Origin of the sequence: Streptacidiphilus rugosus AM-16, from assembly GCF_000744655.1 — a bacterium.
Lineage (GTDB): Bacteria > Actinomycetota > Actinomycetes > Streptomycetales > Streptomycetaceae > Streptacidiphilus > Streptacidiphilus rugosus.
The window spans coordinates 344,348-458,128 of record NZ_JQMJ01000001.1 but is presented as its reverse complement, the minus strand read 5'-3'; the positions used below and the strand labels follow the sequence as shown (position 1 = coordinate 458,128).

Here is a 113,781-nt window from a genome sequence, read left to right as displayed (position 1 = left end):
CCGCCCAGTGCGGCTGCTACAACTTGGCTTCACCGCCAGATTCCGTCCCGTGCCTGGTCCTTGCGTCCATGCCCCGGGGCGGACCGCTGCGATTTTCCAGTGAGGGAGGTGGACCAGATGAAGAAGATCACGATCCGGAAGACCGGCTCCGTGCGTCTGACGAGCTCGGCCAGCGCGCTGTACGGCGGCTGCGGCTGTCCTGCCTGATAGCCGACCGAGCCGGCGGCGGGTTCGGCATCCGAAGATCCGTGCCGAGCCCCCCGCCGGCGACCGGCCGGCAGACCCGTTCGTCTTCTGCGCGGAGGCACGATGCCAGACCGGCCCGCGGCAATGGAGCCCGCCGAGTCGTCAGGACCGGCGGTACCCGAGCAGCAGCTCGCCTTCCACCGACTGACCTTCCTGCCCGAAGGTGACGAGGTGACCGTCGGGCGTCCCGACCAGGACACTTACGTCGTGCTGCCCGCCGACGGTGCTGCGCTGCTGCACCGGCTCGTCGAGGGCCGCACCTGTGCGCAGGCCGCCCAGTGGTACCTGGAGGCGTACGGGCAGCCAGTCGACATCGCGGATTTCGTCGCGGACCTCGGCGAACTGGGCTTCCTACGGGGTCCGGACGAGGCTGATACGGCGCAGAGTGTCCCGGTGCGCTGGAAACGCCTGGGCCGGGCCGTGTTCTCGCCGGTTGGCGCAGCCGCATACCTCGCGCTGATCACCGCCTGGGTGGGCGCTACGATACGCACCCCCGCTCTCGTGCCGAGCTACCGTCACCTGTTCTTCACCCACTACATGTCGGTACTGATGGTGTCGATGTTCCTCGCCCAGATGCCGCTGGTCCTCCTCCATGAGGCCGCGCACGCGCTGGCGGGGCGCCGGCTAGGCCTGAATTCGCGGCTGTCGATCGGACGCCGCCTGCACTACGTGGTCTTCCTGACGACATTGGACGGGCTGGTGGGGGTTCCGCGCCGAAAGCGGTTCCTGCCGATTCTGGCCGGGATCCTCACCGATATCGGCGTCCTCGCGGCGCTCACCTTGGTGGCAGCCGGCACCTACCGCAGCGACGGCTCGTTACCTCTTGTCGGCAGCGTCGCCCTGGCCATGGCGTATCTGACAGTGCTGCGGCTGCTGTGGCAATGCTGGTTCTTCTTGCAGACCGACGCGTACTTCCTGGTGGTCACGGTGCTGGGCTGCGTCGACCTGCAGACCACGGCCAAGCAGTTACTGTCCAATCGCTGGCATGCGCTACTGGGGCGGCCGCACCGCTTCGACCCGGAACGCTGGCATCCGCGGGACCGGTCGGTCGCACGCTGGTACTCACTCCTGATCGTGGCCGGATACGGCTTTCTGCTGGCCACGTTGGGGTTCGGCCTGGTCCCCACGGCGTTCAAGGTGTTCGCGACGGTGTTGGACCGGCTGGCCGGCCACGGGTCCGTCGGCACCGCGGGGATCGCCGACAGCGCGCTGGTCCTGCTGTTGAGTGTCGGGGAGATCGCTGTCGCCTTCGGCCTCTACCTGCGTGAGCGACGCACCCAGCGGGTTGCCGGCGCCGCCGGCGCCGCTTCATCCCCATCCTGACGCTGGAGGAGATCATGTCCGCCATCCGGCACGTGCCGCTGGACGCCGACCGACACCTGGTCCTGCTGGGTGCGCGGCGAGCCGACCGCGAGGCCTGCAGGACCTCGCTGACGCTGCCCGCTGCCCTGATCCCGCCGGTCTCCGCGCACCGACGCCTGCGCGGGCCCTACACCGTCGCGGGCACCGTGCTGCGGGCCCTGGTGCCGGGCGCCTTGATCCGTCACCCGGCTCTGGTGGCCGCGCACGAGGTCGAGATCCTCACCGTCGCGCCGGAGCTCCGCGCCCAGGTGCCCGCCACGCTGGAGACGCTGACCTCACTGGCCGTACCCGAGGAACGCACCCGGTTCTACTCCAGGTGGCGGACCTTACGGATCGCACACGGACTGATGGAGTTCCTGAACGACCTACTGGTCGCCGACGGGATCGAGGGCCGTTCGCTGATCGTGGACGACATGGACCACGCCGATCCCACCGACACCGAGTTCCTGGCCGTCCTGCTGCGCCGCATGGATCCCGCACTGTTGACCTTGGTGGTACTGGGTACGGAGGCTCTGCTCACCCCGCCTGCTCCCGACCCGCTGATTGAGCCGGACACCCCTGAGGGCGAGGACCTCTGCGCCCAGCTGCACCGTTGCGCACACGTCATGGCGCCCCCGCAGCCGAGCGGGCAGGACCGCGCCGCCAGCTTCGACCAGGACGGACAGGCGTTGCAGGACTGGGCCGCACGCTACGTAGCCGCGGACGGAACCGACGACTCGCCCCGCGCACAGTCCGCGTACCAGCAACTCGGATCAGTGGAGCGGCGGGTTCTGCACGACCGGCGGGCCGACGAACTGGCAGCACTCGACGAGCCGTCACTGCTACTCGGCGCGATCCCCTACCACCGCGAGCACGGCAGCGACCCGCTCACCACAGGTGTGCAAGCCCTGGCTCACGCCATGGACACCTGCATGCTGCTCGGCTTCTACGACGCGACCGTCGACTTCTGCGTGCGGGGCCGCGCCCTCGCCGACTGGAACGAACACCCGGACGTGTGGTGGCTGTTCACGAGCAAGATGCCCACCTCGCTGTCCGCCCTCGGGCGGGCCCAGGAAGCCGAAGCAATCTGCGACGAGACCCGCGCGCACACCACCAGGCCCATGATCCACATTCAGATGGCCTACGCGACCGCGATGCTCTACACCCGGCACCGCGAACCGAGCCGCCGCGACCACCAACGCGCCCTGGCCTGGATCAACGAGGCGATCGCCATGGCCTCCCTGCTTCCGGACCCCAGGCTGCGCGCCTTCAACACCGTTTTCCACGACAACGGCCTCGCCCTCATCGAAGCACACCGCGGCCGCCCCCACGCCGCACTGGACCTGGTCACCACAGGCCTCGCCGAACTCGACCGCGCCCTCGGCCCCGACGAGCACCACCTGCACCGCTCCGTGCTGCGCTACAACAGGGCGCAGGTCCTGACGGGGCTCGGCCGACTTGAGGAAGCACTCGCGGAGTACCGCGCCGTGATCGCCGTCGACCCGCACTACCCCGAATACCATTTCGACCTCGGAAACCTGCTGCGCCGCATGGGCCGCGAGCAGGAAGCGATGGACTCCTACGAGACGGCGTTACGCCTCGGGCCTCCCTTCCCGGAGGTGTACTACAACCGCGGTGACGTCAAGAACCAGGCAGGCGACATCGAAGGAGCCCTGTCCGACTTCAGCCACGTCCTCGAACTCGACCCCGCCTTCGTCGACGCCTACGTCAACCGGGCCGGAATCCTCCTGGACCGGGACGACACCGACGGTGCCGAACGCGACGCGTTGGCAGGCCTGCGGCGAGAGCCGGGGAACCCCCACCTGCTGGCCATCCTCGGCGGCGTCCACGCGGTGCGCGGTGAGGACGCGGCAGCGCGGGACGTCTACACCCGCGCCCTGGCGGTCGACCCTGATCTGGTCGCGGCGCTGTGCGGGCGGGCGGCGGCCGCCCACGGGCTGGGCGACGTGGCGTCCGCCATCACCGACCTGCGCCACGCGGTCGAGCTGGCCCCCGACGACCCGGAGGTGCGCTACAACCACGCGTTCGCGCTACAGAACGCCGGCCGTTGGGACGCCGCGCTGGCCGAGCTCGACATCGCCGCCCGGCTGCTTCCCGACGATCCCGACATCCTGAACGCACGCGCGCTCTGCCAGGCCGAATCCACGGCACGCTAGCGGTGGTTTGTTGACGGCGGGTCAGGCCCGCAGTAGGCCGGTAACAGAGGAACGTCGCTTCGCTGCCGGGGGAGCCGTGATGACCCGTCGTGTGCCGTGTCCCGCCCGCTCCGGGCCCGCTGGAAGCCTACGCCGCTCGCTTCGATGACCTCTTCTCCACGTTGGCACAGCGGCGCGGGTTCCGCGAGTATCTCGCGGGGCTGCTGTCGACCGTGTCGAACCAGGCCACACCCCGGAACCGCGGGCAGCCGGGCGTCTCGCCAGCGTTGACGCGGCGGAAGAACGCCGCGAACGCCTTGTCCAGACGCCGCAGCGTCGCCTGCTGGGACGAGAACGACCAGCGGTGTCAACGGACGTGGAGTTCTGCTTACGAAGTCCGCCGTCGCAGCGGCCCTGAAGCTCCGGGTCGAACACCCGGATCTCATTGAGCTGCCCGGACTGGTCACCGTACTTGATGCTCGTCTTGGAGACATGCCGGTAGGCGTCGCGGCGCTCCTGCAACGCGCCGTTGTAGAGCGAGCAGTGATCACGCAGCATCTCGCCGACGGCCTGCTGCCGGCCCACGGTGGGCCGCAAGAGGAACTTGTACGCACGGATCATCCGGCCCACCCCCCTCGCGCGTGATGTGATCACGCTAGGACACGCCACTGACAACACAGTGTCCTCCGCCGCTGCGCGGCTCCGGGCCAAGGATGCATTTCCTCCCGGTTGAAGCCGGGGATACCCCTGCAAGATCAGGGATGGTGGCAAGTGAATCCGCAGAAGGCAGGACGGGACCAGGCCGCACAGGCTCGTGGTCATTCGAAGAACACGTGCGGCCACTGCCACCTCCCGAACGGAGTCACTCGACGATCGCGGGTCGGGTCGTCAGCGACGCCGCCGGGTTCCGTCCCCGTCCCGCCGGGCGCGCGCCGTCGCCCAGACGGACGCGCCGCCCGGCCCCGCGCCCACCGCAGCACGGCGCCCGCCATGCGCCCGGCAAGGCGGGCAAAGCGCCCGACGTGCCGGTGACTCGCAGCGCACAGCCGGCCCAGAAGCATCGTCGGCTGCTCGGCAGAGCCCGCAGCAGAAGGGGGCAGGGACCCGGACGAACGCACAGCAAAGCGATCGGTGAGCAGCGCCGCCCGTTCGCGCAGTGCCTCCCGGCGTAGCGCCATCAGGGAGTTCGGCTCCACGTTGAAGCACTTCTCGTAGGACTGGACCATGGACTCGGTGGGAAGTCGTTTCGCCCTCTCCACGTCGGCGAAAACGCTGTGGGCGCTGTAGCCCAGCATTTTCGCCAATGCTCTGAGGGACAGGCCTCTCTCCACGCGTAAGCGGTACAGCGCCAATCCCAGTTCCCGCTCTGCCTTGGCGGGCTCCCGCAGGGACAGCGGACGTGTTCCTGCCGTTTGCGGCGGTGCCACCGTGCCCTGCGCCTGGCACGCGCTCCTGCCGACACGGCAGGAGCCGAGCGCGTGACGCCAGTAGAGCCAGGCACTGCTGACCCTGGCGTTGTACGGGTTCAATCCCACCATCGTTTCGGCCTCCTGTGCGGCTGGGCGCCTGCATCCCGCGTGCAGGGCTCTTCGATGGTGAACCAGACCTGACAACTGTCAAGCATCTGGGTGAGAAGGGAGTCGGGCGTATTGAGGTGTAATTGCTCCACCGGGTATGACGCGCAGTCATGTACGTACCCGAGACCCCGAACGGAGAACCGGCCTCGTGGTCAGGGGTAGTCAATGACGTTGGACTGCGGGAAGCTCCACGGTGAGCCGTTTGGCGCAGGCCTCAACGATGGCAGGGGCGACGGAGGGCATGTGAGACCGCCACGCGACATTGGCATTGACCTCGCAGACAGTGAACGTTCCGTCGGCCTGGAAGAGCAGATCGACTCCGGCGACAGTCAGCCCGAGGGCCTCGGCCGCTCGGACAGCGAGCTCTTCACCCAGGGGATATGTTCCCGTGCACAGGGAAGAAGTTCCTCCGCGGGAGATGTTGGACGTCAAGCTTCCGTCGGCGCTGGTGCGGACCTGGGCTGCGACCGCGGTCCCGTCGACAACCACTACCCGCAGGTCACGGCCATGGGAATGCGCGACGTAGTCCTGGAAGATGTGGGGGCCCACGTCGGTGTCGCACAGCTCGCGCAGTGACGCGACATCCGGGGCCAGGAAGACGCCGCGGCCGCGGTGGCCACGGATGGGCTTGACCACGCAGGGTTCCGGGAGTCCCGCGGTGACCGCCTGAGCAAGGCCGCCGACCGTGTACGTATACGTGTCGGGCACTGGGATCCCTGCCGTGGCGAGCTGTTGCAGATGCCAGAACTTGTTCACACAGGACAGCACGGCGTCGATCGGATTGAGGAGTGTGGCGCCCATTGTCTGCAACTGCCGCAACAGGGTCACCTCACGGTCGGTGGACAATCGGGGCGTGGACAACCTTGCGTAGACGACACGCGGTACGGGCACGGGCCGCCACTGAAGGTCGTGCAGGGTGAGCCTCCCGTCGTGCACGCCGGGCAGCAGGTCACCGGTTCTGACCACGGCACAGCGGGCGCCAAAAGCCCCTTGGAACGCTGCGCCGAGCTGCTCGGAGACGAAGTCTTGATCAAGATCGGCCCCGAGGAGGAGCCACACCTCTGCGGCCCTGGGCTCGACCCTGGTGGCCGCGGACTCCGCGGGAGAGAAAACCTGGCGCGCAAAGGCGACGGCTGGACTGCTCACAGGACTGCTCCTCGATGATGCCCAGCCGGTGACGACCGAGCTGACTGGCATACGCAGATTGCGTCATGGCCAAGAGGAGGAACATGCGTCTTCGGGCAGCGGAACGGGCGCGCAGCGGCCAGCCTTGCGCGCGGCGCGCAACGGCGTGTCGCCGGTGCGCGTTCCCACTCCGCCCGCCGCCCTCGGGCCGGGACCAGCTGCGCCAGGGCTCAACCCGCGGCCGGCCGCGGCACGGAGAGCAGCCGCCGACGGCGTTTCCCCGAGCCACCGACCAGGTGGTCCCACTTAGGATCCGGGCGACCGGGCACCGTGCGGCCGAGCTTCGACCACGCCGCTTCCAGCTCGCGGAACACGGAAGACTGCCGCCCGCGACCAGTGTCAGCCCCGGGGCACGTAATCACACCAGGCCCGTGACCTGCCACTTCACGATGCACACCACTCAGTGAGCCCTTTCCAACCTGACCGTGCTGGCCGCGGGTTGGGCATGCAGGGCTGTACGAAGTGGCGAAGCTCCTGGTAGACGGGTTCACGACCAAGATCACCCGTTGTCGACCAGGAGCTTCGTCGTGCTTGTCTACCGGTCCGCGATCGACCTGTCCAGTTCGGCCCTGCGGCTCCTGTCCCGCCACCTGGCCGAGCGGCGGAAGCAGCTGAAGACGCGATGGCGACGACTGTCGACGGGCCGACAGGCCCTGCTCGCCCTCGCGCACCTCCGCTGCGGCGACACCTACCAGCGCCTGGCCGCCGCTTTCGGCATCGGGGTGGCCACCGCTTACCGCTATGTCCGCGAAGCCGTCGACGTCCTCGCCGCCCTGGCCCCGACCCTCCAGCAGGCCGTTCAGGCGGCCACCAGCAAGGCGTTCGTCATCCTGGACGGCACCCTTGCTGCCCATCGACCGCGTCGCCGCCGACCGCCCCTACTACTCGGGCAAGCACAAGAAGCACGGCATGAACGTGCAGGTACTCACCGATCCGTTCGGACGCCTGCTGTGGGCCTCTCCCGCCCTGCCCGGCGCGGTCCACGACATCAAGGCCGCCCGCACCCACGGCATCATCGACGCCCTCACCGCCGCCGGCGTCCGCTGCTGGGCCGACAAGGGCTACCAGGGCGCCCGCGGCACGGTCCGCGTCCCCTACCGAGGCCGCTGGGCCAAGCTCTCCGCCGGCCAGAAGGCCGTCAACCTCTCCCACGCGAAGATCCGCGCGGTAGGCGAGCAGGCCATGGCCACACTCAAGGGCTGGCGGCTCCTGCGCAAGCTCCGCTGCAGCCCCAGCCGCATCACCAACATCGTCAAAGCCGTCCTCGCCCTGCACCTCAACACGTCAACATGAGGTTGGAAAAGGCTCAGTGACTCCGCGACCGGGGCGGTCCCGCCATGCCCCCGTGCTACCGCAGATCGGACGCCATCCGATCCGGGAACGGGGGCCGGTACGCAGCCATGCACCGCTCCGGGGTTCGGCATCACGGGTCGCCCTGCCTGTGCATCCCAGGAACAGGCAGGGCGACCCGTCCGACTGACGTGGCGGGAGCTCAGTTCTTTACGGCGGTAAACAACCCGCGGCGCACCCCGGGCGCCGGGGGGCGGGCTGCCGCGCCGAAGGACGACCGGCGGTCCGGATTCACCGCTGCGCCAGCGCGGCGGCCAGCTCCTTTGCGGAAAGGGCTGCGTCAGCATGCGCTTGCGTCTCAGATTCGTCGGCAAGGCCGACCAGTGCGGACATGGCCGGGTCGGTGCGGGCCAGGGTGAGTTCCGGCATGATCACGTCGACCTTCAGGCCCATCATGCCGCCGAGCACCGCCTCCAGGTATCCCTGCACGAAGTCGAACCCCTCACGCGGGGTGCCGGGCCGGTAGGAGCCGCCACGCGAGGCAACCACGACCACAGGCTTGCCCGCAGCCGATTGGGCGGCGCCCGCCGTACGGCCCATCACAATGACGTGGTCCAGCCACGCCTTCAGGGAGGAGGGGATGGCGAGATTGTGCATCGGGGCGCCGATCAGCACCGCGTCGGCGGCCTCGAGTTCGGCGACCAGTTCCGCCCGTAGCGCGAACGCGGCCTGCTGCTGCGCAGTGTGCTGCTCGGGGGAGCTGAAGGCGGCCGTGATGCCGTGCACGTCGAGGTGGGGCAGCGGAACGGCGGCCAGGTCGCGGTGGATCACCGTCCCGCCCGGGTGCTGCTCGCTCCAGGTCTTCACGAACGTCTCGGCGACTTTGCGGGAGGCGGAGCCCATGAGAGGGAACGGGGAGGAGTTGATGTGCAGCAGGGTGGCCATGGGGTTTCTCCATTCAGAGGTGCTGAATGAATGTTCCGTCTGCTGCAGGCATCTGTCAAGCCTGAGCTTCGCGACCCCAGGCCGAGCAAGGACGCCCGCGATCAAGCCGCAGTTCTACCTATCCACCTGCGCTACTACACCGAGGCTGATCGGACAGTCGCACCCCTGCAGCCCAACTGCGGCGGGTGGCAACTAACACCACTTGGAGTGAATATTCATTCAAACCGTGCCCCTACTACTGTCCACACAAGGGAGGCTGCCCGCATGGCACTGACAGCGAGGCCGTCGACGCATCGACCACGCTGCACGACACGGTCCACCTCGCCCAGGCCGCGGAGCAGCTCGGCTTCCACCGATTCTGGGTCGCCGAGCATCACAGCGTGCCCGGCATCCTCGGCGGGTGCAGTTCCTCTGAAGGGAGCTGTTGAGCTCTGGGAACGGTGAGCGGGGCTGTGCTCTGGGCCGGTCGTCTCTACCTTGATGGTGGAGGAGGGGTGGCCGATGGGCTCGCTTTTCGAGGAGTTGGAAGCGCGCGAGGCAGCCGCGCGGGTTCGGGTGGAGGAGTTGGAAGCCGAGCTCGCTGAGCTTGCCGGGAAGCTGGAGCTGGCCCGGGAGGGCTTGGAGCGGTTGCGGATCGCTCGCGAGACGGTCGCCGAAGTGCTCGCGGAGATGACTCCGGAGAGGTTGGCGGTTGCCGCCGCCGGCCCGCCGATCCCGGGTGAACGGGTGGCGTCGGCGTATGCGGGAGCCGAGCGGCAGGTCATCGGGGTGCTGACGGTGCCGAACTGGCAGCCCGGGATGGGGGCGGAGGTCCTGCCGCGGGTGTATCGGGACATTCTGGAGGTGGTGGCGGACGCGCCGGGGCCGGTCCGCGCCAAGCAGATCGTGCCCAGGATCGGGCTCCCGGCCGAGACCGGGAAGATCGAGGGCACCCGGTCGAAGCTGAAGCGGCTGGTGGAGCGGGGCTGGCTGGACGAGGACAACCCGGGCATGTTCACTCCAGCCCGTCGCCGAACGGGACGGACGCCCAACTCCCGTTAACAGCAGGGCTCTTCCGCGCCTACATTCGAAGGTGCGACCCAAAACGAAGCACGACGGGAAGAGCCCTGGAGATGACACGGTACGACACTCATGCCACCACTGACCCGTTTGCGCGCTCCCTCAGCGCCTTCGAGACGCTGACCACCACCCTGTCGGGCAACGATGCGAGCACATGGACCCACGCTGACCTGGAGGAATACCTCGACGTGGCCGGGCGGGACCTGCTTCGCCTGCTGCTGCAGGACCACCTGGACCTGCGCGCCCAGCGCGAGGAGAAGCAGGTCCGGGCCGGCGCAAGGCCGGTCGTGGTCGGGCCCGAAGGGCGGGTGCGGCCCTGGCGGGAGACGGGACACTCGCGCTGGCTGGCCAGCGTGTTCGGGATGGTCCGGGTCACCCGGGTCGCCCACCGAGGCCCGAGCGTGGGCAACGTGCATCCCGCTGATGCCATGCTGTCGCTGCCGGCGGGCCGGCACTCGGCAGGATTACGGCGGCTCGCAGTCACCGAAGCCGTCCGTGGCTCGTTCGACCAGGCCCACGACGCGATCGAGCGCCGATGCGGAAACGTACTCGGTAAACGCAGGCTGGAAGAGCTCGTGGTCGCCGCGGCAGTCGACGTCGACGGCTTCTACCGCACCCAGATCCCGGTCCCGTGCAGCCGCGAGATGCCGCTGGTGATCCAGGTGGACGGCAAGGGCGTGGTCATGCGCCCGGAAGGTCTGCGGGAAGCCACTCGCAGAGCCGCTGCCAGCAAAGCCGGCGGCCACCGGGGTCGGCTCGCGCCCGGCGAGAAGCCGAACCGGAAGCGGATGGCGACCGTGGCCTGCGTGTTCGACACCCATCCGGCGCCCAGACGTCCCCACGATGTGATCCACCCACCCGGCGGTCGCAGCGGCGAGCGTTCCGCTCGTCCGGGGCCGAGGGCCGAAGGCAAGTGGTGCACCGCTTCCCTGGTCCGGCCGCCCGAGCAGGTCATCGCCGACGTCTTCGACCAGGCCCGGGCCCGTGACCCGAACCACCTGCGGCCGTGGGTGGTTCTGGTCGACGGTGCCCGTCACCAGCTCGACCTGATCGATGCGGAGAGCGTTCGACGCGGCGTCACGGTGCATGTCCTGCTGGACTTTGTGCACGTCGCCGAATACGTCTGGGCTGCTGCCCACGCGTTCCACAAGCCCGGCACCACTGCGGCCGAGGCCTGGGCGGCCGACCATCTGACGGCGATCCTCGCAGGTCAAGCGGCCCGGGTTGCCCAGGAGATGACCGCCGAGGCAGAGCGGGAACACCTGTCGGCCGCTCGTTGCGAGGCCGTCGATGCCTGCCACCGCTACTTGACCGGCCACCTTGACCAGCTCCGCTACGACACCGCGCTCGAAAGCGGCTGGCCGATCGCCACCGGCGCGGTCGAGGGCGCTTGCCGCCATGATCGCCGACCGTCTCGACATCACCGGCGCCCGCTGGAGCCTGCACGGGGCCGAAGCCGTCCTGCGACTGCGTGCCGTCGTCTCCAACGGAGACCTCGACCTCTACTGGCGCTTTCATGCCGCGCGCGAGCACGAGCGGCTCTACTCAACCCCCGGCCAGCGGAAATATGCGCTGTCCGCTTGATCGCGGCAGCACCTTCTCAGGCGGTTCGTGACGGGCAATCCGGCACGTCGTCGACGGCGGCTACTTGAGGAGCCGGAAGTTCGGCGTCGCGGCGAAGGCACGGAGGAACGCGCCAGCGCCGAGAGCGAATGCTCCCGAATCGTCTGTGTCGGGGGCTACGTGGAGCACGCCCGGCAGCGTTCGAGCGAGGTCGACCTGGTGGTCCAGGAGCTCGATGATCGCGGTGCCACCCGTGACATCCGTGATCGCAGCTGTCAGAAGGGCCGTGGCCACGTGGTCGACCCTGCCGTTGCACATCGCGATGACGTTGATCATGTTGGCGGGGGTGAAGCCGAGCAGCGCAGGCAGATACTCAGACTCCGGTTCAGCGAACCGGCCTTGATCATAGTGGTCCCCGTCCTCATAACCGGGGCCGGACACATCCAGCAGGAAGGGGCGCGGGCCGTCCCGATCGCTTTCAGTGATCCCCAGGTGGCGGGGCTCCACGGAGAGATCCCAGAACCCGCGCTTCGCATGCTCAAGAGGAGGGCGCACCAGATTCAGCAGGCAGGAGTCCAGCTGAGCCTCTACCTCATCGGTGAGACGGTCTGGAAGCGCGATACTGACTACTGGTCCTGCCATGTCCGGGATCTTCGCACAGCGATAGGTCCCGGCGACATCCGATTCCATTGGCAACCGCGTCGGGGGGCAGACCCCATGCCGCCTCCACTCAGGAGGAACCGCACCCATCCTCGGCTCCGCGCCGACTGCCCTCGCCACGGCCGTGGCCGCGTCGACCTCGGCCATCCGGGTGGGCACCGGCGGGGTCATGCTTCCCGGACACCGTCCTATGATCGTCGCGGAGCAGTTCGGTGTCCTGGACGCGCTCTTCCCGGGGCGGATCGACATGGGCGTGGGCCGCTCACTGGGCTTCACCCGTGCGGTGCGAGAGGCTCTCGGGCAGCGGGATGAGGACTTCCGGGGTTCTAGCACCAGCTGAGGGAACTGCTGGGCTGGCTCTCCGGGACGCAGAGCGCCTTTGCCGACTCCTCGCCCGCCTTGCGGGGCTCACCCCGCGGCCGACGGGTCCGCGGAACGCAGGGTGAGCTGTCACCGCTGACCTCTGCTGCTTCAAACACGGCTGCCTGTGCGGCCCGGCAGCAGGGCAGACCTTTCCGCTCCCTCACCGCCTCTCCTCCCCCTGATCTCCCCCGGGGAGCTCCATAGAGTCGAAGCAAAGATCGATCTCCGGATTCCTGCGGTGAGGTGGGTACCCAACATGAACGAAAGCAACGCGATTCTCCGCGCACCACGTGCGAGTCGGGTCCGGGCGGCGGCGGGGCGATCGGTCACCGTCCTGGCCGGTCTCGGCGCCCTGGTCGGCGGTCTGGCCGTGGCGTCCCCTGCGCACGCGGTCACCCCGGTCCCGTGCAGCGCCACGGCCCTGACCGCTGCGATCAACGCAGCCAACGCGAACGCGGGCGGCACCGTAACCCTCACCCCCGGCTGCGTCTACGACTTTCTTCAGCCCCCCGCACCGGGTGCCGGGGCCGCGCTCCCGACCATCACCAGCCCCATCACAGTGAACGGGAACGGTGCCACCATCCAGCGCGACCCGAGTGCCCCGCTGTTCCGGCTGCTCGACATCGGTGACCACGGCCGGCTCACCGCCGGCGTGCTCACCCTCAAGGGGGGCCACACCGCCCCCCTTTCCAGCGGGCAGGACGCGGGTGGAGCGGTATTGGTCGAGACCGGGGGCGCCCTGTACGGCAGCGGGCTCACCGTCACGCACAACGCCGCGACCGAAGGCGGAGGAATCATGAACGCCGCTGGCGCGACCGCCACGCTGAACGCCAGCACCGTCAGCGACAACACCGCGCAGAACTCCGGCAGCGGGGTCGGCGGCGGCATCAGCAACAACGGCACCCTCACCCTTACCGCGTCCCGGCTCCAGAACAACCAGGCCGACTTCGCCGGTGGAGGATTCGATCAGGACAGCGGCACGTCCAGCATCGACGGCACCGTCATCAGCGGCAACACCGCAGACTACGGCGGAGGGATCGACCACGACGGCGGTCCCGTGACCGTCACCGCCAGCAGCGTCGACAACAATCGCGGCACCGCCGCCGACGCGACCGGAGCAGGCGGGGGCATCTGGAACGACGCCCCACTCACCATCAGCGCCAGCGCTATCACGCACAACCAGGCGTCCGACCCGACTGGGAGCGCAGGGGGAATCGCCAACGAGTCCGGTGCCACGCTCGTCCTCAAAGTGAGCTCCATCAGCGCGAACACAGCCGGAGGCCAGGCCGGGGGCCTGTACAACAGCGACGCCGGCACGACTGCCACGCTCTACCTGAGCAGCGTCACGGGTAACACGTCCGGCACCGGCCCGGGCGGCGTGTTCAACTCCGCCACGGTGCACAACACGTTCTCGGTCATCCAGGGCAACACTCCCTCCAACTGCAAGGGAAGCCTCAACTCCGTACCAGGCTGCGTCAACTGACCCCGTCGGCGCCGTTCACCGGACCCGGCCTGCTGGCAGGCCGGGTCCGGTGAACGGCCGGATCGTGCGACCGGTTCTCAGCTCTCCTGCTGGGATTCGCTCGTGATCACCGAGAAGGGCGCCCCGTGCGGGTCGGCGAGCGTGGCCATCCGCCCTACGCCGGACATCGTCTCGGGCTGGTCCAGCACCTTACCGCCGAGGGCCTTGGCCTTTTCCGTGGTGGCGTCGCAGTCGGCGACCTCGAAGTAGATTCGCCAGCCGGGCTTCTCCCCCGGCCTGGCCGGCATCAGGCCGCCGAATGCGTCCTTGTCGTCGGCCGTGCAGAGAGTGGTGTAGGTCATGCCGCCAGGCATGTCCATGTCCTTGACCTGCCAGCTGAAGAGGTGGTCGTAGAACGTTCGGGCGGCGGCCGTGTCCGGGGTGTGCAACTCGGTCCAGCACAGGGTTCCCGGCGTGTTCACTGCGCCGAGCGCCTGGGTCTTGCCGGGCTTCCAGAGCGCGAACTGGGCGCCCTGGGCGTCAGTGAACTGGCCCATTCGGCCTTCGTCCATCACGTCCATGGGTGCCACACGGACATGGCCGCCGGCTTGGTCGACGCTCTTGGCGGCGACGTCGATGTCGTGCGTACCGAAGTAGACGGTCCACGACCCAGAGGCGGCCTCCTCGCTCAGGGGGCCGCACGCCGCGGCGGTCTTGCCCCCCTGCTGGAAGAAGACATAGCCGCCGGCCTCGGGGCCGGCGGAGGCGGCAGTCCAGCCGAAGAGCTGGGTGTAGAAGGCCGTGGTGGCCTTCACGTCCGGGCTGCCCAGGTCGATCCAGACCGGGCCGCCGTCGACGAAGGTGGTGCTGAGCATCGCTACTCCTGAGGTGAGGGCTGCGTGAGTCCTCCCCGGCCGATCCGGGCGGGGACACTCGGTGTGAGCCGCCTCACAGTCTTTCGCACCGCACCGGCCACCGCCCGTCGGGCGGCGTCGGAGCAGAACCCGCGTCCGATCCGCAGGAGGGTGGCCGCCAGCCGCGGTGTAGCCGTCAGCCGGCGAACGCGGTCAGACCCTGGGGGGTGCCGAGACCGGTCGGGCCGTCGTAGTGCGGGCCGGCGGCGCACAGGTAGGACGGCGAGCAGGAGGTGGTGGCGCCTGTGGTGACGTCGTTGAGGGCGCCTGGCACGGTGGCTGCAGCGTGGTAGGGGTCGGCGGCCGGAACGGCGGGCTGGGAGGTTCCGGCGTCGGCGTACACCGCCGCGATCAACGGGGCACCGACGCTGGTGCCACCGTAGACCTGCCAGCCGTTGGCGCCGTAGCTCTGGTAGACGGCGACGCCGGTGGCTGGATCGGCGACGGCGGAGACGTCGGCGATGGTCCGGCGAGAGCAGCCGGAGTCGGTCTGCCAGCCGGGCTTGGCCTCGTAGGCGGAGCAGCCCGAGCCTGTGCCCTCGGTGCTGCTGGTCGACCAGGCGCTCTCACTCCAGCCGCGGGGGCTGCTGCTCGAACGCACCAGCGAGGTGCCGCCCACGGCGGTCACGTCAGGTGAGGCGGCAGGGTACTCCGGGCCGTAGCCGCTGTCGCCGCTGCTGGCCGTGATGGCGACCCCCGGATGGTTGAAGTACTCGCTGTCCCAGTTGAGTTCGATTCCTGTCTCGGCACCGCCGTAACTGTTGGAGACAAACCTGGCACCGAGTTTGACGGCCTCGTTCACGGCACTGCCAAGAGCGGGAATGGTGGCGCTGCTCGCTTCGACCAGGACGATACGGGCGTTCGGGGCGATCGCGGAGACCATGTCCAGGTCGAGAGAGATCTCCCCGGACCAGCCGGCGTTGTTGCGGGGCAGGCGTGTGGTACTGCCGGTCTGACTGACCTGCTTGAAACAGCCGCTGGCGACCGTGCAGGCGGGCAGGCCGTACTGGGACCGGTAGACGGCCAGGTCGGCGGCCGCGTGCGGATCGTTGAAGGCGTCGACAACCGCCACGGTCTGTCCGGTCCCGCCATTGGCGGGGATCCCGTACGCGCCGCGCAGGTCCAGCGGACCGAATCCGGTTGGCAGCACCTGCGCGGTCACCCCGAAGGCGTGGACGTGCTCGGTGGCCGCGGTGACCCGCAGCGCTCCGCAGGCCGCCTGTCCAAGACTGTTCACCTGGGCGCAGGCGCGGGTCCAGGACACCCGCGGAGCCGCGGTGGCGCCCCCCGCGCCCATGATGCAGGAGGCGGCAACGGTCGCGGCCGCGGTCAGAGGAAGGACCACTCGTCGCAGCGCAAGCGCCGGAATCGGGAAGGGCACAGGACAACCTCCTCGGTCAGCGCCACGGTTGGGCGGATCGAACATCCGGTCAGGGTCCTCAGCGTGGGCGCACGGCCGGGCGCCGCGAAGGTGCCACCGGGCAGACCTTCGGGTCACGGGAGGCTCCTGGCATCCCGCCTGCGGCACAGGCTGACCGGTGTGTCTGCGGGGCACACTCCCCGAAGCGGTCAGGCGTTCGTCGACGGCTCCCGGTCGAATCCCTTGGCGGGCGCCAGCCCCGACGCTCGTGAGGTTGCCCGAACGGATGCCCTTGCCGCCCTCCCCCGCCCCTGCGTGATCGGCAGAGCCTCAAAGGGTTTCGATCCGAGCGCTATGTCAGGAGCAGCGATGGACGCCTGCCTGCCCTACGCCAGCCTGCTGCCCGGCGAGGCGCCCCAGGTGCCGACGGTGCCCTGGCGGACCGAGCTGGGGCCGCAAGTGCCGCTGAAGTGGCCACGGGTCGGGCAGGCGGCTGCCGCCGTCGACGGCGCTCTGTTCGCCTCGTCCACTCGCCAGGAACCGATTCCCACCGCGAGCACGGCCAAGATCATGACAGCGCTCCTGTTCCTGCGGTGCTTCCCCCTGCGTACCGGCAAGCCCGGCCCGAGCTTCACCGTCTCCGCCGCAGAGGCCGCCCGCTACCTGGACCGGGTCGCCAACGGCGAGAGCCTGGTGCCCGTCTGCGAAGGTCAGCGATTCACCGAGCGCCAGGCTCTGCACGCCCTGTTGGCCGTGTCCGCCAACAACATCGCCGAGGAGATCGCCAGGTGGTGCGCCGGCAGCCGCGCCGGCTTCGTCACCGAGATGAACGCCCTCGCCCGAGCGCTCAGCATGACTTCCACCCGCTACACCGACCCCAGCGGCCTGGACGCCGCCACCGTCAGCACCGCAACGGACCAGGTCGCACTCCTCCGTGCGGCACTGCGGGTCCCCGGCTTCCGTGAGGTTGCCGGTTCCTCCTACACCGACCCCACCGGACGACAGCACGCCAACACCAACCCCCTGCTGGGCCGCCTCGGCGTCTTCGCGGGCAAGACCGGCACCACCACCGCGGCTGGCAGAAACCTGGTGCTGGCTGCCCGGCCACCGGCCCGCGGCCGACGGCCGATCATCATCGCGGTCATGGCCCAACCCACGGACACGCCGATAGCGACGGCCGCCGGTGCTCTGCTCACCAGCGCCGCGACGCTGTCTTCCGCAGCGTCCGGCCGCAGGGCGAAGGCCACCGCCGCCGTGCTTCCGGCAGCGGGGCCGTCGGATGAGGGCGCCGGGTCTCCTCTCCCGCTTGCGCGGTGAAGGGGGACCGTGCGACCGTCCGTCAGGCCTGCCTGCCGCCCTTACCCATCCGTGTCCGTTGCTGCCAGCTGCACCCAGCGGCGCTCGCGCGCGGACCGGCGCACAGCGTCCAGGACGCGGGCGAGGGCCAGCCCGTCGGCGAAGGTCGCCGGGATCGGGCCGGGCAGGGGCTTGCCGTCCTCGATAAGCGATCTGAAGGTGGCGGCGAGCCGCGTGTAGGGGGTCAGGTCGATGCCGGTGGCGTGCAGCCGGTCGTAGGCGGTGACGAGCAGGTCGGGGGGCGGGGGTTCGGGCGCAGCGGCGGCCGGGTCCGGCGGGGCCACGAGCGTGGTCCGCCCGTGGACGTCCGCCAGGCACACCTGGTCCCCCTCGATCCACAGGCTGCCGCTCGAACCGGTGATCCGGGTGGTCATGAGAAGGGGGCCGGACGAGGCGATGCTGGACTGTGCCACGCCGTCGACACCTGTGGCGAGCTCGAAGTGGATCGAGTAAGCGTCCTCGGCGGTTCCGCTGCCGCGCTCGCGGGTGCGGGTCAGGCCGGCGGACAGGCCCGCGAACTCGCCGAGGGTGGTGCGGATCTGATCGATACCGTGGGCGGCGTGGGCGTTGAGCCATCCGCCGCCGAACTCGGGGTCGAACCACCAGGCGGGGGCGGTGGCCCGGGGGTCCGCGAACATCGGGAGCAGGGTGAGCAAGGTGGCCAGACGTGGCGTGCCGATGGCACCGTCCGCGACCGCGCGGGCGGCCAGGGCTTGCGCGGTGGCATAGCGGAACTCGCAACCGACCAGGTGGACCACTCCGGCGCGTTCGGCGGCGGTGAGCATCCGGGCGGCCTCGGCTGCGTTGCGGCCGAAGGGCTTCTCGCACAGGACGTGCTTTCCGGCCTGCACCGCCTGCAGGACGATGTCGGCGTGGGCGGACGGGGGCGTGGCAACCGTCACGGCGTCGATGCCGGGGTGGGCCAGGGCCGCAGCCACGTCGGTGAAGGCGTGCGGGATGCCCAGGCGCGCCGCACGCTGCGCGGTGCGGTCCGCGTCGCGGCCGACGAGGGCGTGGACGGTGAAGCCGGCCCGGCGCAGCGCGGGGACGTGCGTGAGACAGCCGTATCCGGTGCCAACGACAGCGACGCCCGAGCCGCTCGGGAGGTTCGGGTTGCGGGTCATCGTGGGGTCTCCATCAGGGCGGCGAGGTCGGCGCGGCGCAGTTGGCCGGTGGCGCCCGTCCGGGGCAGGGCGTCAAGGATCGTGAGGCTGCGCGGGTGCTTGTAGGCCGGAAGGCGGCCGTTGAGGTGGTTGCGCAGGTCGGAGAGGGTCGGTGGGGCGGACCGGTTGTGGGGCACCACGGCGCAACAGATCACCTCTCCCCAGCGTGGGTGGGGCAGGCCGACGACGCCGACCTCGCGGACCGCTGGGTGGTCGGCGAGAGCCTGTTCGACCTCGGTCGGGGAGACGGCTTCGCCCCCGGTGCGAATCAGGTCGCCCGTGCGCCCGGTGAGGGTGATGCGTCCGTCGGCGTCGAGGTCGCACAGGTCGCCGGTGCGGTACCAGCCGCGGTCGAAGGCGTCGTCGGTGGCGGCGGGATCGTCGAGGTAGCCGTCGAACAACAGCGGGCCGCGCACCTGGACTTCTCCTTCACTGCTGCGGCGCAGCCGGACGCCGGTACCGGGGACGCCGACGCTGCCGGGATGGGCGAGGAGGTCGGCGCCGTCGATGGAGGCGATGTTGCCGGCCTCGGTCGAGCCGTAGAAGACGCGCAGGTAGGCGCGGGGGCTGGCCGACCGGACAGCGGAGAGCAGGTCCGGCGTGACGGCGCTGGTGCCGGTGTCGGCGAAGCGGAGGGTGGCCAGGGCCGTGGGGTCCTCCTCCAGGACGCGGTCCCACACGGCGGGGATGCAGTACAGGCGGGTGGCCTGGTGGGCGCGTACGGCATGGCCGATGGCCGTACCGTCGGCCCGGCGCGTGTAGACGACCCGGTCGCGGGCCTGCCATTGCTGCAAGGAGATGGTCCAGGCGGCCATGTGGGTGAGCGGGAAGGAACACACGGCGGCGCCGCGGGGTTCGAGCTGGGAGCCGGGGTGGGAGCGCAGGTAGTTGACGCGGTGGGACAAGACGATGCCTTTGGGCCGGCCGGTGGTGCCGGAGGTGAAGAAGACGGCGTGCGGATCCGTCTCGCGGAGGGCGGCGGGAGGTCGTCCGGCCCGTGGGGGGCTCTCAGCCTCAGTGGCGGTGGAGTACAGGGGAATGCGGTACGCCTCGGCGAGGCGGCGCAGGTCGTTCCCGGGCGAGGCGGTGGTGATCAGGAGCGCAGGGGCCAGGGCGAGCAGGAGGCGGGAGAGCTCCGCGTCGGGGAGGGCGGCGGCGACGGGACTGAAGACGGCGCCCAGTTTGGCGAGCGCGGCGAACACGGTGACGGCGTCGAGACTGGTGTCCAGGAGGACGGCGACCCGGTCACCGGCGCGCACCCCGTGCGCGTGGATCGTGTCGGCCATGCGGTCGGACCGGGTGTCGAGCTGCCCGAAGGTGAGGCGGTCATCGTCGAGCGCCACGGCGGTCTGCCCGGGGGCGGCACGGGCGGCGTTGGTGAAGATGTCTCCGATGAGCAGCTGTTCCATCTCTCTCCTTGCGTGGGTATCCCCGGCTTCGGCCGGGGAGGGAAACGCATCCCTGGGGTGAGCGTCACGGAGTGACGCAGTATCATCAATGACCTGCTCTCGGGCAGCGGTCAGGGCTTGGCCGTCATGAGGGTCCACGGACCCGGGTGAGAAGCCCCCTCGTTCACGAGGGGGAGGAGTCACGCGCGCTCCCTCGTGCGTCCCTGTGACCGCGGCTCAGTTCTTCAGTTCGACGATGATTTCCAGGTAGTGCTCGGTGCCCGTGTTGTGGGCCGTTTCGATGCCGCCGCGCGACACGTGGAGCACCGCGCCGGGGGTGACCGGGGCTTCCAGGTACTCGCGGAACGGTCCATGGCTGTCCGGTTCCGGCTCGACGGCGATGCGGTCGCCGCGGACCTGGATGAGCAGGTGGTCCAGCTCGTGGTGGTGGGTGTCGCTGCGTTCGCCCGGCTCCAGCCGCAGTTCCCAGACGCGGACGTGCTGGTCTTCGAAGAGGATCGCGGTTCCGGGGTTGCCGAGGCGGCGAGGTGTGCCCATCTCTCTCCTTGCGTGGGTATCCCCGGCCTCGGCCGGGGAGGGAAACGCATCCCTGGGGTGAGCGCCACGGAGTGACGCAGTATCATCAGTGACCTGCTCTCGGGCAGCGGTCAGGGCTTGGCCGTCATGAGGGTCCACGGACCCGGGTGAGAAGCCCCCTCGTTCACGAGGGGGAGGAGTCACGGTGCGTCTCTCCCTGTGGTGTGCGTGCGGGGCTGTGCGCGTCAGTAGCCCTGCGCCGGGTCGTAACGGTTGATCAGCGGCTGTCCTGCCAGGTAACGCGTCAGGTTCTGTTGGAGCAGGGCGAACAGGCCGGTGAAGTGCGCGGCAGGGGATGCCGCGGCATGCGGTGACAGCGCGAGATTCGGGGCGGACCACAGCTGGCTGTCGGCGGGGAGCGGCTCGACCGCGGTGACGTCGAGAGCAGCTGCGGCCAGGTGCCCGCTGCGCAGGGCGGTGACCAGCGCATCCTCCATGACCAGGGATCCGCGGCCGACGTTGCAGAAGAAACTGCCAGGGGGCATCGCCGCGAAGGCCTCCTTGTCCATCCAGCCGGTGGTCGCCGGGGTTTCGGGCAGGGCGGCGATGACGGCGTCGCACTGGGCGAGCATGGCGTGCAGGCCTTCCGGCGGATAGAGGGCGTCGACGGGCGGGTGCGGTGAACGGGGGCGGCGTGCGACAGCCAGGACGCGCATGCCGAACGCCTGGGCACGGGTGGCGATGTGGGTTCCGATGGTGCCGGCGCCGAGGATGCCCAGGGTGGTTCCGGTGAGCTGTTGCCCGTGGCAGGGCGTCCAGCGGCGGTCTGTCTGGAGGCGGGCCAGGTCGTCGAAGCGTTTTATGTGCCACAGCAGGCGGGCCAGGGCGAACTCGGCGACGGCGGCTGCGTTGGCTCCTGATCCGGTGGTGATCCGGACTCCGTGGGCGGTGAGCTTCGCGACCGGAAGGTGGCCCACGCCGGCGCCGAGGCACTGAACCCAGCGCAGGCGGGGAGCGGTGCGGGTCACGTCCTCGGGCAGTTTGAGGGCGAGCACCGCCGTCAGCCGTGCGGCGATGTCGCCGGCTGCCCCGGCCTCGCGGTCCAGGCGGCAGCGCACGACACGGACGCGTGGGCTGATGGCGTGGAGTTCGGCGAGGTCGGCGGCGATGCGGTCCGGCGGTCGTGGGTCCCAGGCGGGCGGGTAGGCCAGCCCCACGGTGACGGTGGCCTCGTCCACGGGTCTCCTCCAGTGGCGGGGTTGGGAGGTGCGGTCATGTTGTCGGTCTGGTGGTGTCCTTGACGACGCCGAGGATCTGGTCGGGGCCGCGTCGCTGGACCAGGTAGTCGGGGGCTTCGGTGGTGTCGACGAACCATCCGGTGGGGCACATGGTGAGTATTTCCACGAGGGCGAACCCGTGCTGCCGGGCTCGCAGGGCGCCGTGGATGAGCTTCTTGGTCCGGTGGACGTTCACGGCGGAGTTGACCGCCCCACGGGCGACGTAGCGGGTGCCGTCGAGCCGGGCGACGAGGTCGCTCAGCTCGATCGGGTGACCGTGCCGGGCGGCGTCGCGGCCCTCGAGGGTGTTCTTGGTGCGCTGGCCCAGCGGTGTGGCGGCGGTCATGTGCCCGCCGGTTTCACCGAGGACGCCGTTGTCGAGCATGAAGCAGGCAATGCGTTCGCCGCGGGCGGCGGCGTGCAGGACTTCCTGCAACCCCTCGTTGACCATGTCGCCGTCGCCTTGGACGGTGAGGACGGTCAGTTCGGGGCGGGCACGGACCAGGCCGGTCGCCACCGAGGGGGCGCGTCCGTGGAGGGCCTGGACGACTTCGATGTCCAGGTTGTTGGAAAAGGCGGTGTAACAGCCGATCCCGAAGACGGCCACGCAGGCGCGGGTGAGGTCGAGTTCGGCCACGGCTTCGACGATCGCGCGGAGCGCGACGGGCTCGCCGCAGCCGGGGCACAGTTGGTGGGCGCCGACGTCGATGAGGTCCGGGGTGCGGTCGTGCAGCAAGGTGGCCGGGCGGGTGGGCGCCGTGGCGGAGGGGATGATGGGCAACATGGGTCGGTCGGTCATGGCATGGCCTCCTCGATGCGGCGGCTGAGGATCCGCACGTCCAGGTCCGGGGCGATTCCGAAGCCGGAGGCGTCCATCGACAGGCCACCGATCCAGCGGACCGGCACGCGCCCCTCCACCGCCAGGCGGACGTCGTCGAGCGCTTGGCCGGTGTTGTTCTCGTAGACGGCGACGGCGCGTGCGCTGCCGGTCAGCCGCGCGATCGCGGCTGACGGGAAGGGCACCAGGGTGACCGGGCGGAGGTAGCCGACGCGGGCTCCGCGTGCGCGCAGCTCACGGACCGCTGCGCGCACGTAGGCGGCCGGCGTGCCGTAGGCGATCACGACCAGTTCGGCGTCGTCGAGGTAGAGGCTCTCGGTCTGCGGCGGCAGGCACCGGAGCATGGTGGCGGTGCGGGCCGCGGCATCGTGGTAGTGGACGGACAGGTCGTAGCCGGCTTCGCCGCCGAGGCCGTCGCGTTGCTTGGTGGTGCCTAGCGGGGAGATCAGTTTCGCGTGGCCGCTACCGCCCGTGGTGCCGTCCAGGCTCCACGGCGGCGGCAGCGGAGTGCTGCGGGTCGGCTCTGCAACGGAGCGGTGGGTGTGGGCGAGGTAGTAGTCGCCCAGGACCAGCACCGGGGTGCGCCAGGCCTCGGCCCAGGTGAAGGCCAGTTTCACATGGGCGACTGCTTCGGCCACGTCGATCGGCGCGAGTACGGGCAGCCGGTAGTCGCCGTGGCCGCCGCCTCGGGTGGCCTGGAAGTAGTCGCCCTGTCCGCGGGCCATGTCGACGACCACCAGCGGCAGTCGTGCCAGAGCCATTTCGGCCAGGGATTCCTGCATCAGGGACAGTCCCTGGCCGGTCGACCCGGTGGCGGCGAGGGTGCCCGCCGCAGCGGCGCCCCAGCACATGCCGATCGCCTCGATCTCGCTCTCGGCGTTCAAGCAGACGCCGCCGGCCTGCGGCAGACGGCGGGCCATGGCTTCGAGGATTTCGGTGAAGGGGGTCATCGGATATCCGGCGAAGAAACGGCAGCCGGCCGCGACCATCGCGGCGGCGATCACGTCCGATCCGGCCGGCAGCGGAGTGGGAGCCACGGCGATCACGCGTCACCGTCCGGATCGGGCCGGTCGAATCGGTAGACCTGGAAGACGAAGTCGGGGCAGATGGCAGTGCAGGCGGTGCAGCCGATACAGCCGGCCAACAGCTGCGGGTAGCGGTGGCCCCGCACGTTGACCTGGTCGGTGGTCATGACCAGGACCGAGGCCGGGCAGGCCGCGATACACAGCTCGCAGCCCTTGCACGCCTCCTGGTCGATCACCACGGTGCCCGCGCTCACCGGGTCGCCTCCGCAGGCTCCCAGGCGGGTGCCTCGCAGCGGGCCACCGAGTGGTAGCCGATGGTCAGCGCCTTGATACCGGTAGGCTCGTGCCGGCGGCGGTAGGACGGCAGGACGGCGGGCAGGGCCGCGACAAGGGCGTCGAGGGTCACCAGTTCGGTGGCTCTGCAGTAAGCGCCCACCGCCACCAAGGTCGCGGCGGGCGCGCCCTGGCCGACCACGAGGTCGCCGGTGGCCACCTCCAGTACGTGCGGGCCACCGCTCTCGGGTCGTGAGCGGCACAGGGAGCTGTTGACCACGAGCAGTCCGTCGGGCCGAAGCCGGGCGAGTACGCCCTCGGCGTAGGCGTCGTGCATGACGATCGCCGACCACGCCGAGGACACGGTCGGCGGGCCTTGGACATCCGCACCCTCAGCAGCGATCAGGGTTGCCTCGGTGGCACCGCCGCGCATCATGCCGCCATAGCTTCCGAACAGTTGCACGCCGCGGCCGCAGGCGGCCAGCGCGGTGGCCATCAGTTGCGCGGCCAGCTGTATTCCCTGGCCGCCGATTCCGGTCAGCAACAGCTCGCGCTCCATAGTGCCTCCCTGCCACAAGATCTGACGTATCATCAGAACACTGTTCTCAGCATAGGGAGAGGCGTTCCCGGACGCCAGAACGCGGCAATGCGAACCGGACGCGTGTTCCGGCGGGAAGGGGCGGGCCGTGGCACCACAAAGGACGGATCTGGTCACACGCGCGGTGCAGCGGCCACTCGCCGGCCGCTACGAAGCCTCCGCCGAGGAGGTCCGGCGGCTGCTCGACGGCGCCCTGGAGGTGATCGAGCGCACCGGGGACCTCGACCCGACCGTCCGCGCGATCCTGGCCGCCGCGGGGCTGTCCAACCAGGTCTTCTACCGCCACTTCCGATCCAAGGACGACCTGATGGCCGCCCTGCTGGACGACGGGCACCGCCGCTTGGCCGGCTCCCTTCGCCGTCGCATGGCCCAGGCAGCGGACCCGCCCGGCGCCGTACGAGCGTGGATCGAGGGCGTCCTCGCCCAAGCGGGCGATCCGCGCGCCGCGGCCCGCACCCGCCCCTTCCTTGCGCACGCCGACCGGCTGGCCTCGCGCCTCCCGAGGGAACGCCAGGTGTCCGAGCAGGCCGTGATCGACCCACTGGCGGAAGCGCTGGGCCACGCGTCTTCCGCACGCCGGTCCCCGGACTCCCCCCGCCGGTCCGGCCCGTCGACGCACGAGCGTGATGCACGCACCGTCTATCTGCTGACCCTGGCCGTCCTGCACGACCATCTCCGGGCAGGCACGCACCCGACCCCGGACGACATCGACCACCTCGTCGCCTTCGTCCAGGGCGGGCTGCTCGGCAACCCCGCGTCGTGCGCCCCGCCCACCACGACGCGCGAGCGGGGCGCCCGATCCCGAAGCCGGAGGAAGCCGTGACACACCGCCTGCGCCCCGTCGGACTGCCGTTCCTGTCCGACGCGCCGCACCGCTACACCTTCACCGAGCCCGTGGCCGCGCCCCGAGCCGTCGTGTTCGCGTCGATCAGCGCCGATCCGTCCACCTGGACCGTCTGGTTCCCCCGACTGCGGGGCGGCGCCTACCTCAGCGCGCCACCCCATGGGGTGGGCACGGTGCGGCAGGCCGACACCGACGGCATCGTCTACCGGGAGACCATGCTGGCCTGGCAGACGCCCTCACGTTGGGCGTACCGGCTCGACTCCTGCTCACAGCCGCTGGCCGAAGCCCTCGCCGAGGACTGGGTGCTGCACGACGCGGGCGGAGGAACCTTGGTCGAGTGGACGTTCGCGATCGACCCGGGCCCTTTGGTCGCGCCGCACATGGATCAGCTGCCCGCCCGGCTGCGCACCACCTTCCGCACCGCGATGAACGCGTTGAGCCTCACGCTCGGCGGGTGAGGCCAGCCCGACGGCGCATCAGGACATGGCCATGGGCTGCTCGGGTGGTTGCTCCGACGGCGGCCGTGACGGGGGTTCGGAACGGGCTGTTCGGAGCGTGAATCGGTTCAGAGTGCCGGCCAAAGTGGTCAGGCTGAGCGGTTTGGTGAGGTAGTCGTCCATTCCCGCCGCAAGGCATGCGTCGTGATCTTCGGGCATGGCGCTCGCGGTGAGAGCGATGATGTACGGACGCTGTTCCTGCGGCCATTCGCGGTAGATGGCGCGCGATGCGTCGAGGCCGTTCATGACAGGCATGTGAACGTCCATCAGCACCAGGTCATAGGGCTTCCGCCGAAGGGCTTCCAGGACCTGCTCACCGTTTCCGACCACATCCGCCGCGTAGCCGATCGTGTTGAGCATGCGCAGGGCGACCTTCTGGTTGACGTTGTTGTCCTCCGCCAGAAGGATAAGCAGGGGCTTCAACTCTTCGGCGGCCGGCTCCGGTTCAGCGGTTTCTTGCGGCTGCTGTGTCGCCTCGTGCGGGTTGAGGACCTGGCGCAGGCTCTCGTAGAGTCGCTCGGCTTTGATGGGCTTGGTATGGCAGGCGACGAAGAGCGCTGTTTCGCTCCTGGAACTCTCCGGATTCCCGGTGGAGGTCAGCAGGAACATCGGCAGGCCCTGTCGCAAACGCGCGATTTCCCGGGCGAGCGCGTAACCGTCCATTTCAGGCATCTGCATGTCCAGGATCGCCGCATCGAACGGATCTCCCTCGCCGATCCAGGCAAGCGCCTGTCTCGGTGATCCTGTCGCGCGTACGTGCATACCCCAGGCGTCGGCCTGTCTGGTGATGATCATCTGGTTGGTGTGGTTGTCGTCGACGACGAGCAGGCGTTTGCCGCGTAGGGCGATGCGGGCTTCAGCCGGCTGCGGCGGCTGCGCAGCGGGTGTTGTGGTGGGGATGGTGAAGTGGAAGGTGGAACCACTGCCGGGCTCGGACTCAGCCCAGATGGTGCCGCCCATCAACTCGACCAGGCGGCTGCTGATGGCCAGCCCGAGGCCGGTGCCGCCGTACCGGCGGGTGGTGGAGGAGTCCAGTTGCTCGAAGACCCGAAAGAGCTGGGGGAGGCGGTCCGCGGGAATCCCCACGCCGCTGTCGCGCACGGAGAAGCGCAGCGTGAGGGCCTCCCCTCGAGGATCCTGCCGACCGGCGATCGCCCCGGTCCCCTGCCCGCCCTCGTGGTCGCCACCGCCGTCCGGGCTCATCCGGGTCACGGTCAGTACGATCTCTCCGCTGTCGGTGAACTTCACCGCGTTGTCGAGCAGGTTGATGAGGATCTGGCGCAACCGCACCGGGTCACCGACGATCCGGTCGGGCAGCGCGTCATCCATGACGTAGGCCAGATCGAGGCCCGCCTTCTTTCCGGCCTTGGGGGCGATCAAATCGAACGCCGCCTCGACGCACCCGAGCAGATCGACCGGAACCTGTTCGAGCTGGAATTTTCCGGCCTCGACCTTGGAGAAGTCGAGGATGTCGTTGATGATCGTCAGCAGGCTCTCCGCACTGTCCTGGATGGTTCGGGCATAGCTCTGCTGCTCCTCGTTCAGCGAGGTGCGGAGCAGCAGTTCTCCCATCCCCATGACGGCGTTCATGGGGGTGCGGATCTCGTGGCTCATATTGGCCAGGAATGCGCTCTTGGCCCGGTTCGCTGCTTCAGCCTCCTCTGCGGCCCTTTCGAGTGCCTCGCCAGCGATCTCGCGCTCCCGCACCCGGCCGAGCTGAGCGATGAGCCCGGCGATCAGCGCGACGGCCGCCTCACCTGGATCGCGCATCTCCGAGGTGAAGAACTCAACCACTCCGGCCGCGCCCTGGTGGATGACCACGGGGAAGGCTATGGTCCCGGCGAGGCCCGTTGCCGCGCGCAGTTCCTCGTCCCGCCCGGTGGCCGCAAGCGGTTCGGGGCCCTGCGGCGTGCCGCTCGCGTGGGCCCTCACCACCAAGGCCGACGCGGGGCGGTTCATCAGGCTCTCAATGGCGGCCGCGGGCCACGGGAGCTGCGTGTACCGCACCGGGGAGAGGCTCAGTTCGTTGGCGGCACCGATGTGTCTCCCCTGGGCGAGGTGCTCCACCATGTAGGCGCGTGCGCCGGCCCAGCCCATGTGGTCACAGATCAGGGGCAGGGCTTCAGCCAGGACCTCGTCCCAGGTCGTCGCCTTGTTCGCGGCGGTGGCCACGCCCTGCAGCAGGCTGAGGGAGCGGGTGCGCCGGCGAACTTTGTCCTCAACCGCGTGGTAGCTCTCCTGAAGGTGGTCGGCCATGGTGTTGAAGGTGGTGGCCAGCGTGCCGATCTCGTCCTGGCTGGTGACCTCGGCCCGGGTGTCGAGTTCGCCTTCGGCCAGGTTCTTCGCCGCGTCGGCCACGCGGGAGAGGTTGCGGGCGATCCGCCGGGATATCAACGTGGTCAACACGATGATCAGCGCCAGGCCGGTTCCGATGACCGCCAAGAGCACCGCGTTCTGCGTCTCGTCCTTGCTGATCCGCGAGTGCAGCATGCGCTGTTCCTGATCGAACATGGCGTTCCACAGCCGCGCGTGGGACTGCACAGCACGTCCTGTCAGCGCCTGGGCGTCCGCAGGGGTCAAGCCGGGCGCGGCGCCCCCCGGCGCTCTCGTGTTCGCCGTACCGACCAGGATGTTCACAGCCGTATTGGCCTGGTCCAGCAGCGGCTCCAGGGTGGGCCTGAGCGCTGTGTCGTTGTTGTTTGCCGGAGTGCCGTCGAAGGCGCGGCCGAGGGCGTCGTTCAGCCTGCTCAGTTGCTGGCTGATGAGCAGGCCGATTCCCTGGATTGCGCTGGCTCCCGACCCGCCGCCGGCGGGTGCGGCTCCCGCCAATGCGTCCCCGAGCTGGCTGATCTGATCGGTCAGCGGTGGCTCCAGGGCCAGCATCGCGGTGCCGGTGTAGAACGTGTCGAGCTGGGGATCGCGCTGCAGTCCGGAGGCGTCGCCCACGTAGGAGTAGAGCGACAGCACATCATCGACGAGTTTCCGTGTGGAGCCGAAGCTCAGGGCGTCAACGGGGCCCGTCGCCTTGACCAGGGTCCATTCACTCGCCAGCGCGGACGGCTCCAGTTGCCCTTTGCCCTCCGAGACCAGTGTCGAACTCAGAGTTCGCTGCAGCCCGGGGTCCGTCTGGGAGAGCCTCATGAAGTCGCCGTCGATCGCGGCCTCGACAGCTGCGATCGGCCGTTCTTTCACGCTGCCATGTGCGGCCTGCAGCGAGAGCGATCGATACGTGAACAGGTCGAGCGTTACTGAACTCAACGGGCGAAGGAAGTCGGTGGCCTGCATCTCCCGATTGGCCACGGTGATGCTGCTGCCGCGCTGGTCGAACAGGTAGACGGTGGCCACAACCAATGGCAGCAGGAACGCCAGCGCGATGGCACCGAGCTTGTGCCAGATGCGCAACCTCAACCGCCGGACCCGCCCGTACCACGGCCGTGACCGCTGCGCCGCCAGGCCCGAAGGAGCCGACCCGTCATGGCTCATCGAGATGCCTCGCCCTCAGCAGCGCCCGCAGCGCGAGAGCCGCTGGGTACTGCTCCCCTCAGTTTGAGGCAAAGGCGCCCGCTCCGCACCGAACATCGTGGCTGCACAAGCCGCGGAGGCCGGCCTGCCCCTCACTGGCCGACATGACCGTACTCCTTGCGCGCCTCCTCCAGGGCGCGGCGCGCAGCGCGGTAGGCGTCCGGCACCTGTGCCGCGGTGTCGGCGGCGCTTTGCCACTGCTCGGCGACGGCGAAACCCTCGAGTTCCCTGCACAGCGGCGCCAGCTGGTCCAGACCAAAAGTCTGGCCGTTGGACTTGAGCGTATGGGCGGCGCGGCGCAGGCGATCCGCGTCACGGCCCTCCAGGCCCCCGCGGATCTCGTCGACCAATTGCGCGGAGTCGTCAAGGAACACGTCGATCAGCTGGACGGCGAACTCGGCGTCGAGGGAGTCCACCAGCTCCTGCAGCACGGCCCGGTTGAGCACCGACACCATCGTCTCCCCTAGCCTTGTTCCGCCCGGTCCGCTCCGCGTCCTGTCGCGGGACATTATCGCCCCTGCCCACAGTATTTCATGGATGATCGCCCTGGCGACGTCGCACTGAAAAGCATACGGTCCGTTCTTCACATGGGCCTGCTTTCAATGCAAGGTGATCCCTTTGTTGATGAACCGGTCCGTGGCGATGTCCGTCGCCCGCAGATTTGCGATCACCTGCACGCCCTGCGCCTCGAATATCGACGAGAATGTCACGGCGACCGACTGAACACGGGCCATGTCCATTCCGCCGACCGGGCCGCTCCGGTCGTCCGCGACGATACCCAGAGATTTCATCGTCCTGGCGGCATAGTCCGCAATGGCCTGGTCGTAGGTCCAGCCGTCATGGTACTGCTGGACGATCGCGGCAAGCATCCCGTTCGTGGGCCCCGGATCGTGGATGTATTCGACTTGCGACCGCTGCAGTATCGGCACCAATTTAGTCAGGCATGGTGAGAGCGATCCGAGAGAACCTGTCCTCACCGACAGCGAGGCCTCGTAGATGTTGTACCCGACGTCGGCGAAAAGCTGGTACCTGATCGGCTTGTTCCACTCCGGCACGTCGTGCCGGTACACGTACGGCTCCTCCGTCGCGTAACCCTGCTGGGCGATGGTCGGATTGGTGACGAACCTGGCGGGCGAGCCGTCGTAACTGCTGTCGATCTGGGCCTGCTTCAGCACGCCTTCTCGGACGGCCAGCGGTACCCCGAATTCCATGAGCGTCACCAGAACCTTCGCACCGCTCCTTCCGATGTCGGCGATCCCTTTCCAGTCGGGGTGGGAGCCGGGGTCCCACATGAGCATCAGCGGGCTCTTTTCCAGCGGCGCGACGACGGCGGTGACGGGGAAGATCGCGGAGGTGGCCACCGCCGCATCAGTGCTCACCATGCCGAGTGTGATGTCCCGGTCCCTGTACATCTGCCCTTCCACCGATTGGAATCCGACGGCCGCACCGCCCGCCCGGACCTCGATATTCACCCCCGTGTTCACCCCGTCGATCACCAGCGGCCCGCTGACGCGCTTCCTGGTCTGGTCGATGTGGTAATCCGGTCCTATCAGGTGGTACAGGTAGGCGTGTTCGGCCTCGGGCTCCCAGTTCGTCTGGACGACGACGGTGGCCGGGCACACACCGGCCAGATCCACCGCCGCTGACGGAGATTTCAGCGCCGCTTTGGGCTGCTGGGCGCTGCAGCCGCAGAATGCCATCCCGGCGGCCAACGACGTGGCGATGACGCGACCCCCATGTGATACTCGCATGTTCGTTCCAGGGGCTGTGGCGTGCCCGAAGAGTCGAGCCTCACGTGCATCGTAAGCACACATGCGCTGGTCAGCTACAGCAGCGTCCCCCCGGATGGACTGCGGTCACGCCGTGGCACCGCCCGTATGTCTGCCCATCAGCGCCCCTCCCCCGGCGCGCTTGTTAGCGTGTTCATGCTTCCCTGGACCGACACGACCCCTGCGAGGGATCATGGACGCTGAGACGAGCGTGGACTTTCACCCGTTGGCCAAGACCCCGGTCATCGTGACCGACGACGAGGACTTCGGCCCCTGCATCCGCATACGGGGCGAGAGCATGGCGCTGACGGTCTTCTGTCCGGGCACATAGCGCGACGCGGACGATCTCGCCTTCGCCCACGCACTTCGCGATGCCGCCGACACGTTCCTGCGCGCGGTGGAGAAGCATGTCGTCCAACAGGAACTGAGACTCCTGGCAGCGCTGGATTCCACGAACGGGTGAACTCGCCTGCGGGCTGGGCCTGCAGGCACCAGCGGCGGGCGACGCGCGTGGCCTTGCCCCGGTGTCCTCCCCGGCCGCGCCGCGGCGGGGCGGGTGTCAGAACATGGTGTTGTCGTTCTTGGACGCGACCGGAATGACCTGCAGCACGTCCCAGTGCTCGACGATCTTGCCGTTGCTGTCGAGGCGGAAGATGTCGATGCCTGCGTACTCCTCACCGGGCCAGAACTGGTGGCAGTGCAGCACGACGTGGTCGCCGTCCGCGAAGGCGCGTTTGAATTCGACGCGCTTGCCCGGGTACTCGGCCGCCATGCGTTCGAAGTAGTCGATGAACGCCTGCTTTCCGTCCGCGACATGTGGATTGTGCTGGGTGTAGGTGTCCCCGGCGTACTGGGCGATGGCCTCGGCCGGCCGACACTGGTTGAACATCAGGTCATAGAACGCCCGTACTGTCGCTTTGTTCTTCTCAGGATCACTCATATCGCTCAGCGTAAGGCCGACCGGCGGCAGCCACCGGGCGAGCTCCACCGAACCGGGGCCTTCAGGCCACCGTGGCGATCCCCCGGGTGCGATCGGACGGCGCGTCTTGGCCATCGCCGGATGTCAGGGGCACCTAGGCTGACGTGGGTGACGGCGACAAGCAGAGTCGGGACGCCGCTGGTGCGGGTACGCGGACTCGGGAAGCGGTTCGGCGGCACGGTGGCGCTGGACGGGCTGGACCTGGACATCGCCGGCAGCAGCGTCCTGGCCCTGGTGGGGCCCAACGGGGCGGGCAAGTCGACGCTGATCCAGATCCTGGCCGGGATCCACCACGCGGACGCCGGCCACGTGTGGGTGGCGGGTGACCGGCTGGGGTCCCGGGCGGCTGCGCGGAGAATGGCGTTCGTGCACCAGGATCCGGCGCTGGTGGAGTGGATGACCGTGGCCGAGAACATCGCGCTGGGCCTCGGGTACCCCCGCTCGAAGGGGCTGATCTCCCAGCGGCGAGTGCAGGAGCAGGGCTCGGATGTGCTCACGGGTCTGCTGGAGGGGATCGATCCCCGCACCCGGGCGGGAGAGCTCTCGCGCGCGGAGCGGTCGATGGTCGCCGTGGCCCGGGCACTGGCCGCCGACGCCGACCTGGTCGTGCTGGACGAGCCGACGGTGAGCTTGTCGGCGGTCGACAGCGCCCGGCTGTTCCGAGCCTTGCACCGGCTGCGGGACCGGGGGCGTGCGGTGCTGTACGTCAGCCACCGGCTCGACGAGGTGTACCAGGTAGCCGACCGCTTCGCCGTGCTGCGCGACGGACAGCTGTTGCGCGAGGGGGCACTCGCCGTCCACGGCCCGACGCGGCTGCTCCACGACATCGTGGGGCAGGAACTCACCACTTATCAGGCGCCGCCGGCACCGACCGGGGGCGCCGCGCTGCTGCGGGTGCGGCGGGTGCGCACGCCCGTGGCCGGACCGGTCGATGTGGACGTGCTACCGGGCGAGGTGGTCGGGATGACCGGCCTGACGGGGGCGGGGCATGAGAGCGTGGGCCGGGCGCTTGCCGGGCTGGTGCCGCTGGCAGAGGGCGACCTGCGGCTGGCGGGGCGCCCGTACCGTCCGGCGTCGGTCGCCGAGGCGGTGGGCGCGGGAGTGAGTTTCGTGGGGGGAGACCGCCTGGAGGAGGGAGGCGGGCTGGATCTGACCGTGCGGGAGAACCTGTTCCCCAACCCGCGCGCCACCGGACGGCGGACGATCTCGTGGATCCGGCCCCGCGACGAGCGGGCAGGGGCATCGTCCCTGATCGAGCGCTTCCGTGTGCGCCCGAGCAACAGTGAAGCGCCGCTGGCGACGTTGTCGGGCGGCAACCAGCAGAAGGTGGTCATCGGGCGGTGGCTCGGGCTGCGGCGGCGGCTGATGGTATTGGAGGAACCCACCGCAGGCGTGGACGTGGGCGCCAAAGCGGAGATCCACCGACTCCTCGCGGAAGAGGTCACGGCGGGACTGGCGGTCGTCCTGGTTTCCAGCGATTTCGAGGAGCTGGTGCGCGTCTGCCACCGCGTGCTGGTGTTCGTGCGCGGGCAGGTTGCGGCCGAGCTGACCGGCCCGGCGCTGAGCGTGTCGGCGCTGGTCCGGACCACTTCGATGACTGCTCCCCCGTCCGCCGCCCCCGCTGCGGATGAGGACGGAAGGTGAGGCGCGCATGACGCCCCCAGGATCGCGCTCTCCGACGCGCGTCGCGGCCCAACGGCACGAAGCCTGGCACTTGATGGCGGCCTACGGCCTGCCCGCCCTCGGGGTGGCGCTGTTCGCCGGGTTCTCCGCGGCGCTGCCCGACACGTTTCCCACACACGCCAATCTGTCCGCGATCGTGTCCAACAACGGCGTGTCGGCCCTGCTCGCGCTCGGGGCGATGATCCCGATCGTGCTCGGCAAGTTCGATCTGTCGATCGGTTTCGCACTGGGCTTCGCCCATGTCGTGGCCCTCGAACTGATCGTGCAGGAGGGCTGGCCCTGGCAGGCGGCGGGCCTCGTCGTCGTGCTGCTCGGGGGGGTGGTGGGATTGGCCAACGGCCTGCTTGCGGAGTTCGCGCACATCGACTCGTTCATCGCCACCTTGGGCACCGGCAGCGTGCTGTACGCCCTCACCGGCTGGATCACCGGTGGCGCCCGGATCGTGCCGTCGCCGACAGGGCTGCCTCAGGGCTTCATCGCGCTGTACGACGCCACCTGGCTCGGACTGCCGGTACCGGGGTGGTACGTCCTGGCGCTGACGGCGCTGCTGTGGACGATGCTGGAGCGCCTGCCGCTCGGACGGTACATGTACGTGATCGGCTCCAATCCACGCGCGGCACGGCTTCTCGGCATCCCCACGCGACGCTACGGCATCTACGCGTTCGTCGGTGCGGGGCTGGTCGCCGGCTTCGCCGGGGTGCTGCTCGCCGCGCAGCAGCAGCTGGGCAACCCCACCATCGGCATGGACTATCTGCTTCCCGCGTTCGTGGGTGCGCTGCTGGGCTCGACCACCGTCAAACCCGGTCGACCGAACGCGTTGGGAACCCTTTTCGCCGTCGCGATCCTGGCGGAGGGCCTGGCGGGTATCGGCCAGCTGGGGGCCGCCTTCTGGGCCACGCCCTTGTTCAACGGCATCATCCTGCTGATCGCGGTGGCCATCGGCGGGTCGGTGAGGCGCCGCCGCCTGCGCTCCGGGACGCGGGCGGAGCGCGCCGGATCGACGGGCCGGGGACCTGGCGGGCGGCCCACGACCACGGCGCGGGCCGACCGGCCCGCGCCGTCACCGCCGGACGCACCAAACAGTGGTTAGATTGTCATGTTTTGGTGCGCCTGTCCGTCATGTCTTCCGTCGCCCGCCAGGCTGGTTTGGAGGCTCCCGCTTGGACCGCGCCCGCGTACTTCTGATGAGCCTGTCCGTCGCCGTCTGCACGGCTGTGGCGACCGCAGGCTGCGGGTCGGGCTCGGGCTCCGGCGGGCCGGCAACCGGCACCGGATGCGCCTCCGCGATGGCACGAGCCGATCAGGCGACCGCGCAGGCCGAGAACGTGACCACCCCGTGGGCCGGCCCGACAACCGGACCGCGAGCGATGCCGGGCAAGACCCTGGTGTTCGTCGCGGAAACCATGACCAACCCCGGAGTGGCCGGCGTGGCTGCAGGAGTCCGGGGGGCCGCGCAGACGATCGGCTGGAACGTACGCGTCATCGACGGGCAAGGAACCCCGACCGGACTCCAGGCGGCAATGAGCGAAGCCGTCGCGCTGCGGCCGTCGGGCATCGTCATCGGCGGTTTCGACCCGCGGGGCACCGCCCAACAGGTCGCGCAGGCGAACGCGGCGGGAATCACACTGATCGGCTGGCACGCCGTCGACAACCCAGGACCCAGCGCCGACCCCCGCTTGTTCGACAACATCACCACTCGCGTGGAGGACGTCTCCCGGCTGAGCGCGGACTGGATCATCGCCAAGTCCGGCGGCCACGCCGGCGTGGTCGTCTTCACCGACTCCTCGATCCCCTTCGCCGAGAACAAGAGCCAGCTCATCAAAAAGGAGCTCACAAGCTGCGCGAGCACACAAGTGCTCAGCTACGAGAACATCCCAATCACCGACGCGGTGACCCGTATGCCCCAGGAGGTCTCCTCACTGCTGTCACGGTTCGGCAACCGATGGACCTACTCCGTCGCGATCAACGACCTCTACTTCGCGGACGGCGCAGCCGCTCTGCGCGCAGCCGGAAAGAACGGCGGCGGAAGCCCCCACAACATCGGGGCCGGCGACGGCGACCCCTCGGCCTTCCAGCGGATCAACAGCAAGCAATTCCAGGCGGCCACCGTGCCCGAACCGCTGACCGAGCAGGGCTGGCAGATCGTGGACGAGTTCAACCGCTCCTTCGCCGGCCGGCCGCCCAGCGGCTACGTCGCACCCGTGAAGATCATTACGGCGGCCAACTCCGGCGGAGCCGAGTCCTGGAACCCGCAGGGTTACCAGGAGGCGTACCGGAAAATCTGGCAAAAGTGACCCGTCCGAACCGCCAGGGAAGACGGCCCCCATTGAGAAATCCCGTCAACAGGGGTTTGAATGTTCAATGGGTTGTTGGTGACGGTGACAAGTCGGGATACCCATCCGTACGGAGTCGAACGCACCAGAAGCGAGGAGTCTGCCATGGACTCGCCAAACGCGGACAGCTTTGTCGGCCGCGAGGCCGAAATCGCCCTGCTGCGCCAAGCGGTTCACGACGCGCGCTCCGGGGTGCCCTCCGTCGCCGTCATCACCGGCGATGCAGGGATCGGCAAGACCGCACTGGTACGCCGCGCACTCCGCGATCTGGAGGGCTTCACCGTCCTGTACGCCTGGTGCGACGCAAGCGAGCGGGACTGGGCGTTCGGGGCGATCGAGCAACTGGTCCGGCGGATCGAACCGCGAACACTCAAGGACTTCCCGCTCTTCGTCCAAGGCGTCGACTCAACCACCGCCCCCATGGCCGTGGGCGCCGAGCTGATCGGTCTCCTCGGCACACTGGAGGAGACCAACCCGGTAGTGATCGTCGTCGACGACGTTCCACTGGCCGACGAGGCCTCCGTCAAAGCACTCGGGTTCGTGCTGCGCCGCCTGTGGGCCGATCGCGTGCTGGTGATCCTCACAGCACGCAGCGGCGCAGGGCCGGCAACGCCCTCGCTCGACGACGCCACAGCCTGGCAGCGACTGATCCGAGCCGTCGAGCACACCCAGCTCATCCATCTGACCGGCCTCGACACCGACGATGTGATCCACCTGACCGCGGAGCTGAGCGGTGAGACGCTCCCGTTGCCCGCCGCCCAGCGCCTTTGCCGGCACACCGGCGGCCACCCGCTCTACCTGCGCTCCGTCCTGACCACCACCGAGCCCAGCCGGCTGGCCGACCCTGGATACACCTTCGCCGTGCCCGGCTCGCTCACAGCCACCGTCCGCTCCGTGCTGAACGGGCTGCCACCGGAGTCCCGCGCCCTCGTGGAAGCACTCTCGGTACTCGACGCACGCGTCCCGCTGGCCTGGGCCGGAGCACTGGCCGACATCGAGGACCCCGCCCAGGCTCTCGAACCGGCACTGGCCGACGGGCTGGTGCGCTGGTGGCCCACCGACCCCTCCTGTCCCGTGCAGATCGACCATGCGCTCCAGCGCGACGCCGTCTACCAGGCCCTGCCTCCCCCGCAACGCCAGGCGCTGCACCGGGCGGCCGTCCCGCTGGTGAACAAGGATGCCGCCTGGGCCCACCGCGTGGCCGCCGCGGGAAGCGCCGACCCGGAACTGGCCCGGGAACTCGAGCAGGAGGCACATCGGAAGGCCGCCGCCGACCACGCCGACCGCGCCGCCACTCTGCTGCTGTGGGCGGCCGAACTCTCCACCACCCGAGCCGAGGTGGAACGCAGGCTACTGACCGCCACCATGCATCTGAGCTACATGCCCACCTACGACCGCGACCGGACCGCCGCTCTGCGCGAGGCGGTCGAACGTTGCGCCCCCAGCGCCCTGCGAACCTGTCTGCTGGCCCGCTACGCCCACTGGCGTGGCGAGCTGCCCACGGCCGAGAGGCTCTACCACGAGGCCATCGAACAGGCACACACAGAGGGGGCGGAACTGGTCGAGGCGGTGGCCAGAGTGAACCTCGGCACGATGTACGCCCTCCTGGTCCGCTGCGAGGAGGCAGCCCAGTTGCTGCGGCCGGCCGTGCAGCAGGGCGGTCTCGACCCTCGCGCCGCCATCGAGGCCTACTGGGGACTGGCCTGCTGCAAAGCCTTCCTCGAGGGCCCGAAGGCAGCCCTGACCGTACTTGAACAGACACACTTGCCCGACCCTGCGGACAAGGTCCCCGACGAACAGGGCATGCTGGCCGTCTGCCGCGGCGTGTTCCGCGAACAATCAGGAGACCTGCGCAGAGCACTCGACGATCTCTCCACCACCCTCGGCCGGCCCCGCGCCCGAGTCGGCTACATGCGCACCGCCGGGCTCAGCTACCTCGCCGACTGCCAGTACCAGCTCGGCCTGTGGGATCAGGCCGCCGGCACCGCAGACCAGGCGATGACCGTCGCGGTGGCCGACGGCGCGCTGCCCGCCGCCGCCCGCGCCCACTCAATCGCCTGCGTCCTGGCCGCCGGCCGGGGCCACTGGGCAGCGGCTCGCGAGCACCTGCGGACATGCCAGCAATGGGTCCAGGGCGCAGCGGCCCCCGAACGGGACTGGGTCTACCCCGTGCGCGCCGAGGCAGCGCTGGCCCAGGCCCAGGACGACTCCGAGGCCCTGTACCGCGTACTCGAACCGGTCTTCGCCCGGCCCACCGCGGGCGCCTACATCGCCGCCAAGATGTGGTTCCTCCCTCTGGAGGTCGAAGCACTGACCGACACCGGACATCTGCCCGCAGCCGAGCGTACCCTGGAGCGCCTTCAAGCCCTTGCCGCCGACATGGTGAGCCTGCGTCTCGCCGCCGCACGGGCCGCCGGACAGCTCGCCGAAGCACACGGCCTGCCCGACGCTGCCCGGGAGGCCTACGAGACGGGCCTGGCCCAGCCGTCCGGCGAAGGCGACGTCCCGTTCCACCGGGCCCGCTTGGAGCACGCACTGGGTCGGCTCCTGCTGGCCTCGGGCGACAAGCCGCGCGCCCTGGAACAGCTCAACTCCGCCCACGAGCGGTTCGGCGCCTTGGGCGCGGCACCCTTCGCCGAACGGGTCGCCCGCGATCTGGACGCCGGCGGCGACCACCTGGCCACCGGGCCAGCATCCGCCACGACGGCGCTGACCGACCGCGAACAGACAATCGCCCGGCTGGTGGCCACCGGACTGACCAACGGGGAAGTCGCCCGCGAACTCTTCGTCAGCCCGAAGACCGTCGAATACCACCTGGCTCACGTTTTCACCAAGCTCGGTGTCGCCTCCCGTCGCGAGCTGCGCACCACTCTCAGCAGTCACTGAGTGGGGCAGCGGACCCGGCACGGATCTCCCTCCAGCAGGACTGGGGCGGCGCCGACGCGAGGAGTCGAGACCGGGACGAGGCGCCTGATCGGTGCGGTCTCCGGCCCCACGGTCCGCATTCCTGAGCTACGGAGACTCAGCGACCACCTTCGGTACGACGACTTATCAGGACCCTCCTGGCGAGCCGGGCGCCGAGGCGGCGCAGACCCTGCTGGATGCCGCCGGGGAAGCCCCGCATCACAACGATGAGGACGACGCCGTAGATCGCACCTGGCAGGTTGTCGGCAACGTTGGCCGGCAGCTGGTTGCTGGATGAGAGGCCGGAGGTCCAGGACGAGATCACCACGAGGAACAGCGAACCCCACACGGCACCGGCCAGGCTTCCGACCCCGCCCAGGATCGCGGCTGTCAGCAGCGCGATGGACAGGTCCAACGTGAAGGCCCCTGGCGCGGCGAGCGAGTTGACCCAGGCCAGCAGCCCGCCGCCGAGACCTGCGCAGGCCGCTGCGATGACGAAGGCCAGGACGCGCAATCGGGCGATGCGGACCCCGCTGAGGGCTGCCGCCGACTCGTCGTCCTGGGCGGCACGCATCAGTCGGCCGTAGCGGCTTCGCTGGAGGTTCGCGAGGAACCAGAGAGTGAGGACGGCGCACAGGCCGCTGACCCACGCCTGCCAGCGTTCCAGCGGGAAGTTCGGGCCCAGCCCGGCCGGCGGGGCCGAGGTGTTGACCGTCAGCCCGTTCTCGCCCTGCAGGGCACCGCTCAGGCCGGGGTAGTCGGCAAGCGCCGGGAGGCCGACCGCGAGAGCGAGAGTCGCGGTCGCCAGGTAGACCCCTCGAAGCCGGGACGCCGCCACGGCCAGGACGAGTCCGACGGTTCCCGCGACGGCCGCGGAGCAGAGCAGGACCACGGCCAAAGCCCAGTGGAGATGGCCGATCAGCAACGCGGTGGTGTAGGCGCCGACGGCCATGAGCGCGCCCTGCCCCACCGAGACCTGCCCGCTCAGCCCGGCCATGAAGGTGAGTCCGGCGGTCGCGCAGAGCGTGTAGGCGACTTGCGCGGCCTGGAGGTCGCGGTAGGGCGAGAGCTGCCCGCTGACCAGGAAGACAAGAGCCAGGCCCGCGAGCGCGGTCAGCGAGTGGCGGACCAGCGTCAGCTTCACGAGGTGCACCAGCGCGACGCGTGTGCGGCTCATGCCGTTCTCGCGGTGCTCGTGCCGAACAGGCCGGACGGGCGGACGACGAGCACCGCCAGCAGCACCGCGCAGGCGCCGAGCGGTGAGATCTCCGAGCCCGCGTACCCGGACGTGTAACTCACCGTGCATCCCAGCAGCAACCCGCCGACCACCGACCCGACCGGACTGTCCAGCCCGCCGATGATCGCCGCGGTGAAGGAGTAGACCAGGACCGGGTCGAACTGGTTCGGTCCTAGGAAGAGCGAGGGCGCCGTCAGCACTCCGGCCAGAGAACCGATCAGCCCTGCCAACGCCCACCCGGTGGTGAGCATCCGTCCGACTCGCACTCCGAGGATCCTGGCAATCTCGGGAGCGAGCGCCGCAGCTCTCATCCGCAGTCCCAACGTCGTGCGCCGGAAGAGCAGCACCAGTGCGATCATGGTGATCGCCACCATGGCGATGGTGAAGACGTCGGTGGGCGACAGCAGCAGTCGGGAGCCAGCGACCGAGAAGCCCTGGACGCTGAACGGCGGTGGATAAGAGCGCGGCTGCGCGCCCCAAATCATTCCCGCAATGGCGCTGAGCAGGCTGGCCATTCCCAGGGTCACGATGAGCGCGTTCAGCCCTGGCTTCCGTTCCAGCGGCCGGATCAGCACACGCTCCGTGAGGGCACCCAAGGCCGCACCTGCCAGCAGGGCGGCCCCCAGCGCCAGCCAGTAAGACCTGGTCTCGTTCTGGACGGTCCACGCGATGAAGGTGGTGATCATCAGCATGTCGCCCTGGGCGAAGTTGAGGACTCTGGTGGAGCGGAAAATCATGACGAGGGCCAGCGCGACGGTTGCGAAGATCATCCCGTCCGTGATGCCGGAAAGGGTGAGGTTGACGAATCGCAGCACTAGAACCCCAGGTAGGCGTGGCGGAGCCGCTCGACCATGCGAGGGTTGGCGACCACCGCGGCGGCGTCCTCGTCGATGACGACTCGGCCCAGGCTGAGGACGACGACGCGGTCGGCGATGGAGAGGGCACTTCTGGCGTTCTGCTCGACCAACAGGACCGTGAGACCGCTCGACCCCTGCAACTGCCGCAGTACGTTCATGATCTGAGCGACCGCGCGGGGAGCCAGTCCCAAGGACGGCTCGTCCAGGAGCAGCAGACGCGGATGGGTCATCAGGGCGCGCCCGAGGGCCAACATCTGCCGCTCGCCGCCAGACAGCGAGGACGCCGCGTTGGACCGGCGCTCCCGAAGCGCCGGGAACATGCCGAAGATCCGGTCCCGCGTCTCGCGTCGCACGCCTGGCGCGTCACCGGAGATCAGTTCACCCAGCCGAAGGTTCTCCGCCACCGTCAGCTCGCCGATGATGCCCTGTCCGGTCGGCAGATGTGCGAGCCCGAGACGGGCGATGTCCTCGACGCGACGTCCGTGGATCGGCTCTCCTGCGAAAGTGACGCTGCCCGACGCCGGGTGCTCCAGACCGCTGACAGTCCGCAGTAATGTGGTCTTGCCCGCGCCATTGGCTCCGAGCACGGCGGTGATGGAGCCGCGCGGCACCCGAAGCGTGACGTCGTCGAGGGCGCGCACGGAACCGTAGTCCACGGTGAGCCGGTCCGTCTCAAGCACTGTTGTCGGCTTCCCTGCCCAGGTAGGCTGCGATCACGGCCGAGTCACCGCGGATGGCGTCAGGCGTACCGCGGGCGATGAGCTTCCCGAAGTCCAGCACGGCCACGTCGTGACAGACCGACATGACGAAGTCCATGTTGTGCTCGACCAGCACCACCGAACGGGCCAGCCCCGGCAGCAGGGCGGCCAGCTCCGCAATATCCCGCTCGGAGAGCCCGGCCGCCGGCTCGTCGAGCAGCAGCAACTCGGGCCGGCTCAACATGGCACGAGCCAGCACCACCCGCTTCCGGGCACCGTGGTCCACCGCGCCGACTGCTTTGTCGGCCAGCGTGCCGATGCCCAGATCTCGGAGCGTCTCGATCGCCCGCTCCCGCAGCGCGGCTTCCTCGCTATCTGCCCTGGGCAGTGCCAGTAGAGCCGACACCAGGCCGGTCCGAGCTTGCGTGGTGGCGCCCATCACCACGTTCTCCAGTACCGAGAGGTTCGGGAACAAGCCGAGGCCCTGAAGGGTTCGGGCGACGCCGAGCCGGGCCAACTGGTGCGGCCGGTGGTTGTGAAGTCGTCGGCCCTTCCAGGTAACCTTTCCCGCTTGGGGCCTGACGAGCCCGCACATCACGTTGAACAGCGTGGTCTTGCCCGCACCGTTCGGGCCGATCACACCGACCACCTGCCCGGCGGGCACCGACAGGTCCACTCCGTCCAGTGCGACCACACCGCCGAACCGCACCGTCACCCCGGAGACCTCCAACATCGGCTCCATCGGACCGCCACTTCCTGGTCGTTGGACTCACGGGGACGGGATGCCTTGAGCGGGGGCTGTGGCGGGCGGCGACGCGTACGGGGTGACTGGCCCTGTTCCGTCGTCCGTGATCAGAGGCTGACCCTGGAGGGCGAGTCCATTGCCCTTGACGACGGCGATCTGGCTCCCCGCGTATCCGGCGTGGGAGCTCTTGCTAAACGCGAAGGAGACCAGGCCCGGACCTGTGAAGCCGCCCTGCTCGACGGCGTTCACGATCGACTGACGTGTCGGGTTCTTCCCTGCCCGCTGCAGTGCCTGCACGAACGTGTAGGCCTCCGCCATGCCGGACAGGACCGTGGTGCTCAGAGGCAGTGACGGGGCGTACTGGGCGCGGACCTTGTCGAAGAGGGCGATCCAACTGTTCGACGTATCTGTCGCAGGCGGCAGGTAGGCGTCGGTGATCATCCCTTGGATGAGCGCGTTCCCCTGCGCGGCGGTGCCGCCCTGCTTGGTGTAGGAAGCGAGGAGCTTGGAGAGCGTGACCGGGTCGGAGCCCGGGTAACTCACCACCAACTGCGCGGTGTTGCCGAACTTGAGCTGCGCAAGGCGGAGCATCGCGGTGGCCGACCCGATCGAGAAGGCGATGATCACATCGGCCTTGGACTGGGCAATGGCCGTCATCTGGGGGGTGATGTCGATGGCCCCGGGCTCATAGGTCTGGCGGGAGACGACGGAGGAGGGCGGAAGGACCGTATCCAGGCCCTTGACCCCGTTCTCGCCGAAGTCGCCGCTCTGGCTGAAGTAGGCGATTTTCTTCCCGGGAAACGCGCTCTTGACGTAAGATCCCAGGATTTTTCCTTCGCGGACATAATCGGTGGGGAACCCGAAGGTGTAGGGAAGGGAGCCGGGTTGGTTCCAGCAAAGACAGCCTGAGGAGACGAAGAGGTCGGGGACATGCTGGGCGTTGAGATAGTCGACGACCTTGCTGTGCGTCGGGGTTCCGATGCCGGCCAGAATCGCATAGACATTGTCCTGCTCCACCAGCTGGTGGACCACTGCAACAGTTTTCGAAGGGTTGTAGGCGTCATCCTTGTAGTCGTAGACGAGCTTGCGGCCGTAGACCCCGCCGTTGGCGTTCACGTAGTCGAAATACGCTCTGATCGCGACCGGGTAGTCCATGAAGCCCGGGGCGGCAGGGCCGGTCAACGGGGCGTGCCCGCCGACAGTGACCGTGGTCGCGGTCACTCCCGGGGTGGAACCCGAAGGCGATCCTCCGGAGCCAGTGCAGGCTGATGTCACAGTGACGGACAGTGCTGTCAGTACAGCTCCCACGCACAGGTGCAGTCTCACTACGCCTCCAGGGCGGCCGGAATCTCGCGCTCGGTGATTAGTCCGCCCGGAAGGGCAGGCCCAAACGGTCTACGGGTGCCAATCACTCGCCCGGTCGACGCACGGACTGCCTTCGGACCCGGAACAGCGGTGCGAGTGGAGGAGGGCGGGGTGGCCGGTTCGGCCGCGCCTGTGGCCGTGGGCGGTGATGCCGGTCGGCGAAGACCGGCGCCAGCGGCGGTTCGGAGCGGTAGGCCTTTCACCCGCAGACCGGCTGGTCGCTCAATGACGGGAGAGCGGGCGAGCAGATGTGGGTGACAGCGGGCCGAACGTCTTGCGGAGCTGGCGGCGATTGGCGACGCTGAGTTTCGCGTAGACGTGGCTCAGATGGTATTCGACGGTTTTCGGGCTGACGAAGAGTTCGTGACCGATTTCCTGGTTGGTGAGCCCTTGGGTCGCAAGGTGCGCGACGGCCTGCTCACGTTCGGTCAGTTGCGCGAGAGCCGCCGTCGAGGCGCGTTCAGGGGCGGAGGCCGAGTCGGACGCGCCGAGGGCCGCCAGGTCGGCAGCGGCGCGTTCGGCGTAGGGATGGGCGCCGAACCTGATGTAGGCGCGGTGGGCGTGTCGGAGATGGTCGACGGCGTCGTTGCGGTCGCGGGGAGTGCGCGTGGTCAGGAGTTGGCGGGCGAGGTCGTGGTGGAGGAAGGCACGATGCAAGGGGATGTCCTCGCCTTCGCTTGCGGAGATCGCCAGACCCGCTCGGTAACAGGTGAGCGATGTGGCGGTGTCGTGGCGGGCGGCGGCGAGGCGGCCGTGCAACCAGCAGGCGGTGGTGGCCAGAGCCGGGGCGTCGTGGGCGACACGGTCGAACTCGGCGACGGCGTCCTCGGCTCGCTGGAGATCCAAGAGGGCGGGATGGTCGGAGTCGGTGAGCGACTCCACCAGGAGGGGCGGCCACAGGGCGGCCCAGACCCTGCGCAGTCCGGGGGCGACCGTCGAGAAGTCGTCCAGGGCACGCAGGGCGTCTGCTGTGGCGGTGCGGTCGCCCTGGGCGTGGGCGATGACGGCATCGGCGAAGACCGGGTAGATGCCGTTGAGCCGCGGGAAGGCCGTGGCAGTCCAGTACCGGCAGTCGGCCAGAGCGGCCTGGGCCTGGGCCCAGTGGCCCTGCTGCGCATGCGTCATCGCTGCCACGGCGTATGCCGGTGACATCCCCCAATACTGCCCGGTGGTGTCGGCTACGAGCACGGTTTGATCAGCGCGGATCAGGGCGTCGTCCCAGTATCCGGCGAGGTAGCGCGCGAAGGCGAGTAGGTAGTACTCCAGCACGTAGATGGGAATGCCATCGGTGGTCTGTTCCCGTGCGATGAGGGTGGTGAGGTCGTCGGAGCCGGCCTGGAGTCGGCCGGCTCGCACCCGCAGGGTGCCGCGGTACCGCAGAACAGCGCTGGCACTGGGCGGGACACTAGCCGCAGCGTCGGGAAGGTGGGCCTCAGCGAAGACGCGCAGGCCAGCGGCGGGACCCTCAGTGTAGCCCACGGAGGTGCCGAGCCGCCCCCAGGCGTAGTAGGCGTCAGGGCTGTCGGCTGGCAGCCGTTGGAGTGCGTGGTGCAGGATCGGGATGGCCTTGGCTCCTTCGACTTGCAGGACGTGGAACGCGCCCAGGAAGATTTCCGCCAGGAGCGTGGTCTCCTCGTCGCGGGAAGCGGCAAGGGCGCGCGTCAAGTGGTGTTCGGCGGTGGGGAAATCCCCGAACATGGATGCCAGTTGACCAAGGAGCGTATCGCGCAGGGGGGTAGGCGCACAGCCTTCGAGGGCGCTGCGCAGCGTACTCGCACGCTTGTAGGCGTAGCCCCCGAGGAGATAGGCGGTGGCTGCGAGTAGGTGTGCTTCGTAGCCGTCGCGGGCGGGTGAGAGGTCAGCTGCCCACAGCTCCAAAGTGCTGGCCCGTTCGAAGCGCGAGTCGGCTGCTTGCCGGGCCGCCTCCTGCGCGAGTTGGTCGGCGAGATCAGGATCAGTGGCCGTCGCAGCGGCCACCTTGTGGGCCCATGCCTGGTCGGGGGGGACGAGGCCGGCGGCCGCCTCGTGGAGAACCACCCGTCGGACGGGGCTGATGGCCTGATAGATAGCGTCGCGCTGGAGCGAGTGGTGGATTTGCAGAGGGGGGATGGGATCGGTGGGGTCCCAGGAGACCAACCCTGCGGCCAGAAGCGGTCCGAGCGCACGGGTGGGGTCGTCGACGGCGGCGAGCTGGCCGGCCAGGGTCAGTGGCACCGAGGTGTCGAGTACGGCGAGTGCTTCCACGAGGTGGCGGGCATCGGCGGGGAGGTGGTTGAGGGTCTGCTGGACGACCGCACCCAGGGTAGAGGGGACGGGGAGCGGCCGGCCCATGTCGGCCAGTGCGGCTCTGGGTACTTCGGTGAGGAGCGAATGCAGGTGGAGCGGGTGACCGCCGGTGTGCTGCCAGAGACGGTCAAGGGCTGCGCGGCTCAAGCTGGTCGCGCCGGCGGCTTCGGCCACACCGTCGGTCTCGGCGGCGGCCAAGCCCGTGAGGTGCAGGGTCGTGACATGCTCGACGCTTCGCCACAGACTGCTCCAATGGTCGCCGAGCAGGCCACTGTTCACCGTGGCAGCGCCGTCGAAGGCGACCGCACCGGTGGCCGACGTGGCGCCGTCCCTGCCATGGGCGCGCTTGGTGGTATCCGGCTCGGTGATGCCCTGCCGGTCGCCGTCGTTGGTGCGGGCGGTGGCGACGAGGAGGATGGGTTCGCTCCAGAGGCGGCGAAGAATGAAGGCGAGGACCTGACGAGACAGATGGTCGACCAGCGGAAGGTCATCGAGGACGAGGGCCAAGGGTTTGTCGTCGCTCGCGGCGGCGAGCACGGCCAGAAGGTCGGCTCCGACGGCTATGGGTGTGGCGCGTGGGCCGAGGGCTGCCAATAGCTCCCGCAGGCCGGGCGTGCCGGGCGGAAGCTGGCGCAGAAGCTGATCGAGGGCTCCGTAGGACAGGTCGATTTCGGCCATGTCGCCGGAAGCCCAGCAGGTCCGGAAGCTGTGACCGCTGTGGCCGAGGAAGTAGCGGACCAGCGCGGTCTTGCCGATTCCCGCCTCACCCTCCAGGGCCACGACCCAGGGGACGCCACCCACGGCCTGCGCCGCACAGTGATCCAACTGGGCCAGTTCAGCGCCCCGCCCGACGAACTCCGTGCCCCACCACGACGCCCTTGGCAAGTCCACCCCGGACGGCTCATCCCCTGGCACGGGTACATGCCCGGCCGGCCCGTCGGATGCAGGACTACCTGGACGCGCAGGCACGCCATGTGTGGGCACTGCATCACCGCCATCTTGCAAACTCCTTTCGAGGGTATTCCGCGCTCTTGGCCGGCGCATCCGCGGCACCCGCCCCCTCAGTCTCCGGCCGGAAGAGGCAGGCGTGGCCGCCGTTCATCCGAGTGCGGCAACAGCCCCCTGGGCGCCGCGGCCGCGTCCCGCCCAGGGCACTATCGGCTATCGGCGGGTGGCCACGGCGAAGATCCGCCGGAACGGAAAGACGGTGCCATGCGGGCCAACCGGGTAGGCATCGCGCAGCAGGGCGCTGTATGCCGCAAGGAAGCGGTCCCGTTCTTCGGGGTCGTCCAGCCGGGTGAGCACGGGCCGCAGACCGGTCCCCATCGCCCATTCGAGGACAGCGTCGGGGCCGGAGAGCAAAATGCTGTAGGTGGTCTCCCAGGCGTCGACCGTGCAGTCGGCGCCGGCCAGGGTCTCCACGTACTCGGCCGGCTCGATGACGCTGAATCCATCCATGATCCCGCTGAGGACCCTGTTCCAGCGCCGCGTGCGGGTGAGCCCGGCAAGCAGGGTGTGGTTCGGCGCGGTGAAGTTACCGGGAACCTGCACAGCGAGGCTTGCGCCCGGACGCAGAGCGGCCGCCCAGCGGAGAAGGAGCTCGCGGTGGTCGGGGACCCAATGCAGCATCGCGTTGCTGACGATCAGGTCGGGCATCACGGCGGCGACATCGAACTGCCGGGCGTCGGCGAGCACGTAGTCGGCGGTCGGCTCACCCGCTGTTCGGGCGGCGGCGAGCATGTCGGTCGAGCTGTCGACCGCGATGATCCGTGCCTCGGGCCAGCGCCGCCGAAGCACCTGTGTGGAATTGCCCGGCCCGCACCCCATGTCCAAGATCGTGGAAGCCGGTTCGCGGGGAAGTACGGGGACCCGAGCCAGCAGGTCATGCAGCGGTCGAGTACGTTCGTTGGCGAAACGCAGGTATTGCCCGGGATCCCAGCGTACGGAGCTCATTGCCACTCCAAGATGTCTCGGTGAGTCCTTCCCACCTGAACACGGCCCGGCGGCCTCCTCCACCCCTGGGCCGCCACCCCACCGCCACCGCCCCTCCCGCAGAAAAGCAGAGCAGAGAGAGCCCCGCATGCCGAAAACAGCAGCTGAGAAGGTCGGGGTCAAACCCGGATCCGTGCTGACCGTCGTCAACGCGCCGGACAGCGAACCGCCCGTACTCACTCCCCTGCCGACCGGTACCATCCTCCAGCTCACGCCTCGCGGCGGCAGCGGAGAGCCCGCGGACGTGATCGTGCTGTTCGCCGAGGACACGGTGGAACTGCACCGCGATGCTCCCGCCGTGCTGGCGTCCGCGCCCGACCAGGCGAAGATCTGGATCGCCTACCGCAAGGGCGGCGTCAGCGACCTCGGCCGCGACACCCTCATGCCCGCCTTCGTCGAACTGGGCTGGCACGGTGTCAGCCTCGTGTCGCTGGACGCCACCTGGTCCGCGGCCCGGTTCCGCCGTCTGGAGCAGATCGGGCGCTGAGATCGGAACCCGTCTGAGGTCCCCGCCTCGTCGGTCTTCCCGTGCCACGGAGCCCGGCGGCAGCCGCGCCGCGCATGCTGGACAGCCTTGATAGTGGCGGCAGGGGCACAGGTTCGGCGCCTCGGTCCGCTGCCCCACTACCGGTCATGTTCATGCCCGGCGAAGCGGAGCGGATTCACCGGACATACTCGGACAACACGGAGGGGGATTGCAGTCCAAGGCAGCCCCGTGCTTCGCCCGGGACAGAAGATGCAGAGAAGGGAACAGTGATGGCCGAGCCCAAGGGTCCTCCTCTCACACCCGAGCTCTACGACTACGTCCTCAGCCACAACCCGTCGCTTCATCCTGTGCAGCAGCATCTCGTCGAGGCCACCCGCAGCCGCTTCCCCGAGGTCCCACGTCTGCAGATCGCTCCCGAGCAAGCGCCCTTTCTGGCTTTCCTGGTCCGGCTGACCGGTGCCCGCAGAATCGTCGAAGTGGGGACCTTCACCGGCCTGTCCGCCTTGTCCATGGCCTTGGCCATGCCTGAGGACGGGAAGTTGACCGCTTGCGACATCTCCCGGGAATGGACCGATGTGGCCCGCGAGGCGTGGGCCGAGGCGGGCGTCGCAAAAAAGATCGATCTCAGGCTGGCGCCAGCGGTGGAAACGCTTCGGTCCTTGCCCGACGAGCCATGGATCGACATGTCGTTCATCGACGCCGACAAGATCAGCTATCCGGTCTACTGGGAGGAAATCGTGCGTCGCACCCGCCCGGGCGGGCTCATCGCCATCGACAACACGCTGTACTCGGGGGAGGTCGTGAACTCTTGGGCGGTCGGCGACGCGGCCGCCATCCAGGCGTTCAACGACATCGTCAGATCCGATGCGCGGGTCGACGCGGTGCTGCTCACCGTGGCGGACGGAATGACACTCGCGTTCAGGCGGCCGTGAACCCACCACCGCGCCCCGGCCGGTTCGACCAGCGTTGGTCCGGCCGGAGTACGCCCCGGTGCGGCAGCCTCAGTTCCTGGCTACTCACTTCGCGAACCCCCCAGCCGGCGCCTGATCAGCGAGCAGCCGATGGCCCCGGCCAGCGGGAGCCCGGCGAGCAGCGCCCATAGCCGCACCCTGACCGTGCAGACGCCCCACAGGTGGATGTCCACCATTGCGGTGTTCATCAGCACGAACCACACGACCGCGGATCCGGTCGCCGCAGCGAGGAGCGCACGAACACTGACGGTGACACCCGCCACCGTCGCGCCCCGGGCATCCCATGACCACTTCGCCATGCCCCGAGTCTGCGCATCAGAGGGGCGAACGGATCGCCCCAAAGGACAGCCATCCAGCCCCGTGCCGGTCCCGGCCGGGCCCCCTTCAGTCGCCGGCCGGGACCGGCACGGAGCCGTCAGCAGGGGTTAGGCCTTGACGTACATCTTGTCCATGAACTCCAGGATCTGCTCGTCGGTGAGTCGCTGTCCCTCGCGGTGTCCGGTGGCCAGGTCGACCTCGCTGATCATGCCGACGAGACGGTCGCCGTCGATCACGGGGATGCGGCGGATCTGGTGCTGCTCCATTTTGCGCAGCACGGTGTCGATGTCGTCGTCCGCCCGCACGCAGTGCAGGTGCCCGGCGAGTTCGCGGGCCTTCATGGAGGTGGGGTTCTTGCCCTCGGCCAGGCAACGAATGACGATGTCGCGGTCGGTGATGATGCCCTTGAGTTTCTGGTCCTGCCCGCAGATCGGGAGCGCCCCCACGCCCTGGTCGCGCATCATCCGGGCTGCGTCGAGAAGGGACTCGTCCTCACCCACGCAGAACGCGCCTGCGTGCATCACGTCACGTGCACTGGTCATGGCTGACCTCCCACGACGGGGCGCGGAGCCGTCCGACCGCTCGGCTGCGGTCGAATCGTCCGGTCCGGTAGCCGTCGCTCTCACCTTAGGCAGGCGCCCTCCGCGCCGCTCGACGGAAGCAGCCGCCGGCGACGGACCCCGCCGGTGCCGTCCGGTAGGACTAATCTGGCTTCAGGGTGGACCGACCACAGCGGCGGAGGAGGCCATGCCGGAGGAGCCGTCGCCGAAGTTCTCACAGCTGCGCTCCGACCGGCTGTCGGCACAGCTGCAGACACGCCTGGACCAGGCACGCGGCACCAGGGACCGGCTCCGCAGCCTCCTGGAAGCTGTCCTGTCACTGGGACCGGCGCTCGAGCTAGACACCGCTTTGCAGCAGATCGTCGAGTCCGCTGCGGCGCTGGTGGACGCCCGCTACGGCGCCCTGGGCGTGGTCGGCGACGACCGGAAGCTGACCAATTTCCTCTTCACGGGAGTTACCGCCGCTCAGGTGACGGCGATCGGACCGTTCCCGTCCGGGCACGGCGTCCCCGGTGGGCTGCTGAGCCAGCCCGAGCCACTGCACCTCCTCGACCTCACGGCCGATCCGGCGTCCGTGGGATTCCCCACCCATCACCCGCCCATGCACGATTTCCTCGGCACCCCGATCCGGATTCGCAACGAGATCGTCGGCAATCTCTATCTCACCGAGAAGCACGGGGGCACCCCGTTCGACGCCGAGGACGAGTCGGTGCTGCGGGTCCTCGCCGCCGCCGCCGGGGTCGCAATCGACCACGCCCGCCTGCACCGGACGGCCTGGGTGCGCGACCGGTGGCTGCAGGCCAGCAGCAGGATCACCTGCCGTCTGCTGTCCGGCACCCCCGAGCAGAACGTGCTCGGCGACCTGGTCCGGGCCTGCCTGGAGATCCTCGCGGCGGACCTGGGAGCCATCGCGGTACCGCTGCCCACTCCCGGACACGGCCTCTTTGTGCAGTACGCCGAAGGCCTGGACGCCGAGGAGCACCGCGGCCTGCTGCTGCCCCTGGAAGGAACCTTCCTGGGGGCCGCGTTCACCGGGGGCCGCACGGCCACCAGCACGGATGTGAGCCAGGACCCCCGCATCATCACCGGACTGCCGCGCTGGCAGGGCTTCGGCCCCGCCGTCGCCGCCCCGCTCGGTAGCGGTACCTGCCAGCCCCGCGGCGTCCTCCTGATCGCCCGTCGCACGGGAGGCCATCCCTTCACACCCGAGGAGACGACGCCTCTGCAGGCGTTCGCCGACCACGCGGCGCTGGCACTGGAAATCGCCTCCCGCCGCCGCGCCGCCGAAGAGCCGTAGCCCGCCGCCGGTGATCTCGGCGCGAGGGGCTTCCGCCTCTGCCGGGCGGTGTCGAGGGAAGGCGGGCGCGATCGTCCGATGGTGCGAGCCACCACGGGGGTAGCAGTGGCCCGCACCGTGCTGACGCGTCAGCACAGCCCGGTCTGGGGTCCGCTGGGGGAAGCGGCCCCTCGGGCTACTCCACGGTAATAGACGTGTACGCGCCATGGAAGGCCGCATCCCGGTCACGGCCCCGGAGCATCTCCCGTGCGGACGACGGCTCGCGACGCCTGCCCCGTGTCCCTGCCGCGCCCTGGCCCGTCAGGCCGTGGAGGCGTCGAGCGCAGCCGTGAGGTGCGCGAGCTGGGCGTGCAGATCGGCCGCCTGCTGCGAGGTGAGGCCGGTGGCCCGGGCGAGGCGCAAGGGCACCTCCCTCCCCCGGTCCTTAAGTCGAGTGCCTTCGGCAGTGGGCTCGACCAGGACGGACCGCTCGTCGCGTGGGTCCCGTCGGCGCGCGACCAGGCCGGCGGCCTCGAGCCGCTTCAGCAGCGGTGACATGGTGCCGTAGTCGAGGCGCAGCAACTCGCCCAGCCGTTTGACCGGGAGCGGGCCGTGCCGCCACAGCGCTGCCATCACCAGGTACTGGGGGTACGTCAGGTCCAGGTCCTCCAGCAGGCGGCGGTAGACCCGGTCGAAAGCACGCGCCGTGGAGTGGACTGCGAGGCAGAGGAGCCCGTCGAGCTGGAGCTGGTCGAGGTCGACGGGAGCAGCAGGCGGCGCGGGGTGTTGGCTCATGCTGCCGATGGTACGACGCGAGCCTTCATTTTCATCGCACCCGATTACCTTGCGCACGATTTAATTGTATGCAACTATCGTGTTCGTACGGCGGACGGACCGCCCCGAAGACGAAAGGTGACCTCGTGGACCCGCTCTACGTCGCCGCAGCCACCGCCAACGGACGCGAAGGCCGCGCCGCCAGCACCGACGGCACCCTGGACCTGGCCCTCGGCCTCCCGGTCGCCCTCGGCGGCAACGGCCAGGGGACCAACCCCGAGCAACTGTTCGCACTCGGGTACGCCGCCTGCTTCGCCAGTGCACTCGCCGCCGTCGGCCGCGAAGCCAAGATCGACACCAAGGACGCCTCCGTCACCGCCGAGGTCGGCATCGGCAAGGACACCGACGCCGGCTTCGGCCTCGCGGTGACCCTCCGCGTCGAGCTTCCCGACCACCTCCACGGTGACCAGGGCAAGACCCTCGTGGAGACCGCCCACGCGTTCTGCCCCTATTCCAAGGCCACCCGCGGCAACATCCCGGTGCAGCTCGTCATCGAGTAACACCTCATCTGCGGGCCCCTGACTCTCCGCCAGGGCCCGAAAGAGTTTTAAACCCCCACCCCCACGCCCCGCTTGCAAGGACACCTCTCATGAAGATCCGCCGTTCCGCCACCGCATTCGGCCTGACCGCAGCTCTCGGCGCCACCGCATTCCTGAGCACCCACGCGTCAGCCGCCTCCCCCGGCCCCGACTCGGCCGGCACCACCGCCCGGCCCACCGTGGTCCTCGTCCACGGCGCATTCGCCGACGCCTCCAGCTGGGACGGTGTCATCAAGGACCTGCAGCAGCAGGGCTACAAGGTGGTCGCCCCGGCGAACCCGCTGCGTGGCCTGCCGAGCGACTCGGCCTACCTCGCCAGCGTCCTGCACAGCATCCAGGGCCCGATCGTGCTGGTCGGCCACTCCTACGGCGGCGAGGTCATCACCAACGCGGCGGCCGGCGACCCCCAGGTCAAGGCCCTCGTCTACATCGCCGCCATCGCCCCGGACAAGGGCGAGAGCGCCAACGACATCCTCGGCAAGTTCGCCGGCAGCCAGCTGCCCACCGCCCTGACCAACGTGTCCTACCCCAAGGCCGACGGCACCAGCGGCACCGACCTGTACGTCAACCCCGACAAGTTCCGCGCCGCCTTCGCCGGAGACGTCCCGGCCACCACCGCAGCCGTCATGGCCGCCACCCAGCGGCCCATCGACGCCACCGCCCTCACCGACAAGAGCGCGGCCGCCGCCTGGAAGACCATCCCCAGCTGGTACCTCGTCGCCGACGCCGACAAGACCATCCCGCCGGCCGCCGAGCGCTTCATGGCCAAGCGCGCCCACGCCCACACCATCGAGATCAACTCCTCCCACGCCGCAGCCGTCTCCCACCCCGACATGGTCGCCGGCCTCATCATCGACGCCGCCCGCAGCACGCAGAAGTAACCCGCCCAGGCGGTCCCCCCAGCACGGCGCGCCCACCTGGTACCAGCACCAGGTGGGCGCGCTGGCACCGGGCGCACCGGGCCGCGATCACTCCCGGCGCCACTTCGATCGGCGCATCGGCGACCGAGCGGCCCAATCCGAGCGGACCCCCCAGAACGCACGCCCGACTGCCCCATCGGGCAGTTCACCGAGGATCCAAGGACGGACGATGCCGCCACGGCCATGCCATCGCTCAGGAGAGGTCAGCTGATGCAGCGTACGGTTGTCGTCGCCCGCAGCGGACGGGCCCTTCGCCAGGCACAGGTGTCCCGCCGCCGCACCGCGCTGCGCCGGGTCACCCTGAGCACACTCGGCCTGGGCGTGGCCGCCGGCGCCACGACCTTCGGACTGGGCCTGGCCTACGCACACACGCCGAAAAGCGACTCCCAGCCGAACACGGGGCTCGTGTCGGTGCCCGCCGCACCCGGCCGAACGCCCGGTGGCAGGACGGGTGCGAACCCAAGCCGGACGGCCGCAGCCGGACCCGTCAGTCCGCGTCCGACCGCGAAGGACGCCGTACGGACCGGGCCACCGTCGGCAAACGCGCCCACCGGCCACGCCTCTGTGTCTGCAGGCACCCGGACGGCCACACCGCCCCGGGCCCCCGCCGCACCGGTGGTCTCACCGAGCGTCCCGGCATCTCCCCCGCCGCCACCTCGGGCAACCGCACCGACGCCCCCAGCACCTCAGCCATCACCGCCGTCGCAGGCGGCACCACAGGCGCCGTTGCCCCAGCAAGCTGCCCCCGTGGCACCGGCCTACACGCCCGCCACCCCTCCGGTACCTGCTCCCGCCGCGACGATACAGCCGGCGATGACCACAACAGGTGGCTCGTGACACCCTCCTGACCCGCCCGCCCCGATGGGTGCACCCAGTCTCAGAGGTACCCCAAGGATCCGAAGACCACGAGCGCTGCCGCGTCCACGGCGAAGATGGCACCAACGGTCACCACCTTCGTCGAGACTCGTTTCATGTCGTGCACCCAGAAGCAGACGACGAAGAAGGGGAGATAGCCGACCAGCCAGATGAGATAGGGGCAACCGGCCTGCCACCAGGGCCAGTCCCAGGTAAGGACCCCTGCCGCGTGCAAGAGCAGTTCCACTCCGACCGAGAGCGCGGCATTCACCGCCGCAAGGAGCCATCGGTTGGGGACCCCCAGCACACGCTTGGCCGGATCGGGCGGAAGCATCTTCGCGGCCGCGACTCCCATGATGGCGAACATGAAGCAGATCTCGATGTTGAGGCCGATCAGGATCTGGTAGGCCGTCTTCCCGACCGCGCCCCAGACGGGTGCCCGACCGGTGAAATGGGAGACGAGGGCGTTCCAGATCTCGTTGAACCAGTCCATGCCCCACAGGGCCAGCCCGGCCAGAGGAATGCTCCAGTTCCGGCGCTGTACCTCGGCGGCGTAGATGTAAATGACTATCAGCAGCAGCGGGACCACGTACCACTGGAACAGACCCGGATCGCGTAGAAGCAGCAGGGCTTGGCGGGCATGGTCCGTCATCGGCATCTCCATGATTACCAGTCAGTAGGCTGAGCATCATGGTGCCCTTCTGCCGCACTCGTCCATAGCGCGAGGATCCGAGGTCCCTCACTCACAAGGCTGCGGCCTACGGCCACACGACTGACTCCCGCGTGTCCGGCCTTGGCCCCGGAGGGGCAACGCGCACACTGAAACCGGGACGCGACCCCGGGCCGGCGCGAGCGGGCCGATGCCTGCTTCGCAGACCTGCCCACGCCTTGGAGGGATCCCGTGGCGACTCCTGCTTCTGCGAACTACCCGTCACTCACGGGGGCGTCCGGCATCGTCTCGTGGCCGGGGGTCGCCTGCCCTGCGCACCGGGGGCGGGCCGGCGAACGGCTGGTGAACGCACGCTTGTCATGTACTCGTACGCGCCGTTTCGGTCGCCGTTGTCCGGATCAGATTGGGTAGGGTGAGCGGTGGCCGGATGTCGGCCCCGGACGAGACGCGCCGTACCCGGTTATGCACGACGACGCACCGCGCCGCCCTCGTGGCGTTGGACAGACCCGCTCCGTGGTGGATCGGGTCGGCGTCTCGTGAAAGGAAGACCGACGTGACCGTTGAGCTGACCAGGACCTTGTACACCGCCACCGCGAAGGCCCTCGGGGGCCGCAGCGGCACCGTCGTCACCGATGACGGGCGGCTGACCGCACGCTTGGCGCCGCCCCGCAAGAGGGTTCCGGAGGCCACCAACCCGGAGCAGCTGTTCGCCGCCGGATTCGCGGCGTGTTTCGGGTCCGCGCTGGCCGAGGTGGCCGGGGACAGCAGTTTGGACGCCACCACCGCGCGGGTCACCTGCCAGGTGGAGCTGGGCACGACTGCCACGTCTGCCGGTTACGGCCTGGCGGTGACGCTCTCGGTGGCCGTTCCTGGTTGGAAGCCCGCCGACCTGCTGCCGTTTTTGCACAAGGCCGACGCCACCTGCCCGTACTCCCAGGCGGTACGGGGCAACATTCCGCTGTCGCTCGTGGCGCTCGACGCGGACGAGGTCGGAGACGAGGGCTGATGACGCGGCTGCCCTCCGGAACGGACGGCTCCCCTGCCGCAGTGGTGGTGGGTCCCTCCGCGCGCGGCGCCTGGCGGCGGCTCGGGATCAGCCGCAACGGCGGTCAGCTGCTGGAGGAAGCCGAGGCCGTCTGGCTGCAGGTCGGAAACGTGTACGCGGACAGTCGCGGCTTCGCGGGGACCACATCCTTCGACGGGTCTCAGGTCCGGTTCCACCACGAGGTGGGTGAACCGGGCGACGACGTGGGCAGCCTGTGCTGGGACGGGGAGAACCTGGTCGAGACCGGATCGAACCTTGACGGAAGCACCTTCCTTGAGATCTGGACGCCGCTGCCCGGCAGCGAGGGCGAGACCGGCTCCTGGCGCGCCGAAGGCTGTCAGGTGGTGCGGGTGGGGCGGCATGTCGTCCATGTCGACGGCAGGAGCGGAACCTACCTGTTGACCACGGCTCCCGGGTCCGATCCTGAAACCCGGGACCCCGATGTCGTCCGGGATCAGATCGGGCCACCGCCTTGACGGCCACCGCTTCGAAGGCGGCCCCTTCGAAGCGGTCGCGGCCGCGGGCCGAACGACCCGCGGTGTCGGCGGCAGAGCTGGACTGATCCACCTCCTTGTCCGTTTCTGACCATCATCTTTCCGGTTGCGATCTTGTGCCTTCGCGGCGGGCACCGACGATGGAGAGAGCAAGCGGACGCTCGTCCGCCGCGTCATCGCACAGCGGGAGATGTCATGGACAACAAGGACCTGGTCCTCCAGGCTGCCGGGGCCCTCTTCGGAGAGAAGGACCCCTCGGCCGTGGACCTCTGGGTCGCCGCCGACTACGTCCAGCACAGTTCGCTGGCCGCCGACGGCCCCGAGGCGCTGCGCGCCCTGGTCTCCTCGCTTCCGGACGGGTTCCGCTACGAGGGTGCCCGGGTCATCGCCGACGGCGACCTGGTGGCCCTGCACGGCACGTACCACGGCTTCGGCCCGGCCCCGCTGGTCGGCTTCGACCTGTTCCGGGTCGCCGACGGCAAGCTGGCCGAGCACTGGGACGCGCTGACGCCGCTGGTCGAGGAGACCGTCAGCGGACGCACCCAGACCGACGGCCCGGCCCTGGCCACCGCACCTGAAAAGACCGAAGCCAACCGGGCCCTGGTCACCGAGTTCGCCCAGAAGGTCCTGGTCGGCGCCGATTACTCCGTGCTCACCGACTTCATCTCCACCAAGTCCTACCACCAGCACAACCCGGAGGCCGGCGACGGCCTGGACGGGTTCGGTGCCGCCGCCGCGCGCTGGGCCGAGCAGGACAAGAACCTCGTGTACAAGACCATCCACCGGGTGATCGCCGAGGGAGACTTCGTGCTGGTGCAGTCCGAGGGCGAGTTCGGCACCCCGGTCGCCTATTGGGACCTGTTCCGGGTCGCCGACGGCAAGATCGTCGAGCACTGGGACGTCATCGCCCCGATCCCCGCCGAACTGCCGCACGGCAACGGTCTGTTCTGACAGGCGAACAACCGCACCCCACGCGCCGCCGTGCCGTCCGCACCGACCGACGGCACGGCGCGCGTCGTTCCCCTCTTCCGGGCACGCCCGGCCGCCCGGCAGGAACCCGCACGATCAGGAGTACTACCCCGTGGACACCCGCGCGCTGCCGCTTGCGGCCTACCGCAGCGCCGTCTCTCTGGACGAGCCGTACCGACCCGCCGCCGCCCCCGCCGCGGCCGGTGAGCCGTCCGATCTCGCCCGCCGCGCGCTGCGCCTGCTCGCCCAGGATCCGGCCGTCGCGCGAGCCGGCCTGCGCCCGGAAGACGCGGACGAGCGCGGCACCGCGCGAGCCCTCCCGCTCCTGCGCGCCGTCCTCACGATCCGGGAACCGGGTCCGCTGCCCGCGCAGACCGTCGAGATCCTCGACGCGCTGCTGACCGGTGAGCGGCAGCACCGACAGATCACCAAAGCCGTCAAACTGCCCTCCATCGCCGCGCAGTTCCCCGAAACGCCCTACCGGGCCGCCGGGCAGACCGCGCTGTGGCGGGGGGACATCACGGGGCTCGCCGCCGACGCCGTCGTCAACGCCGCCAACCGGGCGCTGCTCGGCTGCTTCGTCCCCGAACACCCGTGCATCGACAACGCCCTCCACAGCGCCGCCGGCCCCGCGCTGCGGGAGGACTGCCACACCATCATGGCTCTGCAAGGCCATGACGAGCCGACCGGCACCGCGAAGATCACCCGCGGTTACCACCTGCCCGCGGCCTATGTCCTGCACACAGTCGGACCCATCGTCAACGGCCTTCCCGGGCCCGACCACGAAGTACAACTCTCCGCCTGCTACCGGGCCTGCCTGGAGCTGGCCGCGGAGATCGACACCATCCGCACCGTGGCCTTCTGCGCCATCAGCACCGGCATGTTCGGGTATCCCAAGCCCGCCGCCGCGCGCCTGGCCCTGCAGACAGTCGCGGACTGGCTGGAGACACATCCCGGCCGTCTCGACCGTGTCGTGTTCAACGTGTACGGCGACGACGACCACGCCGCCTACGTCCGCGCCCTGAGCGAAGGAGACCCAGCCCCGTGAGCCGCCCCGTTGCCACCCCCTCCCCGACCGACCCGGAGCACATCGCCGAGACGGTCCGCACCTGGCTCCACGAGGCCGACCGTGTGCTGATCACCTCAGGAGCCGGGCTGAGCGCCGCCGCCGGCTACGACTACGACGACAGCGCGCGCTTCAAGGAACTCTTCCCCGCCCTGCACCGGCTCGGTCTGCGCTCGCGTTACCTCGTGGGCATGCCGCTGCCGCCCGCGCTGCTGTGGGGCTACTGGGCCGTCCACATCGACGACATCCGCTTCAGCGCCCACCCCAATCCGCTCTACCAGCAGCTGCACAGCCTTGTCGGGAAGACAGACCACTGGGTGATGACCTCCAACGTCGATGCGCTGTTCGCCCGCAACGGCTTCGATCCGGATCGGGTCTTCACGCCGCAGGGCGACTACGGCCGCTTCCAGTGCTCCATCCCCTGCACCCGCACCACCTGGGACAGCAAGCCCCTGGTGGACGCCCTCCTCGCGTCCTACGACCCGGCGACCGGCACCATCACCGACCCCGACGCCCTCCCACGCTGTCCCCACTGCGGCGCAGACGTGCAGATCAACGTCCGGATCGGCCCGGAGTTCGTCGACGACTCCTATCTCCCGGCCCTTCGCGGCCTGCAGGACTGGTTGCGCACCACGCCCACGGACGCCCGGCTGCTCGTCCTCGAGTTCGGCGCGGGCTTCAGCACCCCCGGCGTGATCCGCTATCCCGGCGAGGGCATTGCCCGCCGCTTCCCGAAGGCCCGATTCGTCCGGGTGAACCCCGACCACCCCGAAGTCCCGGCCGACCTCGGGGCGCGCGCCCTTCCGGTTCACAGCAGCGCCGCGCAAATGATCGACATGGTCCGCCGCGCCACGCCCGACCCCTGTCCCACGTCGAGCCCTCAGTACTGAACCGCTCGACACCGTCATAGGATGCCCCTGAACCGGGCTCCACGTCTGGAAGGCCTTCACCGATGAGGTTGTTCGTGACCGGCGCCTCGGGATTCCTGGGTCGCCGCTTGGTCGATTCGCTGACATCCGCGGGACACGACGTCTCCGTGCTGGTGCGCAGCGTGGACCAGGCGCCGCCCGGCACCCGGCCGGTGGCTGGCCGGCTGGAGGACATCTCCTCGTGGGAGTCCCGGCTCGAGGGGATCGACGCCGTGGTCCACCTCGCAAGCATCATCGACCGCTGGGGACCGTGGCAAAGGTTCGAGACGATCATCGTCGAGGGGACCCGGCTCCTGCTCGATGCCGCCGACCGGCACGGAGTGCGCCGCTTCGTGCACATCAGCAGTGAGTCGGTCATGCAGCATGGCCAGCCCCTGATCGACGTCGACGAGACCTACCCTCTCCCCGCAACCGCCAGCTCCTTCTACGGCCAGGCCAAGCTGCTGGCCGAGAAGGCAGTCCTGGGCCACCGGGGCGACATCGAGACGATCATCCTGCGCCCCACGTACATCTGGGGACCGGATTCGCCTCCCCTTCACGAGCTGGCCGACCGCGCCAGGGCCGGCACGATGCCTCTCATCGACCATGGACGCCACGTCATCGAGCACATCCATGTCGACAACGCGGTGGCCGCCACCACACTGGCCCTGACCCATGGGAAACCGCGGGGCGTGTACCTGATCACCAACGGTGAGCCCATGTCCGCGCGCGACTTCCTCTCCGGGGTCCTCGGTGCGCTCGGGGCCCCATTGCCGAGCCGCTCCCTCCCGTCGGCTCTGGCCTTCCCCGTCGCCCGCGTGGGAGAGGGCGTGTGGCGGGGACTGCACCTGTCGGGCCGTCCCCCAGTGACCCGCTTCGAGGTCGAATTCCTGGCGCTCCCACGCAAGTTCGACATCACTCGCGCACGGAGCGAACTTGACTACCAGCCGAGGACGACGTTCCAGGACGGACTGGCGGGCCTGGCCCGGCACAGCTGATCCGCGCCTGGCGCCGCGTCCCGGCTGTTGACTGCCTCCCCGCCCTAGTGACTCCTCCCTCGCGTAAACGCCGGGGCTTCTCGTTAAGCCAGTGCGGCTTCGCGACAGGCAAGCCCGGCCCGTAGAACGTTGATTGCTCCCACCGTGTCCGCGCGCGCTGTGGCCGCAGGACTGACAGTGGAACTTCTCCTGGGTGGGCCGGTTCTCCTTGGCGACGTGCCCGCATGCCGGGCAGGTCCGGGAGGCGTTGCGGGGGTCCACGGCGATAACGTCTGGCCATGACCTGCTCGGTCAGCTTGGGCGGACCCATGGGCCCCGGCTTGCCCGGCACCAGCGCGGCTGGCCCGCCCGCGTCCAACACGGCAGCGATCACATAGAAGGTCTGGCCGCAGAACCCGAACGCGGCGGCCGCCCTGGCACCCCGTCCACCCGACCGACGTACCATCTCGTACTTGGCTTCCACCAGGTCCAGCGGATGGCAGAACGCGGTGCAGATGAACACCTCGTCGACCACCGTCTGCGGCCGCGGGTTCAGCGTCCTCGACTCCCGCAGGGCCGCCGTCGCCATTCGAGCGCACCGCAGCCATCACGCCTCCCCGTCCTCCCGATGCCCCGCCGCGAACGTAGCGACGACGAAACGCAGCCGCTACTCTCGCCAGTGCCATGCCAGCCCGGTGTGCGAGCGAGACGCAAGGGCTGGCCAGTGGTCGCGACTGCCCTTATCTGACTTCGTTAACCGGTCGTTGAACTTGGAGGTCCACCATGCACGGCTTTCGCAAGGCTTCCAGCGCGTTCCTTCTGGCAGCGCTGACCACCGGCGGGATCATGCTGACGGCCGCTCCGGCGGCTCACGCCGACGTGATCCCCTCCAGCTGCACGTACAAGTTCGGCGTCGTGAACTACCAGGCCCGCGTTTTCGCCACCTGCGATGCCACCAACTCGAACCCGTGGGACGTGCGCGTCGAATGCGTGAACCCCGCCGGCAGGATCACCTGGATCAACGGGACGGTCTCCTACGGACCCGGGTCCTCGCTCGGCCAGTGCCCGGTCGCCACCGAGATCGACGACGTCTACCCGCAGAACCTCTGAGGGTCTGCACGGCCTGGACAGTCCCAAAGCCTGCGCGCCGCCCGCCGCATCACCATGATGCCGCCGGCGGCAATTTCCCCCTCGGGCTGACTACCTCGCTCTCCTCCTCACCGAGCTCCTCACCAGCTTCAACCCGCCCCGGCGACCACGCTCCAACCGCGAAGCGTCAAACGGATCAGCTGCCGGTAGGCGGGGTCGCCGCTCCTCGCTTGATTTTTATGCTGTCGACGTGATCTTGGCGAGGTGGGCTTCGAGCGTGGGTTCGCGTTTCACGGTCTTCCCGACGTCGTAGCGAAGAGCGGGCCTCCGGTTCGTGTCGGGTGATTGTCCCGCCGGGGTTCCGTGGTCGTGGGGTTTCTTGATGAGCGCAGCCCGCCTCGGCCACCCCCAACCCGAGGGCGCGGGCGGCTGTCGTGGTCCTGGCCGAGTACTCGTGGCTGCCACCGGCTGCTGATCCAGGAAACGGTTTTGTGTACGCACAGGCGTCTGTTCGGGCAAGAGACGCTGCCTCCGGGCCGGCAGCATGAGCAAACAGGCCTGCGGGGGGCGGTTTGCTCTGGAGGGCTCCATGAACGATTCCGCCTCATCTTCCGGTGCCCCGTCCGGCCCTGACGCAGCGGCAGGCTCTGGTCGGCGCATCAGACCCCCGACGCCCAATCCGGCGCCGCGGACCTCGCCGCCGCTGGCGAGGCCCCGGGATCAGGCTCCGGAGAGAAGGGGCTGAAGGGCAACGCGCTCGGCCTCTTCTCCTCCGTCGCCATCGGTCTCGCCTCCACCGCGCCCGCCTACAGCCTGGCGGCGACACTCGGCCTGATCGTCGTGGGAGTGGGCCTCCAGGCGCCGATCATCACCATTCTGGCGTTCATCCCGATGCTGTTGATCGCCTACGCCTACAAGGAGATGAACGCGGTCGACCCCGACTGCGGCACCACCTTCACCTGGGCGGCCCGCGCTTTCGGCCCGCGCACCGGGTGGATGGGCGGCTGGGGCATCATCATCGCCGACATCATCGTGATGGCGAACCTGGCCCAGATCGCCGGCTCCTACGGTTTCCAGCTCATCGGTCATCCCGGGCTGGCGGCCAGCACGCTGTGGACGACCGTCGCCGGCGTCGTGTGGATCGCGGTGATGACGTTCATCTGCTACATCGGCATCGAGATCTCCGCGGCGCTGCAGCGCGTGCTGCTCTGCCTGGAGGTCGCGATGCTGGCGGTCTTCTCGATCACCGCACTGGTCAAGGCCTACGGCAGCAACGCGCCCGCGACGGCGATCCACGTCCAGCTCGCCTGGTTCAACCCGTTCCACGTGGCCTCCGCGAGCGCGCTGACGGCCGGCATCCTCTCGGCCGTCTTCATCTACTGGGGCTGGGACACCGCCGTCTCCGTCAACGAGGAGACCGCCGACAAGACCAGAACCCCGGGCCGCGCGGCGGTGATCTCCACCGTCCTGCTGCTGCTGATCTACGCCCTGGTCTCCACCTCGGCGCAGAGCTTCGCAGGCGTCGGCGAGAAGGGCATCGGGCTGGCCAACCCCGACAACTCCGGCGACGTGCTCTCCGGCCTCGGCAACGCGGTCTTCGGAAGCACCGGCTTCGGGTGGTTCCTCTCCAAGCTGCTGATTTTCATGGTGCTGACCTCGGCGGCGGCTTCCACCCAGACCACGATCCTGCCGACCGCACGCACCAGCTTCTCGATGGCCCTGCACAAGGCCATCCCCTCGCACTTCGGCCGGGTGCACCCGCGCTTCCAGACGCCGACCTGGTCCACGGTGGCGATGGGCGGCATCTCGATCGCCTTCTACGTGCTGCTGACCCGGATCAGCACCAACGTGCTCACCGACTCGGTCTCATCGGTCGGCCTGGGCATCGCCTTCTACTACGGGCTCACCGGCTTCGCCTGCTTCTGGTACTTCAGGAAAGTGCTCACCCGCAGCGTCAAGGACTTCGTGTTCAAGGGCCTCCTGCCGCTGCTCGGCGGCCTGATGCTGCTCTACTTCTTCTGCTACGCCGCCTTCGACGTCTACGCCGACCCGAGCTACGGCAACACCACCGTCAACCTGCCGTTCTTCGGCGAGACCGGCGGCGTGACCGTGATCGGCGTCGGCGCGATCGCGCTGGGCCTGGTGCTGATGCTCATCCAGTGGGCGGTCCAGGGCTCCTGGTTCCGCCACCCCGACGTCCCGGTCGGCGCGGCCACGCGGGACGAGGAAGCGCAGCCGTCAGGTCGGGCGGGGAGCGTGGCACGCCGGTGACCGATCCAGTCGGCCTGCGATCCCGCGCGGGCGTGCGCAGCCCGCACGTTCGGTAGCTCTGCGGGACGGCCGGAAGTGGGGCCGGTCCGCTCACTGTGCGGGTGAGCGGACCGGCGAGGGCTGCACGTGTCCGGGTAGCGCGCAGCCCATGTCCCGGGGGCTGGTCAGGCGACGGCGGTGAGGGTGTAGCTGCCCGGCGGAAGGTAGTAGGTGCCGGAACTCGCTGGAACGGCCTGGGCCGGGGCGTTGACCGAACCCGGCTGGGAGGTCGGCACGATCACGGTCGCGGTCACGTTGACGGGGACGGTGACCTGCAGTGTCAGCTGGCCGCCGGCGACGGACCAGCTGCTTGTGGCCGTGCCGTACGGGGTCTGGTAGGTGCCGGTGGCCGAGGTCAGTCCGCCGCCGGTTTGCGGGGCGATGAGCAGGGTCTGGTAGCCGGGTGCGGAAGGTCCGATTCCGGCGACGTGCCGGTAGAGGAAGTCGCCGACCGATCCGAGGCCGTAGTGGTTGAAAGAATTCATGCCCGGGTCCTGGAAGGAGCCGTCGGTACGGATGCCGTCCCACCGCTCCCACATGGTGGTGGCACCGCGGCTGATCATGTAGCCCCAGCCCGGGTAGTCGGTCTGCAGCAGGATCTGGTAGGCGACGTCCGCGTGTCCGTTGCCGGCCAGGACCGGCAGGAGGTTCTCCACGCCGAGGAATCCCACCGTCAGGTGCCCGTTGGTGGCGGCGACCTTGGCGGCGAGCTTGTCGGCGGCGCGTTGGACCAGGGCCGTGGGGACCAGCCCGAAGGCGAGGGCGAGCACGTAGCCGGTCTGGGTGTTGTTGCCGACGGAGCCGTCCGATCCGATGTACCTGCCGGCGAAGGCGGCCGCCACCTGATCGGCCAGTTGGCCGTAGGAGGCGGCCTGCGCCGTGCGGCCGGTGGCTGCGGCCATCCGTGACACCAGGCGTGCGGCCCAACCGAAGTAGGCGGTGCAGATGAGGTCGTGGGGCGTGTCGTCGCTGACGTTGAGCCAGTCGCCGTACGTGGTCTGGTTGCGGATGAGGTTGCTGCCCGCGGTGTTGTGCAGGTAGTCGACCCAGGCGGACATGGCCGGGAAGTGCTGGTCGATGATGCGCACGTCGCCGAAGCGCTGCCAGAGGTTGTGGGGGATGATGACGCCCGCGTCGCCCCAGCCGGCGGTGCCGGAGCCGCTGAGCACGGCGGGTGCCACGTCGGTGAAGGCGCCGTTCGACTGCTGGTCGTCGACGAGGTCGTCGACGAACTTCGCCAGGACGCGGTGGGAGTCGAGGTTGAAGGTGGAGGTGGCGCTGAACGCGGCGATGTCCCCCGTCCACCCCAGGCGCTCGTCGCGCTGGGGACAGTCGGTGGGGATGGAGAGCATGTTGCTGCGCTGTCCCCACGTGATGTTGTGCTGGATCTGGTTGACCAGTGTGTTCGAGGTGGTGAACGTGCCCAGTTGGGCGGCGCTGGTCCAGGTGGCCCGGCCGATGAGGGTGCTGGTGGTGGGGGTGAATCCAGTTGGCAGTCCGGTAAGTTCGACGTAGCGGTAGCCGTGGATGGTGAACCGCGGCTCGTAGGTCTCGGCGGAGCCGGTGCCTGCGAGGACGAATCGGTCGGTTGCCTGGGCGGCTCGCAGGTTCGTGGTGTAGAGCGTGCCGTCGGGGTTGAGGACTTCGCCGTGCCGCATGGTGACCGTGGTGCCGGCCGGGCCGGTCACGGTGAGCTGGTTCCGCCCGGCGAAGTTCTGGCCGAGGTCCAGGATCCACACGCCCGGTTGTGGCTGTGTGATGGCCGTGGGGGTGAACTGCTGCTGGACGGTGACGCCGCCGTCCACTTGCGAGACCAGTTTCGGCAAGGAGACCGGGGCGACGTTGACGGCAGCCCAGGCGCTGTCGTCGAACCCGGCACTGTCCCAGCCGTGGATGTCCAGGCGCGCGTCGTAGGTCTCGCCGTTGTAAAGGTCGTCGGCCCTGATCGCTCCGGTCGCGGTCTTCCAGCTGCTGTCGGTGGCTATGGTCTGGGTCGAGCCGTCGGTGAAGGTGAGCTGCAACTGTGCCGAGTACCACGGTTGCGTACCGTACTTCTGGCTGCCCGCGATGCCGACGCTGCCGCTGTACCAGCCGTTTCCGAGCCAGGCCGCGAGCGCGTTGGCGCCCTGCTGGATCTGGGCGGTGACGTCGAAGACCTTGTACTGCAGGCGCTTGTTGTAGTCCGTCCAGCCGGGCGCCAGGACGTCAGAGCCGACCTTGGCGCCGTTGAGATGGGTCTCGTGCAGCCCCAGGGCGGTGGTCAGCAGCCGTGCGGCTGCCACGGGCTTGGAGACGGTGAAGTTCTTGCGCAGCAAAGGGGCCGGGGTGACCACGTGCACCTGGACGCCCCAGGGGCCGGACCCGGCGGTGGCGACGTTCATGGCGGCGGGCCAGCCGCTGTCGTCGAAGCCCGGGTTGTTCCAGCCTGCCGGCCCGGACTGCGAGGCCTTCCAGGAGGTGTCGCTGTTGAGCACCTGGCCGCCTGGCAGCAGGAGCTTGGCGAGCAGGCCTGCCGGGGACACGCTGGTGTTGGTGCAGGCCACTGCGATGGTGTTGGCGCCGGCGGTCAGGTGGGCGGCGAGGTCGACCAGGGCGGCGGCTTGCCAGGAGTTGGCGACCCGGGGTGAGGAGCTGACCAGGGCGCCGTTGACCCAGACGTCGACAGTGTCATCAGCGGTGATGGCCAGCACCGCGCTCGCGGGGGCCGTGGCGAGGGTGAGGGTGCGACGGAAGTAGCGGGTGGCGGCCGGCGCGGACGAGGCGGGGTTTCCCTCCGGGTACCAGATCCAGCTGGCTCCGGCGAAGTTCGGGGGTGCGGCCTGGCCGATGAAGGCTCCGTGCCATTCGCCGGCCGGGTTGAGCAGCCCGGTCTCGAACCACTGCGGGTCGCTCCAGGCGCCGGCCAGGCCGTGCGTGTCCCAGACGCGAACCCGCCAGTAGTAGCGCACGAGGCTGGCCAGTGCGGGGCCGCCGTAGGCGATGTCGATCTGCTGCGCGGAGGAGACCTGGCCGCTATCCCAGACGTCACCCGCGCCTGCGCTGGTCGAGGAGACCTGGATCTGGTACACCGCCTGGTGCTGCTGTGGCGCTGAGGAGCCCAGCACCCAGCCGAAGCGCGGCTGCGCCGCGTCGATGCCGAGCGGGGTGGTCTGGTGCTCGACGGTCAGCGCGGTGACGGTGAGCGGCGAGGTGGCCGTGAGGTCCGGGGCGGCGACATTGGAGTACCAGGGGGCGACTCCGTAGGCGCCGAGGTCCATGGCGGCCGACCAGCCGGAGTCGTCGAAGGCGGGTTGTTCCCATCCCGTGGGAGCGGTCTGCGCGGAACGCCAGTTGCCGTCGGTGGTCAGGTCGGTCGTGCCTCCGCCTGCCGTGATGTGCGCGTGTCCCAGCAGTCCGGCTGGGCCGCCCGAATTCTTGGCCGCGATTGCAACCGTGTTGTTCCCGGCGAGGATCGCGGGGCGCAGGTCGACGTAAAGAGAGTTCCTCCACGAGTCCGCGACACGTGCGGACGCGGCCAGGTGGCGGCCGTTCAACCAGACATCAACGGTGTCGTCACCGGTGACGACCAGTTGAGCGTCACTCAGGCTGCCTGCGGGGACGTTGAACGTCCTGCGGAAGTACCGGTAGGCGGCAGGTGCGCTGACGCTGGGGTTGCCTTCGGGGTACCAGATCCAGTGGGCGTTCGACAGGTCGACAGGAGTCGCGGCCGCGGCGCGGGCGGCTGCCGCGGCGGTGAGCGGGCTGGACAGCACCCCGGCGGCGACGAGGCCGGCGGCAACGCCGGAGCTGGTGCTCAGGAAGCGCCGCCTGCTGAGCCGGGGGTGCTCCGCAGCGGGCTCAGCGGGGTCTGCGGGGTGTGTCGATTCCCTACTCAACGCCGTACTCCTTGTCTCGGACTGCTTGGGCGCGGGGCCACGGGTGGGGTGAGCCGGGTGTGGTGAGCGCGTGACTGAATGCCGAGTCGCCCACCCGTTCGTAGATTGAAACGATTCATATCAGAGGTTGCGAAGGCAATTTAAGGGCGCGTCTGGGCCCCGTCAATCAGCAGGGCACAGGCAATCTCAGCCGCCCCCACCAGACTCGTCCGGACCAGGCACAGCCGGTGGGTGAACAGCGGATGACCACGTCAACCACGGCGTGCAGGAGACCGATTGGACAGAACGTGGTCTTGACGCCACGTTTCCCAACGGCATCATGTCCATCCGGACCACCGACGTCTGGCATCAGCCCGTTTCACGGTGAACCAATCCATCTCTTTCCGCCGTCCAGCACGACGCACGTCGACCGACCGCCCTACAGGACCACCGCAAGGGAAGGGATCCCGTGCACGAGAAATCATCGTCAAGCGGGTCAGCACCGAGAAGGCGCGGACCCGCTGCCGCCACGGCCCACGTAGTCCTGCGGGCGCTCCTGACCGTTCTCCTTGCCGCAGGTTTCATGATCAGTCCCGCGCACCGGTCCGCAGCCGCCGGCACCTCCACCACGTGGGTCAACCTCGACCCCGCAGGGCACGCCGTGACGCGATACGACACGGCGGGAAACGCCGTCGACGCGCACGACGGCACGACAGCCCTGTTCAACGGCACGTACTACCTCTACGGAACCAGCTACGACTGCGGCTACCAGCTCAACACGAAGTTCTGCGGCTTCAAGGTCTACTCGTCCCCCGACCTGGCGCACTGGACCGACCGCGGCTACGCCGTGTCCGGCTCGGCCTGCACTGTCTGCTTCCGCCCGCACGTCATCTACAACATCAGCACGGCGAAGTACGTCATGTGGGCCAACGTCGGTTCAGGTTACCGGGTGTATCTCAGTTCGACGCCGACCGGACCCTTCGTCGCCGCCGGTGACACCACCTTGACCATGACGACCGGTCAGAGCGGAGGAGACGAAGGACTCTTCGTGGACTCCGACCGGACCGCCTATCTCGCCTACACGGTCATCACCCAGTCGACGAACAGCCACGAACAACGGATCGAGAAACTGAACAGCCAGTACACCGGCGGAACCGGGCAGTATGCCGACATACCGAGGACCGACGCGGCGTCCTACCCGCCCTACGGCACCGAGGCGCCATCCCTGTTCCTGCGCGGCGCCACCTACTACTCCGTCATGGGCCCGACCTGCCCCTACTGCGCGGGAACACCCACCCTTTATGCGACGGCGCCCAGCCCACTCGGCCCCTGGTCCACCTACACAGCGATCAACGCCGACTCCTGCGGCGGCCAGCCGTCCTTCGTCTTCCCACTCACCGAGGGAACCACTGCCGCCACGTATGCGCCCAGTACCACCTACCTCTTCGGCAGCGACCTGTGGCACGCGAGCGCCACGGGCGCCCTGGAACCGAACCAGGCATTGGCGAACTACTACTGGGCCCCACTGCAGTTCGACGACACCACCGACCCACCCGCCATCAAGCCGTTCACCTGTGCGGCGGAGGCGACCGTCGCTCTGCCGTCCGGCTCCCCCGGCAACCAGTCAGCAACACCGGGAGGCGTCGACCAGACCAGCAGCGACGCAGGCTTCCACACCTGGTGCGACATCCGCCAAGGCACCGCACAACGCGAGCAGACCTTCGTCGCCGGCCGATCCGGGATCCTGGACCGGCTCAGCCTGACCGTGTTCCAGCGCAATCAACGCAGCGCCACCGGCGGCACGCTGCCCATGACCGGCCCTCCCAACGCACCCCTGGTACTGGATCTGCTGGACGTGGGCGCGAACCGGACACTTGCCTCCATGTGGGCCGCCGACGCCGGCACCCTGGGCTGGTCGCCCCGCGCAATCACGGTCCAGCCCAATGCGGCCGTCAGCCAGGGCCACTCGTACGCCGTCGTACTCCGCTCGGCGACGACCACCGGATGCTACGGCTTCGCCTACTCCGACGCCGCACCGTATGCCGGAGGCGGCGAGGCCTACAGCACCAACGGTGGGACCACGTACACCACGGAGAGCAACCGAAGCCTCAAGTTCTGGACAGCCGTGGGCCCGGCAGGTGCAACGTTCTGCGGTTCGGAGGGCGGCTACTGCAACTTCTCCGGCACGCAGCAGGTCTCCTTCGGCGCAGGCGGCAGCTACGTCTCCACGACCGTGGCCGGGCCGGTGGCCTGCAACCCCACGACGTTCGGCAGCGACCCCTCCCCCGGCGTGATCAAGGCCTGCTACGTCCATGCGCTCGGACCGGCGGGAGATGTGATGTGTGCCGTGGAACAGGGCCCCGGCTCCCCCAACGGCGCGGGCTGCAACTTCAACGGTACGCAGCAGGTCTCCTTCGGCGCAGGCGGAAATTTCCTCTCCAAGACCCTTTCCGGGCCGGTGACGTGCAGTTCGAGCACGTTCGGTGGCGATCCCGCCGTCGGTACCGTCAAAGCCTGCTTCGTACAGCCTCTCGTGGCAGGCGCGCCGCCCGGGTACACGCTGTGCGCGCCCGCTGAGAGCGGAGTCTGCACCTTCACCGGCGTCCAGAGCCTCGCATACGGCGCCGACGGCGACTACACGTTCACGACCCGCTCGGGACCAGTGGCCTGCGATCTCGCGAGCTTCGACGACATCGACCCCGCCTACGGAACCGTCAAGGCCTGCTACATCGGACCGCCACGGTTGGGTTAGCCTGCGCGTTTCATCTGGGGTCGCGTCCGGATCATGATCGGAAAAGCGAAAGTGCCTTCTGAGCTGCAACGATGAGGCTTGTCTAAGGTCCCAGTCGTTCCAGCGGGAAGGCACTTTCTGCGTGCACACTACCCGGTCTCGCCCCAAGCTCGTCGTCAGCGCCGACGGGAACGGGGTGGTCAGCCACGCCGGCTCGCGTCTGCTCGCGGATCTTGCCGACGCCACCACGCTGACCAGCGCCTTCAGCGAGGCCCTGCACCGGCTGCGACCGCGCGGGACCGGACACGACCCCGGCCGCGTCGCGGTGGACCTCGCGGTCATGCTCGCCGACGGCGGCGAAGCGATCGCCGACCTGGCCGTGCTGCGCGACCAGGCCGACGTGTTCGGCACCGTCGCGTCCACCCCGACCGCCTGGCGCGTGCTGGCCGGCATCGACGAAACAGCCCTGAACACGCTGCGGGCAGCCAGGGCCACCGCCCGCGAGGTCGCCTGGCTGCAAGTCGACGAGACCGGACACCCCATACCCGGCTCACAAGCGGGAGGGCGTGAACTGCCGGGTCTGGTCCTGGACATCGACGCGACCCGGGTCACCTGCCACTCCGAGAAGGAACAGGCCGCCGCGACCTACAAACGCGGCTTCGGCTACCACCCGCTGCTGTGCTTCCTCGACAACACCGGCGAGGCCCTCGCCGGCATCCTGCGGCCGGGCAACGCCGGAGCGAACACCGCGGTGATGCGGCCGGGGGCTGCAGCGGAGCTTGGCGCAGGAGCCGCCAGCCCTTGAGTGTGGCCATGGCCTGCTCGCCTACCGCGCGGATCTTCGCGTGGGAGAGGTTGACGGCCTTCTGACCGGCGGAGAGCTTGGCCCAGCGGCCTCGGTAGGGGACGCGGACCGTGCCGCGGGCGCCCTGGTAGCCCTTGTCGGCCCAGCAGCGGACGCCGGCGGCGGTGAGGGCGTCGATGATGCCGTGGGTGCGGGCGGCCTTGATGTCGTGAACCGCGCCGGGCAGGGCGGGAGAGGCCCACAGCAGGCGTCCGAACGGATCGGTGAGTACCTGCACGTTCATGCCGTGCTTCTTGTGCTTGCCCGAGTAGTAGAGGCGGTCGGCGGCGACGCGGTCGATGGGCAGCAAGGTGCCGTCCAGGATGACGAACGCCTTGCTGGTGGCCGCCTGAACGGCCTGCTGGAGGACCGGCGGGGTCTACATCAACGACACCAACGAGCGTTCGGGGTGGACGGCGCTTGTGCCCGGCGCCGAGCCGACGATCTCCGTTTACGGGAGTGACGTCGTGTTCGTCCGCCTAAGGGCTGTCCCGCAATGATCAAGGAGTCCGTCGATCTGCCCGGCTGCAGGTTGGCACGGGGGCCCCTGGGGACGGTTGAATGCCCTGGTGATGGACTGGGCGCAGGCGGTCGATGCCCACGGGGCGACTGAGCGAGTCCCCGCGCTCCTGGATCAGGTGGCGCGCGAGGAAACGTCGGAGGCCTGGGAAGAGCTTTGGGACCGTCTCTGCCTGCACGGTGAGACGGTCTCCCCGGCGAGCTTCACCGCTCTTCCCACGCTGGCAAGCCTGGCTCCCGCAAGTGCCCCGGCGCTTGAACTGGCCGGCGCCATCGTGCGGGGCACCATGCAACATCGGGACGGCGAGGCTCTGCTTGCGGGTTGCCCGGATGCGATCGCCCAGCTGCGGGAACTCGTGGACAGGCAGCTTCAAACCAGCCCTGCCGACTACAACCGGATCTTCGGCGATCTGCTCGCCCTCGAAGGGCAGTACCACTGGAGCGCCGCCCTGGGGGACTTCACCGACGACTTCTACACCGTGTCCTGCCCGCACTGCGGAGCGGAGGTGACCATCGCCATCGGGGACTACGGCAACTACTCGGCCATCCGCGACTGGGATCTGGGCGACATCGCACACCTGCGGGGAGCTGACGACACGACGCGACGGGGCCACCGGCCCTGGGTGGGCCCCGCAGGCCGCGGGTCCGATCGCGCTCCCACGTGTCCCTGGTCCGCGTCGGCGCACGCTTCGAGAACGGCGTCCTGGTCGAGCGGTCCGAGGTGGCAGCATGAGCGACATGATCACGGCGCTTGAAGCGCTGACCGACCGCGATCCGAACCGTCGGGATGCCGCAGCCGACACCCTCGGGGACCTCCTGCGCGACACCGCGCTCGACACGGACACCGCCCACCTGGTCGTCGGACGCCTGATCAGCCTGGCCTTCAACGAACCGGAGACCAAGGTCCGCGAGTCCGCCCTGAACTCCATCAGCGAGGCCTTCAACCACCACCGCCTGCCCCTGGACCTCGTCGAACCGCTGGCGACCGCCATGCCGACAATGGAGCCCGCGCTCCTCGAACACGCCCTCTACATCCTCGGCGCCACCCACGACCCGCGGGCCCGGTCGCTGATCGAGCCGTTCCTCCACCACCCCAACCCACAGGTGCGCGAAGATGCGCGGCTCGCAGCAGCCGAGATCACCGCGTCGGAAGGCCCCACCCACAAGTCTTGACTATTTCTCAGTCCCCAGGGCGGCGCTCCAGTGGTACTGCCCTTCGAGGGCGAGCAGATCGCCGAAGATCCGGTGGTAGTCGGCAGGGCTGGTCCGAATCTGCCTGTCCACGAGTTCCCGCAGCTGGACGATCGCATCCGGGCAACCCGCAAGCAGAGCCTCGCCGTCCCGATGCTGCATGGTGCCCCGCACGATGGCGCCGGCCAGTTCAAGCGCCTGGGCACTTGCGGGAGCCAGGCTTCTGAACTTGATTGGGTGATGTCGGTGCCGTTCACCTGACAGCTGCAGACCGGCACCGGTAGCCCTGGGGTGTGAGGTACGCGCAGGGCGGCGGGCTGACCGACGCCGAGAGAACTACGCGGGAGCGGTTACGGCTCCAGGCCGTGGAGCGTTTCGAGGCTGGGCAGAAGAACGCGGAGGTTGCCGCTGCCCTGCGGATCAGCGTGCGGTCGGTCGAGCGGTGGCGCCGGGCCTGGCGTGAGGGCGGCGAAGCCGGGGTCCTGTCGAAGGGGTCACGGGGAAGGCCTCGACTCAGCGAAGCCCAGATAGCCAGGCTAGAGCGTGAGTTGGAGCGTGGTCCACTGGCCCACGGATGGGCGGACCAGCGGTGGACGCTCGCACGGATCAAGACGCTGATCGGCCGGCTCTTCCATGTCTCCTATACGGTCGAGGGCACCTGGCGGCTGCTGAAGCGGCACGGCTGGAGTTGGCAGCAGCCCACCAGGCGCGCGATCGAACGCGATGACGATGCGGTCGAGGTGTGGAAGAAGGAGACCTGGCCGCGGGTAAGAGCACCGCGGCGGAGCGCGGGGCCTGGATCGTCTTTGAGGACGAGGCCGGGCAGTCGATGACTCCGCCGCGCGCCAGGACCTGGGGCCGGATCGGCCAGACCCCGGTCGTGAGGGTGAGAGGCCGTGGCTCCGGGCGCGTCTCGATGGCGGGCATGACCTGTTACAAGCCGGGCGAGCGGTCCCGGCTGATCTACGCGATCCGCGAGTACCGCGGCCGCAAGGACACGCCGAAAGGCTTCGGCTGGCGCGACTTCCGCGACCTGATCGTCCGAGCCCGCATCCAGCTCGGCGGCCCGATCGTGCTGGTCTGGGACAACGTGCGTCTGCACCTGACAGCTGGCATGCGGGAGTTCATCGCCGCGAACGCCGAGTGGCTCACGGTGTTCCAGCTGCCCACCTACGCCCCAGACCTCAACCCGCAGGAGGGCGTCTGGTCGCTGGTCAAGCGCGGCATCGGCAACCTCGCCGCGGCCGACCTCAGCCAGATCACCCGAGCCGTGAAGCGCCGCCTCAAGAAGATCCAGTACCGCCCGGACCTCGTTGACGGCTGCCTCACCGGAACCGGACTCACACTCGCCTGACCACCCAAGACGGCCTTCCCATCTTCACGGGCAAACGACAGTCGCGGCTGATTCGGGCGGATACAGGTCAAGCACGATGTCCAGTCCGAGTGCACCGACCTCCGTGAGCAGGCGTGCCGGCAGGACACAGCCTCCTTGACCGTTCTCGCTGCCGAAGCCCAGACACAGCTCCAGGTCGCAGTCGACGGACAGGCTCGCCAACTCCTCGCGACGCCCGTCAACGAGTGCGACCAGCACTCGCACATGGTCCGCGAGGTCGCTGTCATTAGGCAGGCCGCTTCGCCTGATCCAGACGCTGGTCTCCCGTCGAGCACTGGCCGGATTGCGGGGACTCATCAGGCTGTCCCGCTCGAACTGCTGGTCCGCCGTGATCCCCAGGTGACACGAGATCTCGCCAGCAGTGACCGTGCGGCTCGTGATCCGGATCGCCCCGGCCGACCACTTCGTGACCGGCGCGGCCAGCTGCTTCCTCAGGTCCTCTGGCACGTCATCACGATCGCAGGACAGCCGACGGGACGCGAACCCATTTCCGCAGGTCTCAGGCGCGGGGCGGCGACCGACGCAGCCGACATCACGAGTTCAAGTTCAGTTGCCAAGCGTGGAAGAGCGGTGAAGCTCGCCGGGGAGACCGTCTCACCGTGCAGGCAGAGACGGTCCCAAAGCTCTTCCCAGGCCTCCGACGTTTCCTCGCGCGCCACCTGATCCAGGAGCGCGGGGACTCGCTCAGTCGCCCCGTGGGCATCGACCGCCTGCGCCCAGTCCATCACCAGGGCATTCAACCGTCCCCAGGGGCCCCCGTGCCAACCTGCAGCCGGGCAGATCGACGGACTCCTTGATCATTGCGGGACAGCCCTTAGGCGAACGAACACGACCACATCTTCGAGCAGCGCCGGCACAGCAATGCCCCGGCCAGCGGCCTCCTGGTCCGGGGTGTGCCGATTGCGGCACACGGGCCGTCCGTCGGCGTCTTCGGCCTGTTCCTGGCGCCCAGCACCTCGGCGACGAGATCTGGCTGCGGGCAGTAAGCATTTTCAGAGTAGGCGCCGGTCGGGTCAGAGAACCAGCCCCTAAGGGTAGTCCAGGAGGTCATTTCATCCCGGAGGGTCGGGACGATCATGGATGGGTCTGACAGAGGACCAGTTTGTGGTTCAGCAGAGAATGACCGGATAAGGCGGCGATGATGGAGTCCTCAGAGATACGAGATGAGTGCGAAATGCTCTTCTTTCAGTGGGATTGTCTCTTGGTCCTCAGGAATGCCATGAAGGGACTTGAGACCACTGCGGATGGCGTGTCCGAGACGGAGAACACACCTGTCGCCAGAGCCATAGCAGGAAATGTCACTGCCTTCAGTAAATCACAACTGTTTAAATGGCGGGTCAGTTTTACTGGAAGTGGACTGGAAGGAAATGACCAGGAAAGCATAGAATGGAGCTTGCTGAAATTCCTCTATGAGCTGCAGGACTACGCCACGAATGCGGACCAGCTGGAGTGGGCTTTGACGACCCTTGGTAGGTACCTGTACGATGTGCAGGAATCCTGGGGCTCATTTTCTAAATCCTGCATTTCTCTGGTCGACAATCTCAAGAAATATCCAGAATTTATTGCCATGGGCCAGCCGGGTGAAGGAAGGGAGCACCCGGCTGCTGCTGAGATCCGTGAAATAGTTGAATCGGCGTGCGAGTACGTGCCAGCACTCATTGATACCGTGCAGTCATTGCAAAATTCGGTAGGCCGTATGCTGGCCGTACAGAATGATCCTCCCACAAGTCACCCATATCTGGAGTTTCAGAATTCAGGCAGCGAATTGTTGAGACTTGCAGAGTTGAAGTTTGGGAGCGCCAATCTACTGATTGGCGTGGAACAGGACCCGGTCAGCGGCATGTGGAAGTATTCCTACGACGCCGAAATTATTTCGGAGCAGGTTGAATGGGCCGTTAGTCAGAATCTTTTGATTCAGCCTTACTACCATGGGACCAGGCCAGACTCCGCTGAAGCTATTATGGCCGATGGTATCAGGCCATCGAGCTGGGGGGCGGACGGTCGCGGAGTCTACTTGGCAGACGATATTGCAACGACGGAGGCGTACGCAAGTCGAATCGAGGGATCCGGACATGGCTCCGGGGGAAACGCCGACGGACTGGGGCCAATCGTGCTTGCGAAGTACGACGATACAAAACCGATTCTCGTCATCCAAGCCGTAGCAGCCGGCGAGAACAAGTTCCGAGCAGTTTACCCAAAAAATGGAGAATTTCCCACAGGGGCGAATTCTTCGGAATGGTGGAATGGCTGGGCGAGGGATCATGGGTTTGGAGCCCTCTATGTAGCTCATGTTTCAATGACCACTAAGGAAATTTACGGGCACTTTGTCGCTTTCGATCCAAAATCTCTAAAACTTGCTGCCAAAATTCCTGGGGCGGAGCATCCTGCCCACCCGAAGAGCTCGAAATTCAGTGCCGAGCGCAAAGAGAAGGCTCGGATGGCCCATGAAACGGCGGCCTCCATCAACGAAGTCAGCCATAAGCGGGGTCGCAAGGCAAAGAACCTTCTCCAGCAGACGCCGGACCCGAAAACCGCATCCGAGCAGGGAAGCTTCGGTTCCGGCGTCCCGATGGGCAAACAATTCCGGGGTGAATACAAAGTCCCCGGAACCGACAGGGGAAAAGGATATTGGAAAGATGCGGCAATTACAGGAAGATTTGCCCACCTATATTTGGACGAAAGTAACTATCAGCTGATGATGGTCGAGCCGTCGGCGAACGGTGCGGTCGAGCAGACTGTCTTCAAGGATATGCAGGCGGCGGGAAGAAGGCCCTATCCGAAAGGCAAATACGGATGGGTTGTTTCTAATTCTGCCCCGGAGACATTCTTTTTGTTCAATGAGCAAGTTGCGGAAATAACGATAGTGAAAGGCGATGTTGTTACCGTTGAGTCTGAATTTGTAGCATTTGATGACCAGTGGCAGAAGATGCAATCCTTGAAGGAGGCGATGGAGCGGGGCGAGATAGACGACTGGTACATCAAGGTGGCACACCACAGCACGCCGGTGGCGGGACGAAATGTTACAGGTGCTGGAGAGATCACGATCGGTGAGCGGGGTGCCATTATGGAGTTGAATAACAAAAGCGGCCATTACAAACCCGACGAAAAGTCCATGAAGAACTCCGTGAAAGCGCTTCAAGAGCTCGGATACGACATGACCGGGGAAAAGTCTGGCAAGTCTCCACTTATTACATTGCAGGGCGCATTCGACCTCCAGGGGAATGCGACTCAAAAGGTAACCCTGACAGGCGCACAGTATCTATCGGTTCCGAGTGAAGCCAGCATTGCAGATATGCGGCGGAAGAATAGCTTGACTGCCGCGGTAAAAAGTGAAGGCGCGGAGGGGATCCGAGATGCGGGCCAGGATGAACAGCATTTCTATACCTTCCGTATTGAGTTCACGAAGTATAGAGAGAGCCTTGAGGCGCGGCTCGCGCGCATACGTCGAGTGCGCGGCTGGAGCGATATGAAGGTGCAGAGGATCCGTGAGCAAAAATGGCGTTCGTTCCTTGATGGCCATCCGCATAATGAGAGCTGGATCGATTGGCCTGACGGCGGAGCCGAGCCGCTTCTTGTGGGTAGGACAATCTCGAGCCCATGGCATGTGAATGCGAGCAGTGGACCACTCAATGCACCTCGACTCGTTGCACTCAAGGCGGATGGGATTGTCGACCAAAGTCAACTGGACGAAGCGCCCAGTAATGATCCAAGCGCGCTACTTGAGACGGACGAAGAAGATGCACCGTATGTATCTTACGACACTAGGATGAGGCCGAGGCTACGGGATGAGAATGGGGAGGAAACAGAATACAGCGACGATGAATAGTCGGAGTTTGTTGCAACTGTCGCTGCGTGGAGCCGGGGCTGATTCAAAGTCCTGGTGATCTTGCGTCTGGGCTGGTCACGGGATGTTGAGGAGGTCGAGCGGGCGGGTGAAGGGCTCGTGGGAGATGTGGTGGAGGCCGGCGGCGATGCCGGCGTGGCCGTGGTCTCGGAGGGTGTGGATCGCGAGGTTGCGCAGGGTGGCCATGTTCTCGGGGCCGTGGCCGGTGCGGATCTTGGAGGCGTCCTCGCCGAAGGCGGTGTCGCGGACGACGTGGAGCCGGTTCTCGGTGGTCCGTTGCGAACGGGCCAGCTCTCCGATCCGCTGCGGTGAGGCCTGCTGGTGGGGCAGGTCGGTGAGCGCGTAGAGGGTCTGCCGGGTTCGCTTCCCGGTCTTGAGGTCGGCGCGGTGGCGGGTGATCTTCGCGGCCTGGACGGCGCGGGGGAGGTCCGGGCCGAGGTCGGTGACGGTGAGCATGCGGGTCACCCGGGTCTCGCGGCGACCATGCCCGGTGCCGCGCCGGTGGTGCCGGGCGGCGACCTCCCTCCAGGGCGGTTGCCGCAGCGTGCGGTGCACAGCGGGCAGGTTGGCCTTGACCACGAGCACGTGATGGGCCTTCTTCTCCTGGCAGATCGAGCACGACTACCGCGAGATGAAACAGGCCCTGGGCCTGGCCCACTTCCAGGGCCGCACATTCAACGGCTGGCACCACCACGTCACCCTGGTCTCCCTCGCCCACGCCTTCTGCACCCTGCGCAGACTGAGCCTTTTCAGAGTGGGCACCGATCGGGTGATGTCTCCCGGCACCGCTGACCGCAGGAGAACGCCCGAGGTCCTCGGGGTGTTGAGAGAGGTGCTTGAAGTCTCAACTCATCACCCAGAGGGCCTCGTCGGTCACATATCCTGCCGCACTCGACCTGCCCCATGCGATCGTCGAGTGGGTCACCCATGCTGATTGTCACCCGTGAGGGTCACCGCCGGTGCAAGCTCCGCCCGTCCCAGCGAGCCCTGATCGCGCTGGTGTACCTGCGCAAACACGACACCCTGGCCCAGCTCGCGGCCGGCTTCGGGATCAGCGTCGGCACCGCCCACGCCTACGTGCATCAGGTCACCGACCTCCTCGCCCACCGGGCGCCGGGTCTGACCCGGGCACTACGCGAGGCCAATGAGGAGTACGTGCTGGTCGACGGCACCCTCGCACCGCGCGACCGGGTCGGCGACGGCCGCGCCGACTACAGCGGAAAACACCGCCGCCACGGCGTGAACCTGCAGGTCATCACCGGTCCCGGCGGCAACCTGCTCTGGGTCTCCCGCCCGCTGCCGGGCCGCACCCACGACCTCACCGCCGCCAGGCGTCACCGCGTCATCGCCACCTGCGCACGGCTGCGGATCCCTGCCCTCGCCGACCTGGCCTACACCGGAGCGGGCCCGGGTGTCGCCGTCCCGGTCCGCCGCCGACCCAAGCAGGAGCTCACCGCGAAGCAGAAGTCGCTGAACAAGGGCCACGCCCGGCTCCGCTGCCCGGTCGAACGAGGCGTCGCGACCCTCAAGCGCTGGCGAATCTTCCGCCATGCCCGCTGCAGCCCCAGCCGACTCGCGTCAGCAGCCAAGGCGGTGCTCACCCTGGAGAGGCAACGCTGAAAACGCTCTGACCACCGCCCCAAAAGACGCGGCGCCGGCCTGAGCCTCTACCAAGTCGCCCGCGAGCTGCAGTTACTCCTCGCCACCTGGGCCGGCGCCTGCCCCACCTGCCACCGCGACATCCCCACACCCATACAAACCTGAGCCTTTTCAGCGTTGCCTCTCGAGAGTGAGGACGGCCTTGGCCGCTGACTGGAGCCAGCCTGGGCTGCAGCGTGCATGGCGGAAGATTCGCCGGCGTTTGACGGTGCCGACGCCGCGTTCGACCGGGCAGCGCAGCCGGGCGTGGGCCTTGTTCAGCGACTTCTGCTTCGCGGTGAGCTCCTGCTTGGGTCGGCGGCGGACCACCGGGACGGCGACACCCGGGCCCGCTCCGGTGTAGGCCAGGTCGGCGAGGGCAGGGATCCGCAGCCGTGCGCAGGTGGCGATGACGCGGTGACGCCTGGCGGCGGTGAGGTCGTGGGTGCGGCCCGGCAGCGGGCGGGAGACCCAGAGCAGGTTGCCGCCGGGACCGGTGATGACCTGCAGGTTCACGCCGTGGCGGCGATGTTTGCCGCTGTAGTCGGCGCGGCCGTCGCCGACCCGGTCGCACGGCGCGAGGGTGCCGTCGACGAGCACGTACTCGCTGCTCTCCTCGCGCAGGGCTTGGGTCAGGCCGGGCGCTCTGCGGGCAAGGAGGTCGGTGACCGCATGCACGTAGGCGTGGGCGGTGCCGACGCTGATCCCGAAGCCGGCCGCGAGCTGGGCCAGGGTGTCGTGTTTGCGCAGGTACACCAGCGCGATCAGGGCGCGCTGGGACGGGCGGAGCTTGCACCGGCGGTCACCCTCACGGGTGACAATCAGCATGGTGACCCACTCGACCAGCGCATGGGGCAGGTCGAGTGCGGCAGGATATCTGACCACCGAGGCCTTCTGGGTGATGAGTTGAGACTTCAAGCACCTCTCTCAACACCCCGAGGGCCCCGGGCGTTCTCTGATGGTCAGCGGCCACGTGGGACATCACCCGATCGGTGCCCACTCTGAAAAGGCTCCCTGACCAAGCCCTACTAGAGCCTCGACCGGCGCCTGTACCTGCCCGAGTCGTCGGCGTTCGACGCCGAGCGCCGGGCCGAGGCCAGGATTCCGCCCTCTGTCACCTTCGCCGCCAAGCCCGCCCTGGCAGGGACGATGCTCGCCGACGCCCTCGCCACGCAGGTGCCCTTCTCCTTCGTGGCAGCGGACTCCGGCTACGGGCGCGACCCACACCTGCGTGCCTTCCTCCACGAGCAAGCGGGTGCGCTACGTACTGGGTGTGCCCGTCGACCTGCCGGTCACTGGGGTCGCAGGCAAGCTGCGGCTGGGCGCTCCGAGGGCACGCGGGCCGGAGACCTGCTGCACTACGCCGTCAGCCGCGACCAGCGGGAGGTCAGTTCGCCGTGTGCGGTCCGGCATGACGCCGTGGCCCGGGGCCCCCGCCGCGCAGCGCCTGGGCGGGCCCGGCTCGTCGAGTACGGTCGCGGTCCGTCCCCCACCACCGGACGGGCGCCGACACGACGCTCAGTAACCCTGCTTGCCGTAGGCGATCACGGTGAAAGAGCCGTAGCGGCTGTTGGCATAGCGGACGGAGGCGATGATCGAGTCGACGGGGTTCAAGATGTTCTTGTGGCCGGGCAGGCACCACTCGGCGAAAGTAGGGGGAATGAGCTGCATCAACCCATAAGTGCCGCCGTAGAGGGCTTGGTTCGCATCCCAGTGGTTCTCCGCCAGCGGATTGCCCGAGGACTCCGTCATCGCGCGGGCTTCGACCGCCGCGGCCGGGGGAACGGAGTCGCCGTGACGGGCCAGGATCGCGCTGGCGTGGGCGATCCAGCCGTGCAGGTCGTCGGGATAGGCGACGACGGCATGGGCGGCGGGCGACCGCGTGTGCGTGGCCTTCCGGGTCGGTTGTTTGATGGAAGGGCGGCTTGTCGGCGGGTGCTTCACGCCGGCATGCGACAGTTCGACTGAGACCGTCCTGGGCACCGCGGGGGACGGAATGATGGTGGCAGCGAAGGCTTGTGCGGCCGTCGAAATCGGCACGGCGAAGAAGAGGTAGAAAGCCGCGACAGCGCAGCGGCGCTCCAGTCGGCGCCGACGCCGCCGCGAAAAGTCACGTGCTGTCGTGACGGCGGTCGTCTTTTCCTTCGTTCGTCCGCTCCCCAGGGGCATACGGTTCCTCCGCTGCTGCGCGTCTCCGACCCGAGAAGCACCGCTCTTTCCCTCCGCGCTCGTGCGCGCAGTCAACGCGCGGTTGCTCCGCACCCGGGTCATCGGCCTGTTCGCCCGGACGGTACGCAGATGTGTCCGGCGACCTCAAACAACGGAATGTGCTGGTCCGACTACGCCGGGTGCAGGCGCGCACGGCTGACCGCGCTCCGGTGAATTGGCCAAGCCGAGGATATGGCAACGGATGTGAACAGGAGTCAGCTGCCAGGTTCGCTTCCGGCGCCGGCCAGTCGGATTCCCGTCAGGCCCTGCGCCGCTGCCCCATCGCTTGCCCCTCCCCCACATGGCGGGGCCGGCCGGGAGAGCGGAGGCCTCGAGGCCGGGATCCTTCCGGGTTCCACCGTGGGCTGCACCGCACGCAATGCTATGTGGCAGGCGTCCGGCGCATCGTGGGTCGGATGGAGCGGCAGCGCCGCGCGCAGCCGACACAGGGAGAGCAGCCGCTCCATCCGCCTGGTGGGCCGGGTGATATGGAGGGACACCCCGGCGGCTTCGGCCGCGCGTCGCGCCCGGATCAGGGCACCGATCCCGGACGCGTCGCAGAAGCTCAGCTTTTCCAGGTCCAGGACCAGCGCGTGCGCCTGAGGGGCCGCGCCCAGGGCCGCATCGACCGCCAGGAGGAACAACGGAGCGCTGGCGAGGTCGAGTTCCCCGGACACGTGCAGGACCGGGCAGCGGGCGTCCATGCAGAAGACGGTGCCGACGCCCGCAGGGGAAAGGAGCCGGTGGTCGTGGTCAGAGCGGGAGGAGCCAGTACACAAGTCGATCTCCATCGGTCCAGGTGGAGCCCTCTTTGTATTTGCCTAGGCAACTATTGTCAAAGAACATGATTCTCGCTCACAGGCACGCCAGGGCACACCGGGCGCGGGGCGCCCGATACCCACCCCGGCGACAGGAGGTGCCTATCCCTGCCCTTTCGCCCGCCTCTTCGCCCCACACAACCCGTCGCCGCAGAGGCACCGTGCCCTGAGAGGTCATTCATTCATCCGAAGGAAGTCCCGCAGATGTGCCAACACTCACCCACATGTCCCGCTGCGGACGCCCCTGACCACGACGCCGCGCAGGTGATCGCTCTCCACCCCGACCAGGGCTGGAGCCTGCTGTGCAACGGCGTGGTCACCTTTGACGACTACGGCGAGATTCTGCCCGACGGCAAGACCGTGGCGCCGCCCTGCCGGCTGGCCCTGTCGGGCAGCGGCGCCCGGTAGCGCAACGTTCAAGCCACCCAGGTGGTCCGACCGAGCCACACCGGACCCGCACGCGAGAGCAGACCCGGCCGTCCGTGGGCCTTCGCTGTGCTCCGCGTGCGCAACTACCGCCGCTACTTCCTCGGACAGCTGCGGTCCAACACCGGCACCTGGATGCAACTGGTCGCCCAGAACTGGCTGATCCTCACCCTGACCGGCAGCACCCTGGCCGTCGGGATCACGGTGCTGGCGCAGTCCCTGCCGCTGCTGCTGATCGCCCTCCCGAGCGGCGCGCTCGCGGACCGCCTCCCCAAGCGGACGCTGCTGATGGGGACGCAGACACTTTTGGCCCTCCTCGCGGCAGCCCTGGCGGCACTCACCCTCGGCGGCGGGACACGGGTGTGGCAGATCGACACCCTGGCCCTGCTCACAGGACTCGTCACGGCCGTGCACACTCCCGGCCGACAGGCATTCCTGGCCGAACTGGTCCACCCCGGGCAAGTCAAGGCCGCGGCCGGCCTGGCCACGGCCCGGAGAACATGGTCACCCTGCGCAACCTCGCGATCCACACCCTCCGAGACCACGGCCACGCCAGCATCGCCGCCGGCCTCCACCACGTCTCCCACGAGCCTTTCACCCGCCCGCTCGACCTCCTCAACATCCCGTGACCAGCCCAGACGCAAGATCACCAGGACTTTGAATCAGCCCTGCGGCTGCGGCGGCTGCCGTCACGGGTCGGGGGCCCGGTCATACAGAACCCGGTGTGAACGGTCAGCGTTTTCCTCAGCAGTAGCCGGTTTCGCGGCAGGTAATTCGGCTCTGTCGCTGATCTTGTGATCGGGGCTCAGGTCCGGTGCAGGATGCGCTTGCGTAGGAGGTCGAAGTTGGCGCGGCCGTATCCGGCGCGCTTGAGGAGCTTCACTCTCGTGTTCTGTCCCTCGACCTGGCCCGAGCTCCAGGGGCTGGACAGTCCGGCGACGACGGCGTCCTGGTCCCGGCGCAGGCCGTTGACCAGGGAGTGGAACGCGGGCAGGGGATCGTGTTCGACGCGGTCCATCCAGTGGGGCAGCTGGTCGCCGCGCAGGTCGCGCATCATCTCGGCGAAATCGCGGACGTGGTTGGTGGCCGCGTCGAGTCGGGACAGCCGGCGCGGATCTTCTTCAGCGAGAGGCTGTCCTCGTCGGTGAGATTGCCCGGGTTGGTCATGATCCATCGGACGACATGGCGGGGCCGGGGCGCGGGTACGGGCACTTGGGTTGGCGCTGACGGCGTGAGGTTGCGCAGGTAACGGCGGACGGTCTGGACGCTCCCGGAGAAGCCGAGAGCGGTGATCTCCCGGTGCAGTTCGGCGGTGTCGTGGCAGCCCTGGTTCCACCGCTGGTGGAGATGGGGCCGGTAAGCGTCCAGGATCGTGGACCGGTTCACCGCCTTGACCAGGAGCTCGTCGATGTTCGTCGCGGGGGCGAAGCGGCGGACGGTCGAGCGGTCCAGTCGGAGTTGCCGGCAGATCGTCTCGAGTGAAGCTCCCTCGCGCAGCAGGTCCTGGACCAGGGTGAACCGTTCCCGGGTGCGGACCACCAGGCGGCGCTCGCGGCCGCAGACGTCCAGCGTTCCGATCGACGCGACGAGAGGACTGTCGTCGCCGGTGGGCGCGGTGGCGGCTTCGGGGGCGGGTGGCTTCTCGTACGCGGCGCGCACACAGGTGTAGTGGGCGGCGACGGTCTTCTCGACCGCCTCGCCGACGTTCTTCCACAGGTGCCAGGCATCGGCGACCTGCACCGCCTGCGGTGCGCCGCTGTGGGCGCCCTCCGCGTAGGCTCCGGCCCGGTCGCGGCAGATGATCTCCACCTCGGGGTGGTCCAGGAGCCAGGCGGCCAGCGGCTCCGCGTCGCGTCCCGGCAGGACGTCGACGGGCCGCCGACGCTCCAGGTCGACCAGGACCGTGGCGTACGAGTCGCCCTTCCGCAGGGCGAAATCGTCGACGCCGAGCACCCGGACCTGGCCGACTGGCTCCTCCGGGAACGCTCTGAGCAGGCGCAACAGCGTGTCCTTTGCCGCCGGGGTCCCCAGCGCATGGGCGAGCCGGCTGCCCGCTCGCCCCGCCAGCGTCAGGGCGATCGAGGAGAGTGTCCCGCGCATCAACGGGGTGTAGCGGGCGTGCGGGCTGGTCAGCCCGGCGACCTGCTCGGCGAACGTCACCGCGGGACAGGCGGCGTTGAGGCAACGGAACCGGCGTACCAGCAGCTCGATGACCACCCGCGTGCCGCTGACCGCCGCATCCGACAGGCGTCGCAGGTAGCGGCCGTGCACTCGCCCCGAGGTGCTCCGACAACGCGAACACGGCGCATCGGCCGCACGGACACGAGCGTGCCCCGTGATCCCACCCGCCGATCGCTCGACCAACTCCACCACAACACCGGACAGATGAGGAACAAGTGCCTCGAAACTCCGCGAAGTACACCGGCGACACGATGGCAGACACCGCCGACACCGGCCCCGTAATTCCCCACCCTCGTGGTCACGCTTCCCCAAGGGGACGGCGATCTTGCAACCGTGAGTGTTATCAACTGAACGTGCTTGGCCCAGCCCAGCCTTCGCCTTCTGGAGGTTCTGCTGCCACGCGCGCCGATGTCCATCTGCAGAACCTTCACCGCCGTGACCCTTTGCATGCTGGCCTGGTAGTCCGCGGCCTTGGCGATCAGCTTGTCGAACCCACTGTCAGCGTTGACCTGTCAAAGATAGGCGCCGGTGAAGTCGCCAAGCGGGGTGGCAGGGTTGAGGAGCCGCGTCATCTCGGCTGTGTGGGCGTACAGTTCGGCGAGCGTGGCAGGCCCTGGGAGGTCAGCGGCGGCACCGTTGCGCCACTGGCGCACCTCTTCCCGGCTCAGCTGCCCGACCTCGATCTGGGCGAGGCAGCGGCCGGGGCGGGTAACGGCGGGGTGGAGCCGGTGCATGTCCTCGTTGGTGGTCAGGATGAGGAGCGTCTGACCGCCCTGACCCAGGATCCCGTCGCTGAGGTTCAGCAGGCGGGCCAGGTTCTGCCCCTGGGAGCGCTTGGCGTCGCTGCGCAGCAGCTCGTCACAGTCCTCCATGATCAGGGCCCGCCACGGGGAGCCCTTGAGGTTCTGTGGGATGGCGGCGTCCATCAAGTACCCCGGGGAGGCGAAGAGGTTCTCCGGGTCCAGGATGTATTCGAAGGTGCACCACTGCCTCCAGGAGTGGGCCAGGGAGCGCAGCGCCGTGGTCTTGCCGGTGCCGGGAGGCCCGTGCATGAGCACGATCGATCCGCTCATGGACTGCGACTCCACCCCTGCCAACGTGTCCATGCGCCTGCGGGCGGCGGCCGGGTAGTTCTCGCGGATCTCCGTCCAGGGGGGCACCCGCGTGTCGCGCACGACGCGCACCGCCTTGCCCTGTCCCGGGTGGTGCCAGAAGCCCATCGGGACCACTTCCGGGTCCCCCTCGGTGGTCTTGGCGTAGGTGGCGATGAACTCCGCTACCACCCGCTCCGCCGTCGCGGGGGTCTCGGCGGTCACCTCGACCTCGGCCTGGGTGGTGGCCGCGGACTGCAGGTTGCGCCGGTACACGGCGGTCCAGCCAGCACCGGCCAGAAGGGTCACGTCGTGGGCTGCGTTGGTGTGGCGGCGCAGCACGCGCGGGTCGTCGGGGTCCGGCTGTCCGGGTTCGCGAACGCAGTCGATCTGCGCACTGCGGGAATAGCGCTGGGCGCCCTCGATGAACGGTGTCAGCGCGAGGCAGCTTATCGCTCGTTCGATGGAGGTGTAGCCGTCAAGGTACTGCTGCGGCCGGGACGATGCTGCCGTGCGGGCCTGGGGATATGACGAGCCGGTGCGAGGCCTGGGATACGACGACATGGGGCAAGTTCCTCCGGATCGGCCGTCCGCGCGGCCTGGAGAACCGCCTGCCCCGATTGTTGTCGCCCCACTGTGGCAGCCCCGGTCCGGACAGGCACCCGGGCGGGAAGGATTGCTTCGGGCTGCTGCCTGTACGGGCAGCCTTATGTCTCTCTTCACGTTCTTCGCAGCCACTTCACGGCGGTGTCGGTGCAGGCTGGGTTCCACCTCGCGCGTGGAAAGGGAGTGAAGTGTCGGGCAGAGGGGCCAGGACATCGGCGGTAAGGCGGGTCGCACGGCGGAAACGGGACCGGTCACTTCGACGGGTCGGCGTGGCGACCGCCTGGATCACCATCAGCACCGTCCCCGCGTCGGTGGCTCTGGCCGCCGCGTATGCCCATGCGCAGCCCGGCTCGGCGGGTGCTTCCGCGCAGTCCGCTTCCGTACGGGCCGCCGTCGCCGTGCCGTCGGCCGGCCCTGCCTCGCCACCTGTCACCTCGCCGAGTGTCACCTCACCGCCCGCGCCTGGCCCTTCGGGTGGAGCAACGCGGCAGGCCCTGGCCCTGTCACCGCACACGGCCCTCCGGGGCCGCCCCGGCGCCTCCCGCACCAGCGGAGTCGCGACGACGGCGCCCACCAGTGGCACGGTGCCCACCCCTCCTAGCCCTCGGGCGAGTTCCTACCGGCCCCCCACCGCGGCTCCCAGCCCGGTGGCGTCCACACCGGTCCCGCAGCCCTCCCACACCCGGACCGGTGGGTCGTGAACGTCCTCCACGACATGCCCGCCACGGCCGACTTCCCGGTTTTTGGGACCACGGCCCAACTGCTGGTCACCGTCCCTGGGGCGTTGGCGGGCGCGCTGCGCAGACTGCGCCGTGAACTGGCGGCGATCGATGCCGCGTGCAGTCGTTTCCGCTCCGACTCCGAGCTCTCGCGCGCACAGAGCGGTCACGGACGTGCGGTGGTCGTGAGCCCGCTACTGGGTGGCGCCCTCGACGCCGCCTGGCACGCCGCGCGGATCAGCCACGGGCTGGTCGATCCGACGGTGGGCCAGGCCGTGCGCCGGCTGGGGTACGACCGGAGCTTCGCCGCCCTGCGTCCTGAGGAGCTTGGAGGGATCGGCCCGGTGGTTCCCGCTGCCGCGCCGGGGATCGGCGTGGTGGCCTGGGATCCGGCCGAGCGGAGCCTGCGGGTTCCGCCGGAGGTGAGACTCGATCTCGGCGCGACGGCGAAGGCCTGGGCGGCCGACCGTTGCGCGGGGGCTCTGGCGGATGCGATGGGTTGCGGGGTGCTGGTGAACCTGGGCGGCGATCTTGCGGCGGCGGGGCCGGCTCCGGCAGGGGGCTGGCGGGTAGCTCTCTCGGACGACCACCGCCGCCCCACGCCAGGGGCGCCGACCGTGGCCGTACGCTCGGGGGCGCTGGCGACCTCCGGCGTGGCCGTGCGGGCCTGGAATCGGTCCGGACGACGTATGCACCACATCGTGGACCCGCGGACCGGCGACAACCCGGCTCCTTGCTGGCGGACCGTCAGCGTCGCCGCGGCCTCGTGTGTCGACGCCAACACCGCTGCCACGGCTGCGGTGGTCCTGGGGCACGACGCCCTTGGCATGCTCGGCCAAGTGGGGCTTCCGGCGCGCCTTGTGGCACTCGACGGCACGGTGCACACGGTCGGCGGCTGGCCCGCCGACGACGCGGGCGCGGCCGGTACGGACGGCGTGAAAGGCGGGGTGTCATGACAGCAGGTCGTCTCGTTCTGGCGTCAGCAGCGCCCAGCCCGCTGTGGTTCGCCACGAGGGCCGCGGGAACCGTCGCGCTGGTACTGCTCACCGCGGTGGTGGCGCTGGGAGTGGTCGTGGCGGGACGTCACGAACCACGCTCGGTTACCCGCTTCGAGATCGGCGCACTCCACCGCAACCTGTCGTTGCTGACGCTGGTGTTCCTGGCCGTGCACATCGTGACAGCGATCGCGGACACCTTCGTCCACCTGGGCTGGCTGATCGCGGTGGTGCCCTTCAGCGCCGGTTACCGGACCCTGTGGCTGGGTCTGGGCACGATCGCCTTCGATGTGCTGCTGGCCGTGGCGGCCACCAGCGCGATCCGGTTGCGGCTGGGGCGGCGCCGCTGGAAGGCGGTGCACTGGCTGGCCTACGGGGCCTGGCCGGTCGCGCTGCTGCACGCCGCCGGCACCGGGACGGACATCCGGACGCGCTGGCAGCTGGGTCTGTATGCGGTGTGCCTTGCTGTCGTGCTCGTCGCCTGTTGGTGGCGCATCGCGCGCGCCGGGCCGGGCGCGGTGGTCGTTCGGCTGGGGCTGGTGGCCGCCACGGTGGTGGTCCCGGTGGCGGTGTCGCTGTTCGTGGCGGCGGGCCCGCTGCAGGCGGGCTGGTCGCATCGCGCCGGCGCTCCCGCGGTCGGTGTGCGCCCGCAGGCTGGGCAGGAAAGCACCGGGCAAAGCGGCACCGTGCAAGGGGGCACCGTGCAAGGGGGCACCGTGCAGGGGGGCACCGAGTGAGCGGGCCGGCCGGCACCACCGCCACCACCACCACGCTGCGCGGCGACGGGAGCGGACCGTACAGGACGCAGCTGCTGGCCGGCTGGCTCGTCACGGGCGGGCCCGCCGATCTGGAGCAGCACCTCGCGCGCTACGGACCGGCTCCGCTGGCCGGGCGCGTGCGCCGGGGCACGGCGGCGCCGGTGGTCACCGCTGTGGAGGCTGCTGGGCTGACCGGACGTGGCGGTGCGGGCTTCCCCACGGGACGCAAGCTGCGCGCGGTGGCCGAGCGGCGCGGACGGGCCGTGGTCGTTGCCAACGCCATGGAGAGCGAACCGGCCAGCGCCAAGGACAAGACGTTGCTGCGGCTGGCACCCCACCTCGTGCTGGACGGCCTTGCCCTGGCCGCTGAGGCCGTCGGGGCGACGGCCGCGCACCTGTGCCTTCCCCGGTCCCGGTCGCGCGGCGGGGTGTCCGAGGCCGTACGGGCGGTGCGCCGCGCGGTCGCTGAGCGCGCCGGGCGGGGGCTGGACCCGCTGCCGGTCCAGATCCACGAGTTGCCACACCACTACGTCTCCAGCGAGGAGACCGCCCTGGTCAACTGGCTCAACGGAGGCCTGGCCCGGCCCTTGACCACGCCTCCGCGGCCGTTCGAGAAGGGCGTCGGCGGGCGCCCGACGTTGGTCGACAATGTGGAGACCCTGGCCCACATCGCCTTGATCGCGCGCTACGGCCCGGACTGGTTCCGCGGCACGGGGAGCCCCGACGCGCCGGGCACGCTGCTGACCACGCTCGGTGGCGCGGTGGCCATGCCCGGCGTCTACGAGGCGATGGGCGGTGACACGATCGGCGAGCTGTTCGCGCGTGCCGGCGGAGTCACCGGCCCGGTCCAGGCCGTGTTGGTCGGCGGTTACTTCGGCACCTGGCTGCCCGCGGATCTGGCCGCGCGTACCCCTTTCACCAGGGACGCCCTGGCGCCGCTGGGCGCGTCGCCGGGCGCGGGCGTTCTGGTGGCGCTGCCGTCTACGTCCTGCGGCCTTCGGGAGACGGCGGCCGTGCTGCACTTCCTGGCGCGCAGCAGCGCCCAGCAGTGCGGCCCCTGCCAGTTCGGGCTGCCTGCCGTCTCCGCGGACTTCACCGATCTGGCCGTCGGCGGGTGCGACCCGCAGGAATTCGGCCGGTTGGGAGAGCGCATCGCTCTGCTCGCGGGCCGGGGCTCCTGCCATCATCCCGACGGTGCCTCCCGGCTGGCCGCCAGCGCCCTGCGGGTGTTCGCCGCCGATGTGGAGCACCACCTTCGGCGCCGGTCCTGCCCCGCCGCCGGGCCGGACCGACCCCGCATACTGCGCGTGCCGCGCGCGCCGATCCCGGCCGACGACGGATGGCGGTGACCCGCATGCCCGCGACCGAACGACCCGGCGCCCTTCTGCACATCGACCGCATCGCCTGCGACGGCCACGGCGCGTGTGCCGAACTGCTTCCCGAACTGATCAGCCTCGACGAATGGGGCTACCCGGTCTTCCACAGCACGCAGGTCACCGCCTCGCTCCGCGCACACGCGCGGCGTGCGGTCGCCGCGTGCCCGATGCTGGCCCTGCGGCTCGAACGCCCGGGGCGCCGCCGTTGAGCCGGAGGGCCGGCTCGCTCGACGGCGCCCGGCCCGGTCGCAGCGAAGCGTGCCTGTCTGCCTGCGGCTCGGCGGAGGCTGCCGCCTGCTACGCCAGTCGCCCGGACCCCTGTTGCCAGGGCCCGGGCGACTGTGGGTAAGCCGGTGCAGGTGGTGAGCCGGTCTCACTTGCGGCGGCGACCGTCGCGGCGCTCTCCGGGCAGGTCCTGCCAGCCGAGGATGGACGCCAGCTGTTCGTCCAGGTCCTCGTCCACCTCTTCGCGGCCGACGGGCACCAGTTGCTCGGTGCCCTGCACGAACAGGGCCAGGGCGTCGGCGGGGGCGCGCAACTCGGCGCAGGCCCCGACGGATCCCAGCGAGATCTCCACCTCGTCCTCGCAGAGCGGACGGATCCGCACGTCCCCGTCACCTACAGCCTCGGTGAGCCCGGCCGTGAGCAGGGTGCGGGCGAAGACCCATTGCACGGGCTCCTCACCGACCAGGTGGACGCTCAGGCGCACCGCACAGGGGTCGCCGGCGTCGAAATCGAGGTGGGCAAGCAGCGGCAGCACGTGTTCTTGGTGGACTACCAGGTGCATCACGGTGTGGCTGTGAACGGCGCTTGGCATGATGGCGACTTCTCTCGCGGACTACGTCCGGCTCGGCGGCTACAGGCCGCCGCCCCCTGGGCGCGGATTCATTGGTTCGGGACGGGTCCCGGGCAGCTGTGTCGGGCTTCCGCCGGGTCCGGCCGCCTGTGGGCGCGGCGGCCGGGCCTCGTCCGGATCGGCTCGTCTCGGCCCTGGCCGACGCGGCTGCCCGGTTCTCTCCGGTGTTGCTGTCGCTCTGGCAGGACTCGTGCCTGCCGACAGCTCCACCCTCGCACGCCCTCGGATGCCGGTGGTGCCCGTTCGGGCAGCCTCCGGGGAAGGGACGGCACGAGCGCTGGGCTCAGCCCACCCCGACCAGCTGCTGGAGCAGGGGACGGTTCACGCTCTTGAGCCGCCCGAGGGCCCGGTGGAAGCGCGGGTAGTTCGCCTCCAGCCGTCCCATCGCGGCCCGGTAGCGGTCAGTGTCGGTCCGCCCGTCGCTGAGCCCGCGTTCGACCTCGTCCAGGTCCCGCTGCCACGGCCGCCCCCTGGCCCACGCGAGGTATAGGGCCCACCACTGGGGGCCCGGGGATTCGATCAGCTCGGCCATCGAGTCCGGACGGGATTCGCCCATCGCCCTCCGCAGCGTGTCCGGGTCGAAACCCTTGAGCCAGCCGAACTCCTGACAGACCTTCTGGTCGTGACGCTTGTCGCTCACGGTCGCATTCCCCTTGGTCGATCGGGTGCTTCCTGCACCACTCAAGACTCGACCCCGGGACGGTTGCCCGCCGCTACCGGTGGCGCAGCGTCATGGGCCGTCCCGGCTGCCTGCCCGGCTTACCCTTTCGGCAAGTATTGCCATGACAATAATTGCTATATCAACGATGGTGGAGCCACGTTACACCGCCCCTCGAGAAAATCGGGTTCCTCCACCATGGCAAACATCGTGCTCGTCCACGGCCTCTGGGTCGACGGCTCCAGCTGGCGCGCCGTGAGCGCCCGCCTGCAGCAGCACGGCCACCAGGTCACCGCCGTGCAGCTGCCCCTGAGCTCGCTGAGCGACGCCGTGGCCGTCGTACGCCGCGTCCTTGACGGGCTGGACGGCGACATCGTACTGGTGGGCCACTCCTACGGCGGCATGGTGATCTCCGGCGCGGGCACCGGCGACGCCAAGGTCGAAGCACTGATTCCCAATGTGGTTTGTCAAGGCTGATGTGACGTGTGGTGAGCTGGCTATGCCGCTGTGTGGTCGGGTTGTGGTCGCTCAGCGGTGAAGGTGCGTTGGTCGCGTATCAGTGCCCACAGCACGTCGAGGCGGCGTCGGGCGAGGGCGAGAACGGCCTGCTTGTGTGTCTTTCCTTCGGCGCGTGCTTTCGCAGGTCGCGGAGGTGGTTGAGGAAGGCCTTCGCGCCGCCGGCGCTGTCGGCGCGGACGAGGATCTCGGTGCCGTGGCGGTGGGGGTCGGGGATCTGTGCGAGGGCCTGGTCCAGGACGGTGATGTGGTCGGCTGCGGTGTTCGCTCCGGCGTTGCCCGGCCGCAGGATGCCGGCGAGGGCCTCGCCGGTGTTGTCGAGGAAGCACAGCAGCGGGTGGTAGCCGAAGCCGCGTTTGTAGGTGGCGGCGGCCTGTTCCTTCTCGGAGTGGCAGGTGACCCGGGTCGCGTCGATGTCCAGGACCAGACCCGGCAGTTCACGCCCTCCCGCTTGTGAGCCGGGTATGGGGTGTCCGGTCTCGTCGACTTGCAGCCAGGCGACCTCGCGGGCGGTGGCCCTGGCTGCCCGCAGCGTGTTCAGGGCTGTTTCGTCGATGCCGGCCAGCACGCGCCAGGCGGTCGGGGTGGACGCGACGGTGCCGAACACGTCGGCCTGGTCGCGCAGCACGGCCAGGTCGGCGATCGCTTCGCCGCCGTCGGCGAGCATGACCGCGAGGTCCACCGCGACGCGGCCGGGGTCGTGTCCGGTCCCGCGCGGTCGCAGCCGGTGCAGGGCCTCGCTGAAGGCGCTGGTCAGCGTGGTGGCGTCGGCAAGATCCGCGAGCAGACGCGAGCCGGCCCGGCTGACCACCCCGTTCCCGTCGGCGCTGACGACGAGCTTGGGGCGGGACCGTGTGCACGCAGAAAGTGCCTTCCTGCTGGAACGACTGGGACCTTAGACAAGCCTCATCGTTGCAGATCAGAAGGCACTTTCGCTTTTCCGATCATGATCCGGACGCGACCCCAGATGAAACGCGCAGGCTAGGGCGTGGGGCAGGTCCAATGCTGCAGGATAGACAACCAACGAGGCTCTCCAGCCAACGAGTTGAGACTTCAGACGTCCCACTCAACGCCGGAGAGCCTCGTTCGTTTCGCCACCGCGTCGCACGGCGCCGCCGTCACCCGATCGATGCTCACTCTGAAAAGGCTCAATGCTGTGACCGACGCGATCCTCCAGGCCGTCCGGGGCTGACCCTCCCGCACGCCCCGGCATCCCGAGCTGGCGCCGGTGTCCTGATTAACCGTCAGGACACCGGCGCTTACCATTTCTCCGGGGCTCGCAGCAGCACAGCCGGGCCCAGGGCGGGCCATCCGGGGACCAGCTGCGGCCGGAGTATGAGAGGAAGCCCCGGAAGCCTTCCACTCGGGCACCTCACGGTCATTGCGGCCATCTGCTTGTTCTTGCCCCTCAGGAACCGCCGCCAGATAGGGATCGATTTCTGGAGGTCAACCCGCGTACTGATCTCTCCAGACCTTTTCCTCGTTCGCATTGGCAACGCGTACGCACGCCTCGAGAAGCTGAAAATCTTCAGGGATAACAAGCACCTGCTCTGCCACCGGGCTAATCTTCCAGAAGCCCTGCTTGGTCTCATCTCCTGCTGTATATTCAACGAATATAGCATACGGGTGATTTCCAGAAAAGAAATCGCCCGACGGTTCGGCGTATGCGAATGGCGCCGTATACCAGACGGGGAACTGGAATCCCATTGCAGATATTTCGGCAAACGTCAGGGGAGTGAAGCCCAACTTGTTACCAATATCCTTGTCCAGAGTGAAGCTACGACGAGTTTCAGCCCAGCTAAGCGGGTGATCCCGCCATGCGAAAACACCGAATTTGTACTGCAATTCGATATAGCACACCGTCTTCCCCGTATAAGATTCTCCTTCTTCTTTTTCCTGCACCGCTCGATCCAACGCATACCGCTGCTGCCATCTAACTGACACTTCCATCCCCGCCGCGTTTGTAATATTAACCGGCCCTTCCCATCCCCCCTGGTAGTCCACCACGCTATTTGTTTTCATGAAGGCCGATAGAACGACTTCGAAACCGCTTCGAGACTTGCCGGGCTTCTTCGGCTTATCTGCAAAGATTCTTTGTATAAAAGTCACCACGCTTTTCTCTGCGCCCGGGTTGCGCTGAAATTGGTGCTTCTCCCTTACAACTGCGCCAATAGGAGTTACGACAGTACCAAGGGCAGCACCAAGGACCTTCTCTCCACCGAGCTCAGCCACCGTGGGAACGAAGCCCAACGCTTTTTCGGCAAGCTCCTGACCACCCGTTATCACGTACGAAGCCTTGTCCACATTCTGCCCAGCAATTTCGCCCTTCCCGATCGGCTTCTGAGTCTTTGCAGCATTGACGGCGATAGCCCTGGGAGATTTTACGCTCCGCTTCTTTTTCTCGTCAGATGCAGCCGTGGCGGCAGCCCCGATACCTGAGATGACCCCGCCTACTATGAGACAAGGAGTGACCACGGTGCCGAGTGCCATGAGTCCGCCGCCTAGGGTAGACGCTGCCTGTCCGAAAGCTTTCACCTTTAGGGCGTACTCTTGATCGGTATTATAGATATCGAGCATAAAGTTCTTCTGCGCTAGCTCCTTCATTGCGGCGTACCATGCTTTGGTGATTTTCTCCATTCGGCGTGCCGCCCCTAGGAGCTCAGTATCAAAATGATTCAAGATTCCGAGCGTGTCGCTGACGGGAAGAGCATCGACCCCGTCTGCCGCAGCAGACAATTTCCTCAGAGAATCTTCCGCCTTCGCCACCACCTCGACCACTTTTGCCATTCCCACGTCATAATCAGGTTTTTCATCACGGAGGATATTAACGCCGTCTGTCATGAGTTGCCAAAGACCAGCCTGATTATCTTTAAATAGCCGAGCAATCTCCTTCCTCTCTTCGATTGCTTCGAGGACTCCGGCTTTCGGAATGTACCTTGCCGAGGATTCATCAATTCCCATCCGCTTTAGGATGACATACTTACCCAGGGCATTTATATCAGCGCGCGATGCATACTTGCGGTACAGTTCCTCTCCGAGAGTATGATGGAACTGTTCGTAGGTGTCATTGAGGCTGCTCTTGGATTCAGGATCAATGTGATCCGAATCCCGCCGGGCCAGACTCTTCTCTGCGGCTTTTACTAGATCTGGGCGAAAAGCCCTGACGTAACTAATGAAAGCGTTTCGATAGAAAATTCCCATCCCTTTTAGGTCACTCACTCCACCTATAGTGAAGTCGCCAATGTGCCTGCCGCGAACCTGGCCAAAATCGCCAACCTCGACCATCGCCGCCTTCGGGAACTTCGGGAACTTCTCCCACAGCTCGACCAGGCTACCCTCAAACCAACTAAATATTCCAAGGGTTGCCTTGAAATCCTCGTCCGTGACTTGGGGCTCAATTTCCATATTTCGACTCTCCTGCTTGAAGGCTTCCGAGCGGGCAATTCTATTGGATCAGTAAGATATAGACTATCCGGCGGGAGCAAGTTTGCTGGCCAAATCCATGTTCATGGCGACAGAGTTCTCACCTTTCAGCTCCATGATTTGACTCCGGTTCCATCCATATTGCTGGAGCACACTATGAGCATACTCATCTTGCCCTGCTTGGTAATAGCAGAGGGCTACATTAAGAGCGATTTTGCTCCGCGCTACCCCATTTGCGTCGTCATTCAGCCCCTCCAGCATGGTTAGGGCTTGATAGAAGATCTGTCCGGCTTCCTCGTAAGCTCCACCGTCGACAGTGGAGTATCCTTTTTCCAGGAGACTATTTACTTTATCGTAAGGGTCCTGGCCCTCAAGCGTTTCCATACGAGCATCCTCTCTCTTGCCTGATCGGCCAACACATCATCTCTCCCGGCAGCATTGCAGGCACCTGAGAAACTTCTATGGCCGATGAGGAAGCCCTCAGGGCATTCAGTGCTGCATTTGAACTCGTTATGGCGAGTGGGGCTGACGGTTCATGAGCCCTGCGGTATGTCGTGGTCATGAGCTACGCGCAGGGCAGCGGGCTGAGTCCGAGGGGGCCGGCGGCGCGGGAGTCGGTGCGGTTGGAGGCGGGTGCGCGGTTCGATCCCGGGGAGAAGACCGCGCAGATCGCGGCGGACCTGCGGGAAGGTGTCCGGGCCCCGACGAGTGGTGGCTCGACGACCTCGCAGCCGAGCTCGGGATGCCGGCGATCACACTGCGAAGCTGGGCCGCCAGGGGCTGGGTCGGTGGTCGCCGCGAGTCCAAGCCGCCCCCACCTGGGATGATAGGAGTTCTCACGCTTCCATCAGCGCCAAACAGCAAGGCACCTGGCCGGAAAATCACGATAGTTGCGGGCAGGCCGGAGTCTGTGCCGTGCTCACGGTGAGGTGGTGAAGAGATCCGCTTGCCTGGTTCGTTCAGGCGAGGTTGGGGGTGAGGGTGACGGTGTTGCCGAGGCGTTCGAGCTGGCGCACGAGCTCGCGGGTACGGCGATCGGGATCGGTGTGCGTCTCGTACCAGTCGGCGCCCAGGTCGTGGTAGCGGGCGTCGGGGTCGGCGATCAGCTGCCAGACGATCTCGAGGATGTTGCGGGCGAGTACTACAGCCTCAGATGTTGTGACTGGTGATCGTTCCTGTCGTTGAGTGGTCATGCTGGTTGATGTGGCACGCGAGGACGTGGAGGGGTGGGCGGTCGCTCACCGAGGGGTTGGGGCATCTGTTCGCGCGGCCGGAGCCGCGGGAGGTGTTCGCGGACCTGGTCGAGGGTCTGCTGTCGGACCTGGGCAGGAAGAACGGCTGGACGATGGCGGGGCGGGCATGCGAGTCCGCACCGGATCCAGAAGTTCCTCGGGGAGGCGTCCTGGGACGCGGACGCCCTGCTGGCGGAGGTCCAGAACTATGTCGCCGCCGAACTCGGCGACGATCAGGCCACACTGGTGCTGGACGACACCCAGGTGATCAAGAAGGGTACTCGCTCGGTGGGCGTGGCCCACCAGCATTGCGGCGTGACCGGGGACGTGCGCAACTGCCAGGTCATGGTGATGCTCGCCTACGCCGCCAGGCGGGGGCACAGCTTCTACGAGGCGTCCCCCGGAGTGTGGACACGGGGGTTCATGCCGCGAGCGTGAGTCTATGCTCTGCCCGGTGCTGCTGTTCGAACTCGACGGGTGAGAGGTAGCCGAGGCTCCTGTGGCGCCTTCGGGCGTTGTAGTAGGTCAGCCACTGGAAGATCTCCAGCCTGGCCTGTCGCACCGTCGCGAACACCTGCTGCATCGCTTCTCTCTTCAGCCCCCGCCAGAAGCTCTCGGCCAGCGCGTTGTCGTAGCTCGACCCGACACGACCGATGCTCCTGCGGATGCCGAAATGGCCGCTGACCTGGGCGAACACGGCTGAGGTGTATTGCGATCCCCTGTCCGCGTGGAAGATCACTCCCTCGACGTGGCCGCCGCGGGTCGCCACCGCCATCGTGAGCGCGTCGACGACCAATTCGGTCCGCATGTGGGTGGCCATCGACCAGCCGAGCACCCGGCGCGAGCAGATGTCCAGGACGCAGGCCAGGTAGAGCCACGTGCCGCCGACCTGCACGTATGTGATGTCGCCGCACCACTTCTCGTCCAGGTTCCCGGCAGTGAAATCGCGTCGGACCAGATCCGGCGCTGGCGGCGCGAGCCGGTCAGGGACGGTGGTCCGCCTGCGCCGGCGCAGATGCCGGCCCTCGATCCCGTTCAGCCGCATCAGACGCTCGACCCGCTTGTGGTTGACCATGTGCCCGAGGCCCCGCAACTCGGCGTGCACGCGCCGCACTCCGTAGGTGCCACGGTGGTCGGCGTGGATTTCGCGGATCTCCGCGACCAGCGCGTCGTCGTCCGCCCGGCGCTCGGCGCGGGCGGCCGCGCCGACCATCCAACGGTAGTAGCCCGAACGCGACACCCCGAGAACACGGCACATCCGCTGCACACCGAAGTCGGCGCGGTGGACGGAGATGAAGTCCCAGCGGCCGGTCATGCCCTCATCTCCCGGGCGAAATACTGGGCCGCCCGCCGCAGGATCTCCCGCTCCAACTGCCACTCGGCCTCGGCCTTGCGCAGCCTGCCGAGCTCCGCCCGCAGCCGGGCCAGTTCCTCATCGTGGTCCAGGGCGGCCGCGCTGCCGCGGGCCCGGCCCGCCTGCTCGTCGGCCTGACGCACCCAGGACCGTAGCGTCTCGCCGGTCACCCCGACATCTGCCGCCACCGCGGCATATGTGAGCCGACTGCCGGCCGCGCGATACAACGCGACCGCGTCGTTCCTGAGCTCCTCCGGATACGGAGACCTACGTCCCACCAGGACACCCTTCCTCGGACCATCAAGATCCACTGTCAGAGTGTCCACACCCCAGGGGTCGCCTCAGTGCAGCAGGTCCCCGGCCTGGGCGACGGCCGGCTGCCCTGCGCGGGCAGTGTGGCCGGGTCGGTGGTGGCCACGACCAGGCGGACGTTTCCGTCGGGCCCCCACCGGCCCAGCGTCGCGTCGGCGGCCCACCAGGTCTCGGTGTGCCCGTCGCGGAAGGTCCGCTCGACCGGGGTCCAGTCCCCTGGATCCTCCGCGTCGGTCCAGGTCAGGGCGCGGGCGGCGTCGACGGGGGTGTAGGCGTCCTTGCCGTAGGCCCAGGCGCCGTGGCTCGGCTTCAGCGCCAGGACGAACGGCAACCTGGCTGCGGTGAGGTCTCGGCGGAAGCCGTCCTGGTCGCCGTACGCGCAGTCGGCGGCCACGGCCCGGAAGGTCACTCCGGCGGTCCTGGCGGTGCGGGCCAGTTCCGCGGCGATCTTCAGCTTCGTGCGGAAGCCGGGGTCGCTCTTGCCCTTGGGGAAGTGGTGGGCGGGGCTGTAGGGCACGGCGTGCAGCGGGTAGTAGAGGTTCTCGTCGGCCCAGCACGTGGTCACGGTGACGATGCCGTTGTCGGTCTTGCCCAGCCGGCCCAGCCACTGTCGGCCGACGTGCGCGGTCTTCTTCCCGTCCTTGCGGTCGCCCGAGTCGTCGATCACCAGCACCCCGCCCGGGTGCGGCCTGGTCGCGGGGTCGCCGAGCAGCAGCGCCACCCGGCGGGCATTGATCTTTTCGTGGTCCCAGGTCGACTCGGACAGGAAGAACTGGAGCCGCTGCACCGCCGCGTGCTGGGCGCCGACGACGGGTTCGGTGCCGACCAGGCAGGTCAGCGTCTTGTTGCGGTCCCGCGGCAGCAGCAGCCCCGCAAGATACTCGCGGAACCCGCGCCGCTGTGCCAACGTGGAGAAGAGGTCATCGAAGCGAGCGGCGTAGGCTTCCAGCGGGCCCGGGGCAGGCGGACACGGCACACGACGGGTCATCACAGCTCCCCCGGCAGCGAAGCGAGGTTCCTCTGCTACCGGCCTACTACGGGCCTGACCCGCCGTCAACAAACCACCGCTAGTCGGCATCAAGATATTGAAGATATTCCGCATAGCTGATCTCAAGGTTTTGCGCAGCTTCGGAGATCATCTGCCCCAAGGCATTATTGACCAGGGCTCGGCATTGTTGCGCAACTTGTGATATCTCCTCAATTCCGGGAATTTTGTCACCTCTTTTAAACATATTCCATTGCAACGTCGAATTAAGGGCAATTCTAAGACATTCAAAGGCAAGATCCTTATCGGCAGACAGGCTGGGGTCAACTTTGTCGTAGGCCTCAAGGCTCGATCCGGCAGCCTCGAGGCGAAGCACCTCTGCAATGCTGGATTCCAGAAAGTCGACGAGATTGGCGCTAAACGGAGGTTTCACACCTCCCAACCCACCCGTGACGCAATAGTCTTTGAAAGTTATTAGATCATTATCCCATAGGCTGGCTGAAGATTGAGGGTTAGCCAGAAGGAAATCTTGCAAGTTAAGCCCGGGAGTGTACGGGTCGGTGGAAGTGGTCAAATAGTATAGTGCCTTGTAGGACCGCAGCCATGCGACGTCTACCCATGATTCCTTGGTTTCTCGGCTGGACAGCGGTGAGTTCAGCCATTCCCAAAAAGCCGCCCGCCAAGCGTCATTAACCCAAGCATCTGTAAATTTCGCAGGTGCTCGGGCCTGGACTTTGCCCAGGTAATTTTCATCCAACAACGCATTGTAGGCAGCTTCGCTCCAGGGTTGGAGGGGCGCCTGCGTGGCATAGGGAGTACTTTCGATGTCATCAATTACTTCATTCAATCCCGCCATCTCCTGCATGGCGGTAAGATGATTAATCTTCTTTGCAAGAAGCGATATCATCCTGCTTCCACTTGCATCGACCCCATACAATGGGTCTTCCTGTCCGGCTGTGTTTCGGACGTCGTTGTTCTCTCTCGCCTCCTTTGGCCCCATAGCCCTGGTCGTTCCATGGCGGGGGTCAGGCTTTCCCTTGCTGTTCAGTGCCACCCGGCAGGCCACTATTTTGATGTCGGTCTCATGGGCCAATCTGCTGAATATGCCCTTGCATTCAGGGAGATGCCGCCCGGTTCCCTTCTTTTTGGTGAAGATGCCATTACTGTCTGCCGCCGCAGCCATGCATTCGTTCGGCATGGTGCATAGCGCAGTAGCATTTTCAATACCAAAGACATTAGGTGGCCAGCTGTCGTTCCCAACTGCATCTCTAAGGTTCGCGAGTACCTTATCACCAGGATGAAACCCGACAATGTATACGGGCTCTCTCATTTTTCGATAGCACATGGCAAGGTACTGAGAGATTCCCACATCATCGTGCTCGCTGAGTTTGTAATTCGGTATTTTTTCGAGCTTGCCGCTGCTAGCGCTTACGACAGGTTCAGATCGAGGGGGCATCTCAGAGCCAAGCGCTATCAATCCGAGCGGACGCATAAGCGCTTCTCCTGGATCGGCATAGAAGGTCAGACTTACACCGACTGGAACAAAGGTCTGGTCTGAACTAAAGAAGCCATCTGTATATCCCCCATGCCCAACTATGTACACCATTTTTATTTCCTAAGATTTCTTCTCTGGGAATATTTTTTCCAGTAGTTCGTGGCTGATTTCCTTTGCGGCCTTGCCTCGGTCCCATCCTCCATATTCCAAATAGGCTTGCGACGTCACAAAATCCCCAGCAGCCGCATATGATATTCCGAGGTTCCAAAATAGAGTCGCTCGACGATCTTTGTCGAGAAGTCGCAAAATTTCCATGCTCTGTGCAATATCTTGAGACCTATTAATCACTCCCTTGACGTCAGCTGCATCTATGGCAGAGTTAATTCCGTCGATCATCTTGTTTAGATTTTCCAGATCATTATTATTCATTTTTCGGCTTTCGAAAATGAGGTACATCTATCACTTGGTGTAGACAAGGTTGTGGGTAGATTATGTTGCTTTTGGCTCATCTTCTACGGCCCCTCGGGCAGACAAGAGGGTCGTGTGTGAAGCGGGCCCGCGCAGCTGCTGAGAAGCCGTGGTCGTAACCGAAGGCCTCAATACCAGTGACAGGGCTGATTCAAAGTCCTGGTGATCATGTGGTTCTGCAGGTCGGGGGTGGGTTCTGGGCTGGCGGGAGCCGTGTCGGAAGCAACGAAACTCCGGTTGGGCAGGTGACCGCCAAGTCGCCTGTGCCAACCGGAGTTTCGATATGCCGCCAGTGAGCCTTTTCCAACCTCATGTTGACGTGTTGAGGTGCAGGGCGAGGACGGCTTTGACGATGTTGGTGATGCGGCCGGGGGCTGCAGCGGAGCTTGCGCAGGAGCCGCCAGCCCTTGAGTGTGGCCATGGCCTGCTCGCCTACCGCGCGGATCTTCGCGTGGGAGAGGTTGACGGCCTTCTGACCGGCGGAGAGCTTGGCCCAGCGGCCTCGGTAGGGGACGCGGACCGTGCCGCGGGCGCCCTGGTAGCCCTTGTCGGCCCAGCAGCGGACGCCGGCGGCGGTGAGGGCGTCGATGATGCCGTGGGTGCGGGCGGCCTTGATGTCGTGGACCGCGCCGGGCAGGGCGGGAGAGGCCCACAGCAGGCGTCCGAACGGATCGGTGAGTACCTGCACGTTCATGCCGTGCTTCTTGTGCTTGCCCGAGTAGTAGAGGCGGTCGGCGGCGACGCGGTCGATGGGCAGCAAGGGTGCCGTCCAGGATGACGAACGCCTTGCTGGTGGCCGCCTGAACGGCCTGCTGGAGGGTCGGGGCCAGGGCGGCGAGGACGTCGACGGCTTCGCGGACATAGCGGTAAGCGGTGGCCACCCCGATGCCGAAAGCGGCGGCCAGGCGCTGGTAGGTGTCGCCGCAGCGGAGGTGCGCGAGGGCGAGCAGGGCCTGTCGGCCCGTCGACAGTCGTCGCCATCGCGTCTTCAGCTGCTTCCGCCGCTCGGCCAGCTGGCGGGACAGGAGCCGCAGGGCCGAACTGGACAGGTCGATCGCGGACCGGTAGACAAGCACGACGAAGCTCCTGGTCGACAACGGGTGATCTTGGTCGTGAACCCGTCTACCAGGAGCTTCGCCACTTCGTACAGCCCTGCATGCCCAACCCGCGGCCAGCACGGTCAGGTTGGAAAGGGCTCAGTCTGCCGCCCCCTGCTCTGCACCCGTGCGTCGACTCGCATAGGGCACTCGTCTGGTGGATCGACTCTCATCGCTGCCGGATCCGCGTGACCGGCGCGGCCGGCGTCACCCGCTGGTGAGCGTGCTGCTGGTCGCGGCCTCGGCGGTGCTCGCCGGGGCGCGTTCCTTCCGGGCGATCGGACAGTGGGCCACCGCAGCCCCGCAGCACACCCTGTCCCGGCTCGGTGCCCGGGCCGTCGGCGTTCTCGGCGTGTGCCCCGCCGGGTCATCGGCACCGTCTGCCCAGGTGGCCCGGCAGACCTGACCGGCAGCGACCCGCTCGGGGCGGACACGCTCGCGGTCGACGGCAACAGCACGCGCATCTCGCGGCACGGTGCCGCGCCCGCCGCCCACCTGCTCGCCGCGATGACCGGCGCGAGATCACCCGCTTCGCGGCTCTCCTCGTGCCGTTCGACCTGAAGGGGGCCGTCGTGACCGCGGATACGCTGCACACCCAGCGCACGCACGCCCGGTTCCTGGTCGAGGAGAAAAAGGCCCATCACGTGCTCGTGATCAAGGCCAACCAGCCCGCTGTGCACCGCACGCTGCGGCAACCACCCTGGAGGGACGTCACCGCCCGGCACCACCGGCGCGGCACCGGGCACGATCGCCGCGAGACCCGGGTGACCCGCATGCTCACCGTCACCGACCTCGGCCCGGACCTCCCCCACGCCGCCCAGGCCGCGAAGATCACCCGCCACCGCGCCGACCTCAAAGACCGGGAAACGAACCCGGCAGACCCTCTACGCGCTCACCGACCTGCCCCACCAGCAGGCCTCACCGCAGCGGATCGGAGAGCTGGCCCGTTCGCAACGGACCACCGAGAACCGACTCCACTTCGTCCGCGACACCGCCTTCGGCGAGGACGCCTCCAAGATCCGCACCGGCCACGGCCCCGAGAACACGGCCACCCTGCACAACCTCGCGATCCACACCCCCCGCGACCACGACCACACCAGCATCGCCGCCGGCCCCCACCACATCTCCCACGAGCCCTTCACCCGCCCGCTCGACCTCCTCAACATCCCGTGACCAGCCCAGACACAAGATCACCAGCACTTTGAACCAGCCCTGATACCAGTGAGCCCTTTCCAACCTGACCGTGCTGGCCGCGGGTTGGGCATGCAGGGCTGTACGAAGTGGCGAAGCTCCTGGTAGACGGGTTCACGACCAAGATCACCCGTTGTCGACCAGGAGCTTCGTCGTGCTTGTCTACCGGTCCGCGATCGACCTGTCCAGTTCGGCCCTGCGGCTCCTGTCCCGCCAGCTGGCCGAGCGGCGGAAGCAGCTGAAGACGCGATGGCGACGACTGTCGACGGGCCGACAGGCCCTGCTCGCCCTCGCGCACCTCCGCTGCGGCGACACCTACCAGCGCCTGGCCGCCGCTTTCGGCATCGGGGTGGCCACCGCTTACCGCTATGTCCGCGAAGCCGTCGACGTCCTCGCCGCCCTGGCCCCGACCCTCCAGCAGGCCGTTCAGGCGGCCACCAGCAAGGCGTTCGTCATCCTGGACGGCACCCTTGCTGCCCATCGACCGCGTCGCCGCCGACCGCCCCTACTACTCGGGCAAGCACAAGAAGCACGGCATGAACGTGCAGGTACTCACCGATCCGTTCGGACGCCTGCTGTGGGCCTCTCCCGCCCTGCCCGGCGCGGTCCACGACATCAAGGCCGCCCGCACCCACGGCATCATCGACGCCCTCACCGCCGCCGGCGTCCGCTGCTGGGCCGACAAGGGCTACCAGGGCGCCCGCGGCACGGTCCGCGTCCCCTACCGAGGCCGCTGGGCCAAGCTCTCCGCCGGCCAGAAGGCCGTCAACCTCTCCCACGCGAAGATCCGCGCGGTAGGCGAGCAGGCCATGGCCACACTCAAGGGCTGGCGGCTCCTGCGCAAGCTCCGCTGCAGCCCCAGCCGCATCACCAACATCGTCAAAGCCGTCCTCGCCCTGCACCTCAACACGTCAACATGAGGTTGGAAAAGGCTCAGTGCTGTGCGTGGACAGTCCGGTGAAGACCCTGGTCGAGCTCAGCCTGGCGGTCGAGCACCGGCGCGGGCACGGCGCGTTGTACGCCGCGCTGGACCGGGGCTGGCTGGAGCCGACACGGCTGCGCCGCACCCTCGCGAACCTGCCGCTGCCGAGGGCGGCCGACGGGCGGATCGTGCTGGCTGTGGACGTGTCCAACTGGCTGCGGCCCGATGCCCCCACCAGCAGCGATCGGCTGTTCTGCCACTGCTACGGCCGGGGCGGCCGGGCCAGTGACCAGTTCGTGCCGGGCTGGCCCTACTCCTTCGTCGCAGCGGTGGAGCGTGGGCGGACCTCCTGGGTCGCCCTGCTGGACGCAGTGCACCTGGGGCCGACCGACGACGCCACAGCCGTCACTGCCACCCAACTACGCGACGTCGTCGAGCGGTTGATCGCCGCCGGCCAATGGGAGGAGACGGAAGGAGACATCTTGATCGTCATGGACGCCGGCTACGACGGCGCACGCCTGGCCCACGTGCTGGCGGATCTGCCGGTGGAGATCGTGGTGCGGCTGCGCTCGGACCGCGTCATGCTTCGCGATCCGGGCCCGCCCCGCTCCACCGCCCGCGGCGGGCGTCCGCGCCGCCACGGCGGCGTGCTCGGGCAAGGAGGTCGGTGACCGCATGCACATAGGCGTGGGCGGTGCCGACGCTGATCCCGAAGCCGGCCGCGAGCTGGGCCAGGGTGTCGTGTTTGCGCAGGTACACCAGCGCGATCAGGGCTCGCTGGGACGGGCGGAGCTTGCACCGGCGGTCACCCTCACGGGTGACAATCAGCATGGTGACCCACTCGACCAGCGCATGGGGCAGGTCGAGTGCCGCAGCGGATGTGGTCCTCGACCCGCGCGTGGGCTCGGTGTCGGACCTCCAGGTACTGGATGGAGCCGCCGGCGGCGGGCGTGTCGGTGAGGAAGACCTGGTGACGCATGCCTTCGTCCTGGTCGAACAGGGACAGCTGGGCTCCGGGATGGGGGCGCTCGCGGCGGACGATGAGGCGGGTGCCGTCCGGGTATCCGGTGAGGTCGACCAATCCGGTCAGCTCGGCGACCTCGGCACCCGCGCGCAGGGTGCCGTCCTGTTCGAGGGCGGGGTGCCAGACCTGGTCGGGCAGGACCCGGATGGCCTTGCGGACCGGTTCGGTGACGGCGTGCCCGACGGAGAAGGTGGTGCGGATCCCGCGCTTTCGCAGGTCGCGGAGGTGGTTGAGGAAGGCCTTCGCGCCGCCGGCGCTGTCGGCGCGGACGAGGATCTCGGTGCCGTGGCGGTGGGCGTCGGGGATCTGTGCGAGGGCCTGGTCCAGGACGGTGATGTGGTCGGCCGCGGTGTTCGCTCCGGCGTTGCCCGGCCGCAGGATGCCGGCGAGGGCCTCGCCGGTGTTGTCGAGGAAGCACAGCAGCGGGTGGTAGCCGAAGCCGCGTTTGTAGGTCGCGGCGGCCTGTTCCTTCTCGGAGTGGCAGGTGACCCGGGTCGCGTCGATGTCCAGGACCAGACCCGGCAGTTCACGCCCTCCCGCTTGTGAGCCGGGTATGGGGCGTCCGGTCTCGTCGACCTGCAGCCAGGCGACCTCGCGGGCGGTGGCCCCGGCTGCCCGCAGCGTGTTCAGGGCTGTTTCGTCGATGCCGGCCAGCACGCGCCAGGCGGTCGGGGTGGACGCGACGGGGCCGAACACGTCGGCCTGGTCGCGCAGCACGGCCAGGTCGGCGATCGCTTCGCCGCCGTCGGCGAGCATGACCGCGAGGTCCACCGCGACGCGGCCGGGGTCGTGTCCGGTCCCGCGCGGCAGGGCCTCGCTGAAGGCGCCGGTCAGCGTGGTGGCGTCGACACCTTCCTGCAAGCCCGGTACAGACGCCTGGCCGGCCGCCGCGGCGCGATGAAAGCACTCGTCGCCGTCGAGCACTCGATCATCGTGGCCATCTGGCACATGCTCACCACCCGCACGCCCTACCACGACCTCGGCGGCCAGTACTTCGCCCAGCTCAACCCCGAGCGCACCGCGCAGCGCGCCATCACCCAGCTCAACCAGCTCGGCTACAGCGTCACGCTCAACCCGATCGAACCCGCGGCCTGAGCGGCCACCACCCATCCCGGCAGCGCATCACGCGCCGCCGGGACCGCAACCATGCCCACACCCACCTGACCTGACCCTATGAGGGCCGGGCCCCCTTCCGTGCTCAGCCCGGCGGTGCTTATCGTCCGGGTACACACGAGATCGGGAAGGAGGCCCGACAATGTCTGTCTACGTCGGGATCGACGTGCACCGCAAGCGGTCGCAGATCGCGGTGCTGGACGAGGAGGGCGCGGTCCGGATCAACCGGAACGTGTCCAACGGGGTGGGGACGGTGCTCGGGGTGATCGGGGACCTGCCGATCGGCACCCCGGTCGCCTTCGAGGCCGCCTACGGCTGGGGCTGGCTGGTCGAGATGCTGGAGGACTACGGCTACCAGCCGCACCTGGTCCACCCACTGCGGTGCAAGGCGATCGCCTCCGCGAGGCTGAAGAACGACAAGGTCGATGCCGCGACGCTGGGCCGGCTGCTGCGCGCGGACCTGCTGCCGGAGGCCTGGATCGCGCCACTGGACGTGCGGCAGCAGCGGGCCCTGCTGCGGCACCGCTTCCAGCTGGTGCGGCTGCGGACGCTGCTGCGCAACCGCATCCACGCGGTGCTCGCGGACGGGGGCCATGACCGGGCCGGCGGGTTCGCCACCGCGCCGGGGCGGGCCTGGCTCGCCGCGCTCGACCTGCCGGACGCCTCCCGCCGGGTGGTGGACGACCTCCTCATGCTGATCGACGCCATTCAGGTCCCCATCGACGCCCTGGACGCGCAACTGGCCGCGCACGCCCGCGGCGACCCCCGAGTCAAGACCCTCACCGCACTGCCCGGGGTCGGCACCCTCACCGCGCTGGTCATCATCGCCGAGGTCGGCGACGTCACCCGGTTCCCCTCGGCGCGCAAGCTCGCCTCGTGGACCGGACTCACCCCGACCGTCCGCGCCTCGGATCTCACCGTCCACCACGGGCACATCTCCAAGCAGGGCGACACCTGGCTGCGCTGGATCATGTGCGAGGCCGCCCAGACCGCGAAGCGGCACCCCGACTTCGCCGACACCTACCAGGCCATCGCGGCCCGCCGCGGCAAGAAGATCGCCACCACCGCCATCGCCCGCAAGCTCCTCACCCGCGCCTACCACCTGCTCCAGGCCGCCGAGCACGACCACCCGCGCGGCCGGAAGCGAGCCACGCGATGACACTTTCCCGCACTGGTCGCCCGCAAGCCCCGGGGCGCGCTCGCATCTACCCCATGAGACGGCCCTGCCGCGCTCGATGACCTGACTGAGCAGCCCCGACCCCCGCACCACGGTCATGGCGCCGGCCCACGCCGGCCAGACGCCGAATGGGTGGATGTGAACCCTCACGCCGACCGCATACACGGGAACCACTACGCGAACGACCACCACCGCCCGAACACAACTTCACGCTCCCTCAGTCGGCAAGTCTGCGACGCCGCTCGTCGGGCTCCAGCTCGTTCGTCCTCGCCCGCTCGTTCCTCACAGGGCTCCGGGCGCTCCAACTGGACCCCCTCCCACGCGTCATCGCTCATGCCGCGACCAAGAGGGGAGCGGTATCCACCACGCGACCTCGACACCGGCCACCGAAAAACCCGAGGTCACACCCCAACGCGTGCTTGACAGGCTCGGCCTTCATGGGTGGGCTTATTTACGCGTCAGAAGGCACTTTCGCTTTTCCGATCATGATCCGGACGCGACCCCAGATGAAACGCGCAGGCTAACTTCATGGCCTTGCCCTTTAGCGGCTCGGGGACCAATCCGGCGGCGGGCCTGCCGCAACGCGGCAGCCGACGGATCGCCGCCGACCGCCTACAAACCGGCGACCAGGGAAGACCACACCCCTCGATACCCCTCGCGGGGGAAAAGCGCCATCGCCAGGACGAAGTACACCACCACCCGTGACGGCAGCTTGCGGACCGCTTCTCGACCCGCCCCGTCGCCTGCAGCACCTCGTCGACCAGATCCGGCAGGACAAGCTGGGTCAACTCTCCAAGATGCTCAGCCGCAAAGACACTTCGACCGGACTCGACACATGCTGGCATGCCAGACTGGACGGAGGCGGAGCGGGTGGTGCCAACGGCGGGCGCGGGACCTCGCTCGGTGTGGCGGGCCGGGCTCGACACCGCCATCCTCGCGACGGACTACCAGCGGATCATGGAGATCGTCGTGGATCAGCGCTAGGGTGGACTGCCAGCAGCTCGCCTCGGCGCTCGGCCTGGAGCCGGCACCCGTGAAGGTCGAGGCCGTGCGGCCGAAGGCCCAGCGCCTGGCCGCATAAGGCTGGTTGGCGGAGGAGAGACCAGGGGTATTCAACGGCGTCGGCGGGCGAGGCAGCGGCTCATAACCATGCTCATCGACATCACGCCTCGAACCTCAGTAACGCGACGAGGCCGATTTTGTGGGACGGAGGTTCTCCCCGCCTTGGGCGGGCACTGCTGGGCCGGTGGCGTCGGCGTCGTCGGCCAGCAGCAGTTCGGCCAGCATGACTGCCTCGATGGCGTTGGGGGCTGTCTCGAACAGTGCTCCCTTGCCCTGGCCGGCGAAGCCGGAGCGCTGGAGCGAGTCGATCACGGCGACCACGGGGGCCCAGAACTCCTCGTCGACGAGGATGAGCGGCTTCGGAGTGACATCGAGGCAGTTGAGGGTCAGCACCTCGAAGACCTCGTCGAGGGTGCCGTAGCCGCCGGGCAGCGCCAGGAAGGCGTCGGCGTGGGCGACCATGCGGCGCTTGCGTTCAAACATGTCGTCAGTGAGGTGCAGGACCTGGTCCGGTGCCGCGATGGCCAGCTCACGCTCGTACAGGAAGCGAGGGGTGTAACCGGCGAGGGCTGCCCCGTTGCGGGAGGCTGCCCAGGCCACCTCGCCCATCAGGCCGGAGCCGCCTGCCCCGTAGACCAGGGCGTGGCCGCGTTGTCCGATGAGCGAGCCGACCTGGCGGGCGAGCTCGGCGGCTTCCGGGGCGGCGCCGGGCCTGGCTCCGCAGAAGACGCAGATGTTCAGCGCTCGTGGTGCGGCGCCGTCGGGCCGTGTCGTGGTGGTGGTCATGCGCGTCCTGCTCTCCCGGGGTGCGTTCCCGCCGGCCGCCCCCTCCGACGTGTGGTGGACGTTCCATGGTCACGCCGCACGGCTGCGGTCACGCAGAGCTCTAAGGGCGGACGTTGGGGCAGCGGTCCGGTCGGTTCCGGGATGCTGGCCCGCGCCAGACGCACGCGAGGCGCCGGTGACGGAAGCGGATCAACGGGTCACGCGCCCGCCCCGGCGGGCGGCTTGTCAGCACGATTCGCACGACGGTCGCTTCGAGTGCCGGTGGGGCTCGGCGGCGGGGCTCAGGCTCCGGGCGGCTCGTCCCCGGCGGGCAGTTCCGCGACGGTCAGCAGCTGACGCAGGCAGCCCTCGAGTTCGTCCCGCTGGCCGGGCGTGAGCCCTTTGAAGATCATGGAGTCGGCGCCGCTCGCGATCTCGATCAGGGCGGGTACCAGTTCGCGCCCCTCGTGGCTGAGGACCACGCCCGCCGGTTCCTGCGCGGGGTCGGCGGGCGCGCCATCCAGCAGCCCGCGGGCGGTCAGCTGCTCGATGCGCATCCGGACCCGCTCGGGGTCGGCGCTCAGGCGTTCGGCGAGTTCGCCGACGGTGGGCCTGTCCGCGTAGTGGATCGCGAGCAGCACGCCCCATTCGCCGAGGGCGAGGCCGTGGCGGGCGAGCTCCTGGTTGAAGTAGGAGCGCAGCTCCTCGGTGAGGAGGCTGAGCCAGGCTCCGGGGGACGTTGGTCTGTGTGGCACCGGACCACGATCTGTGAATAGACAATTAATGTCAAGGAGGACTATTGAGGTTCGCCTAGCATCTCGGGAGGTACCGACGATCTTAAAGTCGGCCACAGGATCCACTCATGATCAACATGCCAGACTCGGCGCATGAAAGGCCCCCTCCTCCCCGCACTGGCACTGCTGCTGGCTGCCTCCCTCTCCGGTTGCGCCGGTGCCGCCACCGCACACACTGGTGACAGCAGTTCCGTAGCCGGTATGTCCGCCACCAGCACGGTCGCGCCCAAGGACCGGGGTGCCCCGCTGGCACTGTCCGGCCGGGACCTCGACGGCGCGCACCTGGACCTCGCGGGGTTCCGCGGGAAGGTCGTCGTCCTGAATGTCTGGGGTTCCTGGTGCGGCCCGTGCCGGGCCGAGGCAGGTGACCTGGAAGCGGTCTTCACGGCAGAGCGGGCCAAGGGCGTGCAGTTCGTCGGCATCAACACCCGTGACCTGGATGTCTCCGCGGCCAAGGCCTTCGTCCGGTCCGCTTCGCTGAGCTACCCCAACCTCTACGACCCCCAGGGGTCGCTGCTCCTACGCTTCCCCGCCGGCAGCATCAACCCCCAGGCCATCCCGTCCACGCTGATCCTGGACCGGCAGGGCCGGATCGCGGTCCGCGCCCTGCAGCCCGTGACCCGGGCGCAGCTCGAGTCACTGCTCGGCCCTGTTCTCCAGGAAGCGTCCTGACCCGCGGCCGGACCCCGCACCACCGCCCGATCTCCTGCGACTGAAAGGAGGGCGGCATCTCCCGCCGCCCCCGCGCCGGCGGCCGAGGCCGCGCACCTATGAACGGCAACACCACCGTGCTCAGCGGCGCCCTGATCCTGGCCATCCCGGTGGCCCTGTTCGGCGGCCTGGTCTCCTTCTTCTCCCCCTGCGTCCTGCCCCTGGTGCCCGGCTACCTCTCCTATGTGACCGGATTCTCGGCCGTGGACCTGGCCGAGGCCGAAGGCCGCCGACGCGGCCGGATCCTCGCCGGGTCGGCGTTGTTCGTCACCGGGTTCACCGCGGTCTTCGTCTCCGAGGGCGCCCTGTTCGGCTACTTCGGGGCGCAGCTGCTCTCCCACCAGCAGGTGATCAACCAGGTGACCGGCGGGCTGACCGTGCTGCTCGGCCTGGCGTTCATGGGCATACTGCCCGGCTTCACCCAGCGCGAGGTGCGCAGCCACCGCAAGCCGGTTGTCGGCCTGCTCGGCGCCCCGGTCCTGGGGGTGGTCTTCGGGGTCGGCTGGACCCCCTGCATCGGCCCCACTTTGGCGGCCGTCAACTTCCTCGCCAGCCAGCAGGCGAGCGCGGGACGCGGCGCCCTGCTCACCGTTTTCTACTGCGTCGGGCTCGGGTTGCCCTTCATCGCCGCCGCGCTGGCCTTCCGGAAGGTGCTCGGTGCGTTCGGCTGGGTCAAGCGCCACTACCAGCTGGTCATGCGCCTGGGCGGGGGCATGCTGGTCGCCGTCGGCATCCTGCTGCTCACCGGCGTCTGGACGCACCTGGTCTACCAGCTGCAGGTGTGGACGTCCGGCTTCTCCACGGGCGTGTGACCGCGCCGGGACCACTCCCGAAGAGCCACCCCGCGCAGGGCGGGGCC

At 68.4% G+C, this 113,781-nt stretch carries 97 protein-coding genes, 17 pseudogenes and 1 riboswitch; of the genes and pseudogenes, 55 read left to right on the top strand and 59 right to left on the bottom strand.

Annotated features, from left to right (window positions below; all coding sequences use genetic code 11):
* Window positions 1–309 precede the first annotated feature (309 nt).
* Together BS83_RS02030 and BS83_RS48180 are read left to right on the top strand one after the other, a co-directional pair.
* Window positions 310–1,569: a zinc metalloprotease gene (locus BS83_RS02030; protein ID WP_157596759.1), complete on the top strand. Its 1,260-nt coding sequence runs from the start codon at window positions 310–312 to the stop codon at window positions 1,567–1,569.
* A gap of 14 nt (window positions 1,570–1,583) precedes the next feature.
* Entirely contained in the window at window positions 1,584–3,764 is a 2,181-nt protein-coding gene (locus BS83_RS48180; protein WP_051942434.1) for a tetratricopeptide repeat protein, read from the top strand.
* Window positions 3,765–3,969: 205 nt separating this feature from the next.
* On the opposite strand, the pseudogene BS83_RS47065 reads toward BS83_RS48180, so the two are convergent.
* From BS83_RS47065 to BS83_RS41230, 3 genes and pseudogenes are all read right to left on the bottom strand, one after another.
* Window positions 3,970–4,364, bottom strand: a pseudogene (locus tag BS83_RS47065) (hypothetical protein); the annotation flags it as partial.
* A gap of 197 nt (window positions 4,365–4,561) precedes the next feature.
* Window positions 4,562–5,281, bottom strand: a complete 720-nt coding sequence (locus tag BS83_RS02020; RefSeq protein WP_157596757.1) for a helix-turn-helix domain-containing protein — start codon at window positions 5,279–5,281, stop codon at window positions 4,562–4,564.
* Window positions 5,282–5,482: 201 nt separating this feature from the next.
* Window positions 5,483–6,466, bottom strand: coding sequence for a RimK family alpha-L-glutamate ligase (locus tag BS83_RS41230; protein WP_051942432.1), 984 nt, complete (start codon window positions 6,464–6,466; stop codon window positions 5,483–5,485).
* Between the two features lie 566 nt (window positions 6,467–7,032).
* On the opposite strand from BS83_RS41230, the pseudogene BS83_RS02010 reads away from it, so the two are divergent.
* Window positions 7,033–7,798: pseudogene (locus BS83_RS02010) on the top strand (transposase family protein).
* Window positions 7,799–8,086: 288 nt separating this feature from the next.
* Here BS83_RS02010 and BS83_RS02005 read toward each other — a convergent pair.
* The gene (locus BS83_RS02005; protein WP_037599938.1) at window positions 8,087–8,740 is read right to left on the bottom strand and encodes an FMN-dependent NADH-azoreductase; all 654 of its coding nucleotides are present in this window, start codon (window positions 8,738–8,740) and stop codon (window positions 8,087–8,089) included.
* Window positions 8,741–8,925: 185 nt separating this feature from the next.
* On the opposite strand from BS83_RS02005, the gene BS83_RS48175 reads away from it, so the two are divergent.
* From BS83_RS48175 to BS83_RS43270, 3 genes and pseudogenes are all read left to right on the top strand, one after another.
* On the top strand, window positions 8,926–9,168 hold the full coding sequence (locus BS83_RS48175) for an LLM class flavin-dependent oxidoreductase (protein ID WP_084713033.1): 243 nt from the start codon (window positions 8,926–8,928) through the stop codon (window positions 9,166–9,168).
* 52 nt (window positions 9,169–9,220) lie between these two features.
* Window positions 9,221–9,781, top strand: coding sequence for a helix-turn-helix domain-containing protein (locus BS83_RS02000; RefSeq protein WP_232247992.1), 561 nt, complete (start codon window positions 9,221–9,223; stop codon window positions 9,779–9,781).
* A 71-nt stretch (window positions 9,782–9,852) separates the two neighbouring features.
* Window positions 9,853–11,383 (top strand): annotated as a pseudogene (locus BS83_RS43270) (ISKra4 family transposase).
* Window positions 11,384–11,443: 60 nt separating this feature from the next.
* Here the strand turns inward: BS83_RS43270 and BS83_RS01990 are convergent.
* On the bottom strand, window positions 11,444–12,169 hold the full coding sequence (locus BS83_RS01990) for a DUF6368 family protein (protein ID WP_157596755.1): 726 nt from the start codon (window positions 12,167–12,169) through the stop codon (window positions 11,444–11,446).
* Between BS83_RS01990 and BS83_RS43265 the strand changes: the two genes are divergently transcribed.
* Window positions 12,147–12,362 (top strand): LLM class flavin-dependent oxidoreductase, encoded by a 216-nt coding sequence (locus BS83_RS43265; RefSeq protein ID WP_408640948.1) that lies wholly within the window; start codon window positions 12,147–12,149, stop codon window positions 12,360–12,362. The genes BS83_RS01990 and BS83_RS43265 overlap by 23 nt on opposite strands.
* 279 nt (window positions 12,363–12,641) lie before the next feature.
* Entirely contained in the window at window positions 12,642–13,868 is a 1,227-nt protein-coding gene (locus BS83_RS01985; protein ID WP_051942430.1) for a hypothetical protein, read from the top strand.
* A gap of 77 nt (window positions 13,869–13,945) precedes the next feature.
* Here BS83_RS01985 and BS83_RS01980 read toward each other — a convergent pair whose 3' ends face one another.
* Both BS83_RS01980 and BS83_RS01975 read right to left on the bottom strand, forming a co-directional pair.
* Window positions 13,946–14,722 carry a VOC family protein gene (locus BS83_RS01980; RefSeq protein WP_037599932.1) on the bottom strand — a complete coding sequence of 259 codons (777 nt, stop codon included), beginning with the start codon at window positions 14,720–14,722 and terminating at the stop codon, window positions 13,946–13,948.
* Window positions 14,723–14,897: 175 nt separating this feature from the next.
* Complete coding sequence (locus tag BS83_RS01975; protein WP_408640955.1) at window positions 14,898–16,058, bottom strand: S53 family peptidase; 1,161 nt, start codon at window positions 16,056–16,058, stop codon at window positions 14,898–14,900.
* 432 nt (window positions 16,059–16,490) lie between these two features.
* Here BS83_RS01975 and BS83_RS01970 point away from each other — a divergent pair, with 432 nt between their 5' ends.
* Window positions 16,491–17,438 carry a D-alanyl-D-alanine carboxypeptidase family protein gene (locus BS83_RS01970; RefSeq protein WP_051942428.1) on the top strand — a complete coding sequence of 316 codons (948 nt, stop codon included), beginning with the start codon at window positions 16,491–16,493 and terminating at the stop codon, window positions 17,436–17,438.
* Between the two features lie 41 nt (window positions 17,439–17,479).
* On the opposite strand, the gene BS83_RS01965 is transcribed toward BS83_RS01970, so the two are convergent.
* From BS83_RS01965 to BS83_RS01930, 8 genes are all read right to left on the bottom strand, one after another.
* Window positions 17,480–18,601, bottom strand: coding sequence for a Gfo/Idh/MocA family protein (locus BS83_RS01965; RefSeq protein WP_037599929.1), 1,122 nt, complete (start codon window positions 18,599–18,601; stop codon window positions 17,480–17,482).
* Window positions 18,598–20,049 carry a class I adenylate-forming enzyme family protein gene (locus BS83_RS01960; protein ID WP_037599927.1) on the bottom strand — a complete coding sequence of 484 codons (1,452 nt, stop codon included), beginning with the start codon at window positions 20,047–20,049 and terminating at the stop codon, window positions 18,598–18,600. Before BS83_RS01960 ends, BS83_RS01965 begins: the two co-directional genes overlap by 4 nt.
* A gap of 216 nt (window positions 20,050–20,265) precedes the next feature.
* Entirely contained in the window at window positions 20,266–20,586 is a 321-nt protein-coding gene (locus tag BS83_RS01955) for a hypothetical protein (RefSeq protein WP_037599924.1), read from the bottom strand.
* 224 nt (window positions 20,587–20,810) lie between these two features.
* Window positions 20,811–21,803 (bottom strand): D-2-hydroxyacid dehydrogenase, encoded by a 993-nt coding sequence (locus BS83_RS01950; protein ID WP_051942425.1) that lies wholly within the window; start codon window positions 21,801–21,803, stop codon window positions 20,811–20,813.
* Window positions 21,804–21,837: 34 nt separating this feature from the next.
* Window positions 21,838–22,641 (bottom strand): thiamine pyrophosphate-dependent enzyme, encoded by an 804-nt coding sequence (locus BS83_RS01945; RefSeq protein ID WP_051942422.1) that lies wholly within the window; start codon window positions 22,639–22,641, stop codon window positions 21,838–21,840.
* Window positions 22,638–23,726 carry a hypothetical protein gene (locus BS83_RS01940; protein ID WP_037599922.1) on the bottom strand — a complete coding sequence of 363 codons (1,089 nt, stop codon included), beginning with the start codon at window positions 23,724–23,726 and terminating at the stop codon, window positions 22,638–22,640. Before BS83_RS01940 ends, BS83_RS01945 begins: the two co-directional genes overlap by 4 nt.
* Complete coding sequence (locus BS83_RS01935; protein ID WP_037599919.1) at window positions 23,723–23,959, bottom strand: 4Fe-4S dicluster domain-containing protein; 237 nt, start codon at window positions 23,957–23,959, stop codon at window positions 23,723–23,725. Before BS83_RS01935 ends, BS83_RS01940 begins: the two co-directional genes overlap by 4 nt.
* The gene (locus BS83_RS01930) at window positions 23,956–24,537 is read right to left on the bottom strand and encodes a 2-oxoacid:acceptor oxidoreductase family protein (RefSeq protein ID WP_037599917.1); all 582 of its coding nucleotides are present in this window, start codon (window positions 24,535–24,537) and stop codon (window positions 23,956–23,958) included. Before BS83_RS01930 ends, BS83_RS01935 begins: the two co-directional genes overlap by 4 nt.
* 127 nt (window positions 24,538–24,664) lie before the next feature.
* On the opposite strand from BS83_RS01930, the gene BS83_RS01925 reads away from it, so the two are divergent.
* Window positions 24,665–25,399 (top strand): TetR/AcrR family transcriptional regulator, encoded by a 735-nt coding sequence (locus BS83_RS01925; RefSeq protein WP_084713029.1) that lies wholly within the window; start codon window positions 24,665–24,667, stop codon window positions 25,397–25,399.
* Window positions 25,396–25,878, top strand: coding sequence for an SRPBCC family protein (locus tag BS83_RS01920; RefSeq protein WP_051942418.1), 483 nt, complete (start codon window positions 25,396–25,398; stop codon window positions 25,876–25,878). The genes BS83_RS01925 and BS83_RS01920 overlap by 4 nt, the downstream gene beginning before the upstream one ends.
* 18 nt (window positions 25,879–25,896) lie before the next feature.
* Here BS83_RS01920 and BS83_RS41225 read toward each other — a convergent pair whose 3' ends face one another.
* The 3 genes from BS83_RS41225 to BS83_RS01905 all read right to left on the bottom strand — a co-directional run bounded on the left by BS83_RS41225 (window position 25,897) and on the right by BS83_RS01905 (window position 31,151).
* On the bottom strand, window positions 25,897–29,400 hold the full coding sequence (locus tag BS83_RS41225) for a hybrid sensor histidine kinase/response regulator (protein ID WP_051942416.1): 3,504 nt from the start codon (window positions 29,398–29,400) through the stop codon (window positions 25,897–25,899).
* A gap of 131 nt (window positions 29,401–29,531) precedes the next feature.
* Window positions 29,532–29,894, bottom strand: a complete 363-nt coding sequence (locus BS83_RS01910) for an Hpt domain-containing protein (protein ID WP_051942414.1) — start codon at window positions 29,892–29,894, stop codon at window positions 29,532–29,534.
* A 144-nt stretch (window positions 29,895–30,038) separates the two neighbouring features.
* Entirely contained in the window at window positions 30,039–31,151 is a 1,113-nt protein-coding gene (locus tag BS83_RS01905) for a hypothetical protein (protein WP_157596750.1), read from the bottom strand.
* Window positions 31,152–31,401: 250 nt separating this feature from the next.
* On the opposite strand from BS83_RS01905, the gene BS83_RS44910 reads away from it, so the two are divergent.
* Window positions 31,402–31,539 (top strand): hypothetical protein, encoded by a 138-nt coding sequence (locus tag BS83_RS44910; RefSeq protein ID WP_157596748.1) that lies wholly within the window; start codon window positions 31,402–31,404, stop codon window positions 31,537–31,539.
* 228 nt (window positions 31,540–31,767) lie between these two features.
* On the opposite strand, the gene BS83_RS01900 is transcribed toward BS83_RS44910, so the two are convergent.
* Complete coding sequence (locus tag BS83_RS01900) at window positions 31,768–32,262, bottom strand: nuclear transport factor 2 family protein (protein WP_232247991.1); 495 nt, start codon at window positions 32,260–32,262, stop codon at window positions 31,768–31,770.
* Between the two features lie 6 nt (window positions 32,263–32,268).
* On the opposite strand from BS83_RS01900, the gene BS83_RS01895 reads away from it, so the two are divergent.
* The 4 genes from BS83_RS01895 (at window position 32,269) to BS83_RS01880 (ending at window position 39,089) form a co-directional block, all read left to right on the top strand.
* Complete coding sequence (locus tag BS83_RS01895; protein WP_037599910.1) at window positions 32,269–33,831, top strand: sugar ABC transporter ATP-binding protein; 1,563 nt, start codon at window positions 32,269–32,271, stop codon at window positions 33,829–33,831.
* 7 nt (window positions 33,832–33,838) lie between these two features.
* The gene (locus BS83_RS01890) at window positions 33,839–34,960 is read left to right on the top strand and encodes an ABC transporter permease (RefSeq protein ID WP_051942412.1); all 1,122 of its coding nucleotides are present in this window, start codon (window positions 33,839–33,841) and stop codon (window positions 34,958–34,960) included.
* Window positions 34,961–35,054: 94 nt separating this feature from the next.
* Complete coding sequence (locus tag BS83_RS01885) at window positions 35,055–36,164, top strand: substrate-binding domain-containing protein (RefSeq protein ID WP_037599908.1); 1,110 nt, start codon at window positions 35,055–35,057, stop codon at window positions 36,162–36,164.
* A gap of 144 nt (window positions 36,165–36,308) precedes the next feature.
* Entirely contained in the window at window positions 36,309–39,089 is a 2,781-nt protein-coding gene (locus tag BS83_RS01880; protein ID WP_037599906.1) for a helix-turn-helix transcriptional regulator, read from the top strand.
* Window positions 39,090–39,225: 136 nt separating this feature from the next.
* Here BS83_RS01880 and BS83_RS01875 read toward each other — a convergent pair whose 3' ends face one another.
* The 7 genes from BS83_RS01875 to BS83_RS01845 all read right to left on the bottom strand — a co-directional run bounded on the left by BS83_RS01875 (window position 39,226) and on the right by BS83_RS01845 (window position 48,248).
* Entirely contained in the window at window positions 39,226–40,284 is a 1,059-nt protein-coding gene (locus BS83_RS01875; protein WP_063774068.1) for a branched-chain amino acid ABC transporter permease, read from the bottom strand.
* Window positions 40,281–41,159, bottom strand: a complete 879-nt coding sequence (locus BS83_RS01870; RefSeq protein WP_037599904.1) for a branched-chain amino acid ABC transporter permease — start codon at window positions 41,157–41,159, stop codon at window positions 40,281–40,283. The genes BS83_RS01875 and BS83_RS01870 overlap by 4 nt, the downstream gene beginning before the upstream one ends.
* Complete coding sequence (locus BS83_RS01865) at window positions 41,159–41,881, bottom strand: ABC transporter ATP-binding protein (RefSeq protein WP_037599902.1); 723 nt, start codon at window positions 41,879–41,881, stop codon at window positions 41,159–41,161. The genes BS83_RS01870 and BS83_RS01865 overlap by 1 nt, the downstream gene beginning before the upstream one ends.
* Window positions 41,874–42,641, bottom strand: a complete 768-nt coding sequence (locus tag BS83_RS01860) for an ABC transporter ATP-binding protein (protein ID WP_037599900.1) — start codon at window positions 42,639–42,641, stop codon at window positions 41,874–41,876. The genes BS83_RS01865 and BS83_RS01860 overlap by 8 nt, the downstream gene beginning before the upstream one ends.
* A gap of 27 nt (window positions 42,642–42,668) precedes the next feature.
* The gene (locus tag BS83_RS01855; RefSeq protein WP_232247989.1) at window positions 42,669–43,865 is read right to left on the bottom strand and encodes an ABC transporter substrate-binding protein; all 1,197 of its coding nucleotides are present in this window, start codon (window positions 43,863–43,865) and stop codon (window positions 42,669–42,671) included.
* Between the two features lie 366 nt (window positions 43,866–44,231).
* On the bottom strand, window positions 44,232–47,186 hold the full coding sequence (locus BS83_RS01850; RefSeq protein WP_037599898.1) for a helix-turn-helix transcriptional regulator: 2,955 nt from the start codon (window positions 47,184–47,186) through the stop codon (window positions 44,232–44,234).
* A 270-nt stretch (window positions 47,187–47,456) separates the two neighbouring features.
* On the bottom strand, window positions 47,457–48,248 hold the full coding sequence (locus BS83_RS01845; RefSeq protein WP_037599897.1) for a methyltransferase domain-containing protein: 792 nt from the start codon (window positions 48,246–48,248) through the stop codon (window positions 47,457–47,459).
* Window positions 48,249–48,375: 127 nt separating this feature from the next.
* Between BS83_RS01845 and BS83_RS41220 the strand changes: the two genes are divergently transcribed.
* Window positions 48,376–48,774, top strand: a complete 399-nt coding sequence (locus BS83_RS41220; RefSeq protein ID WP_157596746.1) for a hypothetical protein — start codon at window positions 48,376–48,378, stop codon at window positions 48,772–48,774.
* 269 nt (window positions 48,775–49,043) lie between these two features.
* The gene (locus BS83_RS01835; RefSeq protein ID WP_037599895.1) at window positions 49,044–49,706 is read left to right on the top strand and encodes an O-methyltransferase; all 663 of its coding nucleotides are present in this window, start codon (window positions 49,044–49,046) and stop codon (window positions 49,704–49,706) included.
* 80 nt (window positions 49,707–49,786) lie between these two features.
* On the opposite strand, the gene BS83_RS44905 is transcribed toward BS83_RS01835, so the two are convergent.
* Both BS83_RS44905 and BS83_RS01830 read right to left on the bottom strand, forming a co-directional pair.
* Window positions 49,787–50,044 carry a DUF1049 domain-containing protein gene (locus BS83_RS44905; RefSeq protein ID WP_157596745.1) on the bottom strand — a complete coding sequence of 86 codons (258 nt, stop codon included), beginning with the start codon at window positions 50,042–50,044 and terminating at the stop codon, window positions 49,787–49,789.
* Window positions 50,045–50,170: 126 nt separating this feature from the next.
* Window positions 50,171–50,605 carry a CBS domain-containing protein gene (locus tag BS83_RS01830; RefSeq protein ID WP_037599892.1) on the bottom strand — a complete coding sequence of 145 codons (435 nt, stop codon included), beginning with the start codon at window positions 50,603–50,605 and terminating at the stop codon, window positions 50,171–50,173.
* Between the two features lie 205 nt (window positions 50,606–50,810).
* On the opposite strand from BS83_RS01830, the gene BS83_RS01825 reads away from it, so the two are divergent.
* The gene (locus BS83_RS01825; RefSeq protein WP_051942406.1) at window positions 50,811–51,920 is read left to right on the top strand and encodes a GAF domain-containing protein; all 1,110 of its coding nucleotides are present in this window, start codon (window positions 50,811–50,813) and stop codon (window positions 51,918–51,920) included.
* 300 nt (window positions 51,921–52,220) lie between these two features.
* Here BS83_RS01825 and BS83_RS01820 read toward each other — a convergent pair whose 3' ends face one another.
* Window positions 52,221–52,694 carry a MarR family winged helix-turn-helix transcriptional regulator gene (locus BS83_RS01820; RefSeq protein WP_037599889.1) on the bottom strand — a complete coding sequence of 158 codons (474 nt, stop codon included), beginning with the start codon at window positions 52,692–52,694 and terminating at the stop codon, window positions 52,221–52,223.
* 125 nt (window positions 52,695–52,819) lie between these two features.
* Between BS83_RS01820 and BS83_RS01815 the strand changes: the two genes are divergently transcribed.
* Both BS83_RS01815 and BS83_RS01810 read left to right on the top strand, forming a co-directional pair.
* A complete protein-coding gene (locus tag BS83_RS01815; RefSeq protein ID WP_037599886.1) occupies window positions 52,820–53,233 on the top strand; it encodes an Ohr family peroxiredoxin in 414 nt (137 codons plus the stop codon).
* 89 nt (window positions 53,234–53,322) lie between these two features.
* Entirely contained in the window at window positions 53,323–54,153 is an 831-nt protein-coding gene (locus tag BS83_RS01810; RefSeq protein WP_037599883.1) for an alpha/beta fold hydrolase, read from the top strand.
* Between the two features lie 916 nt (window positions 54,154–55,069).
* Here BS83_RS01810 and BS83_RS01805 read toward each other — a convergent pair.
* A complete protein-coding gene (locus tag BS83_RS01805; protein WP_198035095.1) occupies window positions 55,070–55,711 on the bottom strand; it encodes a hypothetical protein in 642 nt (213 codons plus the stop codon).
* Between the two features lie 422 nt (window positions 55,712–56,133).
* A riboswitch (guanidine-III (ykkC-III) riboswitch) is annotated at window positions 56,134–56,196 on the top strand.
* Window positions 56,197–56,270: 74 nt separating this feature from the next.
* Between BS83_RS01805 and BS83_RS01800 the strand changes: the two genes are divergently transcribed.
* From BS83_RS01800 to BS83_RS01775, 6 genes are all read left to right on the top strand, one after another.
* Window positions 56,271–56,723: an Ohr family peroxiredoxin gene (locus BS83_RS01800; protein WP_063774067.1), complete on the top strand. Its 453-nt coding sequence runs from the start codon at window positions 56,271–56,273 to the stop codon at window positions 56,721–56,723.
* On the top strand, window positions 56,723–57,238 hold the full coding sequence (locus BS83_RS41215; RefSeq protein WP_051942404.1) for a hypothetical protein: 516 nt from the start codon (window positions 56,723–56,725) through the stop codon (window positions 57,236–57,238). Before BS83_RS01800 ends, BS83_RS41215 begins: the two co-directional genes overlap by 1 nt.
* A 213-nt stretch (window positions 57,239–57,451) precedes the next feature.
* A complete protein-coding gene (locus tag BS83_RS01790; RefSeq protein WP_037599881.1) occupies window positions 57,452–58,207 on the top strand; it encodes a nuclear transport factor 2 family protein in 756 nt (251 codons plus the stop codon).
* Between the two features lie 130 nt (window positions 58,208–58,337).
* Window positions 58,338–59,273, top strand: coding sequence for a protein-ADP-ribose hydrolase (locus BS83_RS01785; protein WP_037599879.1), 936 nt, complete (start codon window positions 58,338–58,340; stop codon window positions 59,271–59,273).
* Complete coding sequence (locus tag BS83_RS01780) at window positions 59,270–60,181, top strand: SIR2 family NAD-dependent protein deacylase (RefSeq protein WP_232247988.1); 912 nt, start codon at window positions 59,270–59,272, stop codon at window positions 60,179–60,181. The genes BS83_RS01785 and BS83_RS01780 overlap by 4 nt, the downstream gene beginning before the upstream one ends.
* A 74-nt stretch (window positions 60,182–60,255) precedes the next feature.
* A complete protein-coding gene (locus BS83_RS01775) occupies window positions 60,256–61,197 on the top strand; it encodes an NAD-dependent epimerase/dehydratase family protein (protein ID WP_198035094.1) in 942 nt (313 codons plus the stop codon).
* Window positions 61,198–61,280: 83 nt separating this feature from the next.
* Here BS83_RS01775 and BS83_RS48710 read toward each other — a convergent pair.
* A pseudogene (locus BS83_RS48710) lies at window positions 61,281–61,467 on the bottom strand (zinc ribbon domain-containing protein); the annotation flags it as partial.
* Window positions 61,468–61,959: 492 nt separating this feature from the next.
* On the opposite strand from BS83_RS48710, the gene BS83_RS01770 reads away from it, so the two are divergent.
* Window positions 61,960–62,286 (top strand): hypothetical protein, encoded by a 327-nt coding sequence (locus BS83_RS01770; RefSeq protein ID WP_037599874.1) that lies wholly within the window; start codon window positions 61,960–61,962, stop codon window positions 62,284–62,286.
* 720 nt (window positions 62,287–63,006) lie between these two features.
* A complete protein-coding gene (locus tag BS83_RS01765) occupies window positions 63,007–64,536 on the top strand; it encodes an APC family permease (RefSeq protein WP_051942403.1) in 1,530 nt (509 codons plus the stop codon).
* A 164-nt stretch (window positions 64,537–64,700) separates the two neighbouring features.
* Here the strand turns inward: BS83_RS01765 and BS83_RS01760 are convergent, their stop codons facing one another.
* Window positions 64,701–68,450 carry a family 78 glycoside hydrolase catalytic domain gene (locus BS83_RS01760; protein ID WP_198035093.1) on the bottom strand — a complete coding sequence of 1,250 codons (3,750 nt, stop codon included), beginning with the start codon at window positions 68,448–68,450 and terminating at the stop codon, window positions 64,701–64,703.
* Window positions 68,451–69,012: 562 nt separating this feature from the next.
* Between BS83_RS01760 and BS83_RS01755 the strand changes: the two genes are divergently transcribed.
* Together BS83_RS01755 and BS83_RS01745 are read left to right on the top strand one after the other, a co-directional pair.
* The gene (locus tag BS83_RS01755; protein WP_051942401.1) at window positions 69,013–71,181 is read left to right on the top strand and encodes a family 43 glycosylhydrolase; all 2,169 of its coding nucleotides are present in this window, start codon (window positions 69,013–69,015) and stop codon (window positions 71,179–71,181) included.
* Between the two features lie 121 nt (window positions 71,182–71,302).
* A pseudogene (locus tag BS83_RS01745) lies at window positions 71,303–71,854 on the top strand (transposase); the annotation flags it as partial.
* Between the two features lie 72 nt (window positions 71,855–71,926).
* Here the strand turns inward: BS83_RS01745 and BS83_RS43255 are convergent.
* Window positions 71,927–72,362 (bottom strand): annotated as a pseudogene (locus BS83_RS43255) (transposase family protein); the annotation flags it as partial.
* Window positions 72,363–72,573: 211 nt separating this feature from the next.
* On the opposite strand from BS83_RS43255, the gene BS83_RS01740 reads away from it, so the two are divergent.
* The 4 genes from BS83_RS01740 to BS83_RS49075 all read left to right on the top strand — a co-directional run bounded on the left by BS83_RS01740 (window position 72,574) and on the right by BS83_RS49075 (window position 75,068).
* Window positions 72,574–73,278, top strand: coding sequence for a hypothetical protein (locus tag BS83_RS01740; RefSeq protein WP_037599873.1), 705 nt, complete (start codon window positions 72,574–72,576; stop codon window positions 73,276–73,278).
* Entirely contained in the window at window positions 73,253–73,696 is a 444-nt protein-coding gene (locus BS83_RS01735; RefSeq protein WP_037599871.1) for a HEAT repeat domain-containing protein, read from the top strand. Before BS83_RS01740 ends, BS83_RS01735 begins: the two co-directional genes overlap by 26 nt.
* 30 nt (window positions 73,697–73,726) lie before the next feature.
* Window positions 73,727–73,975: a hypothetical protein gene (locus tag BS83_RS44895; RefSeq protein ID WP_157596743.1), complete on the top strand. Its 249-nt coding sequence runs from the start codon at window positions 73,727–73,729 to the stop codon at window positions 73,973–73,975.
* 32 nt (window positions 73,976–74,007) lie between these two features.
* A protein-coding gene (locus tag BS83_RS49075) for an IS630 family transposase (RefSeq protein ID WP_456300472.1) occupies window positions 74,008–75,068 on the top strand; the annotation gives its coding sequence in 2 pieces (ribosomal slippage) (window positions 74,008–74,464 and window positions 74,464–75,068; 1,062 coding nt in all).
* A 24-nt stretch (window positions 75,069–75,092) separates the two neighbouring features.
* Here the strand turns inward: BS83_RS49075 and BS83_RS01720 are convergent.
* Window positions 75,093–75,554, bottom strand: a complete 462-nt coding sequence (locus tag BS83_RS01720) for a DUF4279 domain-containing protein (RefSeq protein WP_037599865.1) — start codon at window positions 75,552–75,554, stop codon at window positions 75,093–75,095.
* A gap of 772 nt (window positions 75,555–76,326) precedes the next feature.
* Here BS83_RS01720 and BS83_RS44890 point away from each other — a divergent pair.
* Window positions 76,327–78,933 (top strand): PARP domain-containing protein, encoded by a 2,607-nt coding sequence (locus BS83_RS44890; protein WP_157596741.1) that lies wholly within the window; start codon window positions 76,327–76,329, stop codon window positions 78,931–78,933.
* A gap of 75 nt (window positions 78,934–79,008) precedes the next feature.
* On the opposite strand, the gene BS83_RS01710 is transcribed toward BS83_RS44890, so the two are convergent.
* On the bottom strand, window positions 79,009–79,536 hold the full coding sequence (locus BS83_RS01710; protein ID WP_051942396.1) for a DDE transposase family protein: 528 nt from the start codon (window positions 79,534–79,536) through the stop codon (window positions 79,009–79,011).
* 19 nt (window positions 79,537–79,555) lie between these two features.
* On the opposite strand from BS83_RS01710, the pseudogene BS83_RS48705 reads away from it, so the two are divergent.
* Window positions 79,556–79,696 (top strand): annotated as a pseudogene (locus BS83_RS48705) (IS701 family transposase); the annotation flags it as partial.
* A gap of 106 nt (window positions 79,697–79,802) precedes the next feature.
* Window positions 79,803–80,571: pseudogene (locus tag BS83_RS01705) on the top strand (transposase family protein).
* A 150-nt stretch (window positions 80,572–80,721) separates the two neighbouring features.
* Here BS83_RS01705 and BS83_RS01700 read toward each other — a convergent pair.
* Window positions 80,722–81,474 carry an IS5/IS1182 family transposase gene (locus tag BS83_RS01700; protein WP_037600414.1) on the bottom strand — a complete coding sequence of 251 codons (753 nt, stop codon included), beginning with the start codon at window positions 81,472–81,474 and terminating at the stop codon, window positions 80,722–80,724.
* A gap of 162 nt (window positions 81,475–81,636) precedes the next feature.
* Between BS83_RS01700 and BS83_RS48700 the strand changes: the two are divergent.
* Window positions 81,637–81,978 (top strand): annotated as a pseudogene (locus tag BS83_RS48700) (transposase); the annotation flags it as partial.
* Between the two features lie 129 nt (window positions 81,979–82,107).
* Here BS83_RS48700 and BS83_RS43235 read toward each other — a convergent pair.
* Together BS83_RS43235 and BS83_RS41210 are read right to left on the bottom strand one after the other, a co-directional pair.
* Window positions 82,108–82,758: a transglycosylase SLT domain-containing protein gene (locus BS83_RS43235; protein ID WP_198035092.1), complete on the bottom strand. Its 651-nt coding sequence runs from the start codon at window positions 82,756–82,758 to the stop codon at window positions 82,108–82,110.
* A 254-nt stretch (window positions 82,759–83,012) separates the two neighbouring features.
* Window positions 83,013–83,588 carry an STAS domain-containing protein gene (locus tag BS83_RS41210; RefSeq protein ID WP_051942392.1) on the bottom strand — a complete coding sequence of 192 codons (576 nt, stop codon included), beginning with the start codon at window positions 83,586–83,588 and terminating at the stop codon, window positions 83,013–83,015.
* A 231-nt stretch (window positions 83,589–83,819) separates the two neighbouring features.
* On the opposite strand from BS83_RS41210, the gene BS83_RS01685 reads away from it, so the two are divergent.
* Together BS83_RS01685 and BS83_RS43230 are read left to right on the top strand one after the other, a co-directional pair.
* Window positions 83,820–84,023, top strand: a complete 204-nt coding sequence (locus BS83_RS01685) for a DUF5999 family protein (protein ID WP_037599860.1) — start codon at window positions 83,820–83,822, stop codon at window positions 84,021–84,023.
* Window positions 84,024–84,044: 21 nt separating this feature from the next.
* Window positions 84,045–84,839: an MFS transporter gene (locus BS83_RS43230; protein ID WP_084713018.1), complete on the top strand. Its 795-nt coding sequence runs from the start codon at window positions 84,045–84,047 to the stop codon at window positions 84,837–84,839.
* Window positions 84,840–84,846: 7 nt separating this feature from the next.
* On the opposite strand, the gene BS83_RS47050 is transcribed toward BS83_RS43230, so the two are convergent.
* From BS83_RS47050 to BS83_RS01660, 3 genes are all read right to left on the bottom strand, one after another.
* On the bottom strand, window positions 84,847–85,098 hold the full coding sequence (locus tag BS83_RS47050; protein WP_037600403.1) for a transposase: 252 nt from the start codon (window positions 85,096–85,098) through the stop codon (window positions 84,847–84,849).
* Entirely contained in the window at window positions 85,095–86,411 is a 1,317-nt protein-coding gene (locus tag BS83_RS01665; protein WP_269664825.1) for an ISL3 family transposase, read from the bottom strand. Before BS83_RS01665 ends, BS83_RS47050 begins: the two co-directional genes overlap by 4 nt.
* A gap of 323 nt (window positions 86,412–86,734) precedes the next feature.
* Window positions 86,735–87,877 (bottom strand): DUF5925 domain-containing protein, encoded by a 1,143-nt coding sequence (locus tag BS83_RS01660; protein WP_198035090.1) that lies wholly within the window; start codon window positions 87,875–87,877, stop codon window positions 86,735–86,737.
* Window positions 87,878–88,616: 739 nt separating this feature from the next.
* Here BS83_RS01660 and BS83_RS01655 point away from each other — a divergent pair.
* The 4 genes from BS83_RS01655 to BS83_RS01640 are packed head-to-tail and all read left to right on the top strand — an operon-like array spanning window position 88,617 to window position 91,976.
* Entirely contained in the window at window positions 88,617–89,594 is a 978-nt protein-coding gene (locus tag BS83_RS01655) for an FAD:protein FMN transferase (RefSeq protein WP_232247987.1), read from the top strand.
* Window positions 89,591–90,370: a ferric reductase-like transmembrane domain-containing protein gene (locus tag BS83_RS01650; RefSeq protein WP_063774066.1), complete on the top strand. Its 780-nt coding sequence runs from the start codon at window positions 89,591–89,593 to the stop codon at window positions 90,368–90,370. The genes BS83_RS01655 and BS83_RS01650 overlap by 4 nt, the downstream gene beginning before the upstream one ends.
* A complete protein-coding gene (locus BS83_RS01645; RefSeq protein WP_051942386.1) occupies window positions 90,367–91,740 on the top strand; it encodes an NADH-ubiquinone oxidoreductase-F iron-sulfur binding region domain-containing protein in 1,374 nt (457 codons plus the stop codon). The genes BS83_RS01650 and BS83_RS01645 overlap by 4 nt, the downstream gene beginning before the upstream one ends.
* Window positions 91,741–91,745: 5 nt before the next feature.
* Window positions 91,746–91,976, top strand: a complete 231-nt coding sequence (locus tag BS83_RS01640) for a ferredoxin (protein WP_037600389.1) — start codon at window positions 91,746–91,748, stop codon at window positions 91,974–91,976.
* 164 nt (window positions 91,977–92,140) lie between these two features.
* Here the strand turns inward: BS83_RS01640 and BS83_RS01635 are convergent, their stop codons facing one another.
* Together BS83_RS01635 and BS83_RS01630 are read right to left on the bottom strand one after the other, a co-directional pair.
* Entirely contained in the window at window positions 92,141–92,584 is a 444-nt protein-coding gene (locus BS83_RS01635) for an SsgA family sporulation/cell division regulator (protein ID WP_063774065.1), read from the bottom strand.
* A 322-nt stretch (window positions 92,585–92,906) separates the two neighbouring features.
* Window positions 92,907–93,263 (bottom strand): hypothetical protein, encoded by a 357-nt coding sequence (locus BS83_RS01630; protein WP_037599856.1) that lies wholly within the window; start codon window positions 93,261–93,263, stop codon window positions 92,907–92,909.
* A 216-nt stretch (window positions 93,264–93,479) separates the two neighbouring features.
* Between BS83_RS01630 and BS83_RS01625 the strand changes: the two genes are divergently transcribed.
* Window positions 93,480–93,758 (top strand): esterase/lipase family protein, encoded by a 279-nt coding sequence (locus tag BS83_RS01625; protein WP_051942382.1) that lies wholly within the window; start codon window positions 93,480–93,482, stop codon window positions 93,756–93,758.
* Between the two features lie 20 nt (window positions 93,759–93,778).
* Here the strand turns inward: BS83_RS01625 and BS83_RS47045 are convergent.
* The 5 genes and pseudogenes from BS83_RS47045 to BS83_RS01610 form a co-directional block, all read right to left on the bottom strand.
* Window positions 93,779–93,919 (bottom strand): annotated as a pseudogene (locus BS83_RS47045) (IS110-like element IS110 family transposase); the annotation flags it as partial.
* Window positions 93,877–94,653 (bottom strand): annotated as a pseudogene (locus BS83_RS01620) (transposase); the annotation flags it as partial. The pseudogenes BS83_RS01620 and BS83_RS47045, both read right to left, overlap by 43 nt.
* Window positions 94,654–95,243: 590 nt before the next feature.
* Window positions 95,244–97,202 (bottom strand): hypothetical protein, encoded by a 1,959-nt coding sequence (locus BS83_RS44880; protein WP_157596740.1) that lies wholly within the window; start codon window positions 97,200–97,202, stop codon window positions 95,244–95,246.
* 63 nt (window positions 97,203–97,265) lie between these two features.
* The gene (locus tag BS83_RS44875) at window positions 97,266–97,604 is read right to left on the bottom strand and encodes a hypothetical protein (protein ID WP_157596738.1); all 339 of its coding nucleotides are present in this window, start codon (window positions 97,602–97,604) and stop codon (window positions 97,266–97,268) included.
* 575 nt (window positions 97,605–98,179) lie between these two features.
* Window positions 98,180–98,413: a hypothetical protein gene (locus BS83_RS01610; RefSeq protein ID WP_051942380.1), complete on the bottom strand. Its 234-nt coding sequence runs from the start codon at window positions 98,411–98,413 to the stop codon at window positions 98,180–98,182.
* 33 nt (window positions 98,414–98,446) lie between these two features.
* Here BS83_RS01610 and BS83_RS43220 point away from each other — a divergent pair, with 33 nt between their 5' ends.
* Window positions 98,447–98,890, top strand: a complete 444-nt coding sequence (locus tag BS83_RS43220) for a transposase (protein WP_084713015.1) — start codon at window positions 98,447–98,449, stop codon at window positions 98,888–98,890.
* On the opposite strand, the gene BS83_RS01600 is transcribed toward BS83_RS43220, so the two are convergent.
* From BS83_RS01600 to BS83_RS01585, 5 genes and pseudogenes are all read right to left on the bottom strand, one after another.
* Window positions 98,874–100,084 (bottom strand): IS3 family transposase gene (locus BS83_RS01600; RefSeq protein WP_157596736.1). Its coding sequence is split into 2 segments (ribosomal slippage): window positions 98,874–99,832 and window positions 99,832–100,084, totalling 1,212 coding nucleotides; the frame shifts between segments, so codons are not numbered across the junction. The two genes, BS83_RS43220 and BS83_RS01600, sit on opposite strands and share 17 nt — an antisense overlap.
* Window positions 100,085–100,161: 77 nt before the next feature.
* Window positions 100,162–101,106, bottom strand: a pseudogene (locus BS83_RS01590) (IS701 family transposase); the annotation flags it as partial.
* A 79-nt stretch (window positions 101,107–101,185) separates the two neighbouring features.
* Entirely contained in the window at window positions 101,186–102,709 is a 1,524-nt protein-coding gene (locus BS83_RS44870; RefSeq protein WP_157596734.1) for a putative adhesin, read from the bottom strand.
* A 9-nt stretch (window positions 102,710–102,718) separates the two neighbouring features.
* On the bottom strand, window positions 102,719–103,054 hold the full coding sequence (locus BS83_RS44865) for a hypothetical protein (protein WP_157596732.1): 336 nt from the start codon (window positions 103,052–103,054) through the stop codon (window positions 102,719–102,721).
* A gap of 321 nt (window positions 103,055–103,375) precedes the next feature.
* Window positions 103,376–104,142, bottom strand: a pseudogene (locus tag BS83_RS01585) (transposase family protein).
* Between the two features lie 178 nt (window positions 104,143–104,320).
* Here BS83_RS01585 and BS83_RS44860 point away from each other — a divergent pair.
* Window positions 104,321–104,569, top strand: coding sequence for a transposase family protein (locus BS83_RS44860; protein ID WP_198035082.1), 249 nt, complete (start codon window positions 104,321–104,323; stop codon window positions 104,567–104,569).
* A 512-nt stretch (window positions 104,570–105,081) separates the two neighbouring features.
* Here the strand turns inward: BS83_RS44860 and BS83_RS44855 are convergent.
* On the bottom strand, window positions 105,082–105,399 hold the full coding sequence (locus BS83_RS44855; protein WP_157596730.1) for a hypothetical protein: 318 nt from the start codon (window positions 105,397–105,399) through the stop codon (window positions 105,082–105,084).
* A gap of 109 nt (window positions 105,400–105,508) precedes the next feature.
* Between BS83_RS44855 and BS83_RS01575 the strand changes: the two are divergent.
* Together BS83_RS01575 and BS83_RS01570 are read left to right on the top strand one after the other, a co-directional pair.
* Window positions 105,509–106,274 (top strand): annotated as a pseudogene (locus tag BS83_RS01575) (transposase family protein).
* Window positions 106,275–106,287: 13 nt separating this feature from the next.
* Window positions 106,288–106,923, top strand: a pseudogene (locus tag BS83_RS01570) (transposase); the annotation flags it as partial.
* Between the two features lie 7 nt (window positions 106,924–106,930).
* Here the strand turns inward: BS83_RS01570 and BS83_RS43215 are convergent.
* A pseudogene (locus BS83_RS43215) lies at window positions 106,931–107,107 on the bottom strand (helix-turn-helix domain-containing protein); the annotation flags it as partial.
* A gap of 37 nt (window positions 107,108–107,144) precedes the next feature.
* Window positions 107,145–108,161: pseudogene (locus tag BS83_RS01565) on the bottom strand (transposase); the annotation flags it as partial.
* A 36-nt stretch (window positions 108,162–108,197) separates the two neighbouring features.
* On the opposite strand from BS83_RS01565, the gene BS83_RS01560 reads away from it, so the two are divergent.
* Together BS83_RS01560 and BS83_RS01555 are read left to right on the top strand one after the other, a co-directional pair.
* A complete protein-coding gene (locus BS83_RS01560) occupies window positions 108,198–108,395 on the top strand; it encodes a hypothetical protein (RefSeq protein WP_051942374.1) in 198 nt (65 codons plus the stop codon).
* A gap of 160 nt (window positions 108,396–108,555) precedes the next feature.
* Window positions 108,556–109,572, top strand: a complete 1,017-nt coding sequence (locus tag BS83_RS01555) for an IS110 family RNA-guided transposase (protein WP_051942372.1) — start codon at window positions 108,556–108,558, stop codon at window positions 109,570–109,572.
* Window positions 109,573–110,202: 630 nt separating this feature from the next.
* Here BS83_RS01555 and BS83_RS43210 read toward each other — a convergent pair.
* The gene (locus BS83_RS43210; RefSeq protein ID WP_332262304.1) at window positions 110,203–110,265 is read right to left on the bottom strand and encodes a hypothetical protein; all 63 of its coding nucleotides are present in this window, start codon (window positions 110,263–110,265) and stop codon (window positions 110,203–110,205) included.
* A 168-nt stretch (window positions 110,266–110,433) separates the two neighbouring features.
* Here BS83_RS43210 and BS83_RS44850 point away from each other — a divergent pair, with 168 nt between their 5' ends.
* A complete protein-coding gene (locus tag BS83_RS44850) occupies window positions 110,434–110,574 on the top strand; it encodes a hypothetical protein (RefSeq protein WP_157596728.1) in 141 nt (46 codons plus the stop codon).
* Between the two features lie 192 nt (window positions 110,575–110,766).
* Here BS83_RS44850 and BS83_RS01550 read toward each other — a convergent pair whose 3' ends face one another.
* Together BS83_RS01550 and BS83_RS01545 are read right to left on the bottom strand one after the other, a co-directional pair.
* A complete protein-coding gene (locus BS83_RS01550) occupies window positions 110,767–111,438 on the bottom strand; it encodes an LOG family protein (protein WP_051942371.1) in 672 nt (223 codons plus the stop codon).
* 281 nt (window positions 111,439–111,719) lie between these two features.
* Entirely contained in the window at window positions 111,720–112,172 is a 453-nt protein-coding gene (locus BS83_RS01545) for a MarR family winged helix-turn-helix transcriptional regulator (RefSeq protein WP_037599846.1), read from the bottom strand.
* Between the two features lie 240 nt (window positions 112,173–112,412).
* On the opposite strand from BS83_RS01545, the gene BS83_RS01540 reads away from it, so the two are divergent.
* Together BS83_RS01540 and BS83_RS01535 are read left to right on the top strand one after the other, a co-directional pair.
* Window positions 112,413–112,883, top strand: a complete 471-nt coding sequence (locus BS83_RS01540) for a TlpA family protein disulfide reductase (RefSeq protein ID WP_232247985.1) — start codon at window positions 112,413–112,415, stop codon at window positions 112,881–112,883.
* A 98-nt stretch (window positions 112,884–112,981) separates the two neighbouring features.
* The gene (locus BS83_RS01535) at window positions 112,982–113,734 is read left to right on the top strand and encodes a cytochrome c biogenesis CcdA family protein (RefSeq protein ID WP_037599844.1); all 753 of its coding nucleotides are present in this window, start codon (window positions 112,982–112,984) and stop codon (window positions 113,732–113,734) included.
* Window positions 113,735–113,781: the final 47 nt, after the last annotated feature.

Bases quoted from the DNA above. Each gene is read 5' to 3' on its own strand.
- BS83_RS02030 (WP_157596759.1), top strand. From the start codon at position 310: ATGCCAGACCGGCCCGCGGCAATGGAGCCCGCCGAGTCGTCAGGACCG.
- BS83_RS48180 (WP_051942434.1), top strand. From the start codon at position 1,584: ATGTCCGCCATCCGGCACGTGCCGCTGGACGCCGACCGACACCTGGTC.
- BS83_RS02020 (WP_157596757.1), bottom strand. From the start codon at position 5,281: ATGGTGGGATTGAACCCGTACAACGCCAGGGTCAGCAGTGCCTGGCTC.
- BS83_RS02005 (WP_037599938.1), bottom strand. From the start codon at position 8,740: ATGGCCACCCTGCTGCACATCAACTCCTCCCCGTTCCCTCTCATGGGC.
- BS83_RS02000 (WP_232247992.1), top strand. From the start codon at position 9,221: ATGGTGGAGGAGGGGTGGCCGATGGGCTCGCTTTTCGAGGAGTTGGAA.
- BS83_RS01990 (WP_157596755.1), bottom strand. From the start codon at position 12,169: ATGGCCGAGGTCGACGCGGCCACGGCCGTGGCGAGGGCAGTCGGCGCG.
- BS83_RS01985 (WP_051942430.1), top strand. From the start codon at position 12,642: ATGAACGAAAGCAACGCGATTCTCCGCGCACCACGTGCGAGTCGGGTC.
- BS83_RS01980 (WP_037599932.1), bottom strand. From the start codon at position 14,722: ATGCTCAGCACCACCTTCGTCGACGGCGGCCCGGTCTGGATCGACCTG.
- BS83_RS01975 (WP_408640955.1), bottom strand. From the start codon at position 16,058: ATGGGCGCGGGGGGCGCCACCGCGGCTCCGCGGGTGTCCTGGACCCGC.
- BS83_RS01970 (WP_051942428.1), top strand. From the start codon at position 16,491: ATGGACGCCTGCCTGCCCTACGCCAGCCTGCTGCCCGGCGAGGCGCCC.
- BS83_RS01965 (WP_037599929.1), bottom strand. From the start codon at position 18,601: ATGACCCGCAACCCGAACCTCCCGAGCGGCTCGGGCGTCGCTGTCGTT.
- BS83_RS01960 (WP_037599927.1), bottom strand. From the start codon at position 20,049: ATGGAACAGCTGCTCATCGGAGACATCTTCACCAACGCCGCCCGTGCC.
- BS83_RS01955 (WP_037599924.1), bottom strand. From the start codon at position 20,586: ATGGGCACACCTCGCCGCCTCGGCAACCCCGGAACCGCGATCCTCTTC.
- BS83_RS01945 (WP_051942422.1), bottom strand. From the start codon at position 22,641: ATGACCGACCGACCCATGTTGCCCATCATCCCCTCCGCCACGGCGCCC.
- BS83_RS01930 (WP_037599917.1), bottom strand. From the start codon at position 24,537: ATGGAGCGCGAGCTGTTGCTGACCGGAATCGGCGGCCAGGGAATACAG.
- BS83_RS41225 (WP_051942416.1), bottom strand. From the start codon at position 29,400: ATGAGCCATGACGGGTCGGCTCCTTCGGGCCTGGCGGCGCAGCGGTCA.
- BS83_RS01910 (WP_051942414.1), bottom strand. From the start codon at position 29,894: ATGGTGTCGGTGCTCAACCGGGCCGTGCTGCAGGAGCTGGTGGACTCC.
- BS83_RS44910 (WP_157596748.1), top strand. From the start codon at position 31,402: ATGGACGCTGAGACGAGCGTGGACTTTCACCCGTTGGCCAAGACCCCG.
- BS83_RS01900 (WP_232247991.1), bottom strand. From the start codon at position 32,262: ATGGCCAAGACGCGCCGTCCGATCGCACCCGGGGGATCGCCACGGTGG.
- BS83_RS01895 (WP_037599910.1), top strand. From the start codon at position 32,269: ATGTCAGGGGCACCTAGGCTGACGTGGGTGACGGCGACAAGCAGAGTC.
- BS83_RS01890 (WP_051942412.1), top strand. From the start codon at position 33,839: ATGACGCCCCCAGGATCGCGCTCTCCGACGCGCGTCGCGGCCCAACGG.
- BS83_RS01885 (WP_037599908.1), top strand. From the start codon at position 35,055: ATGAGCCTGTCCGTCGCCGTCTGCACGGCTGTGGCGACCGCAGGCTGC.
- BS83_RS01880 (WP_037599906.1), top strand. From the start codon at position 36,309: ATGGACTCGCCAAACGCGGACAGCTTTGTCGGCCGCGAGGCCGAAATC.
- BS83_RS01875 (WP_063774068.1), bottom strand. From the start codon at position 40,284: ATGAGCCGCACACGCGTCGCGCTGGTGCACCTCGTGAAGCTGACGCTG.
- BS83_RS01860 (WP_037599900.1), bottom strand. From the start codon at position 42,641: ATGGAGCCGATGTTGGAGGTCTCCGGGGTGACGGTGCGGTTCGGCGGT.
- BS83_RS01845 (WP_037599897.1), bottom strand. From the start codon at position 48,248: ATGAGCTCCGTACGCTGGGATCCCGGGCAATACCTGCGTTTCGCCAAC.
- BS83_RS41220 (WP_157596746.1), top strand. From the start codon at position 48,376: ATGCCGAAAACAGCAGCTGAGAAGGTCGGGGTCAAACCCGGATCCGTG.
- BS83_RS01835 (WP_037599895.1), top strand. From the start codon at position 49,044: ATGGCCGAGCCCAAGGGTCCTCCTCTCACACCCGAGCTCTACGACTAC.
- BS83_RS44905 (WP_157596745.1), bottom strand. From the start codon at position 50,044: ATGGCGAAGTGGTCATGGGATGCCCGGGGCGCGACGGTGGCGGGTGTC.
- BS83_RS01830 (WP_037599892.1), bottom strand. From the start codon at position 50,605: ATGACCAGTGCACGTGACGTGATGCACGCAGGCGCGTTCTGCGTGGGT.
- BS83_RS01825 (WP_051942406.1), top strand. From the start codon at position 50,811: ATGCCGGAGGAGCCGTCGCCGAAGTTCTCACAGCTGCGCTCCGACCGG.
- BS83_RS01820 (WP_037599889.1), bottom strand. From the start codon at position 52,694: ATGAGCCAACACCCCGCGCCGCCTGCTGCTCCCGTCGACCTCGACCAG.
- BS83_RS01810 (WP_037599883.1), top strand. From the start codon at position 53,323: ATGAAGATCCGCCGTTCCGCCACCGCATTCGGCCTGACCGCAGCTCTC.
- BS83_RS01805 (WP_198035095.1), bottom strand. From the start codon at position 55,711: ATGGAGATGCCGATGACGGACCATGCCCGCCAAGCCCTGCTGCTTCTA.
- BS83_RS41215 (WP_051942404.1), top strand. From the start codon at position 56,723: ATGACGCGGCTGCCCTCCGGAACGGACGGCTCCCCTGCCGCAGTGGTG.
- BS83_RS01790 (WP_037599881.1), top strand. From the start codon at position 57,452: ATGGACAACAAGGACCTGGTCCTCCAGGCTGCCGGGGCCCTCTTCGGA.
- BS83_RS01770 (WP_037599874.1), top strand. From the start codon at position 61,960: ATGCACGGCTTTCGCAAGGCTTCCAGCGCGTTCCTTCTGGCAGCGCTG.
- BS83_RS01755 (WP_051942401.1), top strand. From the start codon at position 69,013: ATGATCAGTCCCGCGCACCGGTCCGCAGCCGCCGGCACCTCCACCACG.
- BS83_RS01735 (WP_037599871.1), top strand. From the start codon at position 73,253: ATGAGCGACATGATCACGGCGCTTGAAGCGCTGACCGACCGCGATCCG.
- BS83_RS44890 (WP_157596741.1), top strand. From the start codon at position 76,327: ATGAAGGGACTTGAGACCACTGCGGATGGCGTGTCCGAGACGGAGAAC.
- BS83_RS43235 (WP_198035092.1), bottom strand. From the start codon at position 82,758: ATGCCCCTGGGGAGCGGACGAACGAAGGAAAAGACGACCGCCGTCACG.
- BS83_RS41210 (WP_051942392.1), bottom strand. From the start codon at position 83,588: ATGGAGATCGACTTGTGTACTGGCTCCTCCCGCTCTGACCACGACCAC.
- BS83_RS01685 (WP_037599860.1), top strand. From the start codon at position 83,820: ATGTGCCAACACTCACCCACATGTCCCGCTGCGGACGCCCCTGACCAC.
- BS83_RS47050 (WP_037600403.1), bottom strand. From the start codon at position 85,098: ATGATGCGCGACCTGCGCGGCGACCAGCTGCCCCACTGGATGGACCGC.
- BS83_RS01660 (WP_198035090.1), bottom strand. From the start codon at position 87,877: ATGTCGTCGTATCCCAGGCCTCGCACCGGCTCGTCATATCCCCAGGCC.
- BS83_RS01650 (WP_063774066.1), top strand. From the start codon at position 89,591: ATGACAGCAGGTCGTCTCGTTCTGGCGTCAGCAGCGCCCAGCCCGCTG.
- BS83_RS01640 (WP_037600389.1), top strand. From the start codon at position 91,746: ATGCCCGCGACCGAACGACCCGGCGCCCTTCTGCACATCGACCGCATC.
- BS83_RS01635 (WP_063774065.1), bottom strand. From the start codon at position 92,584: ATGCCAAGCGCCGTTCACAGCCACACCGTGATGCACCTGGTAGTCCAC.
- BS83_RS01625 (WP_051942382.1), top strand. From the start codon at position 93,480: ATGGCAAACATCGTGCTCGTCCACGGCCTCTGGGTCGACGGCTCCAGC.
- BS83_RS44880 (WP_157596740.1), bottom strand. From the start codon at position 97,202: ATGGAAATTGAGCCCCAAGTCACGGACGAGGATTTCAAGGCAACCCTT.
- BS83_RS44875 (WP_157596738.1), bottom strand. From the start codon at position 97,604: ATGGAAACGCTTGAGGGCCAGGACCCTTACGATAAAGTAAATAGTCTC.
- BS83_RS01610 (WP_051942380.1), bottom strand. From the start codon at position 98,413: ATGACCACTCAACGACAGGAACGATCACCAGTCACAACATCTGAGGCT.
- BS83_RS44870 (WP_157596734.1), bottom strand. From the start codon at position 102,709: ATGGTGTACATAGTTGGGCATGGGGGATATACAGATGGCTTCTTTAGT.
- BS83_RS44865 (WP_157596732.1), bottom strand. From the start codon at position 103,054: ATGTACCTCATTTTCGAAAGCCGAAAAATGAATAATAATGATCTGGAA.
- BS83_RS01560 (WP_051942374.1), top strand. From the start codon at position 108,198: ATGAAAGCACTCGTCGCCGTCGAGCACTCGATCATCGTGGCCATCTGG.
- BS83_RS01555 (WP_051942372.1), top strand. From the start codon at position 108,556: ATGTCTGTCTACGTCGGGATCGACGTGCACCGCAAGCGGTCGCAGATC.
- BS83_RS44850 (WP_157596728.1), top strand. From the start codon at position 110,434: ATGCCAGACTGGACGGAGGCGGAGCGGGTGGTGCCAACGGCGGGCGCG.
- BS83_RS01550 (WP_051942371.1), bottom strand. From the start codon at position 111,438: ATGACCACCACCACGACACGGCCCGACGGCGCCGCACCACGAGCGCTG.
- BS83_RS01540 (WP_232247985.1), top strand. From the start codon at position 112,413: ATGTCCGCCACCAGCACGGTCGCGCCCAAGGACCGGGGTGCCCCGCTG.
- BS83_RS01535 (WP_037599844.1), top strand. From the start codon at position 112,982: ATGAACGGCAACACCACCGTGCTCAGCGGCGCCCTGATCCTGGCCATC.